Annotated in this window: 90 protein-coding genes, 2 tRNA genes, 1 rRNA gene and 1 pseudogene (1 of these 94 only partly in view); 35 read left to right on the forward strand and 59 right to left on the reverse strand. The window is 53.4% G+C overall.

The genetic code is table 11. The features are described from left to right. On the forward strand, nt 1–717 hold the 3' portion of the coding sequence (gene trmB, locus MWU62_RS14935) for a tRNA (guanosine(46)-N7)-methyltransferase TrmB (protein WP_247115640.1). It extends 36 nt beyond the left edge of the window; only the last 717 of its 753 coding nucleotides appear in the window; the start codon falls outside the window, past its left edge; its stop codon occupies nt 715–717. A 23-nt stretch (nt 718–740) separates the two neighbouring features. Here the strand turns inward: trmB and MWU62_RS14940 are convergent, their stop codons facing one another. From MWU62_RS14940 to MWU62_RS14985, 10 genes are all read right to left on the reverse strand, one after another. Next, nucleotides 741–1,274: a hypothetical protein gene (locus tag MWU62_RS14940; RefSeq protein WP_247115641.1), complete on the reverse strand. Its 534-nt coding sequence runs from the start codon at nt 1,272–1,274 to the stop codon at nt 741–743. Next, nucleotides 1,274–2,422, reverse strand: coding sequence for a radical SAM family heme chaperone HemW (gene hemW / locus MWU62_RS14945; RefSeq protein WP_247115642.1), 1,149 nt, complete (start codon nt 2,420–2,422; stop codon nt 1,274–1,276). The genes MWU62_RS14940 and hemW overlap by 1 nt, the downstream gene beginning before the upstream one ends. 5 nt (nt 2,423–2,427) lie before the next feature. Further along, nucleotides 2,428–3,027 carry an RdgB/HAM1 family non-canonical purine NTP pyrophosphatase gene (rdgB, locus tag MWU62_RS14950; RefSeq protein WP_247115643.1) on the reverse strand — a complete coding sequence of 200 codons (600 nt, stop codon included), beginning with the start codon at nt 3,025–3,027 and terminating at the stop codon, nt 2,428–2,430. 7 nt (nt 3,028–3,034) lie between these two features. Then, a complete protein-coding gene (locus MWU62_RS14955; RefSeq protein WP_247115644.1) occupies nt 3,035–3,490 on the reverse strand; it encodes a DUF4426 domain-containing protein in 456 nt (151 codons plus the stop codon). Between the two features lie 2 nt (nt 3,491–3,492). Further along, complete coding sequence (gene metW / locus MWU62_RS14960) at nt 3,493–4,095, reverse strand: methionine biosynthesis protein MetW (RefSeq protein WP_247115645.1); 603 nt, start codon at nt 4,093–4,095, stop codon at nt 3,493–3,495. Continuing rightward, on the reverse strand, nt 4,092–5,240 hold the full coding sequence (locus tag MWU62_RS14965; RefSeq protein ID WP_247115646.1) for a homoserine O-acetyltransferase: 1,149 nt from the start codon (nt 5,238–5,240) through the stop codon (nt 4,092–4,094). Before MWU62_RS14965 ends, metW begins: the two co-directional genes overlap by 4 nt. A 136-nt stretch (nt 5,241–5,376) precedes the next feature. Continuing rightward, nucleotides 5,377–7,341, reverse strand: a complete 1,965-nt coding sequence (locus MWU62_RS14970) for a dynamin family protein (protein ID WP_247115647.1) — start codon at nt 7,339–7,341, stop codon at nt 5,377–5,379. Between the two features lie 168 nt (nt 7,342–7,509). Beyond that, nucleotides 7,510–8,094, reverse strand: coding sequence for a YggT family protein (locus MWU62_RS14975; RefSeq protein ID WP_200366956.1), 585 nt, complete (start codon nt 8,092–8,094; stop codon nt 7,510–7,512). Nucleotides 8,095–8,124: 30 nt separating this feature from the next. Beyond that, entirely contained in the window at nt 8,125–8,958 is an 834-nt protein-coding gene (gene proC / locus MWU62_RS14980) for a pyrroline-5-carboxylate reductase (RefSeq protein WP_247115648.1), read from the reverse strand. Between the two features lie 62 nt (nt 8,959–9,020). Then, nucleotides 9,021–9,725 (reverse strand): YggS family pyridoxal phosphate-dependent enzyme, encoded by a 705-nt coding sequence (locus MWU62_RS14985; RefSeq protein ID WP_247115649.1) that lies wholly within the window; start codon nt 9,723–9,725, stop codon nt 9,021–9,023. Between the two features lie 140 nt (nt 9,726–9,865). On the opposite strand from MWU62_RS14985, the gene MWU62_RS14990 reads away from it, so the two are divergent. From MWU62_RS14990 to MWU62_RS15000, 3 genes are all read left to right on the forward strand, one after another. Further along, nucleotides 9,866–10,900, forward strand: coding sequence for a type IV pilus twitching motility protein PilT (locus tag MWU62_RS14990; protein ID WP_247115650.1), 1,035 nt, complete (start codon nt 9,866–9,868; stop codon nt 10,898–10,900). A gap of 174 nt (nt 10,901–11,074) precedes the next feature. After that, nucleotides 11,075–12,196: a PilT/PilU family type 4a pilus ATPase gene (locus MWU62_RS14995; protein ID WP_200366965.1), complete on the forward strand. Its 1,122-nt coding sequence runs from the start codon at nt 11,075–11,077 to the stop codon at nt 12,194–12,196. 123 nt (nt 12,197–12,319) lie between these two features. Then, nucleotides 12,320–13,741: an outer membrane protein transport protein gene (locus MWU62_RS15000; protein ID WP_247115651.1), complete on the forward strand. Its 1,422-nt coding sequence runs from the start codon at nt 12,320–12,322 to the stop codon at nt 13,739–13,741. Nucleotides 13,742–13,814: 73 nt separating this feature from the next. Here MWU62_RS15000 and polA read toward each other — a convergent pair whose 3' ends face one another. Then, the gene (gene polA, locus MWU62_RS15005) at nt 13,815–16,568 is read right to left on the reverse strand and encodes a DNA polymerase I (protein ID WP_247115652.1); all 2,754 of its coding nucleotides are present in this window, start codon (nt 16,566–16,568) and stop codon (nt 13,815–13,817) included. An 87-nt stretch (nt 16,569–16,655) separates the two neighbouring features. Between polA and MWU62_RS15010 the strand changes: the two genes are divergently transcribed. Continuing rightward, complete coding sequence (locus MWU62_RS15010) at nt 16,656–16,994, forward strand: DUF2782 domain-containing protein (protein ID WP_247115653.1); 339 nt, start codon at nt 16,656–16,658, stop codon at nt 16,992–16,994. 216 nt (nt 16,995–17,210) lie between these two features. Next, nucleotides 17,211–17,615 carry a hypothetical protein gene (locus MWU62_RS15015; RefSeq protein WP_247115654.1) on the forward strand — a complete coding sequence of 135 codons (405 nt, stop codon included), beginning with the start codon at nt 17,211–17,213 and terminating at the stop codon, nt 17,613–17,615. Nucleotides 17,616–17,742: 127 nt separating this feature from the next. Here MWU62_RS15015 and MWU62_RS15020 read toward each other — a convergent pair whose 3' ends face one another. Both MWU62_RS15020 and pyrE read right to left on the reverse strand, forming a co-directional pair. After that, complete coding sequence (locus MWU62_RS15020; RefSeq protein WP_247115655.1) at nt 17,743–18,396, reverse strand: DUF4124 domain-containing protein; 654 nt, start codon at nt 18,394–18,396, stop codon at nt 17,743–17,745. Between the two features lie 3 nt (nt 18,397–18,399). Further along, the gene (pyrE, locus tag MWU62_RS15025; RefSeq protein WP_247115656.1) at nt 18,400–19,038 is read right to left on the reverse strand and encodes an orotate phosphoribosyltransferase; all 639 of its coding nucleotides are present in this window, start codon (nt 19,036–19,038) and stop codon (nt 18,400–18,402) included. 81 nt (nt 19,039–19,119) lie between these two features. Here pyrE and MWU62_RS15030 point away from each other — a divergent pair, with 81 nt between their 5' ends. Continuing rightward, complete coding sequence (locus MWU62_RS15030; protein ID WP_247115657.1) at nt 19,120–19,926, forward strand: exodeoxyribonuclease III; 807 nt, start codon at nt 19,120–19,122, stop codon at nt 19,924–19,926. 136 nt (nt 19,927–20,062) lie between these two features. On the opposite strand, the gene rph is transcribed toward MWU62_RS15030, so the two are convergent. Then, the gene (rph, locus tag MWU62_RS15035) at nt 20,063–20,779 is read right to left on the reverse strand and encodes a ribonuclease PH (RefSeq protein ID WP_247115658.1); all 717 of its coding nucleotides are present in this window, start codon (nt 20,777–20,779) and stop codon (nt 20,063–20,065) included. Between the two features lie 20 nt (nt 20,780–20,799). Here rph and MWU62_RS15040 point away from each other — a divergent pair, with 20 nt between their 5' ends. The 3 genes from MWU62_RS15040 to MWU62_RS15050 are packed head-to-tail and all read left to right on the forward strand — an operon-like array spanning nt 20,800 to nt 23,621. Then, entirely contained in the window at nt 20,800–20,961 is a 162-nt protein-coding gene (locus tag MWU62_RS15040; RefSeq protein ID WP_247115659.1) for a hypothetical protein, read from the forward strand. A 36-nt stretch (nt 20,962–20,997) separates the two neighbouring features. Beyond that, nucleotides 20,998–21,864, forward strand: a complete 867-nt coding sequence (locus MWU62_RS15045; protein ID WP_247115660.1) for a YicC/YloC family endoribonuclease — start codon at nt 20,998–21,000, stop codon at nt 21,862–21,864. A gap of 38 nt (nt 21,865–21,902) precedes the next feature. Further along, nucleotides 21,903–23,621 carry a VWA domain-containing protein gene (locus tag MWU62_RS15050; RefSeq protein WP_247115661.1) on the forward strand — a complete coding sequence of 573 codons (1,719 nt, stop codon included), beginning with the start codon at nt 21,903–21,905 and terminating at the stop codon, nt 23,619–23,621. A 39-nt stretch (nt 23,622–23,660) separates the two neighbouring features. On the opposite strand, the gene MWU62_RS15055 is transcribed toward MWU62_RS15050, so the two are convergent. Beyond that, on the reverse strand, nt 23,661–24,245 hold the full coding sequence (locus tag MWU62_RS15055) for a TetR/AcrR family transcriptional regulator (RefSeq protein ID WP_247115662.1): 585 nt from the start codon (nt 24,243–24,245) through the stop codon (nt 23,661–23,663). A 193-nt stretch (nt 24,246–24,438) separates the two neighbouring features. On the opposite strand from MWU62_RS15055, the gene MWU62_RS15060 reads away from it, so the two are divergent. Together MWU62_RS15060 and MWU62_RS15065 are read left to right on the forward strand one after the other, a co-directional pair. Continuing rightward, nucleotides 24,439–25,659, forward strand: a complete 1,221-nt coding sequence (locus MWU62_RS15060) for an oxygenase MpaB family protein (RefSeq protein ID WP_247115663.1) — start codon at nt 24,439–24,441, stop codon at nt 25,657–25,659. A gap of 267 nt (nt 25,660–25,926) precedes the next feature. Beyond that, on the forward strand, nt 25,927–26,541 hold the full coding sequence (locus tag MWU62_RS15065) for a TetR/AcrR family transcriptional regulator (protein ID WP_247115664.1): 615 nt from the start codon (nt 25,927–25,929) through the stop codon (nt 26,539–26,541). An 11-nt stretch (nt 26,542–26,552) separates the two neighbouring features. Here the strand turns inward: MWU62_RS15065 and MWU62_RS15070 are convergent, their stop codons facing one another. From MWU62_RS15070 to MWU62_RS15090, 5 genes are read right to left on the reverse strand one after another with little or no spacing between them, the layout of a single operon-like run. Next, nucleotides 26,553–27,974 (reverse strand): coniferyl aldehyde dehydrogenase, encoded by a 1,422-nt coding sequence (locus MWU62_RS15070; RefSeq protein ID WP_247115665.1) that lies wholly within the window; start codon nt 27,972–27,974, stop codon nt 26,553–26,555. A gap of 1 nt (nt 27,975) precedes the next feature. Then, a complete protein-coding gene (locus MWU62_RS15075) occupies nt 27,976–28,941 on the reverse strand; it encodes an alpha/beta hydrolase (protein ID WP_247115666.1) in 966 nt (321 codons plus the stop codon). A 2-nt stretch (nt 28,942–28,943) separates the two neighbouring features. Further along, complete coding sequence (locus MWU62_RS15080; RefSeq protein WP_247115667.1) at nt 28,944–30,479, reverse strand: AMP-binding protein; 1,536 nt, start codon at nt 30,477–30,479, stop codon at nt 28,944–28,946. 33 nt (nt 30,480–30,512) lie between these two features. After that, nucleotides 30,513–32,129: a GMC family oxidoreductase N-terminal domain-containing protein gene (locus MWU62_RS15085; protein ID WP_247115668.1), complete on the reverse strand. Its 1,617-nt coding sequence runs from the start codon at nt 32,127–32,129 to the stop codon at nt 30,513–30,515. Beyond that, nucleotides 32,113–33,621 carry an NAD(P)/FAD-dependent oxidoreductase gene (locus MWU62_RS15090; RefSeq protein ID WP_247115669.1) on the reverse strand — a complete coding sequence of 503 codons (1,509 nt, stop codon included), beginning with the start codon at nt 33,619–33,621 and terminating at the stop codon, nt 32,113–32,115. The genes MWU62_RS15085 and MWU62_RS15090 overlap by 17 nt, the downstream gene beginning before the upstream one ends. Before the next feature lie 265 nt (nt 33,622–33,886). Between MWU62_RS15090 and MWU62_RS15095 the strand changes: the two genes are divergently transcribed. Together MWU62_RS15095 and MWU62_RS15100 are read left to right on the forward strand one after the other, a co-directional pair. Then, nucleotides 33,887–34,648, forward strand: a complete 762-nt coding sequence (locus MWU62_RS15095) for an SDR family NAD(P)-dependent oxidoreductase (RefSeq protein ID WP_247115670.1) — start codon at nt 33,887–33,889, stop codon at nt 34,646–34,648. A 61-nt stretch (nt 34,649–34,709) separates the two neighbouring features. Next, nucleotides 34,710–35,483, forward strand: coding sequence for an enoyl-CoA hydratase/isomerase family protein (locus MWU62_RS15100; protein WP_247115671.1), 774 nt, complete (start codon nt 34,710–34,712; stop codon nt 35,481–35,483). 6 nt (nt 35,484–35,489) lie between these two features. On the opposite strand, the gene MWU62_RS15105 is transcribed toward MWU62_RS15100, so the two are convergent. Together MWU62_RS15105 and MWU62_RS15110 are read right to left on the reverse strand one after the other, a co-directional pair. Then, nucleotides 35,490–36,305, reverse strand: coding sequence for an RluA family pseudouridine synthase (locus MWU62_RS15105; RefSeq protein WP_247115672.1), 816 nt, complete (start codon nt 36,303–36,305; stop codon nt 35,490–35,492). After that, nucleotides 36,305–37,192: a universal stress protein gene (locus MWU62_RS15110; protein WP_247115673.1), complete on the reverse strand. Its 888-nt coding sequence runs from the start codon at nt 37,190–37,192 to the stop codon at nt 36,305–36,307. The genes MWU62_RS15105 and MWU62_RS15110 overlap by 1 nt, the downstream gene beginning before the upstream one ends. A gap of 179 nt (nt 37,193–37,371) precedes the next feature. Between MWU62_RS15110 and gmk the strand changes: the two genes are divergently transcribed. The 4 genes from gmk to MWU62_RS15130 all read left to right on the forward strand — a co-directional run bounded on the left by gmk (nt 37,372) and on the right by MWU62_RS15130 (nt 40,956). Continuing rightward, nucleotides 37,372–38,004 (forward strand): guanylate kinase, encoded by a 633-nt coding sequence (gmk, locus tag MWU62_RS15115; RefSeq protein ID WP_247115674.1) that lies wholly within the window; start codon nt 37,372–37,374, stop codon nt 38,002–38,004. Between the two features lie 100 nt (nt 38,005–38,104). Next, entirely contained in the window at nt 38,105–38,317 is a 213-nt protein-coding gene (gene rpoZ / locus MWU62_RS15120; protein WP_200366995.1) for a DNA-directed RNA polymerase subunit omega, read from the forward strand. A gap of 21 nt (nt 38,318–38,338) precedes the next feature. After that, nucleotides 38,339–40,480 (forward strand): RelA/SpoT family protein, encoded by a 2,142-nt coding sequence (locus tag MWU62_RS15125; RefSeq protein ID WP_247115675.1) that lies wholly within the window; start codon nt 38,339–38,341, stop codon nt 40,478–40,480. An 89-nt stretch (nt 40,481–40,569) separates the two neighbouring features. Continuing rightward, nucleotides 40,570–40,956, forward strand: coding sequence for a RidA family protein (locus MWU62_RS15130; RefSeq protein ID WP_247115676.1), 387 nt, complete (start codon nt 40,570–40,572; stop codon nt 40,954–40,956). 69 nt (nt 40,957–41,025) lie between these two features. Here MWU62_RS15130 and MWU62_RS15135 read toward each other — a convergent pair whose 3' ends face one another. After that, nucleotides 41,026–41,892, reverse strand: coding sequence for an NAD-dependent epimerase/dehydratase family protein (locus MWU62_RS15135; RefSeq protein WP_247115677.1), 867 nt, complete (start codon nt 41,890–41,892; stop codon nt 41,026–41,028). Between the two features lie 76 nt (nt 41,893–41,968). Here MWU62_RS15135 and MWU62_RS15140 point away from each other — a divergent pair, with 76 nt between their 5' ends. The 3 genes from MWU62_RS15140 (at nt 41,969) to MWU62_RS15150 (ending at nt 46,519) form a co-directional block, all read left to right on the forward strand. Further along, complete coding sequence (locus MWU62_RS15140) at nt 41,969–42,928, forward strand: hydrogen peroxide-inducible genes activator (RefSeq protein ID WP_247115678.1); 960 nt, start codon at nt 41,969–41,971, stop codon at nt 42,926–42,928. Between the two features lie 8 nt (nt 42,929–42,936). Further along, a complete protein-coding gene (gene recG / locus MWU62_RS15145; protein WP_247115679.1) occupies nt 42,937–45,012 on the forward strand; it encodes an ATP-dependent DNA helicase RecG in 2,076 nt (691 codons plus the stop codon). A 142-nt stretch (nt 45,013–45,154) separates the two neighbouring features. Further along, nucleotides 45,155–46,519: an HDOD domain-containing protein gene (locus tag MWU62_RS15150; RefSeq protein ID WP_247115719.1), complete on the forward strand. Its 1,365-nt coding sequence runs from the start codon at nt 45,155–45,157 to the stop codon at nt 46,517–46,519. A gap of 291 nt (nt 46,520–46,810) precedes the next feature. Here MWU62_RS15150 and MWU62_RS15155 read toward each other — a convergent pair whose 3' ends face one another. From MWU62_RS15155 to msuE, 10 genes are all read right to left on the reverse strand, one after another. Continuing rightward, entirely contained in the window at nt 46,811–47,266 is a 456-nt protein-coding gene (locus MWU62_RS15155; protein ID WP_247115680.1) for a DUF2489 domain-containing protein, read from the reverse strand. Further along, nucleotides 47,235–49,583 (reverse strand): molybdopterin-dependent oxidoreductase, encoded by a 2,349-nt coding sequence (locus tag MWU62_RS15160; protein WP_247115681.1) that lies wholly within the window; start codon nt 49,581–49,583, stop codon nt 47,235–47,237. The genes MWU62_RS15155 and MWU62_RS15160 overlap by 32 nt, the downstream gene beginning before the upstream one ends. 169 nt (nt 49,584–49,752) lie before the next feature. Continuing rightward, nucleotides 49,753–50,010: a DUF465 domain-containing protein gene (locus tag MWU62_RS15165; RefSeq protein WP_247115682.1), complete on the reverse strand. Its 258-nt coding sequence runs from the start codon at nt 50,008–50,010 to the stop codon at nt 49,753–49,755. 84 nt (nt 50,011–50,094) lie between these two features. Further along, on the reverse strand, nt 50,095–50,931 hold the full coding sequence (locus MWU62_RS15170) for an OmpA family protein (protein WP_247115683.1): 837 nt from the start codon (nt 50,929–50,931) through the stop codon (nt 50,095–50,097). A 27-nt stretch (nt 50,932–50,958) separates the two neighbouring features. Beyond that, complete coding sequence (locus tag MWU62_RS15175) at nt 50,959–51,333, reverse strand: DUF4398 domain-containing protein (RefSeq protein WP_247115684.1); 375 nt, start codon at nt 51,331–51,333, stop codon at nt 50,959–50,961. 691 nt (nt 51,334–52,024) lie between these two features. Further along, the gene (locus MWU62_RS15180) at nt 52,025–52,177 is read right to left on the reverse strand and encodes a hypothetical protein (protein WP_247115685.1); all 153 of its coding nucleotides are present in this window, start codon (nt 52,175–52,177) and stop codon (nt 52,025–52,027) included. A gap of 226 nt (nt 52,178–52,403) precedes the next feature. After that, on the reverse strand, nt 52,404–53,456 hold the full coding sequence (locus tag MWU62_RS15185) for a bile acid:sodium symporter family protein (RefSeq protein WP_247115720.1): 1,053 nt from the start codon (nt 53,454–53,456) through the stop codon (nt 52,404–52,406). Nucleotides 53,457–53,601: 145 nt separating this feature from the next. Then, on the reverse strand, nt 53,602–54,627 hold the full coding sequence (locus tag MWU62_RS15190; RefSeq protein WP_247115686.1) for a methionine synthase: 1,026 nt from the start codon (nt 54,625–54,627) through the stop codon (nt 53,602–53,604). Between the two features lie 33 nt (nt 54,628–54,660). Next, a complete protein-coding gene (locus MWU62_RS15195; protein ID WP_247115687.1) occupies nt 54,661–55,641 on the reverse strand; it encodes a DUF1852 domain-containing protein in 981 nt (326 codons plus the stop codon). Between the two features lie 45 nt (nt 55,642–55,686). After that, nucleotides 55,687–56,268, reverse strand: coding sequence for an FMN reductase (msuE, locus tag MWU62_RS15200; RefSeq protein WP_247115721.1), 582 nt, complete (start codon nt 56,266–56,268; stop codon nt 55,687–55,689). Between the two features lie 203 nt (nt 56,269–56,471). Between msuE and MWU62_RS15205 the strand changes: the two are divergent. After that, nucleotides 56,472–56,927 (forward strand): annotated as a pseudogene (locus tag MWU62_RS15205) (LysR substrate-binding domain-containing protein); the annotation flags it as partial. Nucleotides 56,928–57,124: 197 nt separating this feature from the next. On the opposite strand, the gene MWU62_RS15210 reads toward MWU62_RS15205, so the two are convergent. The 4 genes from MWU62_RS15210 to rpsU all read right to left on the reverse strand — a co-directional run bounded on the left by MWU62_RS15210 (nt 57,125) and on the right by rpsU (nt 61,354). After that, nucleotides 57,125–57,201 (reverse strand) — tRNA-Ile (locus tag MWU62_RS15210). 94 nt (nt 57,202–57,295) lie between these two features. After that, nucleotides 57,296–59,143, reverse strand: a complete 1,848-nt coding sequence (rpoD, locus tag MWU62_RS15215) for an RNA polymerase sigma factor RpoD (protein WP_247115688.1) — start codon at nt 59,141–59,143, stop codon at nt 57,296–57,298. Between the two features lie 108 nt (nt 59,144–59,251). Then, nucleotides 59,252–60,988, reverse strand: a complete 1,737-nt coding sequence (gene dnaG / locus MWU62_RS15220) for a DNA primase (RefSeq protein WP_247115689.1) — start codon at nt 60,986–60,988, stop codon at nt 59,252–59,254. Between the two features lie 150 nt (nt 60,989–61,138). Continuing rightward, a complete protein-coding gene (gene rpsU / locus MWU62_RS15225) occupies nt 61,139–61,354 on the reverse strand; it encodes a 30S ribosomal protein S21 (RefSeq protein WP_072794797.1) in 216 nt (71 codons plus the stop codon). 249 nt (nt 61,355–61,603) lie between these two features. Between rpsU and tsaD the strand changes: the two genes are divergently transcribed. Continuing rightward, on the forward strand, nt 61,604–62,662 hold the full coding sequence (gene tsaD, locus MWU62_RS15230) for a tRNA (adenosine(37)-N6)-threonylcarbamoyltransferase complex transferase subunit TsaD (protein ID WP_247115722.1): 1,059 nt from the start codon (nt 61,604–61,606) through the stop codon (nt 62,660–62,662). 15 nt (nt 62,663–62,677) lie between these two features. Here tsaD and plsY read toward each other — a convergent pair whose 3' ends face one another. Then, on the reverse strand, nt 62,678–63,268 hold the full coding sequence (plsY, locus tag MWU62_RS15235; protein WP_247115690.1) for a glycerol-3-phosphate 1-O-acyltransferase PlsY: 591 nt from the start codon (nt 63,266–63,268) through the stop codon (nt 62,678–62,680). A gap of 96 nt (nt 63,269–63,364) precedes the next feature. On the opposite strand from plsY, the gene MWU62_RS15240 reads away from it, so the two are divergent. Together MWU62_RS15240 and folK (MWU62_RS15245) are read left to right on the forward strand one after the other, a co-directional pair. Further along, entirely contained in the window at nt 63,365–63,787 is a 423-nt protein-coding gene (locus MWU62_RS15240) for a dihydroneopterin aldolase (protein ID WP_247115691.1), read from the forward strand. After that, the gene (folK, locus tag MWU62_RS15245) at nt 63,780–64,304 is read left to right on the forward strand and encodes a 2-amino-4-hydroxy-6-hydroxymethyldihydropteridine diphosphokinase (protein ID WP_247115692.1); all 525 of its coding nucleotides are present in this window, start codon (nt 63,780–63,782) and stop codon (nt 64,302–64,304) included. Before MWU62_RS15240 ends, folK (MWU62_RS15245) begins: the two co-directional genes overlap by 8 nt. On the opposite strand, the gene pgi is transcribed toward folK (MWU62_RS15245), so the two are convergent. The 10 genes from pgi to dksA form a co-directional block, all read right to left on the reverse strand. Continuing rightward, a complete protein-coding gene (gene pgi, locus MWU62_RS15250; RefSeq protein ID WP_247115693.1) occupies nt 64,287–65,948 on the reverse strand; it encodes a glucose-6-phosphate isomerase in 1,662 nt (553 codons plus the stop codon). The two genes, folK (MWU62_RS15245) and pgi, sit on opposite strands and share 18 nt — an antisense overlap. Nucleotides 65,949–65,980: 32 nt before the next feature. After that, nucleotides 65,981–66,829 carry a pantoate--beta-alanine ligase gene (gene panC, locus MWU62_RS15255; protein WP_247115694.1) on the reverse strand — a complete coding sequence of 283 codons (849 nt, stop codon included), beginning with the start codon at nt 66,827–66,829 and terminating at the stop codon, nt 65,981–65,983. Then, nucleotides 66,826–67,620, reverse strand: coding sequence for a 3-methyl-2-oxobutanoate hydroxymethyltransferase (gene panB, locus MWU62_RS15260; protein ID WP_247115695.1), 795 nt, complete (start codon nt 67,618–67,620; stop codon nt 66,826–66,828). The genes panC and panB overlap by 4 nt, the downstream gene beginning before the upstream one ends. A 61-nt stretch (nt 67,621–67,681) precedes the next feature. Further along, the gene (folK, locus tag MWU62_RS15265) at nt 67,682–68,179 is read right to left on the reverse strand and encodes a 2-amino-4-hydroxy-6-hydroxymethyldihydropteridine diphosphokinase (RefSeq protein ID WP_247115696.1); all 498 of its coding nucleotides are present in this window, start codon (nt 68,177–68,179) and stop codon (nt 67,682–67,684) included. Further along, nucleotides 68,179–69,504 (reverse strand): polynucleotide adenylyltransferase PcnB, encoded by a 1,326-nt coding sequence (gene pcnB / locus MWU62_RS15270; protein WP_247115723.1) that lies wholly within the window; start codon nt 69,502–69,504, stop codon nt 68,179–68,181. Before pcnB ends, folK (MWU62_RS15265) begins: the two co-directional genes overlap by 1 nt. A gap of 759 nt (nt 69,505–70,263) precedes the next feature. Beyond that, nucleotides 70,264–71,661, reverse strand: a complete 1,398-nt coding sequence (locus tag MWU62_RS15275) for a sigma-54 dependent transcriptional regulator (RefSeq protein ID WP_247115697.1) — start codon at nt 71,659–71,661, stop codon at nt 70,264–70,266. A gap of 7 nt (nt 71,662–71,668) precedes the next feature. Continuing rightward, nucleotides 71,669–74,632 (reverse strand): sensor histidine kinase, encoded by a 2,964-nt coding sequence (locus MWU62_RS15280; RefSeq protein ID WP_247115698.1) that lies wholly within the window; start codon nt 74,630–74,632, stop codon nt 71,669–71,671. After that, nucleotides 74,622–74,798 (reverse strand): hypothetical protein, encoded by a 177-nt coding sequence (locus tag MWU62_RS15285; protein ID WP_247115699.1) that lies wholly within the window; start codon nt 74,796–74,798, stop codon nt 74,622–74,624. The genes MWU62_RS15280 and MWU62_RS15285 overlap by 11 nt, the downstream gene beginning before the upstream one ends. Nucleotides 74,799–74,848: 50 nt before the next feature. Then, nucleotides 74,849–75,724: a tRNA glutamyl-Q(34) synthetase GluQRS gene (gene gluQRS / locus MWU62_RS15290; protein ID WP_247115700.1), complete on the reverse strand. Its 876-nt coding sequence runs from the start codon at nt 75,722–75,724 to the stop codon at nt 74,849–74,851. Nucleotides 75,725–75,787: 63 nt separating this feature from the next. After that, on the reverse strand, nt 75,788–76,228 hold the full coding sequence (gene dksA, locus MWU62_RS15295; protein WP_247115701.1) for an RNA polymerase-binding protein DksA: 441 nt from the start codon (nt 76,226–76,228) through the stop codon (nt 75,788–75,790). A gap of 181 nt (nt 76,229–76,409) precedes the next feature. On the opposite strand from dksA, the gene sfsA reads away from it, so the two are divergent. Then, a complete protein-coding gene (gene sfsA / locus MWU62_RS15300; RefSeq protein ID WP_247115702.1) occupies nt 76,410–77,141 on the forward strand; it encodes a DNA/RNA nuclease SfsA in 732 nt (243 codons plus the stop codon). On the opposite strand, the gene MWU62_RS15305 is transcribed toward sfsA, so the two are convergent. The 3 genes from MWU62_RS15305 to MWU62_RS15315 all read right to left on the reverse strand — a co-directional run bounded on the left by MWU62_RS15305 (nt 77,125) and on the right by MWU62_RS15315 (nt 79,509). Further along, nucleotides 77,125–77,511 (reverse strand): Rieske 2Fe-2S domain-containing protein, encoded by a 387-nt coding sequence (locus tag MWU62_RS15305; RefSeq protein ID WP_247115703.1) that lies wholly within the window; start codon nt 77,509–77,511, stop codon nt 77,125–77,127. The two genes, sfsA and MWU62_RS15305, sit on opposite strands and share 17 nt — an antisense overlap. Continuing rightward, nucleotides 77,508–77,864, reverse strand: coding sequence for a pentapeptide repeat-containing protein (locus MWU62_RS15310; RefSeq protein WP_216006332.1), 357 nt, complete (start codon nt 77,862–77,864; stop codon nt 77,508–77,510). The genes MWU62_RS15305 and MWU62_RS15310 overlap by 4 nt, the downstream gene beginning before the upstream one ends. 67 nt (nt 77,865–77,931) lie before the next feature. Then, nucleotides 77,932–79,509: a bifunctional aminoglycoside phosphotransferase/ATP-binding protein gene (locus tag MWU62_RS15315; RefSeq protein WP_247115704.1), complete on the reverse strand. Its 1,578-nt coding sequence runs from the start codon at nt 79,507–79,509 to the stop codon at nt 77,932–77,934. A 120-nt stretch (nt 79,510–79,629) separates the two neighbouring features. On the opposite strand from MWU62_RS15315, the gene mrcB reads away from it, so the two are divergent. Beyond that, the gene (gene mrcB, locus MWU62_RS15320) at nt 79,630–81,963 is read left to right on the forward strand and encodes a penicillin-binding protein 1B (RefSeq protein ID WP_281494932.1); all 2,334 of its coding nucleotides are present in this window, start codon (nt 79,630–79,632) and stop codon (nt 81,961–81,963) included. Then, on the forward strand, nt 81,960–82,529 hold the full coding sequence (locus MWU62_RS15325; RefSeq protein ID WP_247115706.1) for a tetratricopeptide repeat protein: 570 nt from the start codon (nt 81,960–81,962) through the stop codon (nt 82,527–82,529). Before mrcB ends, MWU62_RS15325 begins: the two co-directional genes overlap by 4 nt. A gap of 69 nt (nt 82,530–82,598) precedes the next feature. Here MWU62_RS15325 and MWU62_RS15330 read toward each other — a convergent pair whose 3' ends face one another. From MWU62_RS15330 to MWU62_RS15355, 6 genes are all read right to left on the reverse strand, one after another. Beyond that, a complete protein-coding gene (locus tag MWU62_RS15330) occupies nt 82,599–83,516 on the reverse strand; it encodes a triacylglycerol lipase (protein WP_247115707.1) in 918 nt (305 codons plus the stop codon). Nucleotides 83,517–83,859: 343 nt separating this feature from the next. Next, the gene (gene hemL, locus MWU62_RS15335; protein ID WP_247115708.1) at nt 83,860–85,140 is read right to left on the reverse strand and encodes a glutamate-1-semialdehyde 2,1-aminomutase; all 1,281 of its coding nucleotides are present in this window, start codon (nt 85,138–85,140) and stop codon (nt 83,860–83,862) included. A gap of 15 nt (nt 85,141–85,155) precedes the next feature. Next, nucleotides 85,156–85,824 (reverse strand): thiamine phosphate synthase, encoded by a 669-nt coding sequence (gene thiE / locus MWU62_RS15340; protein ID WP_247115709.1) that lies wholly within the window; start codon nt 85,822–85,824, stop codon nt 85,156–85,158. Next, nucleotides 85,812–86,600 carry a hydroxymethylpyrimidine/phosphomethylpyrimidine kinase gene (locus tag MWU62_RS15345; protein WP_348645653.1) on the reverse strand — a complete coding sequence of 263 codons (789 nt, stop codon included), beginning with the start codon at nt 86,598–86,600 and terminating at the stop codon, nt 85,812–85,814. The genes thiE and MWU62_RS15345 overlap by 13 nt, the downstream gene beginning before the upstream one ends. A 12-nt stretch (nt 86,601–86,612) precedes the next feature. Next, nucleotides 86,613–87,035, reverse strand: a complete 423-nt coding sequence (hemJ, locus tag MWU62_RS15350) for a protoporphyrinogen oxidase HemJ (RefSeq protein ID WP_247115710.1) — start codon at nt 87,033–87,035, stop codon at nt 86,613–86,615. Between the two features lie 3 nt (nt 87,036–87,038). Next, nucleotides 87,039–88,814, reverse strand: coding sequence for a chloride channel protein (locus MWU62_RS15355; protein ID WP_247115711.1), 1,776 nt, complete (start codon nt 88,812–88,814; stop codon nt 87,039–87,041). Nucleotides 88,815–88,982: 168 nt separating this feature from the next. On the opposite strand from MWU62_RS15355, the gene argC reads away from it, so the two are divergent. From argC to erpA, 4 genes are all read left to right on the forward strand, one after another. After that, nucleotides 88,983–90,020 carry an N-acetyl-gamma-glutamyl-phosphate reductase gene (gene argC / locus MWU62_RS15360; RefSeq protein WP_247115712.1) on the forward strand — a complete coding sequence of 346 codons (1,038 nt, stop codon included), beginning with the start codon at nt 88,983–88,985 and terminating at the stop codon, nt 90,018–90,020. A gap of 9 nt (nt 90,021–90,029) precedes the next feature. After that, nucleotides 90,030–90,791: a DUF6776 family protein gene (locus MWU62_RS15365; RefSeq protein WP_247115713.1), complete on the forward strand. Its 762-nt coding sequence runs from the start codon at nt 90,030–90,032 to the stop codon at nt 90,789–90,791. 2 nt (nt 90,792–90,793) lie between these two features. After that, entirely contained in the window at nt 90,794–91,273 is a 480-nt protein-coding gene (locus tag MWU62_RS15370; RefSeq protein WP_247115714.1) for a polymer-forming cytoskeletal protein, read from the forward strand. An 84-nt stretch (nt 91,274–91,357) separates the two neighbouring features. Continuing rightward, nucleotides 91,358–91,690, forward strand: coding sequence for an iron-sulfur cluster insertion protein ErpA (erpA, locus tag MWU62_RS15375; RefSeq protein ID WP_247115725.1), 333 nt, complete (start codon nt 91,358–91,360; stop codon nt 91,688–91,690). Nucleotides 91,691–91,756: 66 nt separating this feature from the next. Here erpA and MWU62_RS15380 read toward each other — a convergent pair whose 3' ends face one another. Beyond that, a complete protein-coding gene (locus MWU62_RS15380) occupies nt 91,757–92,854 on the reverse strand; it encodes an anhydro-N-acetylmuramic acid kinase (RefSeq protein ID WP_247115715.1) in 1,098 nt (365 codons plus the stop codon). Nucleotides 92,855–92,860: 6 nt separating this feature from the next. Continuing rightward, a complete protein-coding gene (locus MWU62_RS15385) occupies nt 92,861–94,252 on the reverse strand; it encodes a peptidoglycan DD-metalloendopeptidase family protein (RefSeq protein WP_247115716.1) in 1,392 nt (463 codons plus the stop codon). Nucleotides 94,253–94,544: 292 nt separating this feature from the next. Between MWU62_RS15385 and tyrS the strand changes: the two genes are divergently transcribed. The 3 genes from tyrS to MWU62_RS15400 all read left to right on the forward strand — a co-directional run bounded on the left by tyrS (nt 94,545) and on the right by MWU62_RS15400 (nt 97,840). After that, on the forward strand, nt 94,545–95,747 hold the full coding sequence (gene tyrS, locus MWU62_RS15390; protein ID WP_247115717.1) for a tyrosine--tRNA ligase: 1,203 nt from the start codon (nt 94,545–94,547) through the stop codon (nt 95,745–95,747). A gap of 368 nt (nt 95,748–96,115) precedes the next feature. Further along, nucleotides 96,116–97,656, forward strand: a 16S ribosomal RNA gene (locus tag MWU62_RS15395). A 107-nt stretch (nt 97,657–97,763) separates the two neighbouring features. Further along, nucleotides 97,764–97,840 (forward strand) — tRNA-Ile (locus MWU62_RS15400). The last annotated feature ends 4 nt before the right edge of the window (nt 97,841–97,844 follow it).

Consider the following 97,844-nt stretch of genomic DNA (forward strand, 5'->3'; position numbering starts at 1 on the left):
GAAAACCAACCGAAGCAAACCGACAGCGATTCGTCCATTACCACGCGCCGTGGCGTTCGTAGCTTTGTGCTTCGCCAGGGGCGCATGACCGAGGGCCAGAAAAAGGCCTTTGAGCGTAGTTGGCCGAAATTTGGTCTTAGCCGCGAAGATGGCATGATAGATCCGCGGCAGGTCTTTGGCCGGGATGCCATGCTTAACCTTGAGATCGGTTTCGGCATGGGCCGCTCGCTGGCGGAGATGGCAGAAGCCGCGCCGGAGCAGGATTTTATCGGTGTGGAAGTGCACCTGCCTGGCGTAGGGGCCTTACTGAAAGACATTGAGGAGCGTGGGCTGGAAAACGTCCGCGTGTACAACATAGATGCAAACGATGTGATTGATTTGTGTCTGCCAGATGCCTGTTTGGATCAGGTAATGGTTTTCTTCCCGGACCCTTGGCACAAAAAGAAACATCACAAGCGCAGGCTGGTACAGCCAGAGTTTGTTCAGCGCATTCGCCACAAGCTGAGGGTCGGGGGTATTTTGCATCTGGCCACAGATTGGGAAAACTACGCAGAGCACATGATGGAAGTAATGGGCGAATCTGAAGGGTTTGCCAACACTCAACAACCGGGCGAATACTCACCACGGCCTGATTATCGCCCGATTACCAAATTTGAAAAACGTGGCGAAAATCTTGGCCATGGAGTATGGGATCTGTTGTTTCACCGCACTAACTAAGCGTCTTCACGCCACTGTGATGATCACCCCGGTGCCAGTGGATGGCGCCGGGCTGCCCGTATAATCACCAAACCTGCAATGCCGAGTGTCAGGGCGGTAAACTTGGCCAGCGCGCTGATGGCGGCCGCAAGGCTTAGGGTATCAGTGGGCGTTTCCAGATTGTTCAGCAACAATAGGTTTTCCGTTATATCGGCCGCAGCGGCGGCGATAAACAGTGTGCGAACCCAGCGTGCTGCCGTGCGCTCACGAACGCCGGGCCGGTCAACGGTACAGTGCCGAGTGAGCAGTATCAGGGTGAGGCAGTAAACCGGAATAAACAGGAAGTCCAGCCACAGGGAGAGCTTAGCCCAGTACAAGCCTTCGCTGCTCCAACTTTGCACGATAGCAAGAGCTTGCTCCGCGCTTCCCGCCAGTTGGAAACTAACGATTCCTTGATTCGCTACTGCCGTTTTTAGCGGCTGGTTAATCAACACCAACGCTGCCAGCAATACCACTGTTGCAATGAGGCAGGCTTTCAGGCTTTTGGGAAAAGCCGGTAGTCCTTTTTCCGTGTCCATTACAGAAAACGCTCCAATAGGCTGTTCAGGAACCTTTGCCCCAGTGCTGTTGCCTGAAGGCGGTCACTGACCAAGAGTTTATCGTCACGCAGACTCTTAAGTTGTACCGCAACGGATGACAGGGGTAAACCCGTGCGTTCGTAAAAAAGGCTTTCAGTCACCCCTTCTCTTAGCCTTAAGGCGTTCATTAGGAACTCCAGAGGGAGCGCTTCCGCCTCAATACTAGCGCTCCCGGCAGTCCGGCTACCAATGCGGTTAAGGTAGGCCTCTGGCTGCCGTGTTTTCCAGTAGCGTTTGATTTCGCCAGCAGGAAGGCTGATTTTCCCATGACCGCCCGCTCCTAGCGCCAAATAATCTCCAAACGTCCAGTAATTAAGGTTGTGTCTTGAGGCTTTGCCCTCTTGGCACCACGCAGATACCTCGTAGTCACTGAAGCCTTGTTGGTGCAGAAAATTGCTACCTTGCTGGGCAATGTCCCAAAGCAACTCGTCTTCTGGCAAGTCTGGTGGCCGGCTGTAGAACTCAGTGTTGGGCTCCAGAGTCAGCTGGTACCAGGACAAGTGCGGCGGTTTGTGGGTCATTGCCGCCTTTAGATCCTCAAGAGCCTGGCTGGGGGTCTGGCCGGGAAGGCCGTGCATTAAATCCAGATTGAAATTATCAAAGCCCGCTGTTTTGGCGCTCTCAATAGCCCTGTGTGCGGCTGCGCTGTCGTGAATGCGGCCGAGTGCTTTCAAGTGGGCTGGATTAAAGCTCTGCACACCAATAGACAAGCGGTTGATGCCAGCGTTTCGGAAGGCTTCAAATCGGCCTTCTTCCAAAGTGCCGGGATTGGCCTCCAGAGTGATTTCCGCATCGTCTGCAAACGCTAGTCGTTCCCTAAGACCTCGAAAGAGCTTGTGGTAAAAGTCGCCGCTCATCAGTGACGGGGTTCCACCACCAATAAACACTGTTTCAACGGTGCGCCCGGATGCCAGCGCCAGATCCTGATCCATATCTTCGAGCAGAGCGCTCAGGTAAGCGGATTCGGGGATGTCGTTCTCGAGGGCGTGGGAATTAAAGTCGCAGTACGGACATTTGCGCACGCACCAAGGCACATGAATATACAAGCTCAGAGGCGGCTTAACCGGCTCTGGTGTGCGGTTAATCACAGGGTTTAGGCCTCTGCCTTGAGCTGATCCATAAGCAGTGCCAAGGCTCGGCCCCGATGGCTGATCTGGTTTTTTTCGTTTCGGGTCAGCTCAGAGGCGCTGCAGTTCTTTTCGGGGCAGAGAAAGATTGGATCGTAGCCAAACCCCCCATCGCCCTGTGGCGCCCGGAGAATTGTACCCGGCCAGCGCCCGTGGCAAATAATGGGAGTTGGATCCTCGGTGTGGCGTAGATACACCAACACACAGTGAAATTGAGCGCTGCGTTGGCCATCAGGTACATCTGCCATGGCTTCCAAAAGCGCGTTCAGGTTATCAAGGTCGGACGCGCCAGCTCCAGCGTACCTTGCCGAGCGAACCCCGGGAGCACCGTTTAGCGCGTCGACGGCCAGACCGCTGTCGTCAGCCAATGCTGGCAAGCCGGTTTCCCGAGCCGCGTGGCGCGCTTTTAGGATGGCATTCTCTACAAAGGTGACCGCTGGCTCTTCGGCTTCGCCAACACCCAGATCTCCTTGCGGCACAGGAACAAGGTTCAATGGCGCAAGAAGTTGGGTAAATTCGCTGATTTTGCCTTTGTTGTTGCTGGCAATTACAAGTTGTTCTGGCATAGTCCGCTCAGTCACTGAAAAGAGTGTGGACGAACCGAACCGGCAATTCTTCCCGGTGCCCGGTAGGGCGAGCCGTAACATTGAAGGTCATCAGTTCACCAGACGCGTATTGGTATTGCGCAATAAAGTAGACGGAATCGCCTTCCTGTATTCTGCGAAAGGCTAGAAATTTTACCTGCTGTATGTCGTTGGAAACCTGACCTTCCACTTGACCCGCTACAGGCTTTATCACGCCGTTTTCATCTTCTTGCATCACGGAAATATTGACGATGCCAATGCCTTTGCTGCGTTGGAGGTTATTGGCTTTTGCAATGTCGGCGGTCAAGAATGTGCTTGGGAATACGCTCCAGTGCACCTTATAGTCACCGAAGTCCTCGGAGCCAGCATGGGCAGGAAGGCTTGCGAGGGTCGCAAATAAAGCAGCTGCCGCCATTATAAGAAGGTTGTGTAGGGCTTTGTTCATGATTACGTATTCTCCCGAGTGATGCGATAGATTGCGATCTCGCCCAATAGGTTTGGCCAAAGGCGTGCCAGCCAATTATTTTGATGTTGGCCGTCTACGACACGACGGCTTTTTATGCGAATGCCTTTTTGTCGACACAAGGCTTCGAAGTCCTTGAAGGTACACAGCCTTATATTAGGTGTGTTGTACCATTTATACGGCAAGGATTCAGATTCGGGCATGCGGCCGCTGAGCGCGAGCCCCCAACGCAAGCGCCAGTGTGCGAAGTTGGGGAAGGTAACTATGCCTTCTGCTCCGAGCCTCAGCATTTCATCGAGCACTTTGTCTGGTCTGCGTACCGCCTGCAGGGCTTGTGTCATCAGCACAATGTCGAAGCTGTTGTCTTCAAAGTTGTCCAGTCCTTGAGTATCGAGATTCTGCTCGATCACCGAGACCCCGCGATTCATGCAGGTGGTTATATGGTCGGGATTAATTTCCAAACCAAACCCACTAGCATTGCGTTCACGCTTGAGAAAATCGAGTAGGGTGCCGTCACCACAGCCAAGATCGAGCACATGATGCCCGGGCTTTACCCACTGCTGGATGATTTCAAGATCCGCCCTCATGCGCCCACCTCTCTGGCAACACGATCCATGTATGCGGTAAAGATATCAGTATACCGTGGGGTAGGAATCAGAAACGCATCGTGCCCCCAAGGCGCATCAATTTCCGCATAGCTCACTTTTCTGCGCGCTGCGATCATGGCGTTAACCATCTCCTCAGAGCGGGCTGGTGTAAAGCGCCAGTCCGTGCTGAACGACAGCACCAAAAACTCGCAACTGGCTTTGGCAAGGGCCTTGGAGAGATCGCCGCCAAATTCATAAGCCGGGTCGAAATAGTCCAGTGCACGGGTCATCAACAGGTAAGTGTTGGCATCGAAGATTTCAGAGAAGCGCTCGCCTTGGTAGCGCAGGTAGCTTTCGACTTGGAACTCAGCATCGTAGCCAAACTTGTAGGCTTGATCCCTTAGTTCCCGGCCAAACTTCTCACCCATGGAGGCGTCTGAAAGATAGGTGATATGGCCGACCATTCGCGCCAGCATGAGGCCGCGACGGGGTAGGGTATCAAAATCATAGTATCGGCCATCGTGGAACTCCCGGTCGGAGGTGATCGCCTGTCTTGCCACTTCATTGAAGGCGATGTTCTGAGCCGTTAGCCGAGGGCTGGAGGCTATGGCTACCGAGTGCCTAAGGCGCTCCGGGTAGTCCAGGCTCCACTGTAACGCCTGCATCCCGCCTAGAGATCCACCCACAACGGCGGCCCAGCATTCAATGCCGAGGCGATCTGCCAGCAGCGCCTGACTTTTTACCCAGTCGCTAACCGTCACTACAGGAAAGTCCGGGCCGTATGGCGTGCCGGTGGCAGGGTTGGTTGAGCTGGGGCCAGTGCTGCCGTGACAACCTCCCAGATTGTTAAGACAAACCACGAAAAAACGATTTGTATCAACAGGTTTGCCAGGGCCGATGCATGTGTCCCACCAGCCTGGCTTTCGGTCGTCCATGGAATGGTAACCGGCTGCGTGATGATGACCACTCAGCGCGTGGCAGATGAGTACGGCGTTGCTGCGATCAGTGTTGAGTTCGCCATAGGTTTCAACCACCAAATCATAGCGCTCAAGTGCTTGGCCACACGCGAGTTCGATGGGTGTTTCAAAATGATACGTCTGCGGGGTGACTACCCCGACAGAATCCACAGGCAGGGAATCGGGCATCGGCGCGACAGGTTCCTGGTTCGATCCGTTGGTAACAGCTTGGCTGGTCAGGGCAAAAAACCTATACCAGCCAAGCAGTTTAAAGGCGGGCTGTCATAGCTGCAACCGAAAGGCTGTATGACGGCTGAACGGGCAATTAGATGACGCCGGAGATATTGACCACTTTTTGCTGAATCATGGTCGGAGCGGGCTTGCGGATTTGTCTTTGCATAGCATCCGCCAGTTCCAGTTGTCGGCGCAGGTCAGAGATGCTATTGGCCAGTCGCTCACGCTCGACACGGCTGTCGCGATCATTTCTTACCATATCTCGGAGGCGCCGAATCTGGTGTTCCAGTAGCTGCTTCTGTTCCATGGAATACTGCATGATGGGTAGAAGCGCTTCCGAGGGCCAGCGCTCTACATCCTGACGCACGCGGGCGTGCAGGGTTCTGGCTTCGCTAACCATCACATTGAAAAAGCGCTGAACCAATACAGACTGTTCGGTGAGTAGGTTTTTAGGGTTGGCGCGGAAACGTCGGGCTTTTTTGCGCAACTCCCTTACGGCGATTACATGACGGCCGGCACGCAGCGGAATGGGTTCAAGATGCCGGGCGCGGGTATCTTCGTTGTAGCGACGATAAATGGCTCCCACCATTTTTTCGGCAAGACGCCCCTCACTGAGCAGGTTGGTGAAATCACTCTCAAGCAACTCGAAAAACTGTTCCATGGCACTGTTCATGCCCGATGTCGTCCAGCTTTTCGTCATGTTTTTGCGAATTTCTTCGGCATGAGCCTCAAATCTCGCTTCATCTACCAGCTTTTTCAGTATTTCGCCCTGCGAATCCATCAGCCTGCGACTTGAGCGGAGTGTAATCAGCTTTTTATAGTAGAAATCGTAGTCTTTTTGGGAGCGGTCTGCCAATCGGGTAAGCACTGCTTTATCCATGGTGCTGCCGGAGCAGGCGCTCAACTCCTCTTCAAGAGATTCCAGCCGGGTTTGCATGGCCGCCTGACTGTTCTGCAGCATACCAAGTAGATCGTTGATCAGGCTTTGGGTGATCAACTGCTCTTTATGCATCAGAATGCGCTGAATAATCAGCTGTTCAAGGTTGCCGATGTTGGATCGGGCGAACAGGTCCTGATCTTTTCGAACTCTTGCTACCAGCCCTTGTTTGGCAGACAGCGGGATAACATCGTGTTGGCGAATGCCCAGATGGTCAGCGGTATAGCCCCGCACTCGCTCAATGGCTTCGTTCGTATGCTTTTCGCCTTGTAGGTCACCCCAAAGCACGTCAATTTTGTTCAGTACCGCAAAACGGCCTGCGCGGTGGTCGGCGTGCTCAATATCGATATAGTCTTTCCAAATAGTCATATCGCTGGCGGTAACGCCAGTGTCCGCACTAAGCACAAAAATAATGGCATGGGCCTGTGGCAACATGCTGATAGTCAGCTCAGGCTCGGAACCGAGAGCATTCAACCCCGGCGTATCGAGAATTCTCAGGCCGCGCTCAAACAGTGGATGGCGAATACTAATCTGGGCATTGCGCCAAGCCGGAATTAGAACCTGACTGGGGTTGTTGCGGTCATGCTCCAGCATGTTTTGATCAAAGCCCAGTGCGCGGGCCTCTGCCGGGGAAACACTTTTCACCCTTGCGACTTCACCCAAAACCTCGCGCATGACTTCTGGGTCACGCTCGTCCAACTCGTGCTTTACCCAGCGTTGCGGTTGTTTGCGTAGCTCCTGCAGCGACAAATCTCCGGTACGGGTTTCGATGGGGAGCAATAAAAGGTAGTTTTCGTTGGCACTGCGGTCAAAAAACAGCTCCGTGGGGCACATGGTTGTGCGCCCAGCCTGAGAAGGCAGCATGCGCTGGCCGAAGTCAGAGAAGAATAAAGCGTTGATGAGTTCCGTTTTGCCACGGGAATATTCGCCGACAAACGCAATTGTGAGCTCGTCTTCGATAAGAAGCTCGAGCCCGTGACGGATGCGTGCGCTTATGTCATCAGAGAATAGGTTGTTATCCTGAAGCCACAGCCGGTAACGACCGATTTGGCGAATCAGCTCTTTTTTCCAGTTGTGGTAGGCCTCTACCTGCTGGGTCAAGTTTCCCTGAAGACTCATCGGGCTTTCCTTTTGTACGACTTCCGGCATTTCCCGGGCCATTAGCCCGAGATTCGCACGACGGACGAATTAATTACTGTTAATACTAACCCGTTCCCGAATTTTTTGCGGCCTGTTGTTCCAGCTTTTTGTGGAAAACTGTTACAAATTGTCTAATTGAGACCTGATTTACATTCCCAACCCAATAGCGCCAAGGCCAACAGCCACTTTCATGTGCTCGATCACAACGGAAATTACATTCAGAATAAGGAATACGATAATGGGTGACAGGTCTAACCCTCCCATGGACGGCATCAATTTGCGCACGGGGCGCATCACCGGCTCTGTAATTTGCGCAACCAGCTGAATCGCCGGGTGTCCGCTACCGGGAGCAATCCAGCTAACCACGACCACTGCGATAACAGACCAGAAGTAGATCTTTACGATCAAATCCAGAACGTTCAGCACGGCCCATACCAGCAGGGTGAGTGGGTTGAACGAGGGAATGCCGCCGTTTAAGGCGACGAGAATCAAAAAGAAGGTGATGGCTTGAATAATAACTGCAAGCACCAGAGCGGCACCATCAATTCCACCCCAGCCGGGAATAACCCGTCGTAAAGGCCTTAATAGAGGGTTTGTTGCTTTGACCGCGAATTGGGAGATCGGGTTGTAAAAGTCAGCCCGGGCGAGTTGCAGCAAAAAACGCAACAGTATTATGGTCATGTAAAACGTGGACACGATCAGCAGGATCGTAATCAGTATGTCTGCTAGCATTTAGCCAATTCTCCGTTGTCAGTGACTGTTTTACTCTTTACCTGCCAGTTCTTTGGCCATTTCTTCCGAGCGTTTGTAGGCTGCGTTATAGGCTTTTTTCACCAGTTCGCGCATTCCGCCTTCTTCAAAGGTATTCACTGCCTGTTCTGTTGTGCCACCCGGAGACATAACATTCTTTTTCAGCTGCGCTGGGTTATGTTCACTTTTGGCAGCCATCTCGGCGGCGCCCGCCATGGTTTGAATGGCTAGTTGTCGGGCGGTTGCGGGGTTTACGCCTGCATCCGTGGCTGCGGCTTCAAGTGCTTCAAGCATCAAAAAGAAATAGGCCGGGCCGCTGCCGGAAAGCGCAGTAACACCATGCAGCAGAGTTTCATCTTCCACCCAAACAGCCATCCCGATACCTTCAAAAACGGATTGCACCATTTTTTTCTGGGCGCTGGTCACGCTCTCGCTGGCAAATAATCCGGCTGCGCCCTTGCCAACTAAAGACGGTGTGTTGGGCATTACCCTTACAATTGGTAAGCCACCACCAAGCCACTCATCAAGCGTGTCTGCGCCAAGGCCTGCGGCAATAGACACCATCAACGGTCGGGTGTTTTGGGCGATAGGAGCTATATCGCGACATACGTCCGCCATTGCCTGAGGCTTTACTGCCAGAACAACCATGTCGGCTTGTTGAGCGCAATAGCGGTTGTCTGTTGTTACGCTGATCCCAAAACGTTTGCGGATAGATTGCAGGTGGCTGTCGTCTGGCGCGCTGGCCCAAATGCTGCTGGCTTTAAAGCCGCTGTCCAGCATGCCGCCGATGATGGCGCTGGCCATGTTACCGGCACCGATAAACGAAATGGTTGGTGATTTGCTCAAGATTTGCTCCAACGGTTGTTCGGTTATACGTCCGGCACAGATAATAGCAGGTACCGGCCTATTCAGCTCTTAGGCGAGCGCTCACCAAAAACGGCCGTGCCAATGCGGACCCAGGTGGCGCCCTCTGCAATGGCCATTTCGAGGTCGCCGGACATGCCCATTGATAGGGTGTCTAAAGGGCCGGCTTCCGGATAGTCCTGCCTGAGTTTTTTCAAGGTATTGGCAAGCTTGCGGAAACTTTCCCTCAGGGCCGACTCTGTTTGCTCCGGATCGGGTATTGCCATAAGCCCTCTGAGCGTGAGTCCGGGTAGCTGGCTTATTTCCTCGATCAGCGTTGGCAGTTCATCTGGCTGGCAGCCGGATTTGCTCTGTTCATTGTTAATATTGACCTGAAGGCAAATATTCAATGGGGGCAAGCCGGTTTCTCTTTGCTCGCTCAAGCGCCGAGCTACTTTTAGACGATCAACGCTGTGAACCCAAGAGAAAGTCGAGGCGATTTGCCGGGTTTTATTGGATTGAATCGGGCCAATAAAGTGCCAGTCGATTTCCGTAAGACCGCTAAGTGCCTCAATTTTTTCCAGAGCCTCTTGCAGGTAGTTTTCCCCAAATGCTCGCTGGCCTGCAGCCACTGCCTCCCGCAGCTCGTCAGCCGAGCGGGTTTTACTAACAGCTAGAAGGCTCACAGAGCCGGGTTCACGGCCTGCCTGCAATGTTGCTTTTTGTATGCGTCGGGTTACGCTCCCGAGGTTGTCTGCTATGCTGCTCATAGTATGAAATAGTCGCGTTTGGTCTGCCCATTCTATGGCGACAAGTTACTCGCAGGTCACTGAAATGCCAAGTGATCGGAGTATGGTTATGCCAGATAGGCGCTACCTGTATAAAAGAATAAAGCCTTCCGAGGACTTCTATGGATATTACTGAACTGCTTGCCTTCTCGGCGAAACAGGGTGCGTCTGATTTGCACCTCTCCGCCGGCTTGCCCCCGATGATCCGTGTTGATGGCGATGTTCGCCGCATCAATCTTCCGCCCCTAGAGCATAAAGAAGTTCACGGGCTGATCTACGACATCATGAACGACAAGCAGCGCAAGGACTACGAGGAATTTCTGGAAACCGACTTTTCTTTCGAAGTGCCTGGTGTCGCCCGCTTCCGTGTGAACGCGTTTAACCAGAACCGGGGCGCTGGTGCTGTTTTCCGGACGATCCCCTCGAAAGTACTGACAATGGACGACCTTGGCATGGGTCAGGTGTTTAAGGATGTTGCTTCAGTGCCTCGGGGTCTTGTTCTTGTAACCGGGCCAACCGGTTCCGGTAAGTCCACCACGCTGGCTGCGATGGTGGATTACATCAACGATACTCGTTATGAGCATATTCTGACGGTAGAAGACCCGATCGAATTTGTGCACGACTCCAAGAAGTGCCTCGTGAACCAGCGGGAAGTGCACCGCGATACGCTGGGCTTTAATGAGGCGCTGCGCTCCGCCCTTCGGGAAGACCCCGATATCATTCTGGTAGGCGAGTTGCGAGACCTCGAAACCATTCGTCTGGCGCTCACTGCGGCAGAAACGGGGCACTTGGTTTTTGGAACCTTGCACACGACCTCGGCCGCAAAAACCATCGACAGGGTTGTAGACGTATTCCCGGCGCAAGAAAAATCTATGGTGCGGTCCATGCTTTCTGAGTCGTTGCAGGCGGTAATCTCCCAGACTCTTATGAAGAAAATGGGTGGCGGACGAATAGCGGCGCACGAAATCATGATTGGTACGTCTGCGATCCGTAACCTGATTCGCGAAGACAAAATTGCCCAGATGTACTCGTCCATTCAAACGGGTGGTTCGCTGGGCATGCAGACTCTGGATCAGTGTCTTGAGCGTTTGCTGCAGAAGGGTCTGATTTCTCGGGACGCTGCACGACTCAAGGCGAAAATGCCGGACAATTTTTGACGTTTAGCGATTAAGGCGGGAGAGGGGTGGCACGGTGTATCGGGACTGTCGGCAGCAGGGATGCTGCCGTCAAGCCTACACGGACGTATCTACGGCGTGTCCCGATACACCGTGCCACCCCTCTCCCTTCAGCTTGAGCCGATGCTTCACATAGAAAGATCATAGGTAACTAAAATGGAATTCGAAAAACTGCTTCGTCTGATGGTTGAAAAAGGAGGTTCAGATCTCTTTATTACGGCCGGTGTTCCGCCCAGCATGAAAGTGAACGGTAAAGTATTGCCGGTCACTAAAAATGCCCTAACACCGGAGCAGACGAGGGAGTTTGTATACGGCGCAATGTCTGAAAAACAGCGGGCCGAGTTTGAAGAAACCCACGAATGCAACTTTGCGATCAGTGCTCGAGGCATTGGGCGCTTCCGGGTGAGCGCTTTCTTCCAGCGTAACCTGTGTGGCATGGTGCTGCGGCGGATTGAAGTGAAAATTCCCCAAATTGATGATTTGGCGCTGCCTGAGATTACCAAAGAACTGGCGATGACCAAGCGCGGTCTCATCATATTTGTCGGTGCCACGGGAACCGGTAAATCAACGTCGTTGGCTGCCATGCTGGGGCACCGCAACCGCAATAGTCGCGGCCATATTATTTCCATTGAAGACCCCATTGAGTTTGTACACCAACACCAAGGCTGCATTGTTACGCAGCGGGAAGTGGGGATTGATACAGAGAGCTTTGAAGTAGCGTTGAAAAACACCTTGCGCCAAGCGCCCGACGTTATTTTGATTGGTGAGGTTCGTACCCGGCAGACCATGGAATATTCAGTGCAGTTTGCCGAAACAGGCCACCTTTGCCTTGCAACGCTGCACGCCAATAACGCTAACCAAGCACTTGACCGGATTATCCAGTTTTTCCCGCCAGAGCAGCACAACCAAATCTGGATGGACCTTTCTCTCAACCTGAAGGCTATCGTCGCGCAGCAGTTGATTCCTACGCCCGATGGCAAAGGCCGGAAAGCTGTTATTGAGGTTCTGATTAACACTCCGTTAGTTGCGGACCTGATTCGCAAGGGCGAAGTACACAAGCTCAAAGAGTTGATGACCAAGTCTACCGAATCCGGTATGCGGACGTTCGATCAAGCACTCTATGAACTTTATGCAGAAGGCTCTATTACATACGAAGATGCACTGGCACACGCCGACTCGGCTAATGACCTGCGCTTGATGATTAAGCTGGGTACGGACGCTCAGGGGGCGGATAGGCTGTCGTCTTCGGTAGATAAGCTGACCATTCAGGACGACTGATAGGTTAAGAGTCGCCTCAGGTTTTGAACGATTAGTATCTGAAATTAATAGGTTTAGCATTTGAGGCTGTTGACCGCTGCTGCGTATACTCCCGCCATCAACCTAATAGGAGACACTGCTTTTATGAGATCCTCACTGCTTACCCGCGCTATCCGGCTGGCCACCTTGGCTGCTGTAGCTGCACCAGCCAGCGTTTTTGCTGGCGGTTTTTCTCTGAACGAGCAAAGTGCAAGTGCTATGGGCGTTGCGAACGCCGGAGCTGTTGCAAACCCGGAAAACGCGACCACCGTAATGTTCAACCCGGCTGGAATGAGTCAGCTCAAGGGCACAAATATTTCATTTGGTGCGGCTGTTCTGGACATCAAGGCTGAGGCTAAAAGCGCCAGTGCTACGAATACATTGGGTGGTCCCGTAAGTGGGGGAACTGGCGGTGATATTGCAGATCCAGCTTTTCTTCCCAATCTGTATCTGACTCATCAAGTTAACGATTCTATAGACGTTGGCCTTGGCATTCATGCGCCTTATGGTTTGGCTGCAGACTATGAGAATGATTTTGTAGGTCGCTATTTCGCGGATAAAACCGAGTTGACCGTTATTTCGTTTTCACCGGCAGTTTCTGTGAATAACGGACAGGGTCTCTCCATGGGTATTGGCTTGAACGTGATGTACGCCGAAGGACGTTTAACCAAATATCAGGATATTCGCGGCGCGTTGGTACAACAAGTTGGCCCAGCACAGGCTGGCCCTCTGGCAGATGCGTATGAAGCACAATTCGGAACCCCATACGCTGATATAGAAGGGGACGACATTGCCGTAACTTTCCGCGCAGGCTTCCTATACGAGTTGTCCCCAAGAACCCAGTTTGGTCTGACAGCCCAGACAGGTACCGAATTTGAGCTGAAAGGGGATGTCGAAATCAGCAATTTCCCTGCTCCTAGTGCCCAATCACCAATTGGTATAGCTCCGACAACCCTGACGGAAGATGTGCGTGTGCCTCTGGCAATTCCCGAGAGCATAACGCTGGGTGCGCGGCACCAGTTGAATGATTCATTTACGCTTCTTGCTGGTGCAAGTTATTCCAGATGGAGTCGTTTTGAGGAGCTGGATATTATTAGCCGTGAAGGCGGAGCAGGTCAGGTTTCCAGTGTAACTGGCAGCGAAATCATTACGCACATCACGGAAAAGTGGAAAAACACTTGGCAGTTTAATGTTGGCTCGATCTGGCAGGTAACCCCGGAGTGGGCACTGAAGGCCGGTTATGCTTGGGACGAGTCGCCTGTGGATAACTACCTGACTGCACGTATTCCATCGAGCGATCGTCACTGGCTGACTCTGGGTGGCCAGTGGAAGAGTGCCAATAACGGTTGGGCGGTTGATGCCGCTGTTGGGACATTGCTGTTTACAGATGACCCTAAGGTTGATGAATACTCTTACCTCCATGCTGTACCAAGCCAGAAGGATCCATCGGCTGGCGCGTCCAACTATAAAGGCGAGTACGAGTTAAGTGCTTGGAGCGCTTCGCTGCAAGTCAGCAAAGCCTTCTAAACCTTCGGTGGTGAAGTTGATCTAGCTATTAATAAAACGCCCGGCTGAGGTCCCTCACCGGGCGTTTTATATCTTAGTGGGCTTGATCCCAGTTGTCGCCGACGCCGGCTTCTACCAGAAGAGGCACAGCAAGCTGCGCTGCGCCGGACATGCGTTTAATTAGCCCGTCGCGAATCTCGCCTACGGCGTCTTCTTTGACTTCAAGAATCAATTCATCGTGTACTTGCATAGTCATGCGGGCTGTATCCGCATGTTCTGCAAGCAACCAATTTTCCACCTCAATCATCGCCAACTTGATAATGTCTGCGGCCGTGCCTTGCATGGGCGCGTTGATTGCTGTGCGCTCGGCGGCCTGCTGCAGCTGCTTGTTGCGGGCGTTGATTTCGGGCAGGTAAAGGCGGCGGCCAAAAAGGGTTTCAACAAAACCATCGTCATGGGCCTGTTTGCGGATGTTATCCATATACTGAAGAACGCCCGGGTAGCGCTCGAAATATCGATCTATGTACTGTTGCGCGACCTTGCGCTCCACATCCAGTTGGCGAGCAAGCCCAAACGCTGACATTCCGTAAATCAAACCGAAGTTAATGGCCTTGGCACTGCGGCGCTGATCGCTGCTCACTTCGCTTAAGGTAACGCCGAATACTTCCGCCGCTGTTGCTTTGTGTATGTCTTCACCTTTTTCAAAAGCTGTTAGCAGACCTTTATCGCCAGATAAGTGGGCCATGATTCGGAGTTCAATCTGGGAGTAGTCTGCCGCCAATAGTTTGTAGCCTTTCTCGGCAATAAATGCCTGCCGAATGCGACGGCCCTGCTCGGTGCGGATAGGGATATTCTGTAGGTTGGGCTCAGAGGAACTTAACCGGCCGGTGGCAGTTACCGCTTGATGGTAAGAAGTATGCACGCGCCCAGTGCGATGGTGGATAAGCTCTGGCAGAGTGTCGGTATAAGTGGACTTGAGCTTACTCAGGCTGCGATGTTCCAGAATCAGTCTGGGTAGTTCGTGTTCGTGGGCCAGTTCCTGCAATACTGGCTCCGCGGTAGACGGTGCGCCCTTGGGCGTTTTCTTGATGACCGGCAGCCCCATCTTCTCGTAAAAAATGACCTGTAACTGCTTGGGTGAGCCAAGGTTGAAGCTCTCGCCAGCTACTTGATGGGCCTCTTTTTCCAGCTCGGCCATACGCTCTGCCAGTTCCTGACTGTGTTGGCGTAATGTGCTTGCACTGATTAACGTACCGCGCTGCTCCATGCGCGACAATACCGGGACCAAAGGCAGGTCTATGTCTTCATAAACTGATTGCAGTTTGCCAACCTCTGCCAGTTGCGGGCGCAGAACCTGATGCAGACGCAAGGTAATGTCGGCATCTTCGGCCGCGTAAGGGCCGGCTTTCTCAAGGTCCAGCTGGTTGAAGGTAAGCTGTTTGGCGCCTTTACCGGCAATGGATTCAAACGTGATGGTTTCCTCACCCAGATAGTTTCGGGCAAGAGTGTCCATGTCATGGCGGGACGATACCGAGTTCAGTACATAAGACTCCACCATGGTGTCCTCAGCGATCCCTTCCAGACAGATATCGTGGTTTGCCAGCACGTTTTTGTCGTACTTAAGGTTTTGGCCAACTTTCCTTAGACTCGTGTCTTCCAGTAGTGGCTTGAGCTGGGCCAGAACATCGTCGCGATCAAGTTGCTCCGGTGCGCCCATATAGTCGTGACCAAAAGGCACGTAAGCGGCTTCGCCCGCTTCGATGGCAAAAGAGACGCCAACCACTTCGGCATTCATGTAGCGCAGGCTGGTTGTTTCCGTGTCAAAGGTGAACAACTCGGATTGTTTAAGCCTTGCGACCCACTCATCCAGATCTTTTTGGTCGGTGATTACGCTGTAGCGCTTTTCTTTAGGGGCTGGTGCCGATGCCGCTGTTTCGCTTTGGCGGCCAGAGGCTTTATGCTTGTTTTCTGTGGCGGTTTCCGAGGCTTTGGACTCTAGCTCAGCCGTCCAGCCCCGAAGCTCATATTCCCGGAAAAGCGCCAGTAGGTCCTCGTCATTCTGTTGTCTCTCTTGCAGGTCTTCCAAGCCGAAATCCAGTTCAACATCCATTTTGATGGTGGCTAGCTCCTGACTCATGGGCAGGGTTTCTAAGGCTTCTCTTAGATACTCGCCAATCTTGCCTTTGATCTCGCCTGCGTGTTCCATCACTCCGTCTAGGCTGTCGTAAGCTTCAAGCCACTTAACTGCGGTTTTTGGACCACATTTGTTGACGCCCGGAATGTTATCCACCTTGTCGCCAACCAATGCTAAATAATCAATGATCTGGTCGGGTCGCACCCCAAACTTTTCTACCACACCATCCCGATCCATGCGGGTTTCGGTCATGGTATTGATCAGGGTTACATGGTCGCTAACCAGCTGAGCCATATCCTTATCGCCCGTTGAAACCACCACATCAATGCCCTTGCTAGTGGCTTCGTTGGCCAGCGTACCAATAACATCATCTGCCTCTACGCCTTCTACAATCAGCAGGGGCAAGCCCATAGCTTTTACCATCTGATGGATCGGCTCAATTTGAATGGCCAGGTCCTCCGGCATGGGCGGTCGATTCGCCTTATAGTCTTCGTACAAATCGTGGCGGAAGGTTTTGCCCTTGGCATCGAACACCACTACCAGTTTGGAGCCCGGGAAGTCTTGCTCCAAGCGCCGAATCATCGCAATAACACCTTTGATGGCGCCAGTGGGATGGTTTTTGCTGGTGGTTAGCGGTGGAAGTGCATGATAAGCACGGAATAAATAGGACGAGCCGTCCACAAGCACCACGGGTGGGGTCTTTTGTTCAGTCATGTCAGCAGGAGTCCGGATTGTGATTGAAGCTAGGGTTGGCTTATGCAACTCTGTACTTAATTTGATGATCAAAAGGGTATCACGAAAATGAAACGAATCGCCTGTTCCGCACTTCTGCTTGTTTACGGCTTTGGCCCAGCGTTGGCACAGGATAGTGGTGCTCTAGATGAGGCTATTGTTGAAACACCCAAAGAGCCGGTTGTGGTGTCTGACTACCAGCCTTCAAGTGCTGGCCCACAGATTGTTATTCGGCCTGGCGACGATGAGGTTTTCTATGAGTATCGGGTCAATGGGAAGCTTGTGGAGATTAAAGTAGTGCCGGAAGTGGGGCTTGAATACTATCTGGTGCCCGCAGATGGCGGCGGCTGGATACGCGAGACCGATTCCGACATGCTGGTTCCCAGCTGGATTTTGTTTCGTTGGTGAGTGTAAGTCAGCGCTTGGCCTGAGCCGCGGAATTACCTATATGTCGAGTGCTGGTGCTTTTCGCTTTTAGTATGAACATTCTAATTTTTCTCCGTAGCCTTGGATACAGAATCAGAGAGAGGCGTTTACCTTCGCGCTGATTAAGCAGGCCAAACCGCGATCAGCAGTAGTGAGGGGAAGGTCTGAAATAACTTCCGTAAACCAAGGAGAATTGACATGGGTAAACTTAAAACTTATCAGCAGCAGCTTCAGGAAATCGTAGAGAAGGGCATCAACGCAGCTGAAGAGCAGCAGAAGAAGCTTGCAGCTAAGCCGTTCGACTACGCTGAAAAGATCGAGTCTGAAGCTCGTGAGTACAGCGTCAAGACCCTGCGCAAGCGTTACAACGGTTACAGCGACAGCCTTTTTGGCCAGCTGCGCACCTTGAACAGCCGTTTTGGCAACTTTGCTGGCGATCTTGTAGCCAAGCTTGAGAAAGAAGCCGCTGAAGGTGCAGATGCCGTTTCCGAAGCAGCAGACGACGTGTCTGAAGCAGCTCAAGATGCAAAGAAGTCTGTAACAGCTAAGAAGCCAGCAGCTAGCAAGACCACTGCAAAGAAGAAAGCAGCTGCATCAGCCTAATTTAAGCTGAAGTAGTGAGCCCGGCACAGAGCGTGTGCCGGCGCTGAAACAAAAGGGGCGCCAAGTTTAGTTTTGGTGCCCTTTTTTGATTGTAAGCGGCACTTCTGACGATTTTGATTACAGCCCATTACTCAGAAGGGTTGGCTGGCTCCAGTGATAGTGTGCGGGTCTCTCCGGTGACTTCTTCCAGACGTTTGATGTCTTTCTCGTACGTTTGTTTCAGAGACTCAATTTCTTGAGCTTGCCACGAAATCTCCCGCTCAATATCGCGAATTTGGGATTCAAGGCGGCGAATTTTTTCTAGGGTTGCATCCGGTATTTTCTGGCCTGTGCGCTCCATATTCGCGGCACGGCTTTGCTCGCTATCCAGTTGGCTGGATATAACAGAGATATTGCCTCGTTTAAGTTGAATCAGCCCTTGCAGTTCGCCCAGTTTGCGATGCATGGCCTTGATGGCTTGATCCGGATGACTGAAGCGTTTCAAAAGCCGCGTGTCTTTTTCGCGCTGAATAGCAAGCTTTTCCTGACGTTGCTTTTCGGCCTCGCGCGCGGCAATTTCCTCGTCTGTTGGTGCTGGGGGAATGACTTCAACCACGCGCCCGTTTGAATTCAGGATGTCGTAGCCGCGTTTGGTCGCTGGTTGAGGAATGGTGTTGCTGATTACGACTCGGCCTTCTTCGTCCGTGTAGCGGTACATGCCAGCTTCTGCTTGGGTTGTTATGCCCAGCGAAAGCAAGAGTGCAGTGGCAGCAGCTGAAAATACGGTAAGGCGCTTGTGCATCAGTCAGACTCCGTAGCGTTCCCGGTAGCTGGCAACCTTGGCGGCATGGCCAGAAAACTCCGGGTTGGTTTTAAGATAGTCTAAAACCTGTTCCAGGCGGATAATACTGACCACCGGAATGCCAAATTCGCTTTCTACTTCCTGTATTGCGGAAAGCTCGCCATTGCCTCGCTCCTGTCTATCAAGAGCGATCAATACACCGGCAGGCTCGGCACCCGAGGCGCGAATAAGGTCGATGGATTCGCGAATGGCTGTGCCTGCTGTAATGACATCATCAACGATTAGCACTTTACCTTGCAACGGGGCACCAACAATATTACCGCCTTCGCCGTGATCTTTCTTTTCTTTACGGTTAAAGGCAAATGGCTTGCTGTTGCCGTCTTTGGCGAGAGCCATAGCCGTCACTGTTGCCAGCGGAATGCCCTTATAGGCAGGTCCGAATATGATGTCATAATCGAGACCGCTGCGGTCGATGGCGGCCGCGTAGGCTTGGCTGAGCTGCAATAGGTCGTCTCCGGTGTTAAAGAGCCCAGCATTGAAGAAGTATGGGCTAGTGCGACCGGATTTGAGTGTAAAGTCACCAAAACGAAGTACATTGCGACGGATGGCGAATTCGATAAATTTTTGCTGATAGTCGTGCATGGCAAGGCTTCTGGCGGGTGTGGATCTTTTAATAACGCGTAAAAACGGTATCATACACACAAACCGAATCAGGGAACACGTATGCGGGTAGTATCAATCAGCGTCAACGGTCTTGCTCAGGCTGTTGAGAAAGGTTTCTTCGACTGGCTGGCCGAGCAGGATGCGGACGTTGTCTGTGTTCAGGATCACCGTATGCGTGCTTATGAGATTGAAGATAACAATCTCATCCCAGAAGGGTATGAAGCCTATTTCATTGATGGCGAAAAAAATGAGGACGGCGGTGTAGGAATTTACACACGGCATTTCCCTAAAGCCATTATGTACGGGTTTGCGAATGAGTCGGCGGATCGTGAAGGGCGTTTCATTCAGGCCGATTTTGACAAGGTTTCGGTTGCCTCGGTATTGGCTCCCTGCGCTCTTGGGCGTGAGGAAGAGTTGATTAGCGAGGATGACTTGACGGTTCTCGACCATAAAGATGACTTTATGGATGCTTTTGGTCTGCATATGCAGAAAACTCTGCGTAAGCGTCGCCAATTTATTTTTGGTGCCAACCTGCAGTCAGCCCATCATGTGACGGATGCGAGCCCGCTTTATCATAAGTTTGATTTTTCAGGGTTTTTGCCCCACGAGCGTGCTTGGCTGGATCGCTTATTTGATGAGATGGGCTGCGTGGATGCGTTCCGTGATATCAATAAGCAGAGCAATCAATTTACTTGGTGGCCGGAGCAGACCGAGGGTTCGCGAAAGAAGGCGGGCATTCGGGTGGATTATCAGTTGATGACACCGGGTATTCGCAAGACCATTAGAGATGGCTGGATTGATAGCACTACCCGTTTTTCGGATCACGCTCCGGTGATTATGGATTACGATATAGAGATTGGTATTTGAGCTAGGCTGTCGCGTGTCCGGAGGGGGAGACCTTTCCGGAACACGCTACAAGCACATCCTTGTGCGCTCGACTCCGGCCGTCCTTGGCCGGAGACGGTCCCGGAAAGGTCTCCCCCTCCGAACCCGCTAAATTTTCCTAGCCTTCCAGTGCTTCTTTCTGCAGTGCAAACAACTTCTCAATACCCTGTTTAGCCAGTCCCAGCATGCTATCCAGTTCTTCCTGAACAAACGGCGCAGCTTCTGCAGTTCCTTGAATTTCGATGAAACCACCCTGATCGGTCATGATCACGTTCATGTCGGTTTCGGCTTCGGAGTCTTCCGGGTAATCCAGGTCAACCACTGGTGTTCCTTTGTAAATGCCGACAGATACGGCTGCAATCATTTGCTTCAGTGGTGATTTCTTCAGGCGTTTAGTTTCAACTAAGTGGTTTAGGGCATCTACCAAAGCCACGCAACCGCCAGTGATGGCTGCGGTGCGGGTACCGCCGTCGGCCTGGATTACGTCACAGTCTATAGTGATCGTGTGTTCACCCAGAGCTTTCATGTCGACAGCAGCGCGTAGAGAGCGGCCAATCAAGCGTTGGATTTCGACGGTGCGGCCTCCTTGTTTACCACGGGCGGCTTCGCGGCCCATGCGGCTGCCGGTTGAGCGGGGCAGCATTCCGTATTCTGCGGTAATCCAGCCCTTACCTTCGCCGCGTAGGAAGGGAGGTACTTTGTTTTCCACAGACGCAGTGCAGATAACTTTGGTGTCTCCGAATTCCACCAGCACGGAGCCTTCGGCGTGGCGAGTGTAGTTTCGAGTAATGCGAATGTCTCTAGGCTGTTCTGGCGTTCTGCCGCTTGGACGCATAGTGATTCCTGATCGTTTATATGAGTGTCCGGGTGCTTGGCTCCCGGTCGGATTGGCGTTTGGAAGCCGCGAAGTGTAACACGTTGGGCGCAGGTACCGGTGAGCCGGTAACGGCGGGTGTGTTGTTTGCGGTGGTGGTCGCGGCAAGTGATCGCGGCCTGTTAGACTCGGGCTATGCATAGAATGATTGCGCCCACTAACAAAAGCTGGAGCTCCCTATGATTAAAAGTATGACGGCCTTTGCCCGCAAGGATGTTCAAGATAATCAGGTAACCTTGACCTGCGAGATTCGTACAGTCAATCACCGGTATCTGGAACCCTCCTTTCGGTTGCCAGACGCCTTGCGAGAGCTTGAAAACCCGTTTCGGGAAGAGCTGCGAAAGCAGTTGAAGCGAGGCAAGGTGGATGTGTCGATTCGTTTGCAGTCCGCTGAGTCGGGTGTTGCAGGCTTTGAGATTAACGAGGATGTAGCCCACGCAGTCAACGAGGCTGCAAACCATGTTAATCGGATGTTGGACAACCCGGCGCATATCAATGCCTTAGATATTCTGCGTTGGCCCGGAGTCTTGTCGGTGCCAGAACAAGATTACAGCTCGGCGCGGGAAGCTGGCCTGAGCCTGTTCAGGCAAACGGTTGCGGAGTTGACCGTTGTTCGTGAGCGGGAGGGCGAGCGTTTGCGCCCATTATTTGACGAGCGGCTAGCACAGATGAAAGCCTTGGTGGCGACCGTTCGCGAGGGGATGCCCGGGTTATTAAAAGCACAGGAAGAGCACATTCGTGAGCGTTTTCAAAAGGCCAGAGTGGAGCTGGACCCGGAGCGAGTGGCTCAGGAAATGGTCATGCTGGCACAAAAAAGCGATGTAGCAGAAGAATTAGACAGGTTGAATGCACATATTAATGAGGTGACAGACACCCTCAAGCGCGATGAGGCCATTGGTCGCCGGCTGGACTTTCTGATGCAGGAGCTGAACCGGGAAGCCAATACCCTGAGCAGCAAAAGCATTGATGCTGGCGTAACCCGTGCGGCGGTTGATCTAAAGGTGCTGATAGAGCAGGTGCGTGAGCAAGTTCAAAATATCGAGTGAAGCTAAATGCTGGAAAGATCCACTGGAAGGAGCGCAACATGAAAACAATAACATCAACACTTACAGCAACAATAATTGCGGGAGCCATGGCTTGTTCCGCATCAGTGCAAGCCGCCGAGGATGTGGTCATTGTGTATGACGCATCGGGGTCAATGTGGGGGCAGATTGATGGTGTCAGTAAGGTTGAGATTGCCCGCGAGGTAATGGGCGATCTAATCACCAAGTGGCCAGACGACACTAACCTAGGTCTGGTTGCCTATGGCCATCGTCGAAAAGGCGATTGTAGTGATATTGAAACATTGATTGCCCCTGCTCCATTGGACAAATCAGGCTTTATTCAAACGATAAATAACATTCGCCCCAACGGAAAAACGCCCATTTCAGCCTCGTTGCAACATGCGGCAGATTTGATGTCCTATCGCGATAGTCAGGCGACGATTGTTTTAATCTCTGATGGGTTGGAGACCTGCCATGCTGATCCATGCGCGCTTTCAGCAGAGCTTGCCAAACAGGGTGTGAAGCTGACCACCCATGTGGTTGGCTTTGATTTAGAAACAGAAGCCCATGCCAATTTATCCTGCATTGCGGAGAATGCCGGTGGTCTGTTTGTGCCTGCCAACAATGCCGCGGAGTTGCACGATGCGCTGGCTCAAGTACAAAGTGCCGTGGCAGCGCCGCCTCCGGAGGTGGATATATTTGGCCCCGAGCAGGTTGAAACCGGCGCCACCTTTGATGTTAGCTGGAGCACCCCCGTTAACGAGAGGGACTTTATTAATTTAGTGCCCGTTGGAGCGGATAAGGACAGTCTTGAGAATTATATTCGTACCGAAAACAAGACCGAAGGTCGCTTAACTGCCCCTGGCGAGCCAGGTCTGTACGAGCTTCGTTATGTGCTGGAGGCGGGTAAAAAAACCTTGGCCAGCACTCCCGTCGAGGTGGTGCGCGCTGAAACAAGTGTGTCGGGCCCTGAAAAGGTCACAGTTGGCGCCACCTTTGACGTTAGCTGGAGCACCCCCGTTAACGACAAGGACTTTATTAATTTAGTGCCCGTTGGAGCCGGTGAGGGCAGTCTTGGAAATTATATCCGCACCAAAAATAAGATGGAGGGCAGCTTAACTGCTCCCGGCGAGCCAGGTCTGTATGAGCTTCGCTACATGCTGGAGGCTGGTAGAAAAACTTTGGCCAGCAGCCCCGTGGAAGTAGTAAGTGCTGAAATAGAGATCAGCGGTCCCGATATCGCCCGGGCACAAACCGATGTCGATGTGACATGGTCGGGCACTGTAAACACTCGCGATTTTATTGTTCTGGTGCCCTTTGGGGCGGATGAAGGCAGTCTTGGCACTTATATTCGCGCTAAAAACAAGACGGAAGGTCGCTTAGAGGCCCCCGATGAGCCCGGTTTGTATGAGCTGCGTTATGTACTGGAGGTGGGTAGAAAAACTCTGGCCACGGCACCTCTAGAAGTTGTAAGCGCCGATACGCCTCTGAACGGTAGCGTTGATCTTGTTGTGCCATCGAAAGCCAGCAAAGGGGAGGTTATCACCATTGAATGGGCCGGGACTGCAGACAGCTCTGATCAGCGAATGTCTTTGGCTCGTAAAGACCAGCCTGATTTTAGTTGGATTTCTGTACAGTCTGTTGCTGAAGAAAAAGTGATGGAACTCATCATGCCCGATGAAGCAGGAATTTACGAAATCCGGTTTTTGGACGTGGCTGGCCGAAAGCTACTCGATCGCAAAGCAATCGAGGTTGAATGAGTATAAACGCCGAATCTACGGGTTCGGTGAACAGCTCTTTCACTGTTGGCCAGCGGTCACCCGGTGAATTAACCGCTCAGCAGTAGGCGCTAGCGCCATCAGGGACTTGCCATCCTTTTCAGTAATCTCATAAAGAATGAGTTCGTTTATTCCTGCCACCAGCGCCATGCTCATCAGTAGGCTAAGTGGTTGCAGCGTGTTGTCATTGGCTCGCTGCAGCTCAACCTGCTTCTGTAGAAACAGAGCGAACTGCTCCGCTACTCTACGGCGCATTTGCACCCCGGCCTCGCCCAGCGCTGCGAGATCAATATACAACGCCCGCATCAAATGGGGCTTGGATTCTATAAACAGCAAATAGGCTTGAGTAATATCCCAAACCAAGGTCGGCCAAGTCTTATCGGGCGAAATAGCCCGAAGAACTGCAACCATCATGTCCTTACTGGTGTGCTCGGCAAGTGCCATCAGGCAGTCGTCTTTGCTTGTGAAAAGTTCATAGAAGGTACGCCGGGATACTCGTGCAGCCGCCGCTATGTCAGCCAGAGTAATCTCGCGGTAGCTTTTGTTTTCAAGTGCTTGCGCAAGGCCGTTGAGTAGACGGACATGGTAGGTAGTTTCAGCCGTCATATGTCATGTCCAGTGGGGTGCCACGCTTTTTAGTATTACCTAAAAGTGTAAGATTAAAGTTGGTACGGAATAGTACCAAAAAAACCTGCGTATTGGTAAGCTGGTACTGTGTCGTACCAAAGCGCCGTGCCAAAAGCGTCGTGCCAAAAAACAATATCGTATCGAAACAATCGACGATTGAGGGTCTAAGTGTATGAATCTTCAACAACTGCCGTCACGCCACGGCATTGATAGAGCGGAAGCCGAGAGAATTGCCAAGCCCTTATTGTGGCTGATCCATGACCGCAAGGCGGCGATTCCCGATGAGAACCAGTGGCAGCATTTGGGAGAAGCCCTGATGAAGGGTGATCCCGTTGCGGACGATTTAGCACGATGGGTTCGTGGTGACGGTGGCGGTGCGGCCTTTGCTCAGTTCAAGAAAATAGTGGACTCGGGAGATTTCGATCAGGAGGGTCTGGCACCGCCGTTGCGCGCATTCTTTGATGAGGTTAAACAACCCCCCGAGTGGGTAGACTGGGAACGGCTGGAAAGAGGTGCTCGAGCCTCTTCTATTTCCGGACAAACGGGCATGCGGGTATTGCGTGATCTCGGATTGATGGCGGGTTATCAGGCCCGAGGCATCAACCAGACGCTGATTATGACTGGCGCCTTGGAGAAGGGCGTGTCGCGTCGAGTTGCGGAGACTGCCAAATGGTGGCTGGACTGCTCGACTCCGGGGGGCATGGAGCCCGGAGCTGAAGGTTTCAAGACAACGCTACGGGTTCGATTGATTCACGCCATGGTTCGTGAACAGCTTCTGGCAAACCCTGAGTGGGATACGTCCATGTGGGGTCTCCCGGTTAACCAGCTTGACATGCAAGCAACCTATCTGGCGTTTTCCGTATCCTTCCTCTTTGGTCAAAAACTGATGGGCACTCTTATCAGTCGTCAGGATGCAGAAGACGTCATGCATTTATGGCGTTACATCGGTTGGCTCATGGGAGTTGATGAATCGCTGCTGTGTAAGTCTGAGCAGGAAGGCAGAATTGCCCTTTACCAGAATGTTATAAGTCAGGCTACAGGGGATGAGAACAGTCGCAAGCTTGGTCGCTCGCTGATGGACGAGCCGCTTGGAAGACGCTATCCGAGGTTTGGCAAGTTCCGGGGCCAATGGGAGCGCCAAGTTCATCTGAGCATGACTCGGTTGTTTGTTGGTGGAAAAGGAATGGATGCGCTCGGTTTGCCGAAAACGTCATTGCCATGGTATCCAGCCCTGTTTGCACCTTTGAACGCCATCTGGACCACCGGCCATAGAATATTGCCTGGTGGCCGTGAGCGGTTGGTGCGGAAGGGCAGTAAGGCACAACGAACGCAACTGCACACCTTGTTTGGAGAGGACGTGCCAGAGATCACCAGCGGTGTTCAGTTTGGCTGATCGGAACTGCGAGTATGCACTTTGCGCTATCACAGGGATTGGCTGTCAGGCTACTCCCGGTGGTAGCCCGCGGCTGGCCCTTCTGCGTTCCCCGCTACAAGAGGCGGGGCAACTACCAAGTCGTTGAGAAGGCTTGCGGTAATCCTGCCAAATGCCTGATAATCAGGTGTCATATTATCCCTTCGTAAATCATTATCCCGGTTGCCGATCAGAGGTCTCCGACAGTTCTGATCAGGGGACGGAATTCACTCGCATGGCTAATGTTCAATGACCGGCGTACAGCTACATATTCTCGAGACTGCCCTCAAGCACTTCGCTGATACAGGTGAGCAGAATATTTCGGTAAGTGACTTGTCGCGAACGGCGAAAATTGCGCGTGGCACCATCTATAATAACTTCGATGATGTTACCAATCTGTTCCCCATGGTGACGGAGCAAGTCTGTAGTCGCTTTGAAAAGGAAGCGCGGGAGTCGATTGCCAAAGTTGAGAACCCTAGAGTCGCTTTGAGTGTGCTGCTTGGTCTTTTCCTGAGGTATGCACACGAGCTGCCAGAGCACGGCCGTTTTCTGATCCGGTTTGCGCCATACGTCGGGCGGCTGCGTGATATCTGGAGTAATCTGCCCTATGAGGTTCTGCGTAGTGCTATTGAGGAGGGGCAGCTGCCGCTTTCAAGGGATCAGGCCGTTTATTATTTGCAGTTACTCGCAGGTTCGACTTACGGGTTCATGACGCTCGTCGTTGAAGGGCAAAAAAGTTGGAGGGAGGCAGCAGAGGCGTTAAGCCTGATGGTGTTGGCTGCATGTGGTTTGCCCCAGAAGGACGCCAAGAATGATGCCCGCGAGGCGCTGGAAATATTGACGGCCTCCGCAGAGGCCGTCTGAAAGCCGTCAGATCATACGATTTTTCGCAGGGCTTTTGCCACGAACCGGTTAAAACCACTAACCGGCGGATTGAATACGAAAGCACCGTTCAGTTTTGGTTGTATCAGTACGGATTTAAGATGGCTCAACTGATCGAAACCGGCCTTACCATGATACGAGCCCATACCGCTTTCACCGACTCCACCAAACGGCATAGTGTCTGCAACTACATGGAACGCCGTTTCATTGACACAAGCCCCGCCAGACAGTGTGCCATTGAGCCAGAACTCTCGCTCTTTCTGATCGTCTGAAAATACATACAAAGCCAGTGGGGAAGGGCGGGAGTTTACAAAACTTCTAGCCTCTTCGGCGGTGTCATAGGTCACCAGCGGCAGCACTGGGCCAAATATCTCTTCTCGCATTACTCTGCTGTCCAGCGGTGGGTTCAAGATCAGCGTGGGCGTCATTTTTCCAGAGGCGTGAGCGGCATCCTTGGGTAAGAGCTCCCTGACTTCAGCCCCTGCAGCTTTTGCTTCGGTTACCAGCCCTTGCAGACGATTCAGGTGATTGTCGTTAAGAATGCCGGTGTAGTCGGGACTTTGCGGTCCTGCCGGGAAAAAGTCATGCACCGCTGATTCCATTGCCGTCGCAAAGGCTTCCAGCTGATTCCGTGGCAGTAAAACATAATCCGGAGCAACACAGATTTGCCCGGCGTTGGCTATTTTGCCGAACGCAATACGGCGTGCCGAATAATCAAGACTGGCGTGCTCGCCAAGGATGGCCGGTGATTTTCCGCCAAGCTCGAGAGTAACGGGGGTCAGATTGCGCGCAGCAGATACCGCAACCTCACGCCCTACCCGGGTAGAGCCAGTGAAAAACAGGTGATCAAAAGGCAAGCTGGAAAACGCCTGGGACAATTCAACGCCGCCTGTGCAAACTGAAACTTCGGTTGGGTCAAACAGGTCAGAAATCATTCTGGCCATCACGTCGGACGTCTTTGGCGTTAATTCCGATGGCTTTAGCATCACACGATTGCCTGCGGCAAGAGCAGCTGCGATAGGAGCGACGGCCAGATAGACCGGGAAGTTCCACGGCGATATAACGCCCACTACGCCTTTTGGCTGCGGAATAATGCGCCCGCGAGCTGGCTTCAGGTGCAGAGGCACACCGACTCTTCTTGGTTTCATCCAGCGCTTTACCGAGCGGCGGTTACGCCTGATGTCGCCCAGAGGAATGGTTATGTCGAAGATGCTGGAATCCGCATCGGATCGATGCCGGAAATCTTCGTTCATAGCGGCAACCAGCTCCGTTTCATACTTGAGCAGTGCAGTTTCAAGGCGAGAAAGGCGCTCTTTACGAAGTTCAACGGAGGGCATTGGGTCTGTTAAATGGGCTGCACGAGCCGCCGAAAAAATGGCTGACAGGTTATCAGTTTGTGAAATATTGGAAGTCATATCAGCGCTCCTCAGCGAGATCGAGCTGGAAATGTGTTTCGGGCCAGAATGCTCGCCTCAGGAAGGCAGCAATCCGATTGTTGGCATAGTCGGCTTCGGGTGTTAACCCCATGCGGACTGGCCAAATATGGCCGGCCCCGGCTTGTCGTAGCACCTCCACCTGCCCGCCTGTGTCTGCAAGTTTTATAGCCATGCGCTCAGTATCATCACGCAGAAGCTCGCCTTCTCCAACGAGTAGCATTGTTGGTGGAGTTGGGCGGTCCCAGGTTTCAAACAGTGGTGATAAGGCTGGACTATCAAGCTGCTGACCGTTTGCGTAGAGCTGTGCAGTTCGGCGCAACCAGCTTTCGGGCACCATGGCCTCACTGCGCAAGTTCGTGCGCACAGACTCTCCCGATAACGACAGATCAAACCAGGGTGAAACAGCCACTATGGCGGCCGGGTCTGGCAGCCCGGCGGCACGTAGTCGGGCCAGTAAGGCAAATGCGAGCGCGCCGCCTGCGCTATCGCCCGCAACTGCGATGGATGATGGCTCATAACCCGCCGCAAGCAATCCACGATAAGCCGCTTCTGCATCTTCCGGGGCTGCAGGAAATGGGTGCTCAGGTGCTAGTCGGTAATCTGCAAGAAAGGCGCGTGCGCCACTGGCTGCAGCGAGGCTTGCCGCCCAGGCTCCGTGGGAGCCTACGCCCCCAACAGTAAAAGCGCCGCCGTGTAGCCATAGCACAACTTTTTTATGGCCGGTTGCCACGATGGGTTGGCCACGATCACACCAGTGCCCGGCCACTCCTGACAGTTCTCCCGTTTGCAACCGTACATCTTTGGGGCGGGGATAGCACAACCATGCATGCAAACCTGCAACACGCCGCAACAAGGTTTGCGAGTGAACAGCACCAATCAAGGGTTTTTCGAAAAGGTGTTGAAACAGTGTCCAAAACCTTTGTCGCTTTGAAATACCGTTCGCCATGTTCAGTTTCCGGTAAGTTGCGCGCGGAGCTCGTGTTTTAGCACCTTGTTCATGGGTGACAGTGGCAACTCCTTGACCAACGAAAGGCTTCGGGGTTGCTTGTAGCCAGCAGTTCGATCTTTCAGGTAGCCATTGATCTCTTCCAGTGTGGGCGACTGCCCTTCGCGCGGAACAATGACCGCATGGACTCTTTCGCCCCATTTTTCATCAGGTAAGCCAACGACTGCCACCATGGCAACACCGGGAAGCGTGGATATGGCGCTTTCCACTTCTGACGAATAGACGTTTTCGCCACCGCTAATAATCATGTCTTTTAATCGATCGCGAACATAGAGCACACCCATATCATCAAGCATGCCCAAATCGCCCGTTCGGTAGCCTCCATTGCGCAGAGCGGCCTGCGTCTCAGAGGGCCGTTTGCGGTATCCGGACATCACCGTTGGGCCATACACCACGATTTCACCAATATGGCCTTGAGGCATCTCTGTGCCTTCATCGTCCTCAATACGGATCAGCACCCCTGGTGCACCCGGTTGGCCAGCGCCATCGATGCGCTCAAGTTCGCCACTATGGAACTGAGGCCCCAAAAATATGGTTATTCCCGCCTCTGTCATGCCATAGGCCTGAGTGTAGGTAACCCCGGGGAACGCTTTTTTCAAATCAGCAAGCAGCCCGGCAGAGATAGGTGAGGAGCCGTACATCAGGCGCTCCAGATTAGCAAAGTTATCGCCGCTAAAATCCGGATCTGTGATCAGCATCTGCATCATAGTGGGCGCCAGACCCAGCTCCGTTACACCATGGTCGCGCACGGCCATGGCCACTAGATCGGGCCTGAACATGGGCATCAGCACCTGTGTTGAGTTCTGAATCAACCGGGTAAGGGTGGGTTGAATGCCTGCAACATGGAAGAACGGGAAGCACGAACTGTAGGTTTTGCCGGTGCTCGGGAAACCTGCGACCGCCATGACGAGTGCGCCAGCGACTAGGCTTGCGTGGGAATGTACTACTCCTTTGGATCGACCGGTGGTCCCACCGGTATACAAAATGATCGCCGGAGCCTCGGGATCGCGGGCATGGTCCAGCTCGACAGGCTCTGCTCGCAGGTCATTTACATGCTGCATTTCCGACGGCGTTTCGCCCTGACCGATATGCACGAACATCGGCTCTGGTCTGGCTTTGGCCAGTTGCTCGGCTAGCGGCAAAAACGGGTCATCCAGTGCGACTATTGCGACTTCAGCATCATCCAGCGCAAAGGCGATTTCTGCCGCAGTCCAGCGCAAGTTCAGGGGAACCGGAACAAGGTTGGCCAGAGGTGCCGCAAGAATTATCTGAAGCGTTTCTATGCTGTTCAAACCCAGCACCGCCACGCCTTTTCCGGGTTGTAAACCGAGTTTGGATAGGCCGCCGGCTAATTGTCTGAGGCCGTGCACGAAGTTCGGCCCCGAAAGCGCGCGCCCGGACAGGTCGCTGAAAACTGCCTGCCCGCTGTTATTTTGTTCTGCGTATATGTAAAGCTGGTCTAATGTTTGGAAGGTCATTTTTGTATTCTCTAACCTGTGGGGAAGGCGATGTCAGTCGCGGAAGAATTCCGCCGCTGCCTTCTCTGCAATCATTATTGTCGGGGCGTTTGTATTGGCACTTATCAACGTTGGCATCACTGATGCGTCAATTACGCGAAGGCCCTCTACGCCTCGTACCCGGAGCGAAGTGTCTACTACTGAATCCTGATCGCTTCCCATCCGACAGGTTCCGATAGGGTGGTACACCGTGTCACAGTGGTTGCGGATCATGTTCATCAAAGCTTCATCGCTGTCTGTAGAACGCGCGGTAAACGTTTTGTTAATTCGGCTCGCAATGGGTTCCGATTCCATGATCTCCAGTGTTTTCCGTACCGCCTTCAGGAGCAGTTCTGCGTCCCGATCGTCGCCCAGAAAATCAGGGTCTATCGCGGGTGCAGCCATTGGGTCCGCTGATGCAAGGGTAACCTGACCTCGGCTTTCTGGCCGGAGGATACAAGCGTGGCAAGAGATGCCATAGCCAGGCTTGATCTTACGACCGTGGTCCTCAACCCGGGCTATAACAAAGTGAAGTTGCACGTTAGGCCAGTCATCGCTTTCGTCACCCACTGAGAAAAATGCTCCAGCCTCTGTGAAGTTGGTTGAAAGCAAGCCTTTGCCGGAAGAAAACCACTCCCGCAACCCGCCCATTAAGCGGAATGAGCCTGAAACGCCCACGCCGAACACATCGGTTGTATTGACCCCGTAGGACAGCACGACATCCGGGTGGTCCTGCAGGTTTTGGCCTACAGCGGGCAGGTCATGAATTACTGGAATACCATGTTGTTTCAAATGCGTTGCCGGACCAATTCCCGAAAGCATTAACAACTGAGGTGATTGGAAGGCACCGGCAGACAGAATCACTTCTTTCGCAGCTTCGACGGTCAGGGTTTTGCCGCCGCGTAGGTATTCAACGCCAGTGGCCCGTTTGTCCGAGAACAACACTCGCGTGGCATGGGCTCCGGTAATTACATGCAGGTTGGAGCGGTTGTCCATAACAGGGTGCAGGTAGGCCGCTGCAGTTGAGCAGCGCTGCCCTCTGCGGCTGTCGTGAAATTGCGTAATCTGGTAATACCCGATACCTGCCTGCTGCTCACCATTAAAGTCTGTTGTAAGGGGTAATTGGCACGCTTGACCGGCTGCAATCCAATCTTTTGTGATTGAGCGTGGGCTTGATGGGTCAGCTACATGCAATGGGCCTGAGGCGCCATGCAGGTCGCTGCCGCCACGTTCGTTACTTTCCGATTTACGGAAGTAGGGCAAAACCTCTTCCCAGCTCCAGCCTTCGGCGCCGAGCTCGACCCACCGGTTGTAATCGCGAGAATTGCCACGGGTGTATACCATGGCGTTGATTGCCGAAGAGCCTCCCAGTGTGCGCCCCCGTGGCTGGTAACCACGACGCCCATTGAGCCCCCTCTGGGGTACCGTCGAAAATGCCCAATTGTTCAGCTTCATAGGCTTGCCGGGCATCATCGCTACAGTGAGGGCTGGCATGCGTACGAGCAGATCTCTACCTTCGCCGCCTGCTTCCAGCAGGCAGACCCGGTTATCGGGGTTTTCGCTCAGGCGCGCTGCGAGTACGGCTCCGGCTGAGCCACCACCAACAATGACATAGTCAAACTGAGACGGCATCGCGAACCTCCTCCTGCTGGCAGGGCTCGACGCGTGCCATTGTGAGGTCGCTCCGGTCGATCTTGGCCATGGAAGCGACAAATTCTGCCCATGTATAGGGGAATACAACGGGAACACCGGCCGCATCCAGATACCAGCTCTGGCAGCCACTCGTCCAGACAGACTCACCAAGCCCAGCTTTTATGTACTCGACGAATGCTGATACAGCTTCCGGTGTGGGCTCGATCTCGTCTGCCTCGCCGTTACGCCAGATATCCATAAGCCGCAACACGTAGTCCAGCTGCTCTTCTGCCATGCCGATAACCGAGTTGTTGCCGATGGGGGTACCTGGGCCGAGCATAAGGAAGTAGTTGGGGAAGTTTTCCATGAGCACAGCGTGGTAACTGGGGTAGGTGCCGTCTTTCCATGCATCATCAATGGTATGGCCAGAGCGTCCTACCAAGCTGCCGGGGCGCATGTAAGCGAAGTTGTCGAAGCCGGTTGCCAGCACAATAACGTCGAGAGGAACCAGCTCTCCGGTAACCAGACGCACGCCATCAGCCTCAATGCCCTGGATGCCGTCTGTAATCAGGTGGGCATTTTCTTTCTGTATTGCAGGGTAGAACGTGAAGTTGACCACCATACGCTTACAGCCAACACCGTAATCCGGCGTAAGTTTCTCGCGTAGATCGCGCTTACGAACACCTAAGCGAAGGTAGGCTTTGCTAGACAGGTTCAGAAGCGTTCGCTGTACCGGCTCCCCTGTCGTTGCTTTTACGAAAAACTGCTCGATAAATGTCTTGTACAGTGACTTCCAAGGCTTCATCCGCTCAGGCTTTTCCTTCCAGCGGTTGCGCATCCATTCCGGGAAGCTCAGGTTTGGAAATGGGAACACCCACTGGGGCGTTCTCTGGAATACAAAGGTTTCGTGCCCGGCCTTGACTAGCTCGGGTACCACTTGGTGGGAGGTGGAACCTGTTCCAATCACGCCGACACGCTTGCCGTTCAGATCCACATCGTGCCGCCACTCGGCGGTGTGCCACATCTCGCCGCTGAAGCTGTTCAATCCGGGAATACCCGGGCGCTTGGGTTTGTGCAGAATGCCAGTCGCTGCAATCACAAAATCCGCAGTGAAAGCATCACCTTTGTCGGTCTTCACTGTCCAGGTTGCTGTGGCCTCATCGTAAACGGTGGAAACGACCGTCGTTCCAAAGCGAATCATCGGGAGTACGTTGTATTTTTCCGCAACGTGTTCCAGATACTCCTGAATCTCTCCGCCTTGAGCGCACTGGCTTGACCAGGGCCAAGGCTCGAACGAGTAGCAGTAATGAGGTGACGGAATATCGCAGGCTACGCCGGGGTATGTATTCTCACGCCAAGTGCCGCCAACCCGGTCTGCTTTTTCAATAATGATAACGTCGCTGATACCTGCTTCTGGCAGTTTGATACCTGCAAGAATCCCAGTGGCGCCTGCCCCGATTACCAGCACTGAAGGCTGCCTCTTATTGTTCATAATATCTCCCTCTAGCTGGCCGGTATCCGGCCCTATGCACTTCGCTGCCATCTCGAACATTTTGCTTGAACGGCTCTTGGTGAACACCTGTGATCAAAAATATTCACAGGCGATTAACAGCTAATCATAAAAACCGATCGGAAACAAACTTTTTGAACCCGGTTGACTTATTTTAAACAGTATTGTTCAATTTCGGCGTAAGGTTGGTCCGAATGGCTCTTCACAGAAAGCTTGGCGGCCGAATACTTGTATAAAGGAGAACAGCATGGATTTACAGCAAACAGTTGCCGTTGTGAGCGGCGGAGCGTCAGGATTGGGTGGCGCTTGTGTGCAGGTTCTGGCTGAGGCTGGCGCGAAAGTTGTGATTCTGGATCTCGATTCGGAACGGGCAGCGGCCTTACTGGCGGAGTACCCGGATTCCGTGGCTTTTGCTCGCTGCGATATAACCAATGATAGCGACGTCTCAGAAGCGCTGGACTTGTGCGAGCAGAGGTTCGGAAAGGTGACGGCGGCGGTGAATTGCGCTGGCATTGCTATCGCGGAAAAGACACTCGGCCGTGAAGGTCCGCACCCACTGGCTTCTTTCCGCAAGGTTCAAGACGTAAACGTTGCCGGTACCTTTAACCTTAGCCGGTTGGCAAGTGAGCGAATGGCGAAGAATGAGCCGGATGACAACGGGGAGCGTGGCGTGATTCTTATGACCGCTTCCGTCGCAGCGTTTGACGGGCAAAAGGGCCAGGCAGCCTATGCCGCATCAAAAGGCGGAGTGGTTGCGATGACGTTGCCAATGGCGCGCGACCTCGCGGGCAGCGGTATTCGCGTTAATACCATAGCGCCAGGGCTGTTTTTAACGCCGATGCTGGAATCCTTGCCGCCTGCGGCAAGAGAGGCTTTGGGGCGCGCGCCCTTGCATCCACAGCGCCTTGGTAAGCCAAAAGAGTTTGGCAGCCTTGCGGCTTTCCTGATTTCACACCCCTACCTGAATGCTGAAGCCATCCGCCTTGATGCGGGCGTGCGCCTGCCGTGAGCCGTTCAGTGGGCAATGTGCGAGCAACCATGAATCGAATAATCCGAGAAGGAATAATGAAATGAGTGACACGCCAGTTCTTTTGTCCCGCGATGGTCAGGTTGCGACGATTACACTAAACCGACCGGAGCACTACAACGCACTGAATGCGCAGATGCGCAAGGCTTTGACCGAAACTCTTGCAGAGGTTGAAGCTGATCCGACCATTCGGGTTTGCATTATTGGTGCCGCCGGTAAGGGCTTTTCTGCAGGGCAAGACTTGCAGGATTTTGACTACAAGCAAATCTCGGATCTGTTGCTCGACGAATACGAGCCGCTGCTAAAAACCATTCACCACGGCAACAAGCTTTATATCGCCCGTGTTCATGGTCAGGCTGCGGGCATTGGTGCGGCACTGGCGCTAACGTGCGATTTGGTAATGATGGCTGAAGATGCCAGTGTCTATCTGGCGTTTGCTGCCATCGCGCTTGTGCCTGATGGCGGTCTGACGTGGCATCTGCTAAATGCTATGGGGCGCCACCGTGCCCTGTCGGCAATCATCGAAGGAAAGCGTCTTGATGCGGCTACTTGTCTGGCTCATGGCCTTGCCAATAAGGCCGTGCCAGCCGAGCAGCTTGAGCAAGAAGTATTTGATTGGGCCAGTTCTCTGGCCAGTGCTGCGCCCCTTGCTGTCGCCGGAACCAAGCGATTGCTGCGAGAAGTGGCCAGTTGTGACTGGCGTTCCGCGGTAGCGGTTGAGGCCGAGGAGCAAAATGTTACGACCAAATCAAAGGACTTTATGCGGGGCGTTCAGGCGTTCGTTGCGCGCCGCGCCCCGGAGTTTGAAGGTAACTGAGTGGGCTCACTCGGTCAGGTTGGCAAGCTCTTCTGGCAATTCCAGCTTTACCTGCTTGCGGCTAAGAGGGCAGTCAAACTCAAGGCCTGCAGCGAGTAATTGCAGTGGTACTCGGGCAGGTTTGCCGTACAGCCGGTCGCCAATGATTGGGTGACCAATGCCCTGCAAGTGTTTGCGAATTTGGTGTTTTCGGCCTGTCTCGATAATCACTTGCAGAAGGCTGGTTTCAGCGGCTTCATCGGTGCTTAACGTGGTTGCGCGACTGATGGCTGCTTTGCCATCAACCGGCGTGTCGATTAGCTGGTTTTGAGCATTCACAATACCGGTTACTCTGGCCAGATAGCGTTTGGTCATAGTGCGCCCCGAGAAGCACTGGGAGAGCGCGCCAGCGGCTTTCGAGTCGTGGGCAACCAGCATTAGCCCGGCAGCATCCCCATCCAACCGGTGGATAAGAAAGCAGGGTCGCTTTAATTCAAGCTCTGCATGGCGTAGTAGGCTGCAATGGTCCCCCCACTGCGAGCCCTGAGCCAGTAATCCATGGGGTTTGAACCAAACACTGTAACGGCTTTTGTCTTCTATTAGAGTTGCGGCTTCTGGTTTGCGGCTCAGAACCTTTTCATCATAATAGAGTTGCAGCCGTGTACCGGCCTTGAGCTCCTTAGTCGCCCGGCGGAGCCGCACTGTTTTGCCTTTGATTGTCCACCAGCAAGCCCCTTTATTCATAGCGTCTTTAATGCGCTGGCGCGGTAGACCCGACGCCTGGCTCAGGGCTTCGCTGGCAGTTTCCGGCTGCTCCGTTGTAACGTTGAATTTTCTGCGCATTACAGGGCGGCATCTCCGGGTTTGATTGCAAGCAGGTCGGTTCTAAGGTGGGTGAGCACCTTCTCTGCAGTGTTGCCTATCACGCGAGCCTTCAGGCCAGTTTTGCCGCTTGTACCAATGACCACCATGTCGGCTTTCAATTTGCTTGCCACGCTGGGGATAACCTTGTGGGCGGGGCCAACGGCCATGTGGACCTGCTCCGGGCTCAAGTGCCATGTGTTACACAGATGCGTGATGGCTGGTTCCAGAGCGGCTCTGCGTTTTTGTTCATGCTCGGCTACATTGATGATTTCAAGGTCTGCCAGCACCTCAGAAATATGCAGCGCATGAACCAAATGCACTTCGCTGCCAAAGGCTTTTGCCAGAGCGCTGGCTTGCTCAATGATCTTTGTATTGAGGGCTTTTTTAACGGGTTTGGTAGAGCTTAGGTCCACCGCGGCCAGAATCGGGTGAGCGTGGTTCCACTTCTGCTCTGCAACCAGCATGACAGGTACCGGGCACTCACGGATTAGGTGCCAATCGGTTGGCGTATACCGCCAGGTTTCAGAGCGGCTACCGGTTTTGATGACAGCTGTGAAACGATTGGGGTGGCAGTGCTCGATTATCCATTGGTGTATGTGCTTTTCCCACACTGTATGTGTGGAGACCTTCAGATCGCCGCAATCTGATAGCGCCAGCATTTGATCCAGCCAGCGTTGGCGAAGTTCAATTAGGGCATCTCTAGCGCGTTGCTGCACGGTAGGATCTGAGGGTAGAGCGCCGAGGTGCTCATGGGTAAAGGCCACGATTTCCAGATGGGCGCCTGTTGCGCGTGCCAGTTCGATTCCCCGGGCCAGAGCTTTCTGGTGCTTGTGGGCTGGGTCCATGACAATCAGAAGTTTATCCATGTTGCCTTTCCGTCGTTTGCTGAGCTTAAGTTTTGTGCTTCGTTTTTAGCTGCTACACACTCTGATGTTACCAGCTGTGGCGGTATCCGGGATGCGGTGTTTGGTCAAAGGTCGTATAATTAATCGTTTTTCAGGTCTCCAGTAATGGTGACCAAGTCCAGTTCAGGAGTTGTCAAATCATGAGCCAGTCCGGTGAAACGGGTACGCTGTTTGTTATTTCTGCGCCATCGGGTGCTGGCAAGACCAGTCTTGTAGCAGAAATGTTGCATGCGGATCAAAAGCTGGGAGTATCTGTATCCCACACCACGCGCCCCATGCGCGAAGGTGAGAAAGACGGCATTAACTACCATTTTGTAAGCCGTGATGAATTTGAGGCGATGATAGGTCGTGGCGACTTTCTGGAACATGCAGAGGTTTTCGGTAACTACTATGGCACGTCGCAGGTGTGGGTTCGGGAGATGCTGGCCAGTGGGCGAGACGTTATTCTCGAAATCGACTGGCAGGGCGCTGCTCAGGTGCGCCGGCTTATTCCAGAATGCGTAAGCATATTTATCGTACCGCCTTCATACGAAACCTTGCGGGATCGCCTGATAGGTCGAGGTACGGACGCATCGGAAGTAATGGAGCGACGTTTATCCGAAGCCAGAAAAGAATGCGAGCATGTCGGGGAGTTTGACTACTTGGTAGTGAATGACGGCTTTCAGGAAGCACTAACCGACCTCTTGGCTATTGTGCGTAGCCAGCGTTTACGTATAACCAATCAGCAGGCGCGACACAGTCGATTACTCTCGGGGCTCATTGAAGCAAGTTAGAGTGAGGCTCGATAGGGGCTTTTGCTGTATACAATTTGTGCCGCGAGCAGTAAACTACGCGGTCTGCTAAATCAGTCATTTTATTATTGTCGGGGATGTTATGGCACGAGTTACCGTTGAAGATTGTCTCGAACATGTGGATAACCGCTTCCAGTTGGTCATGCTGGCTACCAAGCGTTCCCGCCAGATTGCCACCAAAGGCGCCGAGCCCATGGTTGCAGAAGAAAACGATAAGCCTACGGTTATCGCCCTGCGCGAAATCGCCGCTGGCTTGGTTAGCCGCGATCTGCTAACCGAAATCGAAGAAGATTAAGGCGGTTGCGGATAGATTGCGGTGTCGCATGAGGCTACGGTAGAAGGGCTAGCGGTCGAGCTCAGTACCTATCTTGATACCAGTCGCATTAATCAGGTGCGACGAGCATACTATTATGCCGAGCAGGCCCATGAGGGCCAGATGCGAAAAAGCGGCGACCGCTACATAACCCACCCTCTCGCAGTTGCTCACATTCTTGCAGGCCTCAAGCTCGATCATCAGAGCTTGATGGCTGCAATGCTTCACGATGTTATAGAAGATACGGGTATCCCCAAAGACGCCCTTGCTGAACAGTTTGGCGAGGATGTGGCGGAACTGGTGGATGGTGTCAGCAAACTGACCCAAATAGAGTTCCGCTCCCGTGCCGAAGCTCAGGCAGAAAACTTCCAGAAAATGACTCTGGCCATGGCCCGGGATATCCGGGTTATTCTGGTTAAGCTTGCTGACCGTTTGCACAATATGCGCACTCTGGGGCCCATGCCCTACGAAAAGCGCCAGCGCATTGCCACAGAAACCCTCGATATATACGCTCCCATTGCCAATCGCCTCGGCATGCATGCAATTTCCACAGAGCTTGAAGATCTTGGCTTTGCAGCGCTGCACCCGATGCGTTCCCGCTATATCTCTAAGGCCGTGGACAAGGCGCGTGGCAGCCATCGTGAAATCATTGAGGAAATACGCGGCAGGTTGCAGGAAAAACTGGAAGAGCGAGGCTTGCCGGGCAGGATACTTGGGCGCGAAAAGCACCTGAACAGCATCTACAATAAAATGAAGCTCAAGCAGAAGTCGTTCTATGAAATCATGGATGTGTACGCCTTCCGCATCATTACCGATACTGAAGACGACTGTTACAGAATTTTGGGCGCTGTTCACAGTCTTTATAAGCCAATGCCGGGCAGGTTCAAAGACTATATTGCTATGCCCAAGGCCAATGGTTACCAGTCGTTGCACACCACTCTTTTCGGTATGCATGTAAATATCGAAATCCAGATTCGTACCGAGGAAATGGAACACATTGCCAACGATGGCATTGCGGCCCATTGGATGTATAAAAACGAGCCGACCAGCGCTACAAGTGTCAACCAGACGCGAGTGGACCGCTGGGTTAAGGGTCTGATGGAAATGCGCGAGCGCGCGGACGACTCGCTCGAGTTTATTGAACACGTTAAAGTGGATCTCTTCCCGGACGAAATTTATGTGTTCACCCCAAGGGGTAAGATCATGGAGCTGCCCCGGGGCGCAACACCGGTGGACTTTGCTTATGCCATTCACACGGACATAGGTAACGCTACGGTTGCCTGTCGCATCAATCGCAATCTCGGGTCTCTGAGTAAGCCACTTCAGAGTGGCCAAACAGTAGAGATCATTACTGCCCCGGGTGCCCGCCCGAACCCTGCTTGGCTCAGTTTCGTGGTAACAGGCAAAGCGCGCAGCAGTATTCGCCATACCCTGAACAGCCAGAAGCTGGCGGAGTCGATGGAATTGGGCCGTGCGTTGCTGAAAAAGTCCCTCAATGGTTTTGGTGCGCGCCTAGCTGACATTGATGATGCTCAGAAGCAGGTCGTTGTGAACCACAATCAGGTAAACAGCTTCGATGAGCTGATCAGTGATATTGGCTTAGGTAATCGCATGGCGTATTTGGTAGCGCGTCAGTTGGTGAGTGGTGCCGAAAGCGAAGAGCGAGATGAGGCGATTAAGGATATTCAGGGTGGCAGTGATACGCCGGTCACCATACAGGGAACCGAGGGCATGCTGGTTCACTTTGCTGCCTGCTGCAAGCCGATACCTGGAGACCCCGTGGTTGGGGTGATGGATTCCGGCAGTGGCATGGTTATCCACTCCGACACATGCTCCCGTTTACCGGAAGACGATGAGGGCAGGTCACGCCTGACCCACCTCACCTGGGCTAAAGACATTACCGACGAGTTCTCTGTTGAGCTGCGAGTTGAGTTGGAGCGCCAGCGTGGGGTAATTGCGGAGGTGGCCAATGCGGTGGCAATGGCAGACGGTAATATAGAGCGGATAAATGTCGACGAGCAGAACGCGCGCTTCAGCGTTGTTAGCCTTGTTGTTAAGGTGCATGGCCGCAAACATTTGGCCCGGGTAATGCGCCGGGTACGCAACATCAAAGCGGTTACGTCGATCAACCGAGTGAAATACTGATCCTGAAAGAGCTTGCTCGTCTATCTGGTTGACAGCTCGTGTACGGAACAGCGACGATTAGTGTTTTAGACGAAAGGAAAGCAAACAGCATGACCAACAAATCGATCATCCAGACTGAAAGCGCACCGCAGGCAATTGGGCCTTACTCTCAGGCTGTAAAGGCAGGCGACACGGTCTATATTTCTGGTCAAATTCCGCTGGACCCCGAAACCATGGAAGTTGTGGCGGGGGATTTTTCAGCAAAAACTCGGCAGGTATTTGATAATCTCAAAGCGGTTTGTGAAGCCGCTGGCGGTGCATTGAAAGATATCGTTAAAGTGAACATCTACGTGACCGATCTGGCAAATTTCGCCACGGTTAACGAAATCATGGCGACGTATTTTCCGGAGCCATACCCCGCCCGGGCAGCTGTACAGGTTTCTGCGTTACCGAAAGGCGTTCCGGTAGAAGTAGAGGCTGTGATGGTTCTGAGTTAATTCAGCGCCTACCTATTGGTAAGATGATTAGAACAAAGGCGGCCGAGGCCGCCTTTGTTCGTTCTAAGACTAACCTTTCTCAATCATTTCACGGTATCCCGCGCGAAAGTCCGGGTAGCGGAATGTAAACCCAGTTTGTAGCAATCGCCTGTTGTTGCAACGCTTGCTACCAGCGCGACCGCCCTTTCTGGCTTCAGCTACAGGGTCGGCGCAGGGCACCTGCTCGCGCACCCAATCGACCACTTCATCAAGGCGAACGGGCTCACAATCACTGGCCACATAGCAGCTATCCAGAGGTTTGCCTGCGAGTGCCAATGCATTGAGATGAACGACTGCCGCTGCGGCATCTTCTTCATGAATGCGGTTGCTGAACGGAGCAGGCCTCACCGGGTTCATGCGGCCTTCAATGACCTCCTCCAGAAAGCGTCGACGTGATGGTCCGTATATGCCGCTGAAGCGAACAATGGTGGCGGGGTGGCCGCTATCCATTGCTGTTCGTTCACCGGCAAGAATTTGCTGGCCCGTTACGCGGGTAGGGGAGGCAGTACTTGTTTCATCGACCAAACTCTCATCATCCTGAGCATAAACGCTGGTGCTGCTAATAAAAAACAACCGTTTTAACGGGTTGTTACCTAACGCTTCTAATAGGTTCGAGAGCCCGTGCACATAGGCATCGCGGTAACCTTTTTCGTCATAGCTGGAAGGCGTTAGGCAGTAGATAATCGTATCCAGATTATCTGGTAGCTTGCCAACTAGAGTTTCCGGGCGAGTTAAATCTGCACCTATACCCTCAACGCCTTCAGGCACTTTGGCAGGATTGCGACGTAATCCGTAAACCTGTGCTGACTCCTTTAGCATGCTGGCTATGGTGCCCCCGAGTTTGCCACAACCGGCTATGAGAATTCCTGGCTTACTATTGCGATCAGCGATTGCCATAGACAATATCAATCCTTATCCTCTAACTCATAAATAAGTGAAACTTCGCCTAGTATCCTTTTGACCGGAGATCACCATGACTCTTACCGAGTTACGATACGTCGTTACGCTTGCCCGTGAAAGGCATTTTGGCCGCGCTGCCGAGCGTTGCCACGTCAGCCAGCCGACACTCAGCGTTGCGGTCAAAAAGCTGGAAGACGAACTGGGCGTGCCCTTGTTCGAGCGCAGCAAAAGCAGCATTCGTGTGACCGAAACCGGCCAGCGCATTGTTGCGCAAGCTCAGCGGGTTTTGGATCAGGTAGGTGTAATCCGCGATATGGCTCAGGATGGTAAAAACCAGTTGAGCTCGCCGCTCAAGGTAGGTGCTATTTACACAATTGGGCCTTATCTATTTCCGCACTTGTTACCAGAGTTGCGCCGGGCAGCGCCGGAAATGCCGCTATACATAGAAGAGAACTACACCGCCAACCTGCGACAGAAACTGCGCCAATCCGAGCTTGACGCCATTATCATTGCGCTGCCATTTGAAGAGGCAGAAGTGCTGACCTTGCCTTTATACGATGAGCCCTTTGTTGTACTGCTACCAGCAGATCACCCGCTGGCAGATAAAAAACAGATCACCGGCGCAGAACTTGCTCGCGAACAGTTGCTACTACTCGGGCCAGGGCACTGCTTTCGGGACCAGATACTTGAGTCATGTCCGCCTCTAGTAGAGGCGGTTACCCGGCGAGCTGATGATGGTGCGCCATCTTTGGTAACTGAGGGCAGCTCACTGGAGACCATACGCCACATGGTCGCCTCCGGTTTGGGGATTACCGTGCTGCCATTGTCTGCAGCCACCGGCATGCAATACCAAAAGGATGTACTCGTAACCCGGCCTTTTGCTCCGCCTGTGCCATCCCGCACTGTCGCGCTGGCTTGGCGAGTAACCTTTCCGCGGCCGAAAGCTATTGATGTGCTCTCGCTTGCGGCAGGCCAGTGTCGAGTAATTGAAAAGGCGCAAGAAGACACTCCGGTTGCAGCCGCAACGGACTGATTGGAACCATGGCATCACTGGATGATATCCCCGTCACCGAACTCAAGGGCGTAGGAAACGCCCTTGCTGAAAAACTTGCCCGGTTGGGTATCTCTTCGCTGCAAGACTTGTTGTTCCACCTCCCCCATCGCTACGAAGACCGCACAAGAATCATACCCATGGGCAGCTTGAGAGTTGGCGATGTGGCGGTTGTAGAGGGCGAGGTGATGAAGTCGGATTTGGTAATGGGGCGTCGCCGCAGCCTGCAGGTTACCCTGAAAGATAGCAGTGGCTTTCTGGTGCTGCGGTTTTTCCACTTCAACGCCGCCCAGAAAAACCAGCTGTCAGAAGGCGCCCGGGTTCGCTGCTTCGGCGAAGTGCGGCCGGGACGCGCCGGATATGAGTTTTACCACCCGGAGTACCAAACCAACCCACCCGCTATGCCCTCAGGGGAGCAAGCAACGCTTACGCCGGTTTATCCACTGACCGAAGGCATACAGCAGCCCAGAGTCAGAGGCTTGTGTCAGCAGGCTTTGGGATACCTTCAGCGGCATCCCATACGCGAATGGCTGCCAACTGAGTTGCTGGCAGGCTATCAGCTACCGGGAATTACCGCAGCCGTCCAATTAGTGCACTCCCCCCCTGCCAGCGCGCCGGTTCATCTACTGATGGAAGGGCGCCACCCGGCACAGCAGCGTCTGGTGATGGAAGAGTTGCTGGCCCATCAATTAAGCATGTTGCAGGTTCGAGAACAGATTCAGGCCAGGCAGGCATTGCCCTTGCTTCCTACCGGCGATTTGCCTGAGCGGTTTTTGGATGTGTTGCCTTTTGCGCTTACGGGCGCTCAGCGTCAGGTTTTGCGTGAGATTCGGCAAGACCTCAGCCAACCACTGCCCATGCTGCGTCTAGTGCAGGGAGATGTTGGATCGGGTAAAACCGTGGTGGCTGCATTGGCGGCCATACAGACCATTGGTGCGGGCGCTCAGGTTGCGCTTATGGCGCCCACAGAAATATTGGCTGAGCAGCATTATCAGAATTTTTGTGGTTGGTTGGAGCCTCTGGGCATTCAGTTGGCGTGGCTGACCGGCAAAATCAAAGGCAAGGCCCGAAAAGAGACGCTAGAGGCAGTTCACTCGGGGGACGCCAGCGTTGTTATAGGCACCCATGCACTGTTTCAGGAAGATGTACTGTTTCATCGTTTAGCGTTGGTGATTGTGGATGAGCAGCACCGCTTTGGCGTGCACCAACGCTTGGCTTTGCGGGAAAAAGGCGTTGGTGGAACGCTGGCGCCGCACCAGTTGATCATGACAGCTACCCCAATTCCCCGTACCTTAGCCATGAGCGCCTATGCTGATCTAGATACCTCGGTGATTGATGAATTACCCCCCGGCCGCAAACCGGTTGAAACCATCGTTATTCCTGATGGCCGCCGGGAAGATGTCATTGAGCGTGTACGCGGTGCTTGCACAGAGGGTCGTCAAGCTTATTGGGTCTGTACCCTGATTGAAGAGTCGGAAGCCCTTCAGTGCCAAGCTGCAGAGGTAACCGCGCAGGAGCTGGCAGAGCGCCTTTCAGGTTTAAAGGTTGGGCTGGTCCACGGCCGCCTGAAGTCGGCAGAAAAGGCCGAAGTGATGAACCGCTTCAAACAGGGAGAGCTTGACCTATTGGTTGCCACCACGGTGATTGAGGTGGGAGTGGATGTGCCCAATGCCTCTCTGATCATTATTGAAAATCCGGAGCGTTTGGGGCTAGCGCAGCTGCACCAGCTTCGGGGCAGGGTGGGCAGAGGTGAGCAGGCCAGCTTCTGCGTTCTCATGTACCATCCTCCTTTGTCAGCCAACGGTAAAGCAAGGCTACAAGCCCTGCGTGAAAGTCAGGATGGCTTTGTGATCGCCGAGAAAGATTTGGAAATTCGTGGGCCGGGAGAGGTGCTAGGCACTCGCCAGACTGGCATGATGCAGTTTCGGCTGGCAGACTTTGAGCGTGACAAAGGTTGGATTGAACCGGTGCGGGAGATGGCACCGGGGCTTATGAAGCACCCTCAGCTAGTGCAGGCTCTAATCCGACGCTGGCTGGGAGAAAAAACACGTTACGGAGATGTTTAAACCGGTTTTGTGTTCGCGCCAACTAGGAGTGCATCCGTATGAACTGGTTCTATATCAACATTTATTGCTAAGTCATGCCCTATACTAAAGATCCAACGGCGGACATGGCCGGACTGTAAGCGGCGATACTCGGGAGAATATGATGGAATTACCTGTCACGGTACAACAGGCTCTGGGCGAATCTGTAAAAGGTGTTTCGCTTAGAGATACGCGTCAGGCTAACAGCCACGAGTTATTGCGAATGGTGCTGCTTCACGACGGCAAGGAAAACCTTCAAGCCATCTGCTGCAAAGACGATTTAATTGACCTTGAACAGCTGAACAAACAACTGGGGCGGGATTTCCGTCTTATGAAGCCCCGCGAACAAGTTCGTGTTAAAGAGCGCGCAGGGCTTCGGGAACTACCGGCGCTACCGTCTTTAACAGGCTGGCCCACCGTTGTGGATCGGCGGGTTAATGATTTGTCTTGTGTTGCTTTGGAGCTAGGGGAGCAAAACTTGGCGATGGTTATGCCCGCTGAAGAATTTCGTGCACTGACGAAAAACGCCGATCTTCGTTCGTTTACCGTGGCCTCTGAAAACATAGCCGTAAATCTTGATGACCCAGCTAACGATCTAAACCAACTGACCTTTGCGCTCAAAAAATTTACCAGTCTGCGCATTCAGCAGCGCCTAGAGGACACGTTAGAGCTTCCGCCACTGCCAGAAACGGCTCAGCGTATTATTCATCTGCGAGTAAACCCGAACGCGGTCATGGGAGACTTGGTGGATATTGTGGAAAGTGACCCCAGCTTGGCTGCTCAGGTGGTAAGTTGGGCGTCTTCCTCCTTTTATGCCGCCGCGGGGCAAGTGCGCTCTGTACACGATGCAGTATCAAGAGTGCTTGGCTTTGATATGGTGATGAACTTGGCCATGGGCCTGTCTTTGGGCCGAGCGCTCAAACAGCCGCAGGATCATCCGGACGGGTATGTAGACTATTGGCAACAAGCCATCTGGCAAGCCCAGTCGGCGGGTGTTCTGGCGAGCATGATGCCTCGCGGTGAGCGCCCGGTGTTTGGTTTGGCCTATCTCGCTGGCCTACTGCACAACTTTGGCTATCTTCTGTTGGCTCAAGTTTTTCCTCCCCACTTTAAGCTGGTTTGCCGTTCGCTAGAGGTAAACTCCAATATCGACTCCTCGGTAACCGAGCATTATCTTTTGGGTATTACCCGCGAACAAATTGCTGCCCAGCTTATGGAAAACTGGGGCATGCCAGATGAGGTAACCTTGGCCCTAAGGTATCAGAAGAATCCGAGCTACCGCGGTGCACACAGCGTTTATGCCCGGCTTTTGTGGTTGGGGCGTCAACTGCTAACGGCACGGGGTGTGCAATTAGGTGCATGTGAGCCTATTGGACAAGAAATTTATGACGAGTTGGGATTGGATCCTAAGCTGGTAGAGGCACAGTTTGATGAGTTGGTGGCGAGTAAAGACAATGTTATGGCCATGGCAGGCATGATGAATCAGTAAGCAGAGTCAGTAACAAAAAAGCCGGCCAAGAGGGCCGGCAAGGCTTCTGCTCATGGCAGAGTCGTCCGAACGAAAACAGGAGAAACAACGCAGAGCAACCACCCGTGCAACAATTAATGCTCTGTCACTTTTAAAGTTAGACAAAATCTGCGAAAAGAAAAGCCCTTGTCTCGCTACTCAAAAAGCTGACTGCACCGTCATTTTTTTAGGCTAGGCAAACTTATGATATCCAAGCAATAAAAAAACGTTGTCGCTCTTTTGTGTTACAAAATGACACAAATGTAAACAAAGTTAAAAGCGGTGGTTTCGTAAAGCCGTTGCAGCGCGGCGAATTTCATCTGCGTGGCGCTTTTCTACTTCAAATCGCTCTTTGTCCATCTTTTCTACAAAACGGACTTCGGTATCCTGCCGAGCTTGGTGGGTCGGCATATGGCGGAGTTTTTCATGCACCTCCATAAATACACGGAAGGGCGATTTCTCCATCAATTCAGGCGCAACATGGTCGAGCAAGCCCTTTATGCGCAAGCAAGCTTCGGAGTACTCGACCTGGTCTTCCTCTATCGCCATGGCGATAACCTTAATGCTATCGACCATATCTTGACGCCGCTTCGCCTTAAACGCCTCAGCCTTCTGCTGGCGCCTACGGTTTTCAGCCAACATCGTCATTTGCCGCCGTATAAAGCCCAGCAAGGCAATGATGGCGATAGCACCGGCACTAATCAGGCTCCACTGTAGCCATTGAGGCATGCTGTTCTCCCTGTGTGGTTCGAGCGGATGTGGACGGCTGTTTTGAGTGCAAGACTTTGACAGTTACCGGCTGTCCGTTCAATACGGATGTACCCGCTACCGGATCGATATGCTGATCACTCAACACATCGTTAATACTTGCGCCAGCGTGGGCTGATGCCGTGGTTTGCTGTGTTCCGTCGCGGTCATGACCCCAGCCGTGGGGAATAGAAACAACGCCGGGCATCATGTCGCTCGTAATTTCTACAGGCAACAGAATACAACGATTCTCGGCACGGATCTCTGCGTCGCATCCGGCTTGAAGCCCCAACCTGCTCGCATCATCCGGGTTTACCAAAAGTGTGCAGCGATCTTTGCCTTTAACCAACCTGCGGCTGTTATGCATCCAGGAGTTATTACTGCGCACATGGCGCCTGCCAACTAGTAAGAGTTCGCCGGGTGAAACGGGCGCAGAGAGTTGCTGGTGCAGGCGCTCTACATCTTTTAGATAGCGCCGTGGGGCTAGGTTGATTTTTCCATCCCGGGTGAATAGGCGGTTCGCCAATGCAGGTCGCAAAGCGCCTAGGTCAACCCCGCTGGGGTTTTCTTTCAAGCGTTTGAGGGAAAGGCCTTTGGGTAATGCCTTCCACTGTGGATTGAGAGAGCTCAACTTAGCCAACCCTTTCAACGGGTGATGTTTGGGCAGAAAATCCAGGATCAAACCTGTGGCCGGTTCCAGAATTCCGCGCACCCGGCTGGTATCTGCACCATAGGGGCCAGTGCGCAGAAGCAAATCAACGAGCGAGTCTGGGCCAACTCGTTTGAATGCCTGCCAGCTCAGCTCTGAACGCAGGGGCAACTTGTTGCCTTTACGCAGTTTCTCCAATCGGTGAGCAAGTTCCAACAGAATTTGCCAATCATGGCGGCTGTCCGGGCCAGCATCAAAAAGTGCCTCGCTGTATTTGGATACGTTACGAACCGCCAGCATGTTGAACACGATGTCGTAATGGCTGCGCTCAAGCGCAGCGGTAGGGGGCAGAATAATATCCGCGTGGCGTGTGGTTTCGTTAATGTAGTAATCCACCGAAACCATAAAATCCAGCCCGCTCAGTGCTTCATCTAGTCTCCGCCCATTGGGGCTTGAAAGTACCGGGTTACCCGCTACGGTTACGAACGCCCGAATTTGCCCCTCGCCCGGAGTGAGGATTTCGTCGGCCATAGTGCTTGCAGGGTATTCGCCGGCAAACTCCGGCAAGCCTTTCACCCGGCTGTGCCGCTTGCCAAAGTGCCCTCGCTGTCCGGACATGGCTCCCAGAGCAATAAGATCAATAGCGGGCTGAGTGAACATAACACCCCCAACGCTATCGAGCTTTCCGGTAAGAATGTTTAAACAATAAGCGAGCCAGGTCGCAATACTCCCGAAGGTTTGGGTACTGGTCCCCATGCGGGTATAAAGCGCCGCTTTAGGCGTGTTGGCAAGCTGATGCGCCAGATCACGTATGCTGGCTGCGGCAATTCCGGTAGTTTCAGCGACTGCCTCAGGGGTGAAGGGCAGGGCGGCCAAACGTAGTAGGTCCAGATCTTTTATGAACTGCTCTGCAGGCCCCGGGTGAACCAAACCGTCCGAAAACAAGGTGTTCACCATGGCCATTAACAGGAATGCATCCGTACCCGGGCGGATAAAATGAAACTCTTCGGCCAGTTGTGCGGTTTCAGTGCGCCGTGGATCCACCACAATCATCTTGCCGCCGCGCTGTCTCAGCGCTTTTAGCCTGCCGCGAAAATCCGGCACAGTCATCAAACTGCCGTTGGAGGCCATGGGGTTGCCACCAATGCAGATAAACAACTCTGTGTTATCGATATCCGGGATAGGGAACAGAACCTGATGACCGAACATCTCCAAACTCGCAAGCATATGCGGAAGCTGGTCGTTAGACGTTGCCGAAAAGCGGTTCTGGGAGCCAATGGCCCGAAGGAACGGCATGGTAGCGATTAACGAACTGTGGTTGTGCGCATTCGGGTTGCCAAGGTATACGCCGATACTGTTTCGGCCATGGGCTGAGCGGGTACTGTGAAGCTTTTCGGCGACAGTCGCGAACGCCTCATCCCACTCAATCTCTTGCCAACCTGTAGGCGTTTTGCGAACCGGCTTGCGTAAGCGTTCTGGGTCTTCGTGCAGGTCTTTCAGGGCTACTGCCTTAGGGCAAATGTGGCCCCGACTCAAAGGGTCGTTATCATCCCCTCGGATAGACACAATCTTGCCTGCTTTTACCTCAATGGCAACGCCACACATAGCTTCGCATAGGTGACAAGTGCGGTAATGAGTGCCGTGTTGCATGGGGGCTCTCCCGAGATTTTTGTTATTGGAGTTGGGTTTCGTTGTGCAACCAGATTAGCAGGAAAGTACCGATGGTGGGAAACGGGGAGGGAAAATCAAGAACTGTTAACGGAGGAGTAAAAGGCACAAACCCTACAGGTATTGTAGGGTTTGCGAGGGCTTGGCAGGTTTAGCTTGCCATTGACGCTTCATAGTCACGAATCATGTTGTAAAGTTGATCTTTCAAGCTTATTCGCTTCTTTTTCTGCTCTTCCAGATACTCATCGGAGGTTGTCTCAACTCCTTGTTCGATACGATACACTTCGTGATCGATGTCTTGATAGGATTCGAAAAGTTTCGCAAAGTGATTATCGGTTGTCTTCAGAGTATGAATGGCGTCCTTAGACTCTGGAAAGTCGTGCGCAAGATCGTGTTTTTCAAGTGGCATTCGTTCGTGCTCCAAGTTGTTCGGTGTTTTGCTTCAAGCCAATTTCTAGCTTAGCGCATTTGCTTTAGGCGTATCTGACCTAGCTCAGTTTCCACGAGTTTCGATATTGCCGTCTTTGTCTGAAATAACGATTTCGACGCGACGGTTTTGCTGTCTGCCAAGGTCGGTGTCGTTACTAGCAACAGGGTACTGCTCGCCAAAGCCTCGTACTTCAACCCGGCGACGGTCTATGCCTTGGGCTACCAATTCATCACGAACCGCTTGTGCCCGACGCTCTGACAGCTGTTGGTTGTACGACTCGTCACCAGTGCTGTCGGTATAACCTTCTACGCGTACTCTGCGCTCTTCATATTCCTTCATGAACTGGGTTAGGCGCGCAATGGTTTGCTCTCCCGACGCTTTTAGGTCGGCTTTGTTTAAATCGAAAAGTACATCGCCAAGCGTCAGCACCATGCCGCGATCTGTGCGTTCGGCTTGTAGTTCTTCCATTTGCTTGCGCAGCATTTCGGCTTCCCGGCGGGCCTGCTCGGCTTCCATTTGGGCTCTTTGGGCTTCGCTGGAGCGCTGCTCTAGCATTAACACACGGCGGCGCTCTTCAGCCGAATCAATCTGCTTTTGTAACCTTGCACGCTGCCCCTGCTCGTTAGCAATTTCGGCATGGCGGTTGGCAAGATAGGCTGCGTGCTCAATACGAACAGTGTCTTTGCCTTCCTCCAGCAAATACTCAGCCCGCTGCAATTCATCTCTGGCGTTGCGGAGCTGGCGGTTGCCGCTGCGAGCAACATCGGGATCATTCTTAATCTTGGCGTAGGATGCGCGGGCCTCAGTTACCATCGCATTTTCAGGTGGCGTTGAGGCACAGCCTGAAATCATTACAGACAAGCCCACAGCCACGCCCAGTGTTATGTTGCGTTTTTTCATAACAGTCTCCTTCCTAAGATATGGCAATTACTGGCTTTGATTGATTTGCTTGCGCATGGACTCAATATTTCGATTGATCTCTTCTACAGCCTGTTTTGCTTTTGCTGTGTCCGCGCGTGCAGCCGCCAGTTGGGCATCTACTTCGGCTTGCTCCAGCAGCCTTTCCGCCTGTGTGTACTTTTCCTGATCAATCATTTTTTTCGCATCGGCGACTTTATTCTGGGCATCGTTGAGCAGAATTGGCTCAAATTCACGAGCATCTGCAGCAACGGCCTGCTGAAGAGAGTTCTCTGCCGACTGAAGCTCTGCTGTTGGTGGCTTGCCGGGGCTGGCGCAGCCGCTCAAGGTAAGCGCTATACCGGCAATGCCGGCGGTGTATAACTTCGACTTATGCTTAATCATGCACGATCTCCTTTCGGCGAAATAACTGCAAGGCAGGACAGTGTTCCTTTTGCGAAACTTTCCTACCATCAGATTTGACGGATTCTTTTGAACGGCGAGATGAACCGTAAAATGCAGGGCGCCAAACGCACCTTGCTTGCTAGTTTAGCAGCATGCTGGAAATCAACCATGACTTGTTCGCAATAAACATAGCTTGATGGACATTAGTATAGGTGTGGTTTGTCTGCAAAAAGATGGCGTAACTATTTGTAAAATAATAATTTATTTTGGGGATGTTAGGGGTGAAGTACCTGTCACAAAGTAGGCATGACAAAAGGAGATACATGTCAGCCGCCGCGTGGGGTGCGTTGGACACTAATGATTTAATGGAATTGGTCATGCCACTATGTTGCGGCCGGAGGTTGAGATCATGAAATGGCCGCAATCCACTTAGCAACCGCCTCTTTTGATCCTAGAGTGAATTTCCCACACTGGTGTACGCCCTCGCATGCGGACGCTGGAGAGTGCTTGCATTGAGTTGATTTTGACTACTACGCCAAACTGTAGGCGTTAGTTCATTCCGTTTGGGGTTGCCGATCTGTGTGGAATCCAAGGCGAGAGTATTTCCGATCGAAGGCGCAGAATGCTTCGAATGGGGCGCTTCTTGATGATCGGTTATTGTTTGAATTTGACAAGGATAATAAAGACCTGATCAACGCTGGCTGTCTTCCCGAGTGCCACTCTGGTTATCTGGCACTTTCCCCGAAAACGCCTGACTGATTTCCTTCAAGGACTTCGCTTCCCCCGATTCCAGCATCGCTAACCAGCGGTGGCCTCTTGGGTACGGCCATCTCTTTGATTCCACGCATACGCCGATCAGCAAGGCGGAAGCCGAGGTCTGGGCTACCGCAGCAATGGAGCTTTGGCGCTGGGTCTATGGCGGCGGAAAAGTGCTGCCGGGGCTGGTTTACAGACGTGTTGCAGAGGCAAAACTGCTCGATCAATGAACTGCTAAATTTCTCCCGACTCACGCAACATCTTACTGGCTCAGGCGCCATAGCGCGTGTACAAATTAAATCATTTGCAGGAAATCAAGGCTGCTGTCCCTGACAATCAATGTCGCCCGTATTTTCATCAGATCGGCTCGGAGTGAGCGCATCCCCTCGCTCCGCGTAGCGCTTGGCCATCACCGCGCACACGAACAGCTGAAGCTGGTGATAGAACATGATGGGCAGTACCAGCACGCCCATGGCGGGGTTGCCTGCAAATAGCAGCTTGGCCATGGGCACACCCGAGGCTAGCGTCTTCTTGGAGCCGCAGAACACGGCCACGATCTCGTCCTCAACCGGAAAGTTCAGGGTCTTGGCGATGCGCTTGGTCAGCCACAGGAATGGGAACAAGAACAGGCACACGCCCACGGTCGTCATCACCATCAGGCTAAGGCCATGCTGGCTCCAAAAGCCATCGGCCACCGAGTCGCTGAACGCGCTCAGCACCAGCAGCAGGATCACGGTGCGGTCGACCTTGGTCGTCCACGGTTTGATCTTCTGGAACCACGCGCCCACCACCGGGCGCAACAACTGACCCAGCACGAAGGGCAGCAGCAGCATCTGTGCCACCCTGAGCATGGTATCGCCCACGTCCATGGCTTGGCCGTCGGCCGCACCGCTGAACATCAGGCTGGCCAGCAGCGGGGTCAGCACCACGCCCAGCAAGGTCGACAAACTGGCGTTGAGCACGGCCGCCGCCACGTTGCCGCGCGCCAGCGCTGTCATCGCCACAGACGATGACACCGTGGATGGCAGCACCGCCAGGTAGAAGAAGCCCAGCAGCAAGTCATGCGGTATGAAGCGGCCCACCAGCGCATTGAGCAACAGCCACCACAGCGGAAAGAGCGCAAAGGTGCTGAGCTGCACCATCAGGTGCAGCTTCCAGCGCGATGCCCCATGCTTGAGGCTGTCGGTGCTCAGGCCCATGCCGTGCAGGAAGAAGATCAGGAAGATGCCGATGTTGCCCACCACGTCCAGGCGCAGCAGACCACCTGTGCGGCCCAGATCCGGGGCGATGGAGGCCAGCGCCACCGCTCCCACCATGCCGATCAAGAACCAGTCGGCTGCGCCGCTCTGGTGCTTGCGGCTCGCCATGCGTGCGCCTGCCATTTGTTTCAACGATTTCAACACCTTCACCATCTCGATCTCATCAAGTCATCCAATCAAATGGAACGGTCGCACCCGCAGTGCAGGCGCGACCGTTCACATTCACGTGATGGCCCTCGGACGGGGCCCGCGCTCACCTCGATGCCAAGCGCTCCTTGGCCAGCTTCGTGCCTTCGGCCAGAGCTTGCAGCTTGCGCTCCGCCACCTCACGCGGCATGGGCGCCATGCCGCAGTTCGTGCAGGGAAACAGTCGCTCTTTGGGCACGAACTGCAAGGCCTGGCCGATGGCGTCAGCAACTTCCGCTGGCGTCTCGACCACATCGCTGGCCACATCGATCACGCCGACCAGAACGTCCTTGCCCTCCAGCAACTTGAGTAGCTCAAGTGGCACATGCGAATGCATGCACTCCAGGCTCACCTGGTCGATGCGGCTCTTGGCCAGCGCGGGAAACACCAGTTCGTACTGACGCCATTCTTCGCCTAAGGTGCTCTTCCAGTCAGTGTTGGCCTGGATCCCGTAGCCATAGCAGATGTGCACCGCACTCTTGCAGGTCAGGCCCTGCGCCGCGCGCTCCAGCGCCTTCACACCCCAGTCGTCGGCATCCTTCATGTAGACATTGAAGGCGGGCTCGTCGAACTGGATGACGTCCACGCCATCAGCCTGCAGCGCCAGCGCCTCCTGGTTGAGCAACTCGGCAAAAGTAAAGGCCAGCTTGGCCTTGTCCCCGTAGAAGCGGTCAGCCACCGTGTCGACGATGGTCATCGGGCCCGGCAGGGTGAACTTGAGTTTCTTCTTCGTGTGGGCGCGCGCCAGTTGCGCCTCGAAGGCGTGGACGCGGCCCTTCATGCGCAGCTTTGATACCACCTGCGGCACCATCGCGTCGTAGCGGTTGTCGCGGATGCCCATCTTCACTTTATTGTCGAAGTCGATGCCCTCGACCTGCTCCAGAAAACCGTGCACGAAGTGCTGCCGAGATTGTTCGCCGTCGCAAACGATGTCCAGACCGGCGTCTTCCTGGGCCTTGATCCACAACAGGGTCGCGTCGGCCTTGGCCTGGATGAGTGCGTCGCCTTCAGCCGCCCATTTGGGCCAGAGCTTGTTGGTTTCAGCCAGCCAGGCGGGCTTGGGCAGGCTGCCGACGATGGAAGTCTCAAACATGGAGGATTCCTTATAAGGTAAATAGTGGTCAGATCAATGCGTGGCTTCGGCGGCCCATTGCTCAAGGATGTGCTGGTGCGGCTTGATGAACTGCTCTTGCGTAAATTTGCCCTGCTTGACGGCCAACTGGCTGCGCTCCGCCCGGTCATAGACGATCTGCGTCAACGAGCAATCGTCACGATTCAGGCTTGGGTGATAAACCTGCCCTGCCACGGAGTTGGCGTTGTAGATCTCGGGACGGTAGATGCGCTGGAAAGCCTCCATCGTGCTGATGGTGCCGATCAGTTCGAGATCCGTGTAGTCGCTCAGCAGGTCGCCAAAGAAGTAAAAGGCCAAGGGGGCCACGCTCTTGGGCGGCATGAAGAAGCGAACCTGCATCCCCATTTTCGCGAAGTATTGATCGGTCAAGGACAGCTCGTTTTGCTGGTACTCCACGCCCAGGATGGGGTGGTGATTGACCGTGCGCCGGTAGGTTTTGCTGGTCGACACGCTCAGACAAACGACTGGAAGCTTGCTGAAGCGTTCCTGGTAGGCACGGGAGTTAACGAAGTGCTTGAAAAGCGTGCCATGCAGGACGCCAAAGTTGTCGGGGAGGCTGAACTCGGCCCGGTCGGCGTTGTGCTCGGGTAGCACGACGCTGAAGTCGTAATCACGCACATACGACGAGAAGTTATTGCCCACGATGCCGTCGATACGACGGTTCAACTTCTTATCGACGATGTAGGTCTTCAAGATCTCGAAAGAGGGAAATGCCGCGTCGGTCTGCACACCAATATCCAGCTCGACGGAGATGATCTCCAGCTCGACGGCGTAGCGATCACCGGTGGGGTTGTCCCAATGCGCCAGGTCGTTGAAACGATTGTCGATCATCTTCAGCGTTCTGCGCAGGTTTTTCTGCCGACTCTCTCCACGTGCTAGGTTGGCAAAATTAGTCGTCAGGCGGGTACTGTCCGACGGGACATAGTGCTCATCGAAACGGATGCTCTTGAGGCTATAAGTAAAATCTGTGTTCATGACTATTCTCGAAACGGATTAGCTGAATAAATGACGATGGATGATTCAAACCGCCAGTGAGCGTTCAGCGTTGGAGGAAATGCTGTGTTGCGTCAGTTCCAACAGGGGCAATGCCCGTTGAACCGCCAATCTGGCTCGCTCGTTCACGGCCTCGTCGCTCAGGCGGCGATCCACGAAATCCTTGTCGGTGGCGTAGACGCCCAGGGGCAACGTGCGTGCCTGGAAAAAGCTGAACAGCGGCCGCAGTTGATGGTCGATCACCAGGGCGTGGCGCTCGCTGCCGCCATTGGCGGCCAGCAACACCGGCGTGTCGATCAGGGCCTCTTGCTCAATGAGGTCGAAGAAGTGCTTGAACAGGCCCGTGTACGAACCACGGAAAACCGGGCTGACGACGACCAGTACATCGGCCTGCTCGGCCGCTGCCAACGCCTGTTCCACAGAGGCAGGTACCTGAGTGCGCCAGACCGAGCCGGTGAGCTGTGGCGCTATCAAACCCAAATCGACCAAGTGCGGGAAGCACGACACCTGATCAGCAATTAAGTCAAGCAGGTGCTGGGCCAGACCTGCCGATTTGGAGGGGCTTTGAAGTCCGCCGGAAACCGCCACGACGCGAAGTGGACGTGTCATTTTGGCGTTCAGGTCAGCCGACCAGGGCGACGCTGCTTGGCGAGCCATCCCCCCAGCCTCCGGGAAATTCGAATTTTTAGACAGTGTCATAGCCGCTCCGATGCATGCAAACAAACGATGGGCGCCATTTTCCCGACCTGATTCAATGAAGTAAAATGGTATTAATTCACCAACCCATGAACAGGAATCATTGATTGCTTTAGCGCATCGGTATGGAATGCCACCCTTGCTACTAGTGGCTACTCAAGGTGGTCTCGCCTTACCTCACGGCTTGGCCGGACGTGGAGGTGGACGTGAAACAGGAATTCCAGTTCGATGGCATTAGCGCCCTGTTTGGCTACGAGATCGATCTGCTGGTACCACCTGATCCGCTGTTCAAGCCAGACCTGAAGTTCGAGCCAGTGTTTGACTACGAGCAGGTGCTCGTCGTGGCCAAGCGCCACAAAGCCATTGAAACCACCGACATCATGGTGCAAATGGTGGCCAGCGGCCGTGGCGTGCCGGGCGCTGAGGGCGTCGCAGTGCTTGCGCGTTATGCCGCCTTTTGCGGCGTCAGCACCTGCGCATCGATGTGGTCCAAGTACGGAGTCTCCATCGGCAAGCTGTTCGGCACGGCAGGTGCGTTCACGCGATTGATCGTCCAGAGCTGGAACAGTTAGTCCATCTGATCGATTGCCAGATTCTTGAGATACGACCAAGCACTCAACTGTGGCAGAAAAAGCCACGGATCTGAGGTGCTACGAATGTTCGCTTTTGTTTAAGAGCGGTGGCCAAGACTAGGGGTAATGTCATCATAATCCGGTCGAGAGGGCCAGATATGAAGTTAAGAACAGGAGTTAAAGAGTTTTTCAAGTAATGGTGGGCCCACCTGGACTCGAACCAGGGACCAAAGGATTATGAGTCCTCTGCTCTAACCAACTGAGCTATAGGCCCATTCAGCGAACGCTGTCTGGAAAATGTTCCCCTGAGGGAACAAAGCGGGCGCCATTATACCGGGGAGGTGCGGCGCCCGCTACTGTTGTGATGCTTATCCGTTGCCTTGATCGTCAATAAAGCCGCGCAAATGGTCGGATCGGGAAGGATGACGCAGTTTACGCAGTGCTTTTGCTTCGATTTGACGGATACGCTCACGGGTTACGTCGAACTGTTTGCCGACTTCTTCCAGAGTGTGGTCCGTGTTCATCTCGATGCCGAAGCGCATACGAAGCACCTTGGATTCGCGAGCAGTGAGGCCGGAAAGCACGGAGCGTGTGGCTTCGCGAAGGCCTTCTGCCGTTGCCGAGTCCACAGGCGAGAGCGCTTGAATATCTTCAATGAAGTCGCCCAGATGGCTGTCTTCATCGTCACCAATCGGCGTCTCCATGGAGATCGGCTCTTTCGCGATCTTCAGCACTTTACGAATTTTGTCTTCCGGCATCTCCATGCGCTCACCCAACTCTTCCGGGGTGGGCTCGCGGCCCATTTCCTGCAGCATCTGGCGGGAAATCCGGTTGAGCTTGTTGATGGTTTCAATCATGTGCACCGGAATACGAATGGTGCGTGCCTGATCCGCAATAGAGCGGGTGATGGCCTGACGAATCCACCAAGTGGCGTAGGTAGAGAACTTGTATCCACGACGGTACTCAAACTTATCAACGGCTTTCATCAGGCCGATGTTGCCTTCCTGAATTAGGTCGAGGAACTGTAGGCCGCGGTTGGTGTACTTCTTCGCGATAGAAATAACCAGTCGCAGGTTAGCCTCAACCATTTCTTTCTTGGCGCGGCGGGCTCTTGCTTCGCCAATTGAGACCCGGCGGTTAATTTCTTTGATATCTACAACGTCTAGATCCACTTCAGTCTGCACATTCATGATGCGCTTCTGGAGGCGGACTATCTCATCCATGCGCTCGTTAATGGCAGCAGCGTAAGGCTTTTTGCTTTTGGCAATTTTTTCGCCCCATTCCAGATTGGCTTCATTGCCAGGGAATGATTTGATGAAATCCTTTCGTGGCATTTTGCATTCGCGAACACAGATCTTGAGAATTGCGCGCTCGTTCTCGCGAATCAGATCGTTGGTAGAGCGAACTACGTTGACGAGTTCATCAAACGCTTTGTTGCCAAGTTTGAAGGGCGCGAAAATCTGCCCCAAATCGTTCAATGCAACCTGAGTTTTCTTATCTGCACGGCCATGCTTGGCCAGAAGCTTTTCGGCTTCATCGAGCTTTTCCCGGAGCAGCTCAAAACGCAAGCGCGTTTCTTCCGGATCTGGCCCGCTCTCTGGTTCTTCTTCCTCTTCATCGTCGTCTGCATCCTCGTCAGACTGGTCTTCGTCTGAGGTTTCAGGCTTCGGAGGAGGTTCCGGCATAAACGGCTCTGCACCGTCTGGGTCCAGAAAACCGGTGATGATGTCGGTGATACGACCTTCGTTTTCAATGATGCGGTCGTAGGCTTGAATAACGGTGCCAACAGTACCCGGGAAGTGGGCAACCGCTGCCATAACATCGCGAATGCCTTCTTCGATGCGCTTGGCAATAACGATCTCGCCTTCACGGGTCAGCAGCTCAACGGTACCCATTTCGCGCATGTACATGCGAACCGGGTCTGTGGTGCGGCCAGCATCAGATTCAACAGCGGCAAGAGCGGCGGCAGCTTCAGCGGCAGCGGCTTCGTCAGCAGTGGAATCGCCATCGGTCATCAGCAGAGTATCGGCATCCGGTGCTACCTCGGATACCTGAATGCCCATGTCGTTGATCATGCGAATGATGTCTTCGACCTGATCCGGGTCGGCAATGTCTTCCGGGAGGTGGTCGTTTACCTCGGCGTAAGTCAGGTAGCCTTGTTCCTTGCCTCGTGCGATGAGGTCTTTCAATCTTGATTTCTGCGAATTGCCTGACATAGACACCCTGTGAACTCGCTTAAATAAATAAAAAATGAAACAGCCATTATAGCTGTCGCTCTAATGCACTGCCACCGAATGGTTAGATGGTGATCAATGCGCCAAGTTTCAAGTGCTGTTCTCGGGAGTTCCCCCGCTCAGCTCTCGCAGCTCTTGCCGTTCCTCGGCGGTAAGGTTTGCGAAGTTGCGTAAAAGTGTAGCCAGTTTTTGTTGTCTTGCTGCTTCCTCGTTCGGGTTTAGCAACTCTCGAGCTGCGGTCAGAGTGCTTTCCCGTGACGGTATGTGTTCTATACCGTCGAATAGATTGTAGAATTCTTCACGTGCCTGACTGTCCAGCGCCAACGCGGTTATAAGTGATTTCCGGTAACGAATTTCCCGCTCCAGAATAAACTTGGCAAAGGCCTTGGCCTGATTGTACTGCCGGGAGCCGCTGGCAAGCTCGGTGACTTCACTGGCCAGATCGGGTGCTTCCAGAAGTGCGAGGCACAAAATGCTGTCTTTGCTCAGTTTTACGTCAATGCGTTCTTCCGTAACGCGATCCCGGCGTTCGCCTTTCCAGTTTCCCCATTGCTGTGGCTTGCGGCCTTGCCATTGGTTTCGGCCCCCACAAAGGCGGAGCATTTCATGCCACATGGCATCCCGGAGGGTGCTTCTGGGCATTTTGTTCAAAAGCGGTTCAGCTCTGGCTCTTAGTTCGCCCCGGTTCTCCGGCAGTTGCAGATCCAAACCTTCGCTCTGACGGTCAAACAAGTACCGGGAGAAGGGAGTCGCGCCCTCGATACGCTTCTGAAAAGCTTCTGCACCTTCTTTACGTATCAGCGTGTCTGGGTCTTCGCCTTCCGGTAGCATCAAAAACTGCAAGTGCAGCCCGTCTGCCATAAGTTCCAGGGCGTTATCCATGGCTCGGTCCGCGGCTCTGAATCCGGCCTGATCGCCATCAAAGCAAAAGACGATATGTCTAACCTGCCTCAATAAAGCAGTGAGGCTATCCTGATTTGTTGCTGTGCCCAAAGTCGCAACGGCGAAATGGATGCCATGCTGGGCTAGCGCAATCACATCCATGTAGCCTTCTACCACAAGCAGCTTGTCGAGCTGCTTGAGCGCCTGTTTTGCTTCGAACAGGCCGTATATTTCCCGGCTTTTGTGAAATACATCAGACTCGGGGGAGTTGATGTATTTTGCCTTGTCATCGCCGAGCGTCCGTCCGCCAAAGGCGATGGTTTTGCCCCGGCTGTTGCGGATAGGAAACATGACCCGGTTGCGAAAAAGGTCCCGCGGTCTGCCGTACTTGTCAGACACTGTGCCGGTTTCGATCAGCGGTCCCTGCAGATCTTTGCTTGCGGCATCAAACAGTGCAGTTCCCGCGGTTGGCGCATAACCCACCTGATACTGCTGAATAATGCTGATGTCTAACCCGCGCTGCTTTAAATAATCGCGTGCAAAGTTGCCTTGTGGGCCGTGAAGCGCTGAATGGTAAAAGCGGCTGGCAAAGTCCAGCGCGTCGGTTAGCGTTCGCGCCTGCTGGATTTCCTGCTTGGCGGCCTGATCATAGGGCACTTCAAGCCCGGCTCTGCGTGCCAGTTCTTCAACGGCATCGGTAAAGCCCAGACCTTCGAATTCACGTATAAAACTGATGGCGTCGCCGTGGGCGCCACATCCAAAACAATGGTAGAAGCCTTTATCTGGCCTTACATTGAATGACGGCGTTTTTTCATCATGAAACGGACAGCATGCCTTATAGTTGGCACCGGCTTTCTTGAGTGTGATGCGCGAGCCGACCAACTCTGCCAGATCTACCCGGTCGAGCAGGTCTTCAACAAAGCGTTGGGGGATCAGTCCGCTCATAATGGCTCCACATCAGGCCCGTTACACACAAGGGCCAATAGCCAAAAATGCCGCCGAAGCCAGGCCCCGGCGGCATTTTTTGGTCGCTCTGTGCAGCCTGCGGCTGAACAGGCAATCAGTGCTTTGCAGTCAAGCGGCGTCTGCGGTAACTCAGTACAGACGCTCGAACTTGCGCTGTTCCCGCTGAAGCTTCTTGAGATGACGCTTAACGGCAGCGGCTGCTTTACGCTTGCGAACGGAAGTCGGCTTTTCATAGTGCTCACGACGGCGTACTTCTGAAAGTACACCGGCTTTCTCGCAAGAACGCTTGAAGCGACGCAGTGCTACGTCAAACGGTTCATTCTCTTTCACTTTAACAGCTGGCATTCGACAATCACCTACCTGATAGATTCGGTTTCATTTAGATGCGCATCTGGCGTTGCCAGACTGGCTCGATTCTCTCGATCACTGGTCAGATTGGCTAAAACTCGACCAGTTCGTAATTTAGGGCGGCAATGATAGCGCTTGGATCGTGGCAAGGTCAATGTTTGTTCGATGAAACTGCCTGTGAGTTTCGGGTTTCTGCTAAAATGCGCCCCGTTTATTCATTCACGCCAACCGATGTGGCCAGATTATATGCTGATTCTGGGTATTGAGACTTCCTGTGATGAGACCGGCGTCGCGCTTTACGACACCGAAAAGGGCCTGCTTAGCCACGCGCTGTTCAGTCAGATCGATATGCATGCCGACTACGGCGGAGTAGTGCCCGAGCTAGCATCCCGCGATCACGTTCGTAAACTTTTGCCTTTGTGTGATCAGGTGTTAGCTGGGGCGAAACTTACCCGCGAAGATGTTGATGGCGTTGCCTACACCGCCGGGCCGGGCTTGATTGGGGCGCTTATGGTGGGAGGTTCGGTTGCCCACGCGCTGGGGTTTGCTCTAGGCATACCAGTGCTAGGGGTGCATCACATGGAAGGTCACTTGCTGGCACCCATGCTGGAAGACAATCCGCCAGCTTTTCCGTTTGTTGCTCTGCTCGTTTCGGGCGGGCATACCCAGTTGGTGCGGGTGGACGGCATTGGGCAATATCAAATGCTTGGTGAGTCTGTAGATGACGCAGCAGGTGAAGCCTTCGATAAAACCGCCAAAATGTTGGGTTTAGACTACCCCGGCGGCCCACGGGTGGCTGCGTTGGCTGAAAAAGGTACCGCCGGCCGTTACCGCTTTCCTCGCCCAATGACGGATCGGCCGGGTTTGGACTTCAGTTTCAGTGGCCTTAAAACCTTCACTCTTAATACGGTCAATGCGGAAAAAAAATCTGTGGAGGGGCTGAGCGATCAGGTTCGCGCCGATATTGCTCTGGCGTTTGAGACGGCAGCCGTCGAGACTCTGGTGATTAAGTGTCGACGGGCCCTAGAGCAAACAAGCTGTGACCGGCTTGTGATTGCTGGCGGGGTGAGTGCCAACAAACGGTTGCGGGCAGGCTTGGAAAAGATGGCAGCAAAGTTACGCGCCCATGTATTCTACGCGCGCCCTGAATTCTGCACCGATAACGGGGCAATGATCGCCTATGCGGGTGCCCAGCGCTTAAAGGCAGGGCAGCGTGATGGAGATCGAATTGTAGCTGTGCCCAGATGGCCGATGAATACATTGCCAGCACTAGATGAGGCTCGCTCAACTGGGCTTGTTGATTGAGTTGGCCCCGGGACGCTAGAGACCGATTTCCCGCCCTTGGGCCAGTCGTATGAGATTGTTGCGGTGTCGCACAACCACCAAAAGCGCGAGTAAGCCGAACAAAGGAAGGTTTTCTGGTTCGATGAACGCGCTGATCAATGGCCCGCTTACAACCGCGACTACTGAGGCCAGAGCAGAGATGCGCCAGCGCCATAAAATCAACAACCAAATAGCGGCCATGACAGCTGTGGTAATGGGGGCTAGTGCAAAACCGGCTCCCAGAGCGGTTGCGACCCCTTTGCCGCCTTTGAATCGGTAGAAGGCAGGGACCATATGCCCGGTAACAGCGAATAGCGCAACCATAGCTTGCGCCAAAACGGATAGCCCAGCGCTGTACGCGAGCCAAACGGGTAGCCAGCCTTTTGCAGCATCCAAAGCCAGAGTCATGGCAGCTGGTCGCCAGCCGCCGGTGCGGTAAACATTGGTTGCGCCGGGGTTTCCCGAACCTTGCGCCCGGGGGTCCGGTAGCCCCCAAAGTTTGCAGACGGGCAGTGCAAACAACACTGAGCCGCCAAGATAGGCCGCCGCGCACAGTAAAACAGTTGTTACCGGGTCACTCAGGGGCATTTGCAGTCTCAGAGACGAAGACGTGTCAGGGTGATGTGTGCGAAAATGCCGGCCCTCAATTTGCGAGCTGGCGCGTTTACAGTAGCCGCAGTTTGTATGTTATTCAATCAGCAGAGCGTGGAAATGCCCCGGGAGCCCTTCTTGGCAGACAGCGTATTGATCGAAGGATTGGTCGTAGAGACCGTGGTGGGAGTCTACGACTGGGAGCGTGAAGTAACCCAATCGCTCGTTGTGGACCTGGAGATGGCATGGGACAACCGTATTCCGGGGGGCTCTGATGATGTAAAAGATGCGCTCGATTACGCATCGGTCAGCGAGCGCGTTGATCGCTGCCTGAAAGAACTCAAGCCGAAGCTGCTAGAACATGGTGCAGAGGTTCTGGCGGGTGTTCTGCAGCGTGAATTTGGCGTTGGCTGGCTTCGACTGGTACTGCGTAAGCCTGGGGCCGTGCCCGCTGCCCGGTCGGTGGGTGTTTGCATCGAAAGGACTGCTTTGAAAGGAGAGCCCGGTAATGCCTGATCAAGTTCCGGTTTATATCAGCATTGGCAGCAATATTGATAGAGAGCGTTATGTGGTTGCGGCTTTGGACGCACTGGTAGGTTGGTTTGGTGAATTGGATATTTCGCCAGTGTATGAGAGTGAAGCCGTAGGGTTTGACGGCTCACCGTTTTTGAATCTGGTTGTGGGGGTAAAGACTAACCTGTCTGTAGGTGAGCTTTCACAGCACTTTAAACAGTTAGAAGCCGAGAATGGCCGCAGAAAAGAGGCACCTAAATTCAGCGCCAGAACGCTGGATCTCGACATTCTCACCTATGGAGAAGCGGTGGGCCGATTGGACGGAGTCGAGTTGCCCAGGGCTGAAATTCTAAAAAACGCGTTTGTGTTGAGGCCTTTGGCGGATGTTGCTCCGGCCGTTAAACATCCAGTTTGCCGGAAGACTTACCGTGAACTCTGGCAGATGTACAACACTGATCAGAAGCTCTGGCCGGTAAACTTCAGCTGGCAGGGCAGGGTGATTTCAGAGGCCGTTTGCTGAGCGGAACAGTGCAATCAGGTTGTCGGTAGCGCTGTCACTTGTTTCGCCAGAGTCTTTAGGCTTCAACAATCTTGGCAGAATGTTTTCGCCCAGTTTTTTACCCAGTTCAACTCCCCATTGGTCGAACGAATCCAGATCCCAAATTACGCCCTGAACATAGGTGCGGTGTTCGTACAATGCAATCAGAGCCCCCACGGTTTCCGGAGTTACCTTTCTCATCATCAGTGTGTTGCTGGGCTGGTTTCCGGGTATCACCTTGTGTGGCGCCAACCGGTCTATATCTGCATCCGCCATGCCGCTGCTTGCCAGCTCCGCTTTGGCTTCTTCAAGTGTTTTACCAATCATCATTGCGCGGGACTGGCCCAAGCAGTTGGCGAACAAGTCAGCGTGATGTGTGGCAACGGGGTTGTGGGTTTGCAGCGGTATGATGAAGTCGGCTGGAACCAGTCGTGTTCCCTGATGGATAAGTTGATGGTAGGCGTGTTGACCGTTAGCGCCTACTCCGCCCCAAATTACCGGCCCTGAGTGATATGCCAGTGGCTTACCCTGCTGATCCACGCGCTTACCGCTGCTTTCCATGTCGAGTTGTTGCAAGTGGTCTGGCAGGTTACGTAGGTAGTGGTCGTAAGGCAGTATGGCGTGCGTTTCTGCGCCCCAAAAATTGCTGTACCAAATGCCTAGCATAGCCATGACAACGGGCAAGTTTTTTTCCAGCGGTGTCTCACAGAAGTGAGTGTCCATAGCGTGGGCACCGGCGAGCAGTCGCCGAAAGTTATCCATACCAATGGTCAGTGCCACAGGTAGCCCGATAGCAGACCAAAGAGAATAGCGCCCACCTACCCAATCCCACATTGGGAATACGTTGTTGGGGTCGATGCCAAATTTCTGTGCCGCAGCCTTGTTTGCGGTCACAGCCATAAAATGGCTGGCGACAGCCTGATCATTCCCACCATGCTCTATAAACCACTTTCGGGCGACCTTGCTGTTTTCCAACGTCTCGCGCGTGCTAAAGGATTTGGATTGAACCAAAAAGAGCGTGGTTTCAGGATCAATTTTTGCCAGAGTTTCGCAGATTTCCGTACCGTCAATATTGGCCACATAATGGCAGCGGAGCCCGGATTCCCGATATGGCTGGAGTGCTTCCGTTACCAGCTTTGGGCCGAGAAACGAGCCACCGATACCAATACTGACGACGTCCGAAAACGCTTTTCCCGTAAATCCCGTGCGTGTCTGGCCCAGCACGTCCCGAACAAAGGCTTCCATACTCGCCAGCGTTGCACTTACTTCCGCTGTCACGTTTTGGCCATCGACCACCAAAGAGTCTGTTCCGGGGTTGCGCAGGGCGGTGTGCAGGGCGGGGCGGCTTTCGGTAATATTTACCTTGTCGCCGCGTAAAAGGGCTGATCTGCGTTCTTCCAGCTTGCGGCTGCGAGCTAGATCCATCAGCGCCGTGAGCACTTCGTCGGTAAGCCTGTTTCTGGAGAAATCCAGAGACAGGCCCGCGCCATTGATAAAATACCGGTTGGCCCTGTCCGGGTCGTCTGCAAACAGCGCCTTCATGGGGCGGTTTTGCAGGCTATCCCGGTGAGCCAGTAAAGCCTGCCATTCGGGTGAAGCGGTCAATCCTGAGTGCGACGAGGGCATCCGAGAGTCCTTTCCTGATGGGTCGTAGTGCTTCAGCGGGTGATTGAAATATTATCAATGAGCCGAGTGTTACCAAGGAATGCCGCAGCCAGCAGGGTAATGTCGCTGTCCTCGGGTGTGGCGGGCTTCAAGGTGAGGCTGTTGGCTATATTGAAGTAATCCAGGCGCAGCCCCGCAGCACTCAGGCTGTTGCCAGCTTCGTTGGCCAGAACTTGGAAGTCGCTATGGCCTTCGCTAATTTTCGCGGCGGTGGCTTGAAGCGTCTGGTAAATTACCGGAGCGATTGTGCGCTCTTCTTCGGATAGGTAGCCGTTGCGCGAGCTTTTAGCTAAGCCATCTTCTTCCCGAATGGTTGCAGCACCAATCACCTCAACCGGAATCATTAAATCGCGCACCATTTTGCGAATCACGGCCAGTTGCTGGAAGTCTTTTTCGCCGAACACCGCAAAGTCCGGCTGAATCATGTTGAAAAGAACAGAAACAACCGTTGCAACACCTTCAAAATGCCCCGGGCGGCTGTCCCCGCAATGCCCGGCACTGACTTCCGGTACTACGACGCGGGTGTGGCGCGCAAGGCCGTCCGGATAAACTTCGTCTGCCGTAGGGGCAAAGACCAGAGTATTCCCCGCTTCACCAAGTTTGTTTTGGTCGTCAAGCAGTGTGCGCGGGTAGGTGTCAAGATCTTCGTTGGCGCCAAATTGCATTGGGTTTACGAAAATACTGGTGACCACAATGTCGGCCGCTTCAGCTGCTTTGCGAACTAATGAAATGTGCCCCTCGTGAAGGTTGCCCATAGTGGGCACCAAACCAATGGTTTTCTCCTGCTGGCGGTAACCGCGGAGTATGGCGCGCAATTCTTTTAGCGAATGGATGGTTCTCATGCCTTGAACGTATGCTCCTCGGCGGGGAAAGTGCGCTCACTTACGGCTTTTGCGTAGGCGGCGATAGCCTCCGGGATGGAGCTTGTCTCTGCCAAAAAGTTTTTCACAAATCGCGGCTTGCGGCCGGTGGTAATACCCAGCATGTCGTGTAGTACCAGAATCTGACCGTCGGTATCCGCGCCTGCGCCAATTCCGATAACCGGAACCTTGACCGCTTGAGTGATTCTGGCAGCCAGCGGCGCTGGTACGCATTCTAGCAAGATAATGTCTGCGCCCGCCGCAACCAACTCGCAGGCGTGATTGATCATCAGTTCTGCCGATTTTTCGTCGCGACCCTGAACCTTGTAGCCACCAAACTTATTGACGAACTGGGGAGTCAGGCCTAAATGTGCACACACGGGCACAGCGCGCTCTGCTAGTGCACTGATGGTGTCTTTCATCCAGTCTGTGCCTTCCAGTTTGACCATGTGTGCGCCTGCACGCATCAGTTCTGCAGCATTCTCTAATGCGGCATCTACGGTGCCATAACTCATGAAAGGCATATCGGCCATAATGAGCGAACCACGATTGCCTTTGGCTACGCAGCTAACGTGGTACACGATCTGATCCATGGTAACGGGTAAGGTGCTGTCGTGGCCCTGAAGCACCATGCCCAGCGAGTCGCCAATCAGAATAACGTCTACCCCGGCTTCGCTGACTACCTGAGCAAAGGTGGCATCATAAGAGGTTAGGGCGGAGAAGGCTTCGCCCTTCTCCTTGTATTCCCGCAGGGTATTGATGGTAACAGCCATAAAATCCTTGCCTTTTGGGTAGGTGGGCCAAGACCGTGCCGGGATTTCCGGCGTTCAGTTGCTAAGGGTAATCCGGAGGTGGAAGCTTGCGCAACCGGTTGTCAGGGCATTGTGCCCTTAGGGTGACGATTTCTGTGCCATCCGGCAGCGTTAAATCAGGTTTCAGATCTAATAATGGCTGAAGAGCAAAATCTCTATTATGGAGCTCTCGATGGGGAACAGTAAGTCGCTCGTCATCCAATGCGTGAGTGCCGAATATCAGCAGATCAAGATCAAGCGTGCGCGGTCCCCAGTGCTGAAGTCGCTCCCGTCCATGCGCTTGTTCGATGGTCTGAAGCTGGTCTAGCAGTGCGTGGGGCCCAAGCTCTGTCGAAATCCATGCTGCGCCATTCACAAAGTCGGGTTGGTCCTGCGGGCCCACAGGGCTGCTGGTATAAAAAGGCGACTGCGCAATCAGTGTCGTTTTTGGTAGCGCAGCCAATCCCGCCACAGCGCGTGCCAGCTGTGCGGCGGGCTCTTTCAGGTTGCTGCCCAGACCAATAAAAGCGTCGGTTTTCATCAAGGCGCTGGCCGTTTGACCGGTTTGCGGCGTCGCCGCTTTTTCGGCGCGTCGTTGCTGAGCTCTGAAAGCATGCGCTCTTGTCCGCGTTCGTCTAAGCGCTGGAATTCTGTCCACCAATCACCAAGGCCGGGTTCGATTTCACCGCAGTCTTCCCGAACCAGCAAGAAGTCGTAGGCGGCACGAAACCTTGGGTGACTCATGGTTACAAAGGCTCGCTTGCCTTGGCGGCGGGGCAGACGCATCTGGAGTTCCCAGATTTCCTTCATTGGGCCAGAGAAGCGTTTGGGTATAGACGTTGCCTGTACTTGCCTGCCAATAACTTTGCCAATAGCTCCGTGCAGGGCTGGCTGTACCGGGTCGCCGTTATCTTGGCGCTGGCGCCACTCTTTTTGTAGAGCGGGCCAAAGCATGGCTGCAAATAAGAAATAGGGGGTAACGGATTTACCTTGAGCGATGCGGGCGTCGGTATTGCGCAAAGCTTGGCGGATTAACTCATCCGACTCACCAGCCTCGATAGCCCTGACGGTTTCGGGGAATAGTGGCGCCAGCAAATTGTAACGGGTTAGCAGATTGTAGGTCGCCTCGCCGTGCCCAGCAGAAAACAGCTTGAGCACTTCTTCAAACAACCGTGCTGGTGGAATGTGGGTCAGTAACTGCGACAGCGCCTGAATAGGGGCTTCGGTTTCCGGCTCTATATCAAAACCAAGCTTAGCTGCAAAGCGGATGGCGCGAAGCATGCGCACCGGATCTTCCCGGTAGCGGGTTTCCGGGTCGCCGATTAGGCGCAGCTGCTGATTTCTCAGGTCTTCAATGCCGTTCGCAAAGTCGACAACAGTGAAGTTCCGGATGCAGTAATACAACGCATTAACGGTGAAGTCTCGGCGCAATGCATCTTCTTCTTGGTTGCCGTAAACATTGTCTCGCAATAACAAGCCATGCTCGCTGGTTTTGCGATCATCGTCGGTGTTGTCGTTGTCAGCTTCCGCCGCGTTACCACGGAAGGTGGTTACTTCGATGACTTCGCGCCCGAAGACAACATGAACGATTCGAAAACGTCGACCGATTAAGCGTGAGTTACGGAATAGGTCGTGGACTTCTTCCGGGGTGGCGTTGGTGGCTATGTCGAAATCCTTGGGCCGTTTCCCCAGTAGAATATCGCGAACGCCGCCGCCTACAAGGTAGGCCTCGTAACCTGCGTTGTTGAGTCGGCTGAGCACCTTTTTGGCTGGCTCGCTTATTACAGAACGCGAGACGTTGTGCTGGTCTCTGGGAACTTCCCGTCGTTGGTAAACCTGAGCCTTTTTCTTCCCGTTACCGGGCATGAAGGAGCGGAGCTTGTCGACGGATTGCTCGAAAATGGAGGAAAGTGATTTTGGCATTGAAATCCGTGGTTGCGTTGAGCAAAACCGAGAGTTTAACGGTTTGTGCAGGATTTGCACACGTTTGCCTTCGAATCTGCATGCCCCACATAATCAAAAGGCGGATCCGCCTACGCGAATCCGCCCTCAAAATATTGACGATCTGCATTATTCTTATTTTTTTGCCGGGATTCTTCTTAATTTTTTTACCCCACCGTTTAACCCCAAAATGGGACCTTTCAGCAGTACAAACGGAAAGCTTTGAACACAATGAGCAGTCAAAGACATCGAACAAGTCATTGGTAGGTGCTACGTCACCTCAAGGGTGATTCTTCTCTGCATCTCTACAACTCGTAAACGCCAAGGGACTACCAAAAAAAAAGCAAAGTACCCAAAACACTCAGTTCGCTCACGTTCTCTTTTTGTTTTTGTTACTGAACGTTTTCCTGCAGCTTTTTGTTTTTGTTTTGACGCTGCCTTGTCACTCTTGTTTTTGTTGTCGTGCGCTAAAGAGGTTGCAGTTGGCGTGCCAGTTTACGAATATTGTTTATTAACAGTGGGTTATGTTTTTTCGGTATGTAAGTGTTACCCCGTATTCAATATAAGTGTTACCCGAAACACCTGTTTTTCTCGCAAAGTGTTACCGGCGGGAACAGGCGGTAACATCTGACTGAGCGTTCATATTTTGCTCGAGTGATTGAATTGGTGATTTTTTGCCACCAGTCAGTTTCCCGATGTTTTTTTGCGAGGTATGCCAAGCCGCTGTCGGCGCTCCCAAAGGGATTTTCGGCTAATGCCCAGCTTTTGGGCTAACTCGGTTTCGCTCATGCGATCCTGATTCTCCAGCACAAAGTGCTGGAAGTAGTCCTCCAGGGACAGGTCATTAGTGCCGTCTGTGTCTCGCGTGTGGACCTGTTCGTTGTTTCCCTCCACCAAGGTTTCGGGGATATATTCCTCTCCTCCCTCACTATCGAGGTCCAGCAGCGACGGCGTAATGATATCGCCATCGCAGAGGATGCTGGCGCGCTCAATGGCATTCTCCAACTCTCTCACGTTGCCCGGCCAGCGGTGCCGTTCAAGCGCCCGCATGGCTTCGGGGCTTAGGTTTAGGTTGGGCCTGCCTACCTTGTTGCCTTGAACGGTAAGAAAGCGCCGAGCAAGCCCCAGAATATCGCTCTGGCGTTCCCGCAGGGGAGGAATCCGTATTTGCATTACGTTAAGCCGGTAGTAAAGATCTTCCCGAAACTCGCCGGTGCGAGTCATGGCTTTTAGGTTGCGGTGGGTGGCTGCGATCATGCGCACATTCACTTTTCGGCTCTGAGTTGAGCCCACTTTGCGAATTTCGCTTTCCTGAAGAACGCGCAACAAACGAGCTTGGGCCTCTGCCGGGAGTTCGCCAATTTCGTCCAGAAACAGGCTTCCGCCGTCGGCGGCTTCGATCAGCCCGGTTCTTGCGGAGACTGCACCCGTGAAAGCGCCTTTTTCATGGCCAAACAGTTCGGATTCAATGAGGCTTTCGGGAATAGCTGCGCAGTTTACCGAGATCAGTGGTTTGGCAGCGCGCGGGCTCAACAGGTGCAGCGCGCGGGCAACCAGTTCTTTACCTGTGCCAGACTCCCCTTGCACCAGCACGGTTGTCTCTGTTGGTGCCACTTTTCGAATGAGTGTGAATACCCTCTGCATGGGTTCGCACTGGCCGTACATAATGCTGGCTGGGTCACCATTTTCTGATGCAGCCGGGCTGTCTGATTGATGTTCTTGTGCCGGGGACATGGTGCGCGCGAGAATGCCCTCCACGGCAGCTAGCATCTCATCGTGGTCAAAAGGCTTGGCAATATACTCCACTGCGCCCATTTTCATGGAATCGACCGCTGAGCGCAGGCTGGCATAGCTGGTCATGATTAAAACTGGCGTATTCGGTGCGCGGTTGATCAGTTCTGTGCCAGCGGCGCCGGGGAGACGAAGGTCTGAAATAATCAAGTCAAACTGGTCGGGATCGTAGTTTTGCTCGGCCTCCTCCACCGAGCCGACGTCTTCAACGTCGTAGCCTGCATGTAACAGCAGTTTGCGTACAGCGGAGCGAATAATATCTTCATCTTCCACGATCAAAATACGGGGCATAGCAGTCTTAGAACCTTTCGTTCGGGCGGATTGCGGAGGTGTCTGTCTCCGGCTCATAAGCTGGCAATTTCAATCGTACGCAGGTGCCTAAACCGGATTTTTGGTCGGCAGGGCTTTCAACCTGAATGTTTCCATAGTGCTCTTCGATAATGCTATAAACCAATGACAACCCAAGGCCCGTTCCTTTATTGGATGCCTTGGTGGTGTAGAAGGGCTCGAATACGTGATCAAGCTGATCTGCGGGTATGCCTGAGCCCTCGTCAATGACCTCGATGATAGCCGAGTAGCCATCTTTCTTGCCAGCCACCCGTATGGTTCCGCCTTCCGGTGAGGCATCCCGGGCGTTGGCCAAGAGGTTCACGAAAACCTGCACAAGCCGTTGCTCGTCACCCAAAATCTGAAGTGTTTCAGGACAATCGTTAACGTAATGGATTTTCATTCCTTCATTGCTTAGAGACAGAAGGTTTCTGGATTCATCTACGCAGCGGCGGATGCTCACTGGCTCGTACCGGTTGGCCTGTGCGTGGTTGCCTGTGCGTGCAAAGTTCATTAGCGATTGCAGGATGGTTGATATACGGCGTGTTTGTTGTTGGATCTGGCTGGCAGTTTCCAGAATGTCGGGGTTATCCGTCTCTAGTTTAAGGTTCTGTGCCAACGAGGAAATGCCCGTAACCGGGTTGCCGATTTCATGGGCAACGCCTGCGGCCAGGCGCCCTACCGAAGCCAGCCGTTCGCTGTGCATCAATTCGTCTTCCAGTAGCCGTGTTTCGGTTTGATCCTCTACCAGAATGACACTGCCGCCCTCAGGATGGTCGGGGCCGCTTAATGCTGCTTTGTGCAAGTTCAACCAATGTGGACGACCCCGTAGATCTAGGCGGTGCTTATAGCGGTGCAGATCCTCGCCGCTGTTGAAGTCGTCCAGCAAATGGTGCCAGTGCTCAGGTAAGGCCATGAGTCGGGCGCCAACAATTTCGTCGGCGGTGATGCCGGTCAACTCTTCAATGGCTTGATTCCACATCAAGACCTCGCCGTCTTCGCCTACGGAGCAGGCAGGAATGGGAAGGTTTTGCAGGGTCTGCCGGTAGTGCCTTCGCAGGTTGTCCAATTCCCCGGCTAGCCCTGTGAGCCGGTTTTGGTAATCGCCTAATGCGCGCTCCACATAACGTATATCTTGAGCGGTGCCGCCCCGCGCCATTGGCTTGAAGCCTAGATGGCGCTTTACCATATCTCTGGCAACCGAAGGGCCAAACAATCCAGACAGGTTTACCTCAACCTGATCGCGCAGCCGCCGCAGTTGATAAGGGCGGTATTCCACATTAGGCAACTTAAGTTGTTCTAGCGCGCGCTGAACTTCACGCTTGGCGACATCCTGACCAAGCGGTTCGGCTAGCTGGTGTGCAAAGTCAACAGAGGAGCCTGCCAGCAATTCACGTCGCTGCGGACGAGATAGGGCACCCATAGAACAAGCCTGCGCCGCGCTGGCTTCTTCGCTAGTGCTGGTGCTCAGAATTGAAATTAGGGCAAACACGGCTACGTTTGCGCTTAGGCTGACAAACGTGAATATGTGCCAGCTGCTGTAATCCGGAACAATCGGCGCATTGAGCCAGCCTAGCAAGTTGGCCGTGTGGGAAAAGGGCAAAACCAGAGTGATCAGCCAGATAGCCAGCCCGGTAATTAGCCCGGCAATGAGTCCGCGCCTGTTACCTTCGGGCCAATATATAACCCCCAGTGCGCCTGGCAGCAGTTGCAGGGTTCCGGCGAGGGATATGGCTCCGAGAATCGATAGGTCCAGATTCTTGCCAAGTGTTTCGTGGAACAGCAGGGCCAGAAAGATGATTGCCGCGATCAGCAAGCGCTTGACCCACTGCAGCCAACGGTAGATGTCGCCTTGATCCTTTGGGGTTCTCAGTGGAAGAACCACATGGTTGAGTACCATGCCTGCTAAAGCTAGCGTGCTTACGATCATGAGGCCGCTGGCGGCCGATAATCCTGCGATGTACATGAACAGTGTGAGAGCCGGGCTTTCGAGAGCTTGTGCTATGCCCAGTGTGTAAAAGTTTGGCCCGGTGGCAACTGCCAGTTCCTGCCCTCCCCACAGAATAAGCGGTATAGGAACACCAAGTAGCAAAAGGTACAGCGGTAAACCCCAGCTAGCTTTAGCCAAGGCTTTTGGCGAGGGGTTTTCGGCGAATGTCATGTGGTACATGTGAGGCAGCACCAGCGCCCCGGCAAACGACATGAGCATCAACGCACGCCAACTTCCATCGTCGATGCTCAGGGACATGGTGGTTGCTGGTGTGGTGTTGCCAGCCAGCCAGGTTTCGAGACCATTCATGCCATCGAAAACACTAAATAGCACCACACCGCCAATAACTAGCAAAGCGACTAGCTTTATCAATGAGTCAAAAGCGATAGCCAATACCAGCCCGGGATGATTCTCTACTTCGCGGTTGCGCCTAGCTCCAAACAGCATGGCAAAGAGAACAACAATCAGGCTGAACATTACGCTGATCAGGTGGGGTGAGGTGTCCGGCGCAAGAATGCTTGCCGAGGTGGATACCGCTTGTATTTGCATGCTCAGCAGCGACAGGATTGCGCCACCGGAACACAGGGTTACAAGTGTCCCCGCCCATTGGCTGCGATAACGATAAGCGAAAAGGTCGGCAAGGGAGGTGAGCTGATAAGCGCGACCTATTCGCATGATGGGGTTCAGTAAAACCGGAGCCAACAAAAAAGCACCACTGATTCCCAAGTAATAGGCAAGAAAGCCATACCCGGATTCCGCAGCCAACCCAACGGCTGCATACACTGCCCAGATACCAGCATATACGCCCAAGCTCAGTGTATAAACCAGAGGGTGACGCACCCAGTGGCGAGGTATCACTCCACGCTCGGTAACCCAGGCAACTCCAAATAGGAGGATAAGATAGAGGAGGCTCGCGAAAAGCAGGCCAGATGCACTAAAACTCATTCGGGTCCCGCAGCCATTCGAGCCAGAAACCGATGGCAATAAGGCCAGCCCAAATCACGAAGGGGCTATACCAGGCATTATCTGGAGACGTCCACCAGTCAAGAATGTTGGGAGAGAATATATAGATGGCCAGAACCAGCAAAAAAACCAGGCGATAGATATACATCCGGCATGCGATCCGCTCTAAAGATTGTGAAAGGCTTTATACCACGACAGTCATTGGGATGTCAGGTGAACGGCCCGGCGGTTCCAATGCGCGCGGCTCCAATCTAAAAGATTGTCTACAGATTCACGTAGCAACGATTGCGGTGGCTGCTGGTTGAGAGCACTCAAGGCGGCAAACAGGTTTTCCACCGGGTTGCGGTTGTCCAGCGCCGGGGCATGGTTTTGCTTAGATAGCTTCTGTCCTTGTTCATTCACAATCACGGGAATATGAAGCCAGCGTGGTGGAGTGGCGTTCAGGGCGCGGTAAACCTGTAGTTGTGGTGCAGTCATATCCAGTAAATCTGAACCCCTCACCACATCGGTAATGCCCTGATCAATGTCGTCCACCACCACTGCAAGTTGATAGGCAAAGAAGCCTTCTTTGCGCAAAATCACCGGATCGTCTATTTCGGCTTGCACTAACTGCTGCTGCGGCCCAAGCAACAGGTCCTGCCATTGGCAATGTTCGTCACTCAGTGCAAAGCGAATAGCGAACGGCTGGTCTTTGGTTGCACTGCCGCCGTCTCTACAGAGTTGCGGGTGCCTGCCTTGGTGGGCCTGAAGTTGCTTGCGTGAGCAGCTGCAAGGATAGGCTTTGCCTGTTTTAAGCAGTTGCTCAATAGCTGCTTGGTAAGCGGAATGGCGATGGGATTGAAAGCGTACGGGTTCGTCTGGAAACAGCCCATGGGCGTCAAGGCTGCTTAGTATTTCCCCGGTTGCTTCGGGCGGCTCTCGAAGTGGATCAAGATCCTCGATTCGAACCAACCATTGCCCATTAACGGACTTGGCTTCCAAATAACTTGCCAGCGCTGTCACCAGCGATCCGAAATGCAGAGGACCTGTGGGCGAGGGGGCAAACCGCCCCCGGTATTGGCTCAACGTGGCCATGAGGAAAACAGAATGGCCGGCAGCGCCATAATAGAATGCGCCGGCCAGTTCGGGGACGCTGTTCTAAATGCCAGTTTGGCGCTCGCGGATTTCGGCAAGGGTTTTGCAATCAATGCATAGTGTTGCTGTTGGACGTGCCTCAAGGCGACGGGTCCCGATTTCTACACCGCACTGGTCGCAAAATCCGTAGTCGTCTTTATCGATGCGATCGATGGTCTGGTCAATTTTCTTAATCAGTTTGCGTTCGCGGTCGCGGGTACGCAGTTCTAGACTGAACTCTTCTTCCTGAGTTGCGCGGTCGCTGGGATCCGCGTAGTTTGCTGCATCTTCTTGCATGTGGTGCATGGTGCGATCCACTTCTTCCATGAGCTCTTGCTTCCATTGGAGCAGGAGCTCCTTGAAGTGCTCGCCCATGTCGGCACTCATGTATTCTTCACCCTTCTTCATTTCGTATGGGGTGAAGTTGGTGAAACGCTCACGTGATTGGTCTGCTGTGGTTGCCATATGACCCGGCCTCTTTTTATATACCTCACAAGAACGCAGTGCTTCCCTGCGCGCCAGCCCCCGCCGCGGCGCGGTTATCACTTGGATGAAGCAGTCGTCCTAAAACGGGATTTTGCGGAAAATAGCAGATTAGTCACAGAGGTGCCAGCCCTGTGATGCCTACTTCTTACTTGGAGAGCTTATGAAATTCCCTGAACCCTTGATTAAAGGGCGCTTAATTCGTCGCTACAAACGCTTCTTGGCCGACGTGCGCTTGTCAGACGGCACGGAGGTAACGGCCCATTGCCCGAATACCGGCTCCATGCTGGGTTGCCAGCCACCGGATGCCCGAGTGTGGTTAAGCCGTAGTGATAACCCCGCACGAAAATTGGCGTATACATGGGAGCTTGTTGAGACGGCACCTGCGGTGTTGGCGTGTGTAAATACCGCAAGGCCAAATGCGCAAGCGCGGGAGGCCATTGAAGCGGGCCGCATTAGTGAACTTGGTGGTTATAGCCACTGCCGGTCAGAAGTTAGGTACGGCGAGGAGAAAAGCCGGATTGATTTGCTGCTGTCGGGCCATGAGTCGGAGCCAGACGCATGGGTAGAAGTGAAAAACGTAACCCTTGAGGAGAACGGTCAGGGCTTCTTTCCCGACGCGGTAACGACCCGCGGGCAAAAACACCTGCGTGAACTCATGGCTCAGGTAGCTTTGGGTGAGAGGGCTGTGCTGTTTTTTGTGGTGAATCATACCGGTATTGAAACGGTGCGGCCCGCCGATCATGTCGACCAGCATTACGGCCAACTGTTACGTCAGGCGTGTGATGCCGGTGTAGAGGTGATTGCCTATCGTGCGTCTTTGGCCAATGAAGACGGTAATCCATCTGGCGAGTTAACCCTGACTGAACCCGTGCCGGTTATTCTGGAAGTTTAACTTCCAGAACCCCTTCAGTTTCCTGCAGATCCAGTTCCGTGAGAGCGTCTCCCTGACAAGGCCCGGCAATGCACTCACCGTTCTGAGGTTTGAACAAAGCACCGTGGGTGGAGCACTGCAGGAACAGGTTGTCGACATCCATAAAGCAGCCGGGCTTCCAGTTCAGTTCAACACCCATGTGGGGGCACCGGTTCAAGTAAGCTCTGGGGGTGCCGCCATCGAGAAACACAAAGCCCGTCAGTGGCAGTGTGTCAGTGCTCATTGGAGTGCTGGTTTCGACTTGGGCCAGTGTGAACTCCACAAACTGGCCCGGTTGTAACTCCGCACTATCGCATACTGGCTGCCACGGGCTTATTTGCTTGCTTGTCATTTACCGGCGCTGTAACGCATCCGCGTACCGTGGTTCAACGACATTACAATCTCGTCCGCTTCCAGCCTGTGGGGGAAAAAACACCCAGATATTTTGGCACCGGCAATGCTGGCACCTTCCATGTCAGTATGGCTGAAATCTACTCCCCTAAGGTCTGCCCCCCGGAAGTAAGCATGGCTTAGATCCAGCCCTTTGGCATCGAGCCCGCGCAAATCCAGCCCCCGGAAGTCTCCATGGGCAAAGCTCGGCAGGTCGGTGCGCGATAGCTTTTCCTTATTGAACGCTGCTACATCTTCCTTGCGAAGCGTTTCGTAGAGCGGGTCTTTAATATGGCGTACGGCGTCGGTTTCCATGATTTTTCCTTATGGCATTTTAACCGGTTCTTGAGCAAGTATAGCCTGCTAAACCCGTTTGCAACGGCTACTTCGATGCTAGGCCAAAATGCTGTCTTATGCGGTCTGCCACTGCTTCAGCTACGTGCTCCTGATCGCTACGCAGGTGAACCGTGTGGGTTTTTTCTTCGACCGTTAGAGGCTCAAACCAGCCTTTTTGTGCATCCAGAAGTTCTTCTGTCGCTTCAGAGGCATCGCCTTTGCGATTGCGTACCCACTCTTTGCGCAGCTCTTCAGGTGCCTCGCAATGAATCAAAGCAAAAGGAACGCCTTGGCTTTCTGCAACGGCAGCAAACAGAGCGCGCTCTTTCTCTTTCAGGCATGCGGCATCAACGATAACGGGCAAGCCCGCTGCGAGCAGGTCACTGGCCAAGGTCGCTAGCCGTAAATAGGTTTTCTCGTTGGCTTCCGCGGAGTATAGGCCATCTCCGGTGGTGGAGTTGCTGTTCGCCAACGGCGCCAGCCCATGCAGTCGCTTGCGCTCGACGTCTGACCTCAAGCGAATAAGACCCAGTTCTGCAGACATGGCTGCGCTGACGCAAGTTTTCCCGCTGGCCGAGAGGCCAACGGTGGCCAGTAGGTAGCGATTCGGTATGCTGCTGTAGTCTTCGGCTAGCTGGGCATAGTCACGATAATGCTGCATCAGGTTTTCTTTTTCCTGCGCGCTCAGTGACGGGTTAGCCATGGTAAACAAAGCAATCTTTGCTCGTACGAGTGCCCGGTATGTCTTGTATAGAGGCAGTAAAGGGAGGGCGTTGAAGTCATCCCTGTATTCCAGATAGGTGTTCAGAACGAGGTTCGCCAGGGCTGACTCGCGTCGAGATTCCAGATCCATTAGCAAAAACGCCAGATCGTTTATCACATCAATCCAGCGGAACGGCTCATTGAACTCAATACAGTCGAAAACCGTAACCTTGCCGTCATATACAGTAATATTGGCTAAGTGCAGGTCGCCATGGCACTCCCGAACAAAACCTTCATTTCGGCGTTGTGCAATTAAATCTCTGTGGCGTTCGAAGGTGGTTTGGGTCCAGGCCTCAAGGTTGTCGAGCTGGCTGATCAGGGCAGGGTCGTCAATTAATGGTCGAATCTGGTCAAAATTTTCCTGCATGGCCGCAAATACTGCTTCTGGCGTGCCCAGCGGCTTGTCCTTTTCTATTGGCTCTAAGCTGTCATGGAAGTGTGCTACTTGCTGTGCGAGGCTGGAAAGTAGCTCAGGTTTTAACTCACCGGACTCCTGCTGCTGGTCAAACAACTGGTTCTGGCGGAACTGGCGCATTTTCAGCACGTATTCAAAGGGCTCGCCGTCGCCGCCAATCACCGGTTTTTCCGGACTTCCAGTGATTGGGAGTACCTCAAGGTAAAGCGGCTCGGCCAGACGACGGTTCAGGCGCAACTCTTCTTCGCAAAAGTGCTTGCGGCGCTCCAGTGTGGAGAAATCAAGAAACCCGAAATCCATGGGCTTTTTGATCTTATACGCATACTGCCCCGTCAGAATCACCTGAGAGATGTGAGTTTCGATAATTTGAAATCCATCCACAGGATGGTGGTATAGCGCTGGATTTTGCAATGCCAGTAACAGATTGCCTGGGGATGTTTCACTCACGGTGTGCTCCTCGCTTCCCTGAACTCATTGATTTTTATTGCTCTATCATAACGGGCAGGTTACAGAAATAACACATAGTTGGCCTGCCTTATCTTGTGTCGGCTTCGTTATAATCCGCCCATGAAAAAAAACAGCCCCTCAACAAAAAAGTCTAGTAGAAAACCACAAAGAAAAAATGGCCGAAGCGAACGCCGCTCCTGGTTCTGGAAACTGTTTATACGAGTGTTTGCTATTGGCGCTGTGCTGCTTGCATGCTGGATGGTTTACCTTGATGCGGTGGTTACGTCCCGGTTTGAGGGGCGACGCTTCGAAGTACCTTCTCGGGTGTATGCGCGGCCGCTGGAGTTATACGACGGCGCCGGCGTGAGCTCAGGAGCGCTGGAGCGTGAGCTGGCGCTCTCGGGTTATCGCAAGGGAGACGGAACAAAGCCGGGAAGTTATCGGCGCAATGGTGGCCACTTTATTATCAGCACCCGCGGGTTTCGCTTCCCTGATGGTGCAGAACCCAGAAGAAAGCTCTCCTTGAATATCTACAGTGACCGAATTCAGGACTTTCGTGTGTCCTCCGGTGACAACTCAGCCATAGTGAGGCTTGAGCCTGCTCGCATTGGCGGAATATATCCGGCACATAAAGAGGATCGTATTCTAGTTCGGCTCGATGAAGTCCCAGCTTTGCTACCCAAGGCGCTGATGGCGGTGGAAGACCGTAAGTTTTATGACCATTTCGGAATCGCACCGGCTTCTATCGGGCGTGCATTGCTGGCCAACCTGCGCGCCGGGCGTGTCGTACAGGGTGGGAGTACTTTGACGCAGCAGTTGGTGAAAAACTTTTTCCTTACCCGGGATCAAACGCTGTTACGCAAGGGTAACGAAGCCTTGATGTCTATCTTGCTAGAGCTTCACTACGAGAAAGACGACATACTGGAAACCTACCTAAACGAAGTGTATCTAGGGCAGGCCGGCAGGCGCAGCATCAACGGGTTCGGGCTGGCAAGCCAATTCTATTTTGGCGAGTCGTTAAAAGATCTTGATGTGCACCAGATTGCCCTGCTTGTGGGCATGGTGAAAGGGCCAAGCTACTACAATCCCCGGCGGCACCCCGAGCGCGCGACCCAGCGACGTAATTTGGTGATCAGCGAGATGGAAGACGCGGGCCTTATCGATGCTTCAAAGGCCGCACGGGCGCGCGGCTTGTCACTTGGCGTGAGCGCCAAACCCTCCTACTCAGAAAACCGATACCCTGCCTATATTGATCTGGTGCGCCGACACCTGGCTCGGGACTACAAGGAGCAGGATCTGCGCAGCGAAGGCCTGCGCATCTTTACCACGTTAAACCCCGCTATTCAGTATGCCGCTGAGTATGCTGTTACGGACACCTTGCCTCGGCTGGCAAAAGGCAAGACCGCCAAAGCTCTGGAAGCGACTCTTGTGGTTACCGCCAAAGATACAGGTGAAGTTCTGGCGCTCGTTGGCGGAAAAGATCCCCAGTACGCCGGATTCAATCGGGCCTTGGATGCCAACCGTCCGATAGGATCACTGATTAAACCTTTTACCTATCTGACTGCTTTGGAACAACCGGATCGCTATACCCTTATGACACCGGTACTGGATAAGTCATTCACCCTTGAATTTGACGATGGCCGGCGCTGGCAGCCGAAGAATTACGATGGTGAAGAGCGGGGCGAAGTCCCTCTGCATCGTGCTCTATCGAAGTCTTATAACTTGCCAGCAGTGCGGGTAGGGCTGGACGTTGGCATTCCGGCTGTTAGCAAAACCTTACGGGCATTTGGTGTTGTTACGCCCATCTCTGAATATCCCTCAATGTTGTTAGGCTCGGTTGCCATGAGCCCGGTAACCGTTGCTCAAATCTATCAAGGGCTGGCGACCTCCGGGTTTAATACGCCCTTACGGACCATAAGAGAGGTGACAGGCCCCGGCGGCGAGGCACTGTCACGCTATAGTCTGGAAGTGGATCAAGTTGCAGACCCGACGGCGGTTCATCTGGTGCAGTACGCAATGCAGGAAACCATGCAAGAGGGCACGGGTCGCTCAGCCTATTATTCCGTGCCAAAGGAGTTAACGCTGGCTGGTAAAACCGGAACAACCGATGATGGCCGCGACTCTTGGTTTGCCGGGTTCAGCGGTGACTTGCTGGCGGTTGCCTGGGTTGGTCGCGACGATAACGGGCCAACCGCACTAACGGGCGCTACCGGAGCCTTGCCAGTATGGTCACGATTTATGGCGCAGGTGCCGCAACACGGCTTTTCACCGGTAGTACCCGATGGCGTGAGTTATCACTGGGTAAATCCTGAAAAGCAGGCATTAACTGATGAGTATTGCGATAATGCGCGCCTTCTGCCGTTTATAACGGGTAGTGAGCCGACACAAAGAGTGTCCTGCTCCGGTACCCTTGAGCGGAAAATTCGAGGTTGGTTTGAAGGACTGTTCCAATGAGTAGGCAAGGTTTTTTACATGCAGGTATGTTGGCAGCGCTTTTAAGTTTAGCTGGGTGTGCTTCTGGCCCGGGCGGCTCAATATACGTGCCCGCGGGTGGTTCGTCCCGAACACCGGAACCCCCGCAGACGGCTGATGAAAAACAGAGTCAGGTGTGGCGCAAAAGCGAACAAACTGACAGCGGGGAATCCGAACAGCGGCCCGAACGCAGGAGTAAACCGAGCTATCAATATACCGGCGAACAACTTTCACCAGCAGCTCTTAGTTTGGTGCGCGAAGCCGACAAGCTGCTGAAGAGCGGTGATGCCGGGGGTGCCATTGTACGCTTGGAACGCGCCCAAAGAATCGCGCCCAGATCGGCGGAAATCTACTTTAAGTTGTCGCAAGCCTATGTGGCAGGCAATAAGCTGGGGCCTGCAGAGCAATTTACGTTGAAGGGGTTATCTCTTGCGGGTAGCGACTCCCGGCTGCAGCGTGCGGGTTGGTTACTGCTGGCGGATATCCGCAGAGCGCGGGGTAACGTAGCAGGGGCTAGTCAAGCCGAAGAGCGGGCGGCGGCCCTTTAAGTACGGGCTCCCTATTAAACGTGTTAAGCGACCCTGCTGGAGCCACCTCCAAGCAGGGTCTATTTTTGCTTATAGACCAGCGTTTTTCAGCCGGTTTACATGCTGCTTAAAAACAGCTTTCGGGTCTGTCTCAAACAAGCTGTGCAGCCCCAGTGCCTGATTTACTTCATCAAGATGGTTCATGAAGTAATTGTCTCGAATAATCTTGCCAAAGTGATTACTGCAGCGTCCTACCATGCCGTCGTTGGCGCTAGAGTTGAACGCCACGCTAGTGATGCCGAGCAATGCGTCAGACGGGTCCAGAAGGTTTGTTACAACTCCAGTGCCGCCCCACGAGTAAAAGCGCACTCCGTTTGCAGAGCTGGCTCCCTCTCCACAGGCACTTGTTGGGATGCCTGCGGGTGCGAAATTATTGAACTCTGCGCTGCCTTGGGTTGAAAGCGACTGCAAGCTTGCCTGCATGCTTTGATCGTATCCGCCGTCCGAGATTAAATCGATCAGGCCGCCGAGGGCATCGCCCAGAGTGTTTGCAAGGCTGCTCGCGGGAGACTCAACAATGACATCTGCAACTGGAGAACCTTTGTGGGGTGAGCCAACGGATGTAACTGAGGCCACCAGCTCTGGTCGTACCCGGGAAATATAACGGGCGGTTGGTCCACCGTGACTGTGGCCAATCAGGTTTACCTTGCCGTGAACGGCGGCAATCGCCTCAACTTGCGGTAACAAGGCTTCGCCACGGGCGATGGTGCTCTCCAGCCCAGGAACCACGGTGATATAAACTTCCGCGCCATTCTTACGTAGATCTTCCGCGATGCCATAGAAGTAATCTACGCCCAGAAGGGAGTCAAAGCCGAACATACCGTGAACCAGTACCACGGGATAACGGGTGTCGGCGTAGCTAGAAGGCTTTTTCCACCACCATGCGGCAGAGGGTGCTGACCAGGCAATGGTTACAACCAGAGCTAGTGTTTTGATCCAAAGTTTCATTGTTCATCCTACAGCTTGAGTTTATGTTTTTTATTCAAACTGCGGCTCAACCTAACGAGCTGTTACAGATACTGCATGCCTAAGCCAAACGCATTAGCGCTTTAACTAGAGGCCTCTGCTCGGTGTTACTTGAATTATATTTGTTAAGTTTGTGCCAGCAGATCATCTCTCGTGAGATATGGCTATAATTTGATCAGCGAGGGTGACAAGTCAACGGCAGAAGAGGCTAAGTTGATTTAATAGCGGTTAAAGTGTGAAGGGTGTCTCGAATCAGGCACGGAGGGATCTATCAATTTGATAGTTCCCTCCGTGAGCCTGTCCAGACTATTGCTTATCTACTTCTTTAGAGGCTAGCCATGACTTTTTTCGCCGCTTTAATCGTATCGGCGATGTCCTCATTCGTCAGAGCTGCGCTGGTGAATCCGGCTTCAAACGCTGATGGGGCTAGATATATGCCTTCTTTTAGCATCCCTTGGAAGAACTTCTTGAAGCGTTCGGCATCGCAGGCCATTACTTGGCCAAAGCGTGTAATGCTGGGCTCTTCGGTGAAGAAAAATCCGAACATTGCGCCCGCGCCCTGAACAGCCAATGGAACGCCGGTGGCGTCTGCAGCGGCCTTCAAACCGTCTCGCAATGCTACGGTTTTGTCAGTGAGGCGGTCGTGAAAACCGGGCTCGGAAATAGCGTTGAGTGTGGCAAGGCCAGCGCTCATGGCCAGCGGGTTCCCGCTTAGTGTGCCAGCCTGATAAACCGGGCCAAGCGGGGCTATGTGTTCCATAATCTCCCGTTTTCCGCCAAAGGCGCCAACAGGCAGTCCGCCGCCGATTACCTTGCCTAGAGCGGTCAAGTCCGGGGTTACGCCGTACAGTTCCTGAGCTCCGCCCAAAGCGACCCTAAACCCGGACATAACCTCATCAAAAATCAGCACCGTGCCATGCTCGTCACAGACTTCCCGAAGTGCCTCTAGGAAACCGGGGACCGCTGGAATGCAGTTCATGTTGCCTGCAATCGGCTCTACAATGATGGCGGCAATTTGATCGCCCATTTCTTTGAAGGTTTCCCTAACGCCGTCTATGTCGTTGAAGTCCAACGTCAGGGTTAGCTCGGCTAGGCTGGCGGGAATGCCCGGTGAGTTGGGCACGCCGAGGGTTAGTGCCCCAGAGCCTGCCTTCACAAGGAGGGAGTCCACGTGCCCGTGATAGCAGCCCTCAAACTTTACGATCTTGTCGCGCCCCGTGTAGCCACGAGCCAGACGAATGGCGCTCATGGTCGCTTCGGTACCTGAATTCACCATGCGCACGAGTTCTATGGAAGGTACCAACTCGCAAACCTTGCGGGCCATATCAGTTTCAAGCGAGGTGGGCGCGCCATAGCCAACGCCAAGATCCACCTGAGCGTGCAGAGCATCTTTGATACGCTGGTCTGAGTGGCCAAGAATCATCGGCCCCCAGGAGCCAATGTAATCGATGTATCGCTGGCCGTCCTCGTCGTACAGGTAAGCGCCTTCAGCGTGCTTAAAAAAGATAGGTGTGCCGCCCACGCCTCGGAAAGCGCGCACGGGGGAGTTAACACCGCCGGGAATGTACTTTTGTGCCTGTTCAAACAGGGTTTCGGAATTTGTCATGTGTAATAGCTCCTGTTATTTGGGAGTTAAAAAAAGTGGGTGGTGGCTGGCGAACAGCCTTTGGAATGTTTTCGCTTTCTGCTCCGTGGCTTCGGGACTGCCCCCGAAGAGCCCGCCAACAACAGCTAATAGATCTGCACCTGCTTGAATCAAACGTGCGCCATTGTCTGTAGTGATGCCGCCAATGGCTGTAATCGGCCGATTAAAACTCTTTGCGTTAGTTAAAATGTCGGCCGAAGCCGCTGGAGCGTCCGGTTTGGTTGATGAGGTAAAAAAACGGCCGAAAGCCAGATAGTTTGCGCCAGCTGCCGTGGCAGCCTTGGCCAAAGCAAGATCGTCATGGCAGGTAATGCCGATAATTGCATCATCACCGAGCTTTTGGCGTGCCTCGGTAGCAGAGCTGTCAGTTTGGCCGAGGTGTACACCCGCGGCGGCTACGCGCTTGGCAAGTTCAACGTCATCGTTAATGAGCAGTGGCGCGCCTGCAGCTGCACACAAAGACCGCAGGTTTCTGGCTTGGGCCAGACGTTGCGCCATGGGTAATGATTTCTCGCGGTATTGTACCATCACTGCACCGCCACGGAGGGCCGCCTCCACAGACGCAATCAATGTGCCCGGAGGGGTAAGCTGACTGTCAGTGATGGCGTAGAGACCGATTGGGATGCGTGCTCTCACGGTTCCCACAGGATACCTCGATCCGGTACCGGTTGGCCTTTGCCTACCTCAAGAGCGTGCAATATGGCGCGGTGCACGTAATTCTGCGCCTGAGAGATGGCCGCTCGGGGCGATAGCCCCAGAGCCCGGCCCGCCGCAATCGCAGCTGCAAGTGTGCAGCCGGTGCCATGATATTCCTCGCCAATACGCTCAATTTCCCACGACATGGGCGTCGGCGAATGGTTATAGAGAATGTTGGTGATTCGAACACCTAAACCATGCCCTCCGGTTGCAAGCACCGAAGCGCAGCCACCTGCTAGCAGCTTGCGCGCAGCTTCGCCGGGGTCATCACTCTCTCCAAGGAGGGCTAGCTCTATGCCATTCGGCGTGATCATCTCAGTCAGCGGAAATAGCCGTTCCTTCATGGTGGCGAGCAGCTTGTCATCTGCCAAGTCGCCCCCTCCGGCTGCTTTGATCACCGGGTCGGTTATAACCGGTATGTCGGGGTATTGCTCAAGAAACTCAGCCAGTACTTCTACCACCGCAGAGCTGCCCATAGCTCCGGTTTTCACCGCATGGATGGGGGCATCCTCAGAAACGCATCGCAGTTGTTTGCGAATGAGTTCCGGGTCAATGGCTTCGGCACCGTAAACATTCTGGGTGTCCTGAACGGTCAGGCAGGTGAGTACCGGTAGTGGGTGGCAGCCCAGTGAGGTGATGGCCTGAATATCAGCCTGAATCCCGGCACCACCGGAAGGGTCAAGGCCAGAGAGAACAAGTACCTGAGGGCGAGTGTAGTGTTTAATGGCTAAAACTCCCTAGAACGGTTTAACAACAGCGAGAATAACAACTGCGAGCAAGATAAGCACCGGTAACTCATTGAACCAGCGATAGAATACATGGCTGCGTGTGTTGAGATCGTCGCGAAAAACCTTGACTAGGTACCCGCAATAAAAATGATAGGCAATCAGCACTGCCACCAGTAGAAGTTTCGCGTGTAGCCAGCCTTGGCTGAAGTATCCGGATAGGTTATAGCTGAGTAGCCAGACACCAAAAATGACGGTGGCGATCATCGAGGGTGTGGTGATACCCCGATAAAGCTTGCGCTCCATAATCTTGAAACGCTCGCGCCCCGGCTCATCCTCACAGGCAGCGTGGTATACAAACAGCCTTGGCAGGTAAAAAATACCCGCGAACCAGCACACCAGAGAAATTATGTGAAAGGCTTTAACCCATAGCATTGGTCAACTCCGTCGATATTGATAATAGCTTTCGATGTCAGATTTAAGGACAACGCCATAAACCCGTTGAATCATTGGTGCCACATGGCGCTGCACATATAGGGCCTCCGCACTGCTGGTCTCAAACTCATGCATCGCTTCTTCCAGCGTGGCTTGATATTGCACTGGCGCTATATCACGCCGGTTTGCAGGGATGTCCATCAGATCAATAGACTCGACAGGGGACGTCTCATCAGTACTAGCCACCTCCTCTGAATCCTCTAGATACCGTGCCAGATCAACAGCTGGCAAAAGAGTTGTTGGGCCAGTGCTGCCCTCTACCACTAGCCATTTCGGTTCCGCCTTGAGAGCTTTTCGTGCCTCTTCGGGGGTCAGGTGCCTCTCGATGCGCAGAATACTTTTGTCCATGATCGCGGCCACAGAGACCCGGCGCAAGGCCTGAATAACCGGGGAGCTCTGGTAGCTCAGGCCCTGACTTTTCAGAACGGTTAGGAATAGCGACTTTTTACCGAAGGCTTCACTGGTGATAAGGGAAGACGTTGTAATAATCAGCATGCCCGGAAGAATAATGTGCGGGTTACGTGTTAGCTCCATTAAAGCCATTAGTGCCGCCAAAGGCGCCTGCAGCACCGCCCCCATCATCGCGCCCATTCCAAGCATGGCGTAAAAGCCAACCGATGAGGATTGAGCAGGCAATATTTCTGCGCCGACTAGTCCCATTGCGCCACCGAGTGTTGCGCCCATGAACAACGTTGGGCCGATAATACTGCTGGGCATGCCCAAGCCTACAGTCAGGGCCGTGATCAACAATTTTGCCACTCCTGCACTTAGCAGCAGCCAGAAGCCTAGCTCGCCATTAATGGTCTCATTCACGGTGTCATAGCCGATGCCCATTGTTTGGGGCACAAGAACAGCGACCGGTGCCATCAATACACCGGCAATGATTACTCGGAGCAAAATAGGGCGATGGTTGAAGCGCCCCATGGAATCGACCAGCTGGATAAACAGCGCAGCTGCAACACCGATAACAACGGCAATCACTAAAATCCAGGGTATCTCCAACAGTGAGTTCATTGTTAGCGCTGGCACGCTGAACGCGGGTTCGGTGCCGTATACAACCTGCGATACAATCGCAGCGCTTACGGCAGCAAGAATGATGGGTGTAAAACCGGCAATGGTGTATTCCATCATCACCACTTCCATGGCGAAAATGACGCCGGAGATGGGCGTGTTGAACGAGGCGGAAATGGCCGCTGCACAGCCACAGGCAACTAGCGTGCGAATGCTGGTATTTGGTAGCCGCATCCACTGTCCCATAAGGCTGGAAAACGCAGCGCCCAAATGTACAGCAGGCCCTTCGCGGCCCGCCGATTGCCCGGTAACAACGGTGGTAACACCAACAATGAATTGGATAACTGCGCTGCGTGCTGTGATGTACCCTTGATGGTAATTCAAGCGCTCCATTACGTGAACAACGCCGACCTTTCTGTCATGGGTGGCTAGCCGGTGTAGCAGAAGGCCAAGGCCAAGAGCGCCAGCCAGCGGTAATAGTCCGCGAGTAAGAATGTCTAAGCTCTCGAAGGCCTCGGAGCCTTCACCTGGCAGGAAGTACTCTAGTGGCCATTCAATGGCCAAACGGAAAACTAGAATGACCCCGCCGGTTACCAATCCGGATAGCAGCCCAAGAATAGCCAGTTGCGGCAAAGAGTCCACGCCGGATAGTCGGCGCGGGAAAGCAGAGATGAATTTCTCACCAATATGGTGCCAGAATTTATTCATGAGTGCCGGAGTTCCGGTACAGGGGGATGGTTTCCCAGAGGGTTTCTGACATCATTGTAACTGTCGCTCTGCAAGCTGCAATAAGTCGTTGGTTTATCATGATAGACTAAGTAGCTAAGCTACAAAGAACGACCCATAAATCTGTACACGACGTCGCTGGAGAGTAACTTGATTAAAGTAGGTATTGTGGGCGGCACCGGGTATACCGGCGTCGAACTGCTCAGAATTCTCGCTGTCCATCCGGAAGTTACGGTTAGTTGTATAACCTCAAGGTCGGAGGCCGGAATGCCGGTGGCCGACATGTACCCGAACCTCCGTGGGCATTTTGATTTGGCTTATTCAGAGCCGGATTCCGGAGTGCTGTCAGCCTGTGATTTGGTGTTTTTTGCAACACCACACGGTGTTGCCATGCGAATGATCCCCGACTTAATGGCTGCAGGTGTGCGGGTGGTCGACCTATCGGCTGACTTCCGTCTTAAAGACTTGAAGGTTTGGTCGCAATGGTACGGTATGCCACACGAGTCGCCGGAGTGGGTAGAGAAGGCTGTTTATGGGCTGCCTGAAGTTGTGCGTGATGAAATTTCCAAGGCGCAGCTGGTTGCCAACCCGGGGTGCTACCCAACTGCTGTCCAACTTGGTCTCCTTCCTCTGCTGGAGCAGGGCCTGGTTGACCCTTCACGTCTGATTGCCGATGCAAAGTCCGGTGCCAGTGGTGGTGGCCGGCAGGGCAAGATCGGTATGCTGCATGGTGAAATAAGCGAGAGCTTCAAGGCCTACGGTGCATCAGGTCATCGTCATTTGCCGGAAATTCGTCAAGGATTGTCCAATGCAGCTGGCGTGGAAACCGGCGTTACCTTTGTTCCACATCTGGTGCCGATGATTCGTGGCATCGAGGCGACGCTCTACGCGGAACTGAAAAACCCGGTTGATTTCGATCGCCTGCAAAATCTGTTCGAAGAGCGCTATGGCGATGAGCCATTTGTGGATGTAATGCCGTTCGGTAGCCATCCCGAAACACGCAGTGTGCGGGGCGCTAACTTGTGCCGCATGGCTTTGCACCGTCAGGAACAGAGTAGCATTGTGATCATCTCCTCGGTTATTGATAACCTCGTTAAAGGAGCTGCTGGCCAAGCTATTCAGAACATGAACATCATGTTTGGCATGAAAGAAACTCTGGGCCTCGAAGCACCCGCACTCTTGCCCTAAGGAACACCCGTGAGCGAACAACGGAAACCGGCAGATGAATATGTGGTTATCCGCCGTCGCCCGGGAGACCGGTTGAGGTGGGCGGTCATTCTAATTATTTTAACCGTTATCGCTGCCGCAGCCAGTTATTATGGCGGTTTGGTTCAAGGAGGCTCTCGCTCTATTAATGCGGAGGCCTCTAATGAGCAGTTAGAGTCTAAAATTGCAGAGTTAGAAGTCGAGATTGCAGCTCTGGAGAGCAATTATCGGGAAACGCAGCAGCAGTTGGTTAATCTTGAGCGTGGAAAGCTGGTTGACGAGCAAGCTCTGGGTCAGGCCCGGAACATAATCGTTGATCTGGAAACTCGCGTTGGCGCACTGCAGTCAGATTTAACTTTCTATAAAAATATTATGGCCCCTTCGGAGACCAGCAAAGGCTTGCAGGTTGACCGCTTTTCTCTGGCCAGCGATCGTTTGGATGGAGTGTATAGCTTCAAGTTGGTGCTGACTCAGGTGGGCAACAACAAGAGCTACATTTCTGGAGTGGTTGCGGTCAACATTATAGGTATGCGTGATGCGCAAAAAGAAGTTATTGCGCTACGCGACCTATCCCAAGAAATAGAAGATCTTGGTGTCAAATTCCGCTTTCGGTACTTTCAGGATGTGGAGGGTAAGCTGGCTTTGCCTAAGGGGTTCGAGCCACTGGAGGTGCAGGTGGTTGCTCAGGCCGAGGGGCGCAAATCCTCTCAGGCTGAACGTACATTCGACTGGGATGATTTAACGGAGAACTAGACATGCTTGGGAGAAAAAAGCAAAAGCCCCGCCGGCCCGCCGGCAGCTTTGACACCCTTATATCCTCGCGCACCACTATCGAGGGCGATGTGCGTTTCTCGGGCGGCTTGCATGTAGACGGCCACATCAGGGGTAAAGTGCTGGCTGAAGATGGCAGTGATGCGGTTTTACGAGTCTCCGAAGTCGGTGAAATTACCGGTGATATAGATGCCCCGCACGTTATTATTAATGGCACAGTTCATGGCGATGTCCATGCGTCTGCGCATCTTGAACTCGCCGAAAAAGCAGCCATAAACGGTAGCGTTTATTACAATCTTATCCAGATGGCCATGGGTTCATCAGTAAATGGCAACCTCGTTCATCAACGCGAACCGTCGGGATTGTTGTCTCAAGATAAGCCCCCCCACGCTGAGGTGAGTAATAACCTATCGGCTACAGAGGGTAACGAGTTTTCTGAAGAAGATAGCGGTAAATCTGAATAGTTGATTGTTTTACTCAGGAATACCATAATCCCTGTAGTTCTATCAGGTAATCCGGAGGCAAACTTGAGTGTAGTCCAGCAACAAATGGCAGCACCGCTGTTTTTCAGCGATAGTGCAGTCAACAAGGTACGAGAACTGGTTGACGAGGAAGGGAATTCCGACCTCAGGCTGCGTGTGTTCGTTACCGGCGGGGGGTGCTCCGGATTCCAGTATGGGTTCTCGTTTGATGAAAGTCAGGATGAAGAAGATACGGTTATAGAGCGGGACGGGGCCGTGCTATTGGTTGATCCGATGAGCTACCAATATCTGGTTGGTGCTACCATCGATTATCAAGAGGGCTTGCAAGGCTCCCAGTTTGTTGTGCAAAACCCCAATGCTAGCACTACTTGCGGCTGTGGCAGTTCGTTCACTATTTGATGTCTTGCCACTATGGAAGTTGAGCCTTTCTTTAAAGGCGCTATCCGTTGGTAAAGGCTGTTCGTTTTATGCGGGGTAAATTGCCCCAAGTATCCGTGGGCCTCTTGCTCCGGTTACCTCCGCCAGATTCCCCGGCAGACCAGAGATGGTTTGACGGGCCAGCCATGCAAAGGCCGTGGGCTCCACCCACTGTGGGTCAACGCCCAATTCAGCAGTGCTGAGTATACGTATAGGGCTAAGTGCCTGAGCAAGCTCGCTCATGAGCAGTCGATTACGGGTGCCTCCTCCGCAAGCATACACGACCATGGCCGGCGACTGAGGCATTTGCCTTACAGCTGTTATCACAGACAGCTGAAGCAGAGTGCGCTGAACGTCTTCTGGCCGAACCTCCTCGTGTCTTTGTACAAGGGTTTTGACCCAGCTGAGGTTAAACTTTTCTTTTCCGGTGCTCTTGGGGGCTGAACGCTCAAAGTACGCGTCTGAAAGCATGTCGCTGAGTAGTGCCTGATCAACAATCCCTTCCTGAGCCCACTGACCATCCTCATCGTAAGAGCGGCCAGTTTGATCCTGGCACCAAGCGTCCATTAAGGCGTTTGCGGGCCCGGTGTCGAAGCCCGTTACAGGGGTACCGGGATCAGACGGAATCCAGGTGATGTTGGCGATGCCACCGAGATTAAGAATGCACCTGTCCTCGGTTTTTGAGCCAAAGTAATGCTGGTGGAAGGCCGGAACCAACGGAGCGCCTTGCCCTCCGGCAGCCATATCTCTACTGCGAAAGTCACCTACGGATGTAACGCCGGTCTTTTCCGCGATAATAGATGGGCTCCCTATTTGAAGAGAGAATCGAGCGGGCCCCGACGGTTGATGCCGTAAGGTTTGTCCGTGGCTGCCGATAGCTCGAATGGAGGATCTGTCTACGGAGGATTCTCGGATAAGGGCTTCTGCGGCGTCTGCGAAAAGCGCCCCGACGAGAGTATCAAGCTCTCCCACTTCGTCTGGCGTGGCCTGATTCTGACTTGCTAGTATTAGCCGTTGGCGAAGATTTTCAGGGTAGGGGGAGGATCGTGTTGCATGAGTACAAAGGGATTCACCCTGAAAAGACACCAGCACAGCGTCTATGCCGTCCATGCTGGTGCCGGACATGAGCCCGAGCCAGGTTTCCATTCGGTTTTAGTCTTCCGAGGCCAAAGCTAGGTGCTTATAGTTGCTTCTGAAGGCGTCAAATTGTGCAACCTGCTGTTCCGTATGGGCTTTGAACCTTGCCAGCTCGGCAGCCGGAATGGGCTGGGCATCTGGTAGCTTCACAGTTCGGGAGTTGCGAGGTGAGCCGTTCACGCGGAATTCGTAATGCAGGTGCGGCCCCGTCACCATGCCCGATGAACCAACGTAGCCAATGATGTCGCCTTGTTTGACTCGTGCGCCGTTTTTCATGCCTTTACCGATCCGGCTCATGTGTGCGTAAAGTGTGGTGATGTTATCGCCATGCTTTAGAACAATGGTGCGGCCATAGCCACCCTTCCAGCCAGAAAACTGCACCCGTCCGTTACCGGCCGCTTTGATAGGAGAGCCCGGCGGCGCAGCATAATCTGTTCCTTCATGGGGGCGGACAACATCTAGCACGGGGTGGCGGCGTTGGAGATTAAACGAAGAAGAAATTCGCGCGTCGATGGGGGTGCGCAAAAAAGCTTTGCGCATACTTTTTCCATCCGGAGTGTAATAGTCGCTATCGCCATTGCTGTCTGTGTAGAGTACAGCGATGTTTTCTTTGCCACGGTTTACAAAGCGTGCCGACAGAATACGACCAGTATTGAACTTCTCTCCGTCAAGGTAGAGCTCTTCATATACGACTTCAAATTGATCGCCTTTGCGAACATCGTATACAAAATCGATATCCCAGCCAAAAATGCCTGCAAGTTCCATAGTCAGCCGGTCATTGAGGCCAGCATCCCGTGCTGCGAGGTAAAGCGAGCCGTCGATGGTGCCGGATGCAAATGCTGGCTTGGATTCTGGTTCCCGCTGCTCAGTCTGACCGATATAAGAGCTTTCCTGCTTCTCAATTTTCAGCGTTTCCAGCAAACTACGCTGGAGCTCAATTGCCGCGAGCTCGCCCTCGCTATCAATAGCGAAGCGAATCGTTTCTCCTGCATATAAACGCTGCAGCTTGTCTGCTTCTCCCTCACCATGAATGACGGAAAGCATGGTGCCATCATTCAACCCGGCTTTCTTAAACAGTGAGGATAGGGTGTCACCTGACTTAATCTTAAATGCTTGCCAAGTTAGACGAATCTCGGGTTCCGGTGCAACAGCCGACTCAGCCTGCTGCGGTGTGATTTCTGAGTGTTGCTCTATAGCTGCTGGCTTAGGGGCCTTTATAGGTTCCTGTTGTGGCTTTTGCGAGATAATTGCCGAAGCTTGGCCCTGCTCAAGATCCAGCGTGTAGGACATTCGCTTGGCCTCAACTTCTGCGCTGGGGCTCATCAAAATTGCGGTAGTCACTACAACTGTTGCAGCTGCAGCGATGGTAATGTGGGTTTTTGGTAACATATTCAGCACGTGTCGCATCCGTTTTAATCGGTATTCCGGCAGCTTGTACTACCCAATTAAAGCTATTGTTCAAGTATAGACCAACAGATTACCGTATAAAAAGTATGTGTAACAGCGCAGAACATTACGGTTGTTACGCTGCCGGTCGGATTTATTGTGACGTCATTGATATAATGCGCCCGCCCAGACTGCGTGAAATTGTTTAAAAACTGAGCGTTCACACTTTAGCAGGGCGCCGGGTAACTCACAGATTTCTTTTGTAGAGGTCTGTAACTGATAAATTGCGAAACTGATTGGGGATGAATGATTCATGGCACCTATTGATGAAGCGCTTGCCATTATCAAGCGCGGTGTAGACGAGCTGATACCCGAAGATGACTTAATTGCAAAGCTAAAGGAAGGTCGTCCTTTACGCATTAAAGCGGGTTTCGACCCTACTGCCCCCGACCTTCATCTTGGGCACACTGTCCTTATCAATAAGCTGCGCCAGTTTCAGGACCTTGGTCATGAGGTTATTTTTCTGATTGGTGATTTCACCGGCAAGATTGGTGACCCTTCAGGTAAAAGTGCAACCCGCCCACCGCTAACCGATGAGCAAGTGGCTCAAAACGCGGTGACCTACAAAGAGCAGGTGTTCAAGATTCTGGATCGCGAGAAAACGCGGGTGGTTTTCAATTCCGAGTGGATGAGTAAATTGGCTGCTGCGGATATGATTCGTCTTGCGGGGCAGTACACGGTCGCCCGGATGCTGGAACGTGATGATTTCACCAAGCGCTACCGCGCCGAACAGCCCATCGCTATCCACGAATTCCTCTATCCTTTAATACAGGGTTACGACTCGGTTGCCTTAGAGGCAGATGTTGAGTTGGGCGGCACAGATCAGAAATTCAATCTTCTGATGGGGCGTATTTTGCAGAAGCACTACGGGCAGAAGCCCCAGGCGGTTCTTACCATGCCGATTTTGGAGGGCTTGGACGGCGTTCAGAAGATGTCTAAATCTCTCGGCAACTATATAGGTGTTAATGACTCGCCGGGCGAAATGTACACCAAGCTGCTTTCCGTACCTGATGAACTGCTATGGCGTTACTTTGAGCTTTTGAGCTTCCGCCCGATTGCAGAGGTTAACGAGTTCAGAACGGCTGTAGATGAGGGTGCAAACCCGCAGGACTATAAAAAGCTGTTGGCGGAAGAGATTATCACGCGTTTCCATAATGAAGAGGCGGCGCAGACAGCCCACAAGTCGGCTGGCAATCGGGTTGCGCTGGGGGATATCCCGGAGAACGTACCCGATGTAGAGGTTTCACTGGAAGGTCAGCCCGAGATTTTGATGGCTTCAGTATTGCGTCTATCGGGTCTGGTAAAGAATGGTGCAGCTGCGCGTGACGTTTTGGGGAGAGGTGCGGTATTTGTTGATGGTCAGAAATTTGAGGGCGATCGTGCCTTTGTTGAGGGTGATAGCTGTGTCATTCAGGCCGGAAAGAAGAAAATTGCCCGGGTTTTGATCACTGCTTGATCGATTTCAGGTTGTTTTGAAGTTTTATCAAAATGCCCGTTGACAGAAATTCGTGTGTCTGTAGAATGCGCATCTCCTTCGAGGGACACACCGCTGAGATGGGGTGGAACGAGGAGGCAACTGTTTGAAAGTATTAAAGAAAGCGAGTTTGAACTTTCTTTAATTAAACGGTTGACAAGGCGGCGAGACGATGTAGAATACGCCACCTTGATTGAGCAACGGCTCAAACGCTCTTTAACAAATTGACCAAGTAATTCGTGTGGGCGCTGACTGGAGTATTTCGACAAGAAATACCAAGACAGCGACTCGTCGAAAATTGAGTTTTGTCTTGAGCAAGAATTAAGAATCTTCGGATTCTTGTATGATTTAAACTGAAGAGTTTGATCATGGCTCAGATTGAACGCTGGCGGCAGGCTTAACACATGCAAGTCGAGCGGAAACGAAGATAGCTTGCTATCAGGCGTCGAGCGGCGGACGGGTGAGTAATGCTTAGGAATCTGCCCAGTAGTGGGGGATAGCCCGGGGAAACTCGGATTAATACCGCATACGCCCTTTTGGGGAAAGCAGGGGATCTTCGGACCTTGCGCTATTGGATGAGCCTAAGTCGGATTAGCTAGTTGGTGGGGTAATGGCTCACCAAGGCAACGATCCGTAGCTGGTCTGAGAGGATGATCAGCCACATCGGGACTGAGACACGGCCCGAACTCCTACGGGAGGCAGCAGTGGGGAATATTGGACAATGGGCGCAAGCCTGATCCAGCCATGCCGCGTGTGTGAAGAAGGCTTTCGGGTTGTAAAGCACTTTCAGTGAGGAGGAAGGCTTTCAGATTAATACTCTGGAAGATTGACGTCACTCACAGAAGAAGCACCGGCTAACTCCGTGCCAGCAGCCGCGGTAATACGGAGGGTGCAAGCGTTAATCGGAATTACTGGGCGTAAAGCGCGCGTAGGTGGTTGAGTAAGCGAGATGTGAAAGCCCCGGGCTTAACCTGGGAACGGCATTTCGAACTGCTTGGCTAGAGTGTGGTAGAGGGTAGTGGAATTTCCTGTGTAGCGGTGAAATGCGTAGATATAGGAAGGAACACCAGTGGCGAAGGCGGCTACCTGGACCAACACTGACACTGAGGTGCGAAAGCGTGGGGAGCAAACAGGATTAGATACCCTGGTAGTCCACGCCGTAAACGATGTCAACTAGCCGTTGGGGATCTTGAATCCTTAGTGGCGCAGCTAACGCACTAAGTTGACCGCCTGGGGAGTACGGCCGCAAGGTTAAAACTCAAATGAATTGACGGGGGCCCGCACAAGCGGTGGAGCATGTGGTTTAATTCGACGCAACGCGAAGAACCTTACCTGGCCTTGACATGCAGAGAACTTTCCAGAGATGGATTGGTGCCTTCGGGAACTCTGACACAGGTGCTGCATGGCCGTCGTCAGCTCGTGTCGTGAGATGTTGGGTTAAGTCCCGTAACGAGCGCAACCCCTATCCCTAGTTGCTAGCAGGTTATGCTGAGAACTCTAGGGAGACTGCCGGTGACAAACCGGAGGAAGGTGGGGATGACGTCAGGTCATCATGGCCCTTACGGCCAGGGCTACACACGTGCTACAATGGTACGTACAGAGGGTTGCAAACCCGCGAGGGGGAGCTAATCTCACAAAACGTATCGTAGTCCGGATCGGAGTCTGCAACTCGACTCCGTGAAGTCGGAATCGCTAGTAATCGTGAATCAGAATGTCACGGTGAATACGTTCCCGGGCCTTGTACACACCGCCCGTCACACCATGGGAGTGGATTGCACCAGAAGTAGTTAGTCTAACCTTCGGGAGGACGATTACCACGGTGTGGTTCATGACTGGGGTGAAGTCGTAACAAGGTAGCCCTAGGGGAACCTGGGGCTGGATCACCTCCTTAAACGAAGTCGACGCTTCGGTCAGAGTCCACACGAATTACTTGGTTGATTGATAAAGAGAGCAAGGGTCTTTCAGGCCCGACTTGGCTTGTCTATGGCAAGCAAAACCGGGTCTGTAGCTCAGGTGGTTAGAGCGCACCCCTGATAAGGGTGAGGTCGGTGGTTCAAGTCCACCCAGACCCACCAAAAT

Source organism: Marinobacter sp. S6332 (assembly GCF_023016045.1).
Classification (GTDB): domain Bacteria; phylum Pseudomonadota; class Gammaproteobacteria; order Pseudomonadales; family Oleiphilaceae; genus Marinobacter.

What these genes read in the sequence shown, in the direction of transcription:
- MWU62_RS14940 (WP_247115641.1), bottom strand. Translation starts at nt 1,274, where the DNA reads ATGGACACGGAAAAAGGACTACCGGCTTTTCCCAAAAGCCTGAAAGCC.
- rdgB (WP_247115643.1), bottom strand. Translation starts at nt 3,027, where the DNA reads ATGCCAGAACAACTTGTAATTGCCAGCAACAACAAAGGCAAAATCAGC.
- MWU62_RS14955 (WP_247115644.1), bottom strand. Translation starts at nt 3,490, where the DNA reads ATGAACAAAGCCCTACACAACCTTCTTATAATGGCGGCAGCTGCTTTA.
- metW (WP_247115645.1), bottom strand. Translation starts at nt 4,095, where the DNA reads ATGAGGGCGGATCTTGAAATCATCCAGCAGTGGGTAAAGCCCGGGCAT.
- MWU62_RS14965 (WP_247115646.1), bottom strand. Translation starts at nt 5,240, where the DNA reads ATGCCCGATTCCCTGCCTGTGGATTCTGTCGGGGTAGTCACCCCGCAG.
- MWU62_RS14970 (WP_247115647.1), bottom strand. Translation starts at nt 7,341, where the DNA reads ATGAGTCTTCAGGGAAACTTGACCCAGCAGGTAGAGGCCTACCACAAC.
- MWU62_RS14975 (WP_200366956.1), bottom strand. Translation starts at nt 8,094, where the DNA reads ATGCTAGCAGACATACTGATTACGATCCTGCTGATCGTGTCCACGTTT.
- MWU62_RS14985 (WP_247115649.1), bottom strand. Translation starts at nt 9,725, where the DNA reads ATGAGCAGCATAGCAGACAACCTCGGGAGCGTAACCCGACGCATACAA.
- MWU62_RS14990 (WP_247115650.1), top strand. Translation starts at nt 9,866, where the DNA reads ATGGATATTACTGAACTGCTTGCCTTCTCGGCGAAACAGGGTGCGTCT.
- MWU62_RS14995 (WP_200366965.1), top strand. Translation starts at nt 11,075, where the DNA reads ATGGAATTCGAAAAACTGCTTCGTCTGATGGTTGAAAAAGGAGGTTCA.
- MWU62_RS15000 (WP_247115651.1), top strand. Translation starts at nt 12,320, where the DNA reads ATGAGATCCTCACTGCTTACCCGCGCTATCCGGCTGGCCACCTTGGCT.
- polA (WP_247115652.1), bottom strand. Translation starts at nt 16,568, where the DNA reads ATGACTGAACAAAAGACCCCACCCGTGGTGCTTGTGGACGGCTCGTCC.
- MWU62_RS15010 (WP_247115653.1), top strand. Translation starts at nt 16,656, where the DNA reads ATGAAACGAATCGCCTGTTCCGCACTTCTGCTTGTTTACGGCTTTGGC.
- MWU62_RS15015 (WP_247115654.1), top strand. Translation starts at nt 17,211, where the DNA reads ATGGGTAAACTTAAAACTTATCAGCAGCAGCTTCAGGAAATCGTAGAG.
- MWU62_RS15020 (WP_247115655.1), bottom strand. Translation starts at nt 18,396, where the DNA reads ATGCACAAGCGCCTTACCGTATTTTCAGCTGCTGCCACTGCACTCTTG.
- pyrE (WP_247115656.1), bottom strand. Translation starts at nt 19,038, where the DNA reads ATGCACGACTATCAGCAAAAATTTATCGAATTCGCCATCCGTCGCAAT.
- MWU62_RS15030 (WP_247115657.1), top strand. Translation starts at nt 19,120, where the DNA reads ATGCGGGTAGTATCAATCAGCGTCAACGGTCTTGCTCAGGCTGTTGAG.
- rph (WP_247115658.1), bottom strand. Translation starts at nt 20,779, where the DNA reads ATGCGTCCAAGCGGCAGAACGCCAGAACAGCCTAGAGACATTCGCATT.
- MWU62_RS15040 (WP_247115659.1), top strand. Translation starts at nt 20,800, where the DNA reads ATGAGTGTCCGGGTGCTTGGCTCCCGGTCGGATTGGCGTTTGGAAGCC.
- MWU62_RS15045 (WP_247115660.1), top strand. Translation starts at nt 20,998, where the DNA reads ATGATTAAAAGTATGACGGCCTTTGCCCGCAAGGATGTTCAAGATAAT.
- MWU62_RS15050 (WP_247115661.1), top strand. Translation starts at nt 21,903, where the DNA reads ATGAAAACAATAACATCAACACTTACAGCAACAATAATTGCGGGAGCC.
- MWU62_RS15055 (WP_247115662.1), bottom strand. Translation starts at nt 24,245, where the DNA reads ATGACGGCTGAAACTACCTACCATGTCCGTCTACTCAACGGCCTTGCG.
- MWU62_RS15060 (WP_247115663.1), top strand. Translation starts at nt 24,439, where the DNA reads ATGAATCTTCAACAACTGCCGTCACGCCACGGCATTGATAGAGCGGAA.
- MWU62_RS15065 (WP_247115664.1), top strand. Translation starts at nt 25,927, where the DNA reads ATGACCGGCGTACAGCTACATATTCTCGAGACTGCCCTCAAGCACTTC.
- MWU62_RS15070 (WP_247115665.1), bottom strand. Translation starts at nt 27,974, where the DNA reads ATGACTTCCAATATTTCACAAACTGATAACCTGTCAGCCATTTTTTCG.
- MWU62_RS15075 (WP_247115666.1), bottom strand. Translation starts at nt 28,941, where the DNA reads ATGGCGAACGGTATTTCAAAGCGACAAAGGTTTTGGACACTGTTTCAA.
- MWU62_RS15080 (WP_247115667.1), bottom strand. Translation starts at nt 30,479, where the DNA reads ATGACCTTCCAAACATTAGACCAGCTTTACATATACGCAGAACAAAAT.
- MWU62_RS15085 (WP_247115668.1), bottom strand. Translation starts at nt 32,129, where the DNA reads ATGCCGTCTCAGTTTGACTATGTCATTGTTGGTGGTGGCTCAGCCGGA.
- MWU62_RS15090 (WP_247115669.1), bottom strand. Translation starts at nt 33,621, where the DNA reads ATGAACAATAAGAGGCAGCCTTCAGTGCTGGTAATCGGGGCAGGCGCC.
- MWU62_RS15095 (WP_247115670.1), top strand. Translation starts at nt 33,887, where the DNA reads ATGGATTTACAGCAAACAGTTGCCGTTGTGAGCGGCGGAGCGTCAGGA.
- MWU62_RS15100 (WP_247115671.1), top strand. Translation starts at nt 34,710, where the DNA reads ATGAGTGACACGCCAGTTCTTTTGTCCCGCGATGGTCAGGTTGCGACG.
- MWU62_RS15105 (WP_247115672.1), bottom strand. Translation starts at nt 36,305, where the DNA reads ATGCGCAGAAAATTCAACGTTACAACGGAGCAGCCGGAAACTGCCAGC.
- MWU62_RS15110 (WP_247115673.1), bottom strand. Translation starts at nt 37,192, where the DNA reads ATGGATAAACTTCTGATTGTCATGGACCCAGCCCACAAGCACCAGAAA.
- gmk (WP_247115674.1), top strand. Translation starts at nt 37,372, where the DNA reads ATGAGCCAGTCCGGTGAAACGGGTACGCTGTTTGTTATTTCTGCGCCA.
- rpoZ (WP_200366995.1), top strand. Translation starts at nt 38,105, where the DNA reads ATGGCACGAGTTACCGTTGAAGATTGTCTCGAACATGTGGATAACCGC.
- MWU62_RS15130 (WP_247115676.1), top strand. Translation starts at nt 40,570, where the DNA reads ATGACCAACAAATCGATCATCCAGACTGAAAGCGCACCGCAGGCAATT.
- MWU62_RS15135 (WP_247115677.1), bottom strand. Translation starts at nt 41,892, where the DNA reads ATGGCAATCGCTGATCGCAATAGTAAGCCAGGAATTCTCATAGCCGGT.
- MWU62_RS15140 (WP_247115678.1), top strand. Translation starts at nt 41,969, where the DNA reads ATGACTCTTACCGAGTTACGATACGTCGTTACGCTTGCCCGTGAAAGG.
- recG (WP_247115679.1), top strand. Translation starts at nt 42,937, where the DNA reads ATGGCATCACTGGATGATATCCCCGTCACCGAACTCAAGGGCGTAGGA.
- MWU62_RS15150 (WP_247115719.1), top strand. Translation starts at nt 45,155, where the DNA reads ATGGAATTACCTGTCACGGTACAACAGGCTCTGGGCGAATCTGTAAAA.
- MWU62_RS15155 (WP_247115680.1), bottom strand. Translation starts at nt 47,266, where the DNA reads ATGCCTCAATGGCTACAGTGGAGCCTGATTAGTGCCGGTGCTATCGCC.
- MWU62_RS15160 (WP_247115681.1), bottom strand. Translation starts at nt 49,583, where the DNA reads ATGCAACACGGCACTCATTACCGCACTTGTCACCTATGCGAAGCTATG.
- MWU62_RS15165 (WP_247115682.1), bottom strand. Translation starts at nt 50,010, where the DNA reads ATGCCACTTGAAAAACACGATCTTGCGCACGACTTTCCAGAGTCTAAG.
- MWU62_RS15170 (WP_247115683.1), bottom strand. Translation starts at nt 50,931, where the DNA reads ATGAAAAAACGCAACATAACACTGGGCGTGGCTGTGGGCTTGTCTGTA.
- MWU62_RS15175 (WP_247115684.1), bottom strand. Translation starts at nt 51,333, where the DNA reads ATGATTAAGCATAAGTCGAAGTTATACACCGCCGGCATTGCCGGTATA.
- MWU62_RS15185 (WP_247115720.1), bottom strand. Translation starts at nt 53,456, where the DNA reads ATGGCGAGCCGCAAGCACCAGAGCGGCGCAGCCGACTGGTTCTTGATC.
- MWU62_RS15190 (WP_247115686.1), bottom strand. Translation starts at nt 54,627, where the DNA reads ATGTTTGAGACTTCCATCGTCGGCAGCCTGCCCAAGCCCGCCTGGCTG.
- MWU62_RS15195 (WP_247115687.1), bottom strand. Translation starts at nt 55,641, where the DNA reads ATGAACACAGATTTTACTTATAGCCTCAAGAGCATCCGTTTCGATGAG.
- msuE (WP_247115721.1), bottom strand. Translation starts at nt 56,268, where the DNA reads ATGACACGTCCACTTCGCGTCGTGGCGGTTTCCGGCGGACTTCAAAGC.
- rpoD (WP_247115688.1), bottom strand. Translation starts at nt 59,143, where the DNA reads ATGTCAGGCAATTCGCAGAAATCAAGATTGAAAGACCTCATCGCACGA.
- dnaG (WP_247115689.1), bottom strand. Translation starts at nt 60,988, where the DNA reads ATGAGCGGACTGATCCCCCAACGCTTTGTTGAAGACCTGCTCGACCGG.
- rpsU (WP_072794797.1), bottom strand. Translation starts at nt 61,354, where the DNA reads ATGCCAGCTGTTAAAGTGAAAGAGAATGAACCGTTTGACGTAGCACTG.
- tsaD (WP_247115722.1), top strand. Translation starts at nt 61,604, where the DNA reads ATGCTGATTCTGGGTATTGAGACTTCCTGTGATGAGACCGGCGTCGCG.
- plsY (WP_247115690.1), bottom strand. Translation starts at nt 63,268, where the DNA reads ATGCCCCTGAGTGACCCGGTAACAACTGTTTTACTGTGCGCGGCGGCC.
- MWU62_RS15240 (WP_247115691.1), top strand. Translation starts at nt 63,365, where the DNA reads ATGTTATTCAATCAGCAGAGCGTGGAAATGCCCCGGGAGCCCTTCTTG.
- folK (WP_247115692.1), top strand. Translation starts at nt 63,780, where the DNA reads ATGCCTGATCAAGTTCCGGTTTATATCAGCATTGGCAGCAATATTGAT.
- pgi (WP_247115693.1), bottom strand. Translation starts at nt 65,948, where the DNA reads ATGCCCTCGTCGCACTCAGGATTGACCGCTTCACCCGAATGGCAGGCT.
- panC (WP_247115694.1), bottom strand. Translation starts at nt 66,829, where the DNA reads ATGAGAACCATCCATTCGCTAAAAGAATTGCGCGCCATACTCCGCGGT.
- panB (WP_247115695.1), bottom strand. Translation starts at nt 67,620, where the DNA reads ATGGCTGTTACCATCAATACCCTGCGGGAATACAAGGAGAAGGGCGAA.
- folK (WP_247115696.1), bottom strand. Translation starts at nt 68,179, where the DNA reads ATGAAAACCGACGCTTTTATTGGTCTGGGCAGCAACCTGAAAGAGCCC.
- pcnB (WP_247115723.1), bottom strand. Translation starts at nt 69,504, where the DNA reads ATGCCCGGTAACGGGAAGAAAAAGGCTCAGGTTTACCAACGACGGGAA.
- MWU62_RS15275 (WP_247115697.1), bottom strand. Translation starts at nt 71,661, where the DNA reads ATGCCCCGTATTTTGATCGTGGAAGATGAAGATATTATTCGCTCCGCT.
- MWU62_RS15280 (WP_247115698.1), bottom strand. Translation starts at nt 74,632, where the DNA reads ATGAGTTTTAGTGCATCTGGCCTGCTTTTCGCGAGCCTCCTCTATCTT.
- MWU62_RS15285 (WP_247115699.1), bottom strand. Translation starts at nt 74,798, where the DNA reads ATGTATATCTATCGCCTGGTTTTTTTGCTGGTTCTGGCCATCTATATA.
- gluQRS (WP_247115700.1), bottom strand. Translation starts at nt 75,724, where the DNA reads ATGGCCACGTTGAGCCAATACCGGGGGCGGTTTGCCCCCTCGCCCACA.
- dksA (WP_247115701.1), bottom strand. Translation starts at nt 76,228, where the DNA reads ATGGCAACCACAGCAGACCAATCACGTGAGCGTTTCACCAACTTCACC.
- sfsA (WP_247115702.1), top strand. Translation starts at nt 76,410, where the DNA reads ATGAAATTCCCTGAACCCTTGATTAAAGGGCGCTTAATTCGTCGCTAC.
- MWU62_RS15305 (WP_247115703.1), bottom strand. Translation starts at nt 77,511, where the DNA reads ATGACAAGCAAGCAAATAAGCCCGTGGCAGCCAGTATGCGATAGTGCG.
- MWU62_RS15310 (WP_216006332.1), bottom strand. Translation starts at nt 77,864, where the DNA reads ATGGAAACCGACGCCGTACGCCATATTAAAGACCCGCTCTACGAAACG.
- mrcB (WP_281494932.1), top strand. Translation starts at nt 79,630, where the DNA reads ATGAAAAAAAACAGCCCCTCAACAAAAAAGTCTAGTAGAAAACCACAA.
- MWU62_RS15325 (WP_247115706.1), top strand. Translation starts at nt 81,960, where the DNA reads ATGAGTAGGCAAGGTTTTTTACATGCAGGTATGTTGGCAGCGCTTTTA.
- MWU62_RS15330 (WP_247115707.1), bottom strand. Translation starts at nt 83,516, where the DNA reads ATGAAACTTTGGATCAAAACACTAGCTCTGGTTGTAACCATTGCCTGG.
- hemL (WP_247115708.1), bottom strand. Translation starts at nt 85,140, where the DNA reads ATGACAAATTCCGAAACCCTGTTTGAACAGGCACAAAAGTACATTCCC.
- hemJ (WP_247115710.1), bottom strand. Translation starts at nt 87,035, where the DNA reads ATGCTATGGGTTAAAGCCTTTCACATAATTTCTCTGGTGTGCTGGTTC.
- MWU62_RS15355 (WP_247115711.1), bottom strand. Translation starts at nt 88,814, where the DNA reads ATGAATAAATTCTGGCACCATATTGGTGAGAAATTCATCTCTGCTTTC.
- MWU62_RS15370 (WP_247115714.1), top strand. Translation starts at nt 90,794, where the DNA reads ATGCTTGGGAGAAAAAAGCAAAAGCCCCGCCGGCCCGCCGGCAGCTTT.
- erpA (WP_247115725.1), top strand. Translation starts at nt 91,358, where the DNA reads ATGGCAGCACCGCTGTTTTTCAGCGATAGTGCAGTCAACAAGGTACGA.
- MWU62_RS15380 (WP_247115715.1), bottom strand. Translation starts at nt 92,854, where the DNA reads ATGGAAACCTGGCTCGGGCTCATGTCCGGCACCAGCATGGACGGCATA.
- MWU62_RS15385 (WP_247115716.1), bottom strand. Translation starts at nt 94,252, where the DNA reads ATGCGACACGTGCTGAATATGTTACCAAAAACCCACATTACCATCGCT.
- tyrS (WP_247115717.1), top strand. Translation starts at nt 94,545, where the DNA reads ATGGCACCTATTGATGAAGCGCTTGCCATTATCAAGCGCGGTGTAGAC.